Origin of the sequence: Bifidobacterium bifidum ATCC 29521 = JCM 1255 = DSM 20456, from assembly GCF_001025135.1 — a bacterium.
GTDB lineage: Bacteria > Actinomycetota > Actinomycetes > Actinomycetales > Bifidobacteriaceae > Bifidobacterium > Bifidobacterium bifidum.
Map to the genome: position 1 here is coordinate 1,499,459 of NZ_AP012323.1, position 115,343 is coordinate 1,614,801.

General features: G+C 61.7%; 82 protein-coding genes, 2 tRNA genes, 3 rRNA genes and 3 pseudogenes (1 of these 90 cut by a window edge). 33 read left to right on the forward strand and 57 right to left on the reverse strand.

The window, feature by feature from the left end:
- A protein-coding gene (locus BBBF_RS06350; protein ID WP_021648610.1) for a response regulator transcription factor crosses the window boundary here: on the forward strand, window positions 1-155 show its 3' portion. It extends 517 nt beyond the left edge of the window; only the last 155 of its 672 coding nucleotides appear in the window; its start codon lies off the left edge, out of view; it ends in the stop codon at window positions 153-155.
- Window positions 156-241: 86 nt separating this feature from the next.
- Window positions 242-2,347, forward strand: coding sequence for a GmrSD restriction endonuclease domain-containing protein (locus tag BBBF_RS06355; protein ID WP_021648611.1), 2,106 nt, complete (start codon window positions 242-244; stop codon window positions 2,345-2,347).
- Window positions 2,348-2,590: 243 nt separating this feature from the next.
- Here BBBF_RS06355 and gmk read toward each other — a convergent pair whose 3' ends face one another.
- The 6 genes and pseudogenes from gmk to efp all read right to left on the reverse strand — a co-directional run bounded on the left by gmk (window position 2,591) and on the right by efp (window position 10,126).
- Entirely contained in the window at window positions 2,591-3,244 is a 654-nt protein-coding gene (gene gmk, locus BBBF_RS10360) for a guanylate kinase (RefSeq protein WP_162098250.1), read from the reverse strand.
- 9 nt (window positions 3,245-3,253) lie between these two features.
- A pseudogene (gene pyrF / locus BBBF_RS10365) lies at window positions 3,254-4,174 on the reverse strand (orotidine-5'-phosphate decarboxylase); the annotation flags it as partial.
- Window positions 4,175-4,192: 18 nt separating this feature from the next.
- Window positions 4,193-7,573: a carbamoyl-phosphate synthase large subunit gene (carB, locus tag BBBF_RS06370; RefSeq protein ID WP_021648613.1), complete on the reverse strand. Its 3,381-nt coding sequence runs from the start codon at window positions 7,571-7,573 to the stop codon at window positions 4,193-4,195.
- Window positions 7,566-8,783, reverse strand: a complete 1,218-nt coding sequence (carA, locus tag BBBF_RS06375; RefSeq protein ID WP_003815478.1) for a glutamine-hydrolyzing carbamoyl-phosphate synthase small subunit — start codon at window positions 8,781-8,783, stop codon at window positions 7,566-7,568. The genes carB and carA overlap by 8 nt, the downstream gene beginning before the upstream one ends.
- A gap of 86 nt (window positions 8,784-8,869) precedes the next feature.
- Entirely contained in the window at window positions 8,870-9,541 is a 672-nt protein-coding gene (gene nusB / locus BBBF_RS06380; RefSeq protein ID WP_021648615.1) for a transcription antitermination factor NusB, read from the reverse strand.
- 21 nt (window positions 9,542-9,562) lie between these two features.
- Window positions 9,563-10,126, reverse strand: coding sequence for an elongation factor P (gene efp / locus BBBF_RS06385; RefSeq protein WP_003813823.1), 564 nt, complete (start codon window positions 10,124-10,126; stop codon window positions 9,563-9,565).
- Between the two features lie 1,022 nt (window positions 10,127-11,148).
- Here efp and BBBF_RS06395 point away from each other — a divergent pair.
- Entirely contained in the window at window positions 11,149-12,459 is a 1,311-nt protein-coding gene (locus tag BBBF_RS06395) for an MFS transporter (RefSeq protein ID WP_172675002.1), read from the forward strand.
- On the opposite strand, the gene BBBF_RS06400 is transcribed toward BBBF_RS06395, so the two are convergent.
- The 6 genes from BBBF_RS06400 to BBBF_RS06425 form a co-directional block, all read right to left on the reverse strand.
- Window positions 12,460-14,949 (reverse strand): esterase-like activity of phytase family protein, encoded by a 2,490-nt coding sequence (locus BBBF_RS06400; protein WP_021648618.1) that lies wholly within the window; start codon window positions 14,947-14,949, stop codon window positions 12,460-12,462.
- A gap of 245 nt (window positions 14,950-15,194) precedes the next feature.
- On the reverse strand, window positions 15,195-16,394 hold the full coding sequence (gene tuf / locus BBBF_RS06405; protein ID WP_003815489.1) for an elongation factor Tu: 1,200 nt from the start codon (window positions 16,392-16,394) through the stop codon (window positions 15,195-15,197).
- 173 nt (window positions 16,395-16,567) lie between these two features.
- Window positions 16,568-18,697, reverse strand: coding sequence for an elongation factor G (gene fusA / locus BBBF_RS06410; protein WP_003813832.1), 2,130 nt, complete (start codon window positions 18,695-18,697; stop codon window positions 16,568-16,570).
- A 27-nt stretch (window positions 18,698-18,724) separates the two neighbouring features.
- Window positions 18,725-19,195 (reverse strand): 30S ribosomal protein S7, encoded by a 471-nt coding sequence (rpsG, locus tag BBBF_RS06415; RefSeq protein WP_003813834.1) that lies wholly within the window; start codon window positions 19,193-19,195, stop codon window positions 18,725-18,727.
- 5 nt (window positions 19,196-19,200) lie between these two features.
- On the reverse strand, window positions 19,201-19,572 hold the full coding sequence (gene rpsL, locus BBBF_RS06420) for a 30S ribosomal protein S12 (protein ID WP_003813881.1): 372 nt from the start codon (window positions 19,570-19,572) through the stop codon (window positions 19,201-19,203).
- 314 nt (window positions 19,573-19,886) lie between these two features.
- Window positions 19,887-19,962: transfer RNA gene (locus tag BBBF_RS06425), tRNA-His, on the reverse strand.
- An 826-nt stretch (window positions 19,963-20,788) separates the two neighbouring features.
- Between BBBF_RS06425 and BBBF_RS06430 the strand changes: the two genes are divergently transcribed.
- On the forward strand, window positions 20,789-21,814 hold the full coding sequence (locus BBBF_RS06430) for a threonine aldolase family protein (RefSeq protein ID WP_013363697.1): 1,026 nt from the start codon (window positions 20,789-20,791) through the stop codon (window positions 21,812-21,814).
- Between the two features lie 24 nt (window positions 21,815-21,838).
- On the opposite strand, the gene BBBF_RS06435 is transcribed toward BBBF_RS06430, so the two are convergent.
- Together BBBF_RS06435 and BBBF_RS06440 are read right to left on the reverse strand one after the other, a co-directional pair.
- Window positions 21,839-23,029 (reverse strand): glycosyltransferase, encoded by a 1,191-nt coding sequence (locus BBBF_RS06435; protein ID WP_021648620.1) that lies wholly within the window; start codon window positions 23,027-23,029, stop codon window positions 21,839-21,841.
- A gap of 338 nt (window positions 23,030-23,367) precedes the next feature.
- Window positions 23,368-27,222 carry an NPCBM/NEW2 domain-containing protein gene (locus BBBF_RS06440; RefSeq protein ID WP_033509931.1) on the reverse strand — a complete coding sequence of 1,285 codons (3,855 nt, stop codon included), beginning with the start codon at window positions 27,220-27,222 and terminating at the stop codon, window positions 23,368-23,370.
- 275 nt (window positions 27,223-27,497) lie between these two features.
- On the opposite strand from BBBF_RS06440, the gene purT reads away from it, so the two are divergent.
- The 3 genes from purT to BBBF_RS06455 all read left to right on the forward strand — a co-directional run bounded on the left by purT (window position 27,498) and on the right by BBBF_RS06455 (window position 33,802).
- Complete coding sequence (gene purT, locus BBBF_RS06445) at window positions 27,498-28,778, forward strand: formate-dependent phosphoribosylglycinamide formyltransferase (protein ID WP_022173870.1); 1,281 nt, start codon at window positions 27,498-27,500, stop codon at window positions 28,776-28,778.
- A 317-nt stretch (window positions 28,779-29,095) separates the two neighbouring features.
- Window positions 29,096-29,848, forward strand: coding sequence for a phosphoribosylaminoimidazolesuccinocarboxamide synthase (gene purC / locus BBBF_RS06450; protein WP_003813894.1), 753 nt, complete (start codon window positions 29,096-29,098; stop codon window positions 29,846-29,848).
- 207 nt (window positions 29,849-30,055) lie between these two features.
- The gene (locus BBBF_RS06455; protein WP_014760472.1) at window positions 30,056-33,802 is read left to right on the forward strand and encodes a phosphoribosylformylglycinamidine synthase; all 3,747 of its coding nucleotides are present in this window, start codon (window positions 30,056-30,058) and stop codon (window positions 33,800-33,802) included.
- 106 nt (window positions 33,803-33,908) lie between these two features.
- On the opposite strand, the gene BBBF_RS06460 is transcribed toward BBBF_RS06455, so the two are convergent.
- Entirely contained in the window at window positions 33,909-34,571 is a 663-nt protein-coding gene (locus BBBF_RS06460; protein ID WP_014760473.1) for a hypothetical protein, read from the reverse strand.
- A gap of 100 nt (window positions 34,572-34,671) precedes the next feature.
- Entirely contained in the window at window positions 34,672-35,310 is a 639-nt protein-coding gene (locus tag BBBF_RS06465) for a DUF4230 domain-containing protein (RefSeq protein ID WP_017143514.1), read from the reverse strand.
- 635 nt (window positions 35,311-35,945) lie between these two features.
- Here BBBF_RS06465 and BBBF_RS06470 point away from each other — a divergent pair.
- On the forward strand, window positions 35,946-36,509 hold the full coding sequence (locus tag BBBF_RS06470) for a DNA-deoxyinosine glycosylase (protein WP_013390104.1): 564 nt from the start codon (window positions 35,946-35,948) through the stop codon (window positions 36,507-36,509).
- Window positions 36,510-36,616: 107 nt separating this feature from the next.
- Window positions 36,617-36,781: a type 2 periplasmic-binding domain-containing protein gene (locus tag BBBF_RS06475; RefSeq protein ID WP_017143516.1), complete on the forward strand. Its 165-nt coding sequence runs from the start codon at window positions 36,617-36,619 to the stop codon at window positions 36,779-36,781.
- A gap of 303 nt (window positions 36,782-37,084) precedes the next feature.
- Here BBBF_RS06475 and BBBF_RS06480 read toward each other — a convergent pair whose 3' ends face one another.
- The 3 genes from BBBF_RS06480 to BBBF_RS06490 all read right to left on the reverse strand — a co-directional run bounded on the left by BBBF_RS06480 (window position 37,085) and on the right by BBBF_RS06490 (window position 39,407).
- The gene (locus tag BBBF_RS06480) at window positions 37,085-37,462 is read right to left on the reverse strand and encodes a VOC family protein (RefSeq protein WP_003813907.1); all 378 of its coding nucleotides are present in this window, start codon (window positions 37,460-37,462) and stop codon (window positions 37,085-37,087) included.
- A gap of 92 nt (window positions 37,463-37,554) precedes the next feature.
- Window positions 37,555-37,773, reverse strand: a complete 219-nt coding sequence (locus BBBF_RS06485) for a hypothetical protein (RefSeq protein WP_003813910.1) — start codon at window positions 37,771-37,773, stop codon at window positions 37,555-37,557.
- Between the two features lie 44 nt (window positions 37,774-37,817).
- Complete coding sequence (locus BBBF_RS06490; RefSeq protein WP_017143517.1) at window positions 37,818-39,407, reverse strand: Y-family DNA polymerase; 1,590 nt, start codon at window positions 39,405-39,407, stop codon at window positions 37,818-37,820.
- A gap of 181 nt (window positions 39,408-39,588) precedes the next feature.
- Here BBBF_RS06490 and purF point away from each other — a divergent pair, with 181 nt between their 5' ends.
- The 3 genes from purF (at window position 39,589) to purD (ending at window position 43,602) form a co-directional block, all read left to right on the forward strand.
- Complete coding sequence (gene purF / locus BBBF_RS06495) at window positions 39,589-41,097, forward strand: amidophosphoribosyltransferase (protein WP_003813913.1); 1,509 nt, start codon at window positions 39,589-39,591, stop codon at window positions 41,095-41,097.
- A 72-nt stretch (window positions 41,098-41,169) separates the two neighbouring features.
- Window positions 41,170-42,207 carry a phosphoribosylformylglycinamidine cyclo-ligase gene (gene purM / locus BBBF_RS06500; RefSeq protein WP_003813914.1) on the forward strand — a complete coding sequence of 346 codons (1,038 nt, stop codon included), beginning with the start codon at window positions 41,170-41,172 and terminating at the stop codon, window positions 42,205-42,207.
- A gap of 129 nt (window positions 42,208-42,336) precedes the next feature.
- A complete protein-coding gene (purD, locus tag BBBF_RS06505; protein WP_033509935.1) occupies window positions 42,337-43,602 on the forward strand; it encodes a phosphoribosylamine--glycine ligase in 1,266 nt (421 codons plus the stop codon).
- A gap of 174 nt (window positions 43,603-43,776) precedes the next feature.
- Here the strand turns inward: purD and BBBF_RS06510 are convergent, their stop codons facing one another.
- Window positions 43,777-45,993 carry an LTA synthase family protein gene (locus BBBF_RS06510; RefSeq protein ID WP_014760479.1) on the reverse strand — a complete coding sequence of 739 codons (2,217 nt, stop codon included), beginning with the start codon at window positions 45,991-45,993 and terminating at the stop codon, window positions 43,777-43,779.
- A gap of 318 nt (window positions 45,994-46,311) precedes the next feature.
- Between BBBF_RS06510 and BBBF_RS06515 the strand changes: the two genes are divergently transcribed.
- Together BBBF_RS06515 and BBBF_RS06520 are read left to right on the forward strand one after the other, a co-directional pair.
- Window positions 46,312-47,691 (forward strand): alpha/beta hydrolase, encoded by a 1,380-nt coding sequence (locus BBBF_RS06515; RefSeq protein ID WP_021648629.1) that lies wholly within the window; start codon window positions 46,312-46,314, stop codon window positions 47,689-47,691.
- On the forward strand, window positions 47,688-50,306 hold the full coding sequence (locus BBBF_RS06520) for a bifunctional lysylphosphatidylglycerol flippase/synthetase MprF (protein ID WP_021648630.1): 2,619 nt from the start codon (window positions 47,688-47,690) through the stop codon (window positions 50,304-50,306). The genes BBBF_RS06515 and BBBF_RS06520 overlap by 4 nt, the downstream gene beginning before the upstream one ends.
- A 676-nt stretch (window positions 50,307-50,982) precedes the next feature.
- Here BBBF_RS06520 and BBBF_RS06525 read toward each other — a convergent pair.
- Both BBBF_RS06525 and BBBF_RS06530 read right to left on the reverse strand, forming a co-directional pair.
- Window positions 50,983-51,891 carry a metal ABC transporter solute-binding protein gene (locus tag BBBF_RS06525; RefSeq protein ID WP_021648633.1) on the reverse strand — a complete coding sequence of 303 codons (909 nt, stop codon included), beginning with the start codon at window positions 51,889-51,891 and terminating at the stop codon, window positions 50,983-50,985.
- A gap of 120 nt (window positions 51,892-52,011) precedes the next feature.
- On the reverse strand, window positions 52,012-52,779 hold the full coding sequence (locus BBBF_RS06530) for a hypothetical protein (protein WP_021648634.1): 768 nt from the start codon (window positions 52,777-52,779) through the stop codon (window positions 52,012-52,014).
- Between the two features lie 49 nt (window positions 52,780-52,828).
- On the opposite strand from BBBF_RS06530, the gene rpmB reads away from it, so the two are divergent.
- The 8 genes from rpmB to BBBF_RS06570 all read left to right on the forward strand — a co-directional run bounded on the left by rpmB (window position 52,829) and on the right by BBBF_RS06570 (window position 56,697).
- A complete protein-coding gene (gene rpmB / locus BBBF_RS06535) occupies window positions 52,829-53,125 on the forward strand; it encodes a 50S ribosomal protein L28 (RefSeq protein ID WP_013390111.1) in 297 nt (98 codons plus the stop codon).
- 76 nt (window positions 53,126-53,201) lie between these two features.
- Window positions 53,202-53,507: a 30S ribosomal protein S14 gene (rpsN, locus tag BBBF_RS06540; protein WP_003813933.1), complete on the forward strand. Its 306-nt coding sequence runs from the start codon at window positions 53,202-53,204 to the stop codon at window positions 53,505-53,507.
- Between the two features lie 46 nt (window positions 53,508-53,553).
- Window positions 53,554-53,811 (forward strand): type B 50S ribosomal protein L31, encoded by a 258-nt coding sequence (locus tag BBBF_RS06545; protein WP_021648636.1) that lies wholly within the window; start codon window positions 53,554-53,556, stop codon window positions 53,809-53,811.
- A gap of 192 nt (window positions 53,812-54,003) precedes the next feature.
- Window positions 54,004-54,126 (forward strand): 50S ribosomal protein L36, encoded by a 123-nt coding sequence (locus BBBF_RS06550; RefSeq protein WP_003813936.1) that lies wholly within the window; start codon window positions 54,004-54,006, stop codon window positions 54,124-54,126.
- Window positions 54,126-54,296 carry a 50S ribosomal protein L32 gene (gene rpmF, locus BBBF_RS06555; protein ID WP_021648637.1) on the forward strand — a complete coding sequence of 57 codons (171 nt, stop codon included), beginning with the start codon at window positions 54,126-54,128 and terminating at the stop codon, window positions 54,294-54,296. Before BBBF_RS06550 ends, rpmF begins: the two co-directional genes overlap by 1 nt.
- 208 nt (window positions 54,297-54,504) lie before the next feature.
- Window positions 54,505-55,626, forward strand: coding sequence for a permease (locus BBBF_RS06560; RefSeq protein WP_021648639.1), 1,122 nt, complete (start codon window positions 54,505-54,507; stop codon window positions 55,624-55,626).
- Between the two features lie 4 nt (window positions 55,627-55,630).
- The gene (locus BBBF_RS06565) at window positions 55,631-56,431 is read left to right on the forward strand and encodes a TIGR03943 family putative permease subunit (RefSeq protein ID WP_013363718.1); all 801 of its coding nucleotides are present in this window, start codon (window positions 55,631-55,633) and stop codon (window positions 56,429-56,431) included.
- Window positions 56,432-56,433: 2 nt separating this feature from the next.
- On the forward strand, window positions 56,434-56,697 hold the full coding sequence (locus BBBF_RS06570; RefSeq protein ID WP_013363719.1) for a hypothetical protein: 264 nt from the start codon (window positions 56,434-56,436) through the stop codon (window positions 56,695-56,697).
- Window positions 56,698-56,854: 157 nt separating this feature from the next.
- Here the strand turns inward: BBBF_RS06570 and BBBF_RS06575 are convergent, their stop codons facing one another.
- The 4 genes from BBBF_RS06575 to BBBF_RS06590 all read right to left on the reverse strand — a co-directional run bounded on the left by BBBF_RS06575 (window position 56,855) and on the right by BBBF_RS06590 (window position 60,085).
- A complete protein-coding gene (locus BBBF_RS06575; RefSeq protein WP_003815543.1) occupies window positions 56,855-57,250 on the reverse strand; it encodes a Fur family transcriptional regulator in 396 nt (131 codons plus the stop codon).
- Between the two features lie 151 nt (window positions 57,251-57,401).
- Window positions 57,402-58,571, reverse strand: coding sequence for a 5-(carboxyamino)imidazole ribonucleotide synthase (purK, locus tag BBBF_RS06580; protein ID WP_013363720.1), 1,170 nt, complete (start codon window positions 58,569-58,571; stop codon window positions 57,402-57,404).
- A complete protein-coding gene (gene purE / locus BBBF_RS06585) occupies window positions 58,555-59,052 on the reverse strand; it encodes a 5-(carboxyamino)imidazole ribonucleotide mutase (RefSeq protein ID WP_003813948.1) in 498 nt (165 codons plus the stop codon). The genes purK and purE overlap by 17 nt, the downstream gene beginning before the upstream one ends.
- 43 nt (window positions 59,053-59,095) lie before the next feature.
- On the reverse strand, window positions 59,096-60,085 hold the full coding sequence (locus BBBF_RS06590) for a zinc-binding dehydrogenase (protein WP_021648641.1): 990 nt from the start codon (window positions 60,083-60,085) through the stop codon (window positions 59,096-59,098).
- Between the two features lie 255 nt (window positions 60,086-60,340).
- On the opposite strand from BBBF_RS06590, the gene BBBF_RS06595 reads away from it, so the two are divergent.
- Window positions 60,341-62,305 carry a 1-deoxy-D-xylulose-5-phosphate synthase gene (locus BBBF_RS06595; protein ID WP_013363722.1) on the forward strand — a complete coding sequence of 655 codons (1,965 nt, stop codon included), beginning with the start codon at window positions 60,341-60,343 and terminating at the stop codon, window positions 62,303-62,305.
- Between the two features lie 94 nt (window positions 62,306-62,399).
- Here BBBF_RS06595 and BBBF_RS06600 read toward each other — a convergent pair.
- Window positions 62,400-62,473: transfer RNA gene (locus BBBF_RS06600), tRNA-Arg, on the reverse strand.
- A 180-nt stretch (window positions 62,474-62,653) separates the two neighbouring features.
- Complete coding sequence (amrB, locus tag BBBF_RS06605) at window positions 62,654-62,944, reverse strand: AmmeMemoRadiSam system protein B (protein ID WP_003813955.1); 291 nt, start codon at window positions 62,942-62,944, stop codon at window positions 62,654-62,656.
- A gap of 403 nt (window positions 62,945-63,347) precedes the next feature.
- On the opposite strand from amrB, the gene BBBF_RS06610 reads away from it, so the two are divergent.
- Window positions 63,348-64,562, forward strand: coding sequence for an ATP-binding protein (locus BBBF_RS06610; RefSeq protein ID WP_013363723.1), 1,215 nt, complete (start codon window positions 63,348-63,350; stop codon window positions 64,560-64,562).
- A gap of 130 nt (window positions 64,563-64,692) precedes the next feature.
- Window positions 64,693-65,562 (forward strand): MurR/RpiR family transcriptional regulator, encoded by an 870-nt coding sequence (locus BBBF_RS06615; protein WP_013363724.1) that lies wholly within the window; start codon window positions 64,693-64,695, stop codon window positions 65,560-65,562.
- A 340-nt stretch (window positions 65,563-65,902) separates the two neighbouring features.
- Here BBBF_RS06615 and dnaG read toward each other — a convergent pair whose 3' ends face one another.
- The 3 genes from dnaG to alr all read right to left on the reverse strand — a co-directional run bounded on the left by dnaG (window position 65,903) and on the right by alr (window position 70,801).
- Window positions 65,903-68,002 carry a DNA primase gene (gene dnaG / locus BBBF_RS06620; RefSeq protein WP_017143522.1) on the reverse strand — a complete coding sequence of 700 codons (2,100 nt, stop codon included), beginning with the start codon at window positions 68,000-68,002 and terminating at the stop codon, window positions 65,903-65,905.
- Between the two features lie 45 nt (window positions 68,003-68,047).
- Window positions 68,048-69,328 (reverse strand): deoxyguanosinetriphosphate triphosphohydrolase, encoded by a 1,281-nt coding sequence (locus BBBF_RS06625; protein WP_021648646.1) that lies wholly within the window; start codon window positions 69,326-69,328, stop codon window positions 68,048-68,050.
- A gap of 114 nt (window positions 69,329-69,442) precedes the next feature.
- Window positions 69,443-70,801, reverse strand: coding sequence for an alanine racemase (alr, locus tag BBBF_RS06630; protein ID WP_021648647.1), 1,359 nt, complete (start codon window positions 70,799-70,801; stop codon window positions 69,443-69,445).
- 234 nt (window positions 70,802-71,035) lie between these two features.
- Between alr and BBBF_RS06635 the strand changes: the two genes are divergently transcribed.
- On the forward strand, window positions 71,036-72,463 hold the full coding sequence (locus BBBF_RS06635) for an APC family permease (RefSeq protein WP_021648649.1): 1,428 nt from the start codon (window positions 71,036-71,038) through the stop codon (window positions 72,461-72,463).
- 169 nt (window positions 72,464-72,632) lie between these two features.
- Here the strand turns inward: BBBF_RS06635 and BBBF_RS06640 are convergent, their stop codons facing one another.
- From BBBF_RS06640 to BBBF_RS06680, 10 genes are all read right to left on the reverse strand, one after another.
- Window positions 72,633-73,118, reverse strand: coding sequence for a GNAT family N-acetyltransferase (locus BBBF_RS06640; protein ID WP_003817915.1), 486 nt, complete (start codon window positions 73,116-73,118; stop codon window positions 72,633-72,635).
- Between the two features lie 231 nt (window positions 73,119-73,349).
- Window positions 73,350-73,835, reverse strand: coding sequence for an S-ribosylhomocysteine lyase (locus BBBF_RS06645; RefSeq protein ID WP_003813970.1), 486 nt, complete (start codon window positions 73,833-73,835; stop codon window positions 73,350-73,352).
- Window positions 73,836-74,003: 168 nt separating this feature from the next.
- Window positions 74,004-76,004 (reverse strand): RecQ family ATP-dependent DNA helicase, encoded by a 2,001-nt coding sequence (locus BBBF_RS06650; RefSeq protein ID WP_033509939.1) that lies wholly within the window; start codon window positions 76,002-76,004, stop codon window positions 74,004-74,006.
- 186 nt (window positions 76,005-76,190) lie between these two features.
- Window positions 76,191-77,378, reverse strand: a complete 1,188-nt coding sequence (locus BBBF_RS06655) for a cystathionine gamma-synthase (RefSeq protein WP_021648652.1) — start codon at window positions 77,376-77,378, stop codon at window positions 76,191-76,193.
- Between the two features lie 101 nt (window positions 77,379-77,479).
- Window positions 77,480-78,490, reverse strand: coding sequence for a pyridoxal-phosphate dependent enzyme (locus BBBF_RS06660; protein WP_013363729.1), 1,011 nt, complete (start codon window positions 78,488-78,490; stop codon window positions 77,480-77,482).
- Window positions 78,491-78,914: 424 nt separating this feature from the next.
- Window positions 78,915-79,382: a hypothetical protein gene (locus BBBF_RS06665; protein WP_021648653.1), complete on the reverse strand. Its 468-nt coding sequence runs from the start codon at window positions 79,380-79,382 to the stop codon at window positions 78,915-78,917.
- Between the two features lie 159 nt (window positions 79,383-79,541).
- Window positions 79,542-80,090: a matrixin family metalloprotease gene (locus BBBF_RS09620; protein WP_080545182.1), complete on the reverse strand. Its 549-nt coding sequence runs from the start codon at window positions 80,088-80,090 to the stop codon at window positions 79,542-79,544.
- A gap of 180 nt (window positions 80,091-80,270) precedes the next feature.
- Window positions 80,271-80,387: ribosomal RNA gene (gene rrf / locus BBBF_RS06670) — 5S ribosomal RNA — on the reverse strand.
- Between the two features lie 180 nt (window positions 80,388-80,567).
- Window positions 80,568-83,615, reverse strand: a 23S ribosomal RNA gene (locus BBBF_RS06675).
- 455 nt (window positions 83,616-84,070) lie between these two features.
- A 16S ribosomal RNA gene (locus BBBF_RS06680) occupies window positions 84,071-85,598 on the reverse strand.
- Together the 16S, 23S and 5S rRNA genes form the textbook arrangement of a ribosomal RNA operon.
- A 505-nt stretch (window positions 85,599-86,103) precedes the next feature.
- Between BBBF_RS06680 and BBBF_RS06685 the strand changes: the two genes are divergently transcribed.
- Window positions 86,104-87,105: a D-2-hydroxyacid dehydrogenase family protein gene (locus tag BBBF_RS06685; RefSeq protein ID WP_021647865.1), complete on the forward strand. Its 1,002-nt coding sequence runs from the start codon at window positions 86,104-86,106 to the stop codon at window positions 87,103-87,105.
- Window positions 87,106-87,141: 36 nt separating this feature from the next.
- On the opposite strand, the gene BBBF_RS06690 is transcribed toward BBBF_RS06685, so the two are convergent.
- The 5 genes from BBBF_RS06690 to BBBF_RS06710 all read right to left on the reverse strand — a co-directional run bounded on the left by BBBF_RS06690 (window position 87,142) and on the right by BBBF_RS06710 (window position 92,497).
- The gene (locus tag BBBF_RS06690; RefSeq protein WP_021647864.1) at window positions 87,142-87,960 is read right to left on the reverse strand and encodes an ABC transporter ATP-binding protein; all 819 of its coding nucleotides are present in this window, start codon (window positions 87,958-87,960) and stop codon (window positions 87,142-87,144) included.
- A 38-nt stretch (window positions 87,961-87,998) separates the two neighbouring features.
- The gene (locus tag BBBF_RS06695; RefSeq protein WP_021647863.1) at window positions 87,999-88,799 is read right to left on the reverse strand and encodes an ABC transporter ATP-binding protein; all 801 of its coding nucleotides are present in this window, start codon (window positions 88,797-88,799) and stop codon (window positions 87,999-88,001) included.
- Window positions 88,796-89,623, reverse strand: coding sequence for an ABC transporter permease (locus tag BBBF_RS06700; protein ID WP_231855251.1), 828 nt, complete (start codon window positions 89,621-89,623; stop codon window positions 88,796-88,798). The genes BBBF_RS06695 and BBBF_RS06700 overlap by 4 nt, the downstream gene beginning before the upstream one ends.
- Window positions 89,624-89,751: 128 nt before the next feature.
- The gene (locus tag BBBF_RS06705; RefSeq protein ID WP_021647861.1) at window positions 89,752-90,729 is read right to left on the reverse strand and encodes an ABC transporter permease; all 978 of its coding nucleotides are present in this window, start codon (window positions 90,727-90,729) and stop codon (window positions 89,752-89,754) included.
- A 97-nt stretch (window positions 90,730-90,826) separates the two neighbouring features.
- Window positions 90,827-92,497, reverse strand: a complete 1,671-nt coding sequence (locus tag BBBF_RS06710; protein WP_021647860.1) for an ABC transporter substrate-binding protein — start codon at window positions 92,495-92,497, stop codon at window positions 90,827-90,829.
- Between the two features lie 178 nt (window positions 92,498-92,675).
- Here BBBF_RS06710 and BBBF_RS06715 point away from each other — a divergent pair, with 178 nt between their 5' ends.
- Complete coding sequence (locus BBBF_RS06715; protein ID WP_003814936.1) at window positions 92,676-93,446, forward strand: type III pantothenate kinase; 771 nt, start codon at window positions 92,676-92,678, stop codon at window positions 93,444-93,446.
- Window positions 93,447-93,509: 63 nt separating this feature from the next.
- On the opposite strand, the gene BBBF_RS06720 is transcribed toward BBBF_RS06715, so the two are convergent.
- From BBBF_RS06720 to BBBF_RS06735, 4 genes and pseudogenes are all read right to left on the reverse strand, one after another.
- Window positions 93,510-94,931 (reverse strand): ABC transporter substrate-binding protein, encoded by a 1,422-nt coding sequence (locus BBBF_RS06720; protein WP_021647859.1) that lies wholly within the window; start codon window positions 94,929-94,931, stop codon window positions 93,510-93,512.
- Window positions 94,932-95,250: 319 nt separating this feature from the next.
- Window positions 95,251-95,651 (reverse strand): annotated as a pseudogene (locus tag BBBF_RS10755) (hypothetical protein); the annotation flags it as partial.
- Between the two features lie 70 nt (window positions 95,652-95,721).
- Entirely contained in the window at window positions 95,722-97,791 is a 2,070-nt protein-coding gene (locus BBBF_RS06730; RefSeq protein WP_003814931.1) for a beta-galactosidase, read from the reverse strand.
- Window positions 97,792-98,030: 239 nt separating this feature from the next.
- The gene (locus BBBF_RS06735; RefSeq protein ID WP_033509849.1) at window positions 98,031-98,720 is read right to left on the reverse strand and encodes a carbohydrate ABC transporter permease; all 690 of its coding nucleotides are present in this window, start codon (window positions 98,718-98,720) and stop codon (window positions 98,031-98,033) included.
- A gap of 225 nt (window positions 98,721-98,945) precedes the next feature.
- Between BBBF_RS06735 and BBBF_RS06740 the strand changes: the two genes are divergently transcribed.
- Window positions 98,946-99,959 (forward strand): LacI family DNA-binding transcriptional regulator, encoded by a 1,014-nt coding sequence (locus BBBF_RS06740; protein ID WP_013363741.1) that lies wholly within the window; start codon window positions 98,946-98,948, stop codon window positions 99,957-99,959.
- 64 nt (window positions 99,960-100,023) lie between these two features.
- On the opposite strand, the gene BBBF_RS06745 is transcribed toward BBBF_RS06740, so the two are convergent.
- Window positions 100,024-100,296, reverse strand: a complete 273-nt coding sequence (locus BBBF_RS06745) for an NAD(P)-dependent oxidoreductase (protein ID WP_003817977.1) — start codon at window positions 100,294-100,296, stop codon at window positions 100,024-100,026.
- Between the two features lie 107 nt (window positions 100,297-100,403).
- Entirely contained in the window at window positions 100,404-104,867 is a 4,464-nt protein-coding gene (locus tag BBBF_RS06750) for an alpha-L-fucosidase (RefSeq protein WP_033509852.1), read from the reverse strand.
- 232 nt (window positions 104,868-105,099) lie between these two features.
- Between BBBF_RS06750 and BBBF_RS10760 the strand changes: the two are divergent.
- Window positions 105,100-105,357: pseudogene (locus tag BBBF_RS10760) on the forward strand (helix-turn-helix domain-containing protein); the annotation flags it as partial.
- 397 nt (window positions 105,358-105,754) lie between these two features.
- Here BBBF_RS10760 and BBBF_RS06760 read toward each other — a convergent pair.
- Together BBBF_RS06760 and BBBF_RS06765 are read right to left on the reverse strand one after the other, a co-directional pair.
- Window positions 105,755-106,012 (reverse strand): DUF2442 domain-containing protein, encoded by a 258-nt coding sequence (locus BBBF_RS06760; protein WP_231855212.1) that lies wholly within the window; start codon window positions 106,010-106,012, stop codon window positions 105,755-105,757.
- Window positions 106,013-106,109: 97 nt separating this feature from the next.
- Complete coding sequence (locus BBBF_RS06765) at window positions 106,110-106,325, reverse strand: helix-turn-helix transcriptional regulator (RefSeq protein WP_003817986.1); 216 nt, start codon at window positions 106,323-106,325, stop codon at window positions 106,110-106,112.
- Window positions 106,326-107,014: 689 nt separating this feature from the next.
- Between BBBF_RS06765 and BBBF_RS09630 the strand changes: the two genes are divergently transcribed.
- From BBBF_RS09630 to BBBF_RS09635, 3 genes are all read left to right on the forward strand, one after another.
- Entirely contained in the window at window positions 107,015-107,524 is a 510-nt protein-coding gene (locus BBBF_RS09630; RefSeq protein ID WP_197540518.1) for a restriction endonuclease subunit S, read from the forward strand.
- A 135-nt stretch (window positions 107,525-107,659) separates the two neighbouring features.
- Window positions 107,660-108,619: a site-specific tyrosine recombinase/integron integrase gene (gene xerA, locus BBBF_RS06770; RefSeq protein ID WP_007054956.1), complete on the forward strand. Its 960-nt coding sequence runs from the start codon at window positions 107,660-107,662 to the stop codon at window positions 108,617-108,619.
- Complete coding sequence (locus BBBF_RS09635; RefSeq protein ID WP_080744238.1) at window positions 108,616-109,725, forward strand: restriction endonuclease subunit S; 1,110 nt, start codon at window positions 108,616-108,618, stop codon at window positions 109,723-109,725. Before xerA ends, BBBF_RS09635 begins: the two co-directional genes overlap by 4 nt.
- Here the strand turns inward: BBBF_RS09635 and BBBF_RS09640 are convergent.
- The 3 genes from BBBF_RS09640 to BBBF_RS06780 are packed head-to-tail and all read right to left on the reverse strand — an operon-like array spanning window position 109,688 to window position 114,771.
- A complete protein-coding gene (locus BBBF_RS09640) occupies window positions 109,688-110,191 on the reverse strand; it encodes a restriction endonuclease subunit S (protein WP_033501742.1) in 504 nt (167 codons plus the stop codon). The genes BBBF_RS09635 and BBBF_RS09640 overlap by 38 nt on opposite strands.
- A complete protein-coding gene (locus BBBF_RS06775; RefSeq protein ID WP_021647849.1) occupies window positions 110,181-111,689 on the reverse strand; it encodes a type I restriction-modification system subunit M in 1,509 nt (502 codons plus the stop codon). The genes BBBF_RS09640 and BBBF_RS06775 overlap by 11 nt, the downstream gene beginning before the upstream one ends.
- A gap of 25 nt (window positions 111,690-111,714) precedes the next feature.
- On the reverse strand, window positions 111,715-114,771 hold the full coding sequence (locus BBBF_RS06780; protein WP_374058440.1) for a type I restriction endonuclease subunit R: 3,057 nt from the start codon (window positions 114,769-114,771) through the stop codon (window positions 111,715-111,717).
- Window positions 114,772-115,343 lie beyond the last annotated feature (572 nt).

Genomic DNA, 115,343 nt, shown 5'->3' on the forward strand with positions numbered 1-115,343 from the left:
TGCTGCTCGCCGCCGAAGGCTGCACCAACGCCGAGATCGCAGGACGCATGTTCATATCGGAACGCACCGCGAAAGCGCATCTCTCCAGTGCCGCGGACAAACTCGACATGGGGCGCGTGCAGATGGCACGGCTTGTCGAACGAGCGGACCTGTAACGGCGCCGTCACGCAAGTCGCCGCCAGCGCATCCATACCGACCCGCTGGTACGCTGATGCTCAGCAGCTACCGATGAGGGGGCGTCATGGCAATCAACGCGACGGAAAAACCACTGGGCAAGGTGTTCACTCCGGACTATCAGTTGTCCATCCCATCCTTCCAGCGCGCCTATATCTGGAAACCGGAGAACATCCTGCAGCTCATCAGCGACCTTGAGGAGGCATGCAAATCACCGGAAACGCCGTATTTCCTCGGTTCTCTGATTCTCGTGCGGGAAGGCGACACCAGCTTCTCGGTCATCGACGGCCAGCAGCGTCTGGTCTCGCTGTCAATCATCATCGCCGCGCTGCGCGACCTCGAACATGACGAGGAATGGATGCGTCTGCTGGACGCTCTGATCGTCGAGCCCGGAGACAAGCTGCGCGGCATCACCTCGCAACCCCGGCTGACACTCCGTGAACGCGACGCCGCATTTTTCCGCGAATACGTTCAGGAAGGCAATCTGGAGGCGCTGTTCGACATGAACGATGAGGACTGCTCCTCGAATGCGCAGCGCAACATCATCGCCAACACAAAGCAGGCATACGATGCATTGGCACAGCTTGACGAGGAGGAACGCCACCGGTTCGCATCCTATCTGGTCAATTCGGTGACCTTGGTCATCGTCACCACCGATGACCTTGATGGAGCGCATCGTATTTTCGACGTCATGAACATGCGCGGCCTCCCCCTGACGCCATCGGATGTGTTCAAGGCCCGGGCGATGTCAGGACTGCCCGCCGCCGCGGTGGACACGTACGCCTCCCGTTGGGATGACATCATGGATCCGCTGGGCGATGACGCCACCCGCGTGGAGGAGTTCTTCCGGTACCTGCATCTCATCCTCACGCACAAGCCCGCGACGGGCAAACTGATCGAGGACTTCCTTTCCGACGTGCTGAACCAGTATCTCGCCGGTCATTCCATTGAGGCGTTCATCGACGGTATTCTCGCCCCGTATGCCATGGCGTGGCGCATTCTTGAGCGCCCGTCGGATACCGTGCTGCCGGATGATGTTCGAGGCAGGCTGGAGGCGCTGAACGACTATCGGCATCATGAGTGGAAAGCCGTGGCGATGTGGGCGCTGACGCATTCGTTCAGGAACCTCGGCGACCCCGAGGTCTCGTTCTTCGCCCAACGTGGTTCGCATTCGGCACGGGACTGCGGCAGGACGGCCGACCCGTTGGGATCGCATGACCGACAGCGCTTGGGCGAGATTCTGTGCGCTTTGGAACAGGTGGCCGGTGTCGATATGCTGAATCGTCGGAGTGCCATTGACCGTCGTGGGCACACCGCAGCTGCGATCCGCGATCTGGATAAGGGATTCCCTGTTCGCTTGGTACGCGGACTGTCCGTCAGCGCCGCCGACCGGGCAGGTGCCCTGATCAGGCTGCATGGCGAGTTGCAGGGAGACCCTGATCTGGTGCGTCTGCTGTTGGTTCGGGCCAACGAGCAGCGTGCCGGGGCTCGCATTCCGCGCCCGCGTGCGCTGGCGGTCGTACCGATCATGCCTCTGGATATCGCGTCGGCGGCGTCGTTCTCTTCCTGGACGGCGGACCTGCATGACTATTGGATGTATCGTCTGGGCAATATGGTGCTGATGCAAGGCAAGGAGGGGCAGATCGACCGGCTCACGGAGTACGGGCGCCGTCGCGACCGCGTGCTGCTGCGTGCCGACTCCTGCCGTTTCCCGCTGACCAAGCAGATTGCCGACTTCAACGAATGCACGCCGGCGATGCTGGAATACCGGCAGAAGGAGACGATTCGCCTGCTTGCCGAATACTGGGACATCCGTTATGACGAGAGCCATGCCGATCTGACGAGCAAACCCCCGGAGCAGCTTTCCGGCGATGCAGGCTCCCGGCAGACGCGCGGTTCACAGCGTGTCACCATCAAGCAGGTCGTCGCCGCCGGTCTGCTGATTCCCGGCGAGACTTTGGTATGGGAGCGACCGCGCAAGGGCGAACGTTGGCTGGTGACCGTGACCCAAGAGGGACGCTTCCGTCTTGAGGACGGCTCGGAATATGCGTCGCCCACGGCCGCGGCACGCGCGGCAGGCGGTCGCAGCGCCGGATTGGATGTGTGGAAGCGTACGTCGAACGGCGAAAAACTCAGCGATATCTGGAAAGCCTACCGTCTGCGCACCCGCTAGACGCCTGGCTGCCAGTCCACGACCACGGCACTTCGACAAGTCCGCCATTCCCATATCCCTCACCCGGCCATGGTCCCACATCAGACGACATAAATGGGACTGTGGGCGGATGGAAGATGATGCGTATACCGAAAAAGTCCCATCGCAGTGCATGCGGATGGGACTCTGGCTGGATAAGGGGCGCATAAAACAGCGGCAACAACCAACGGCAACGGTCTGGCAGTCAGATGTGCCGCTCGGCGATCACTCCGTGATGCCGTATTCGGAGGCGATGACCCGCCACAGGTCCTCCGCCGCCTTATCGACATCATCATTGACGATGGTGACGTCAAATTCGTTTTCGGCGGAGAGTTCGACATGAGCGGTTTCCAGACGCTTGGCGACTTCCTCGGGAGTTTCTGTGCCACGTCCCTTGAGCCGGCGAACGAGCTCGTCGAAGCTGGGCGGGGCGATGAACACATAGACGACTTCGAGACCGAGCTCCTTGGCACGCTGCTTGACGCGTCGGGCACCTTGCAGGTCGATCTCAAGAATGGTGGGGACGCCTTCGGCGAGGTGTTCCTGAACGGGCTTGAGGGGCGTGCCGTAGCGGGCCAGGCCGTGGACCGTGGCGGTTTCGAGAAAATCGCCGGCCTCTTCCTTGTCGGTGAACTGCTGGTCGTCGAGGAACCAGTAGTTGACACCATTGACCTCGCCGGGCCGCGGCTTGCGGGTGGTGGCGGACACGGAGACCCAGACGCCGGGATGGTTCTTGCGCAGGATGTTCTCGACGGTTCCCTTGCCCACACCGGCGGGGCCGGTGAGGACGACGAGGCGCTTGCGAGGTGTGCCATCATCGTCGGGAGTGGCCGCTGGCTCGGCCGGGGTCTGCTGCAGTGATGCGGTAATGGTTCCCATACCGTCTTTCTCCTTGTCCTCGCCTTCTTTCATGGCTTCGTAGAGCGCCTGCCGGACGTCGATGGCGATGGCCTCGGTGGCTTGGGCAAGCGCGGAAATATCGGGCCCATGGGCAGCGATGAAACGGGATACGGTCACCAGAACGTTGCCCTTGGTGCCTTTGAAGACGGTTTTGAGGTCCTTGGCCTCGGCGCCCTGCCAGCCGTAGCCCGGGGAAAGGATGGGACCGGTGAATTTCGCCGGGTCGACACCGCTGTCGGCGATCCACTGGCCTATGGTGGCGCCGATGATGAGCCCGACCGAGCCCATACCGTCGATGTCGTCATTGAACTTCTGGGCAGTGCTGGCGATGCCGAACGCCACGGTTTTGCCCTTGAAGTCGCCGCTCTGGCGGATGGCCGTCTGCATGCTGGCGCCTTCCTGATTGGAGGTCAGGGAGGCGATGAAGACGCCGCGACCGTTGTTGAGGGCCTCATTGGTGAGGCCCCGCAGCGAGCGTGCGCCATAGTACGGCAGCAGGGTGATGGCGTCGGCCAGCAGAGGGGCGCCCGGCTTGAAGTATGCGTCCGCGATGGCGGAGATGGTGGTGGACAGGCCTCCATGGAGGCAGTCCACGATGGTGATGATGCCCATTTGACGAGCGGCGTAGAGCACTCGTTCGAGCGCCGCGAATCCCTTGGACCCGTAGCGCTCGAACATGGGCTCCTGGAATTTGACAGCGGCGGCGCGGTCTCGCATGGCCTGAAGCATGCGCATGGAGAACAGCTCCGCGCCTTCCGCGTCGACGTTATACCCCCAGTCAGTGAGGTTTTTCCTGTGCGGGTCGATGCCGACGCACAAGGGGCCGTACTGGGCCATCGAACCGCTGAGGCGCAGTCCGAAATCCGACCGCATGGCCTTGATTTCTTCCTCACTGCTGGCGTGTGTCATGATTGCTCCTGGCCTAACTTATTCCTGGCTCTCCAACTCGAACAGCTGCTTGGCGTGCTCCTGGATGCTCATGATCTGGTAATCGTTGTGCTTGACGGCTTCGATGGCCATCAGCACGGCGGAGAACTCGGTCATGGTGGTGAACTGGGGCAGGTCGGCCGCGATGGCCGCAGCGCGGATGGAATATCCGTCGGAACGCGATCCCCGGGAATTCGGCGTGTTGAGGATCATGTCGATCTTGCCTTCTTCGATAAGCTCGACCACGTTCTTTCCGATGCCACCGACGGCGTGCTCGACCTTGACGGCCGCATCCGGGTCAGAGTCGACGCGGGTGCTGATCTTGTCGACGATCTTCGAGTCGATGCCGTAACGGCGCAGCACGGACGCGGTGCCCTCCGTGGCCCAGATGGAAAATCCGAGCTCGACCAGACGGACGGCCATCAGCGGCAGCTGCCGCTTGTCGGTGTCGTTGACGGAGATGAAGACGTTGCCGCTGGTAGGCAGTCCGCCGTCGTATGCGGCGAGCTGGCTCTTGGCGAAGGCGTGCGGGAAGTCACGGTCGAAGCCCATGACCTCGCCGGTGGAGCGCATCTCGGGTCCGAGCAGGATGTCGACGGTCTTGCCGACGGGCGTGCGGAAGCGCTTGAACGGCAGCACGGACTCCTTGATGGCGACCTGCTGGCCACGGTGGATGTCACCGCCGTCACCCTTGGGCAGCAGCAGGCCGTTGGCCCGCTGATCGGCGATGGTCTCCCCCGCCATGATGCGGGCGGCCGCCTTGGCCAGGGCCACGCCGGTAGCCTTGGATGCGAACGGCACGGTGCGGGAGGCACGCGGGTTGGCTTCGATGACGTACAGCGTGTTGGCCATGAAGGCGTACTGCACGTTGATCAGGCCCTTGACACCGCAGCCCTTGGAGATGGCGTAGGTGCCTTCGCGAAGGCGACGGATCTGGTCGTCGGACAGCGTGCTCGGCGGCAGCGTGCATGCGGCATCGCCGGAGTGCACGCCGGCCTCTTCGATGTGCTCCATGATGCCGCCGATGTACAGCTCTTCGCCGTCGAACAGGGCATCCACGTCGATTTCGATGGCGTCCTGCAGGAACTTGTCGATGAGCAGCGGGGAGGGCAGGTGTCCGGACACGACCGTGTCGGCCTTGGCCTCGTCGAGCGCACGGTTGACGTACTTGGTCAACTGGGCGTCGTCGTAGACGATTTCCATGCCGCGTCCGCCGAGGACGTAACTGGGGCGCACGAGCACCGGATAGCCGATGTTGTGGGCGGCCTCGCGGGCCTCTTCGAGCGACAGCGCGGTGCCGTAGCGCGGCGCGTTCATGTGCTCGCGGCGCAGCACCTCACCGAACAGCTCGCGGTTCTCGGCCAGGTCGATGGACTCCGGGGTGGTGCCCAGGATCGGCACGCCGGCGGCCTTGAGTCGCGCGGCCAGCGACAGCGGCGTCTGGCCGCCGAGCTGGACGATGACGCCCTTGACCGGGCCCATCTTCTTCTCGGCCTCATAGATCTCCAGCACGTCCTCGAAGGTGAGCGGCTCGAAGTACAGCCGGTTCGACATGTCGTAGTCGGTGGAGACGGTCTCGGGGTTGCAGTTGACCATGATCGTGTCATAGTCCTTGCCGAGCTCCTGCACCGCGTGCACGCAGGTGTAGTCGAACTCGATGCCCTGACCGATGCGGTTCGGGCCGGAGCCGAGGATGATGACGGCCTCGCGGTCGCGCTTGCGCAGCTCGGTCTCGTCGGCGTAGCAGGAGTAGTAGTACGGCGTGACCGCGTCGAACTCGGCGGCGCAGGTGTCGACGGTCTTGTAGACCGGGCGCAGGCCGTAGGTCCAGCGCAGCTCGCGAATCGTGTTCTCGCCCTCGTCACCGAGATTGCGCAAGTGGGCGATTTGCAGGTCGGACAGGCCGGCGAGCTTCGCCTTCTTCAGCAGCTTGGCGGTGAGTTTCTCGGCGTCGCGCACTTCCATCGCGGTCTGGTTGATGAGGGCCAGCTGCTTGACGAACCACGGGTCGATCTTGGTGGCGTCGAAGATCTGCCGTTCGGTGGCGCCGCCCCACAGAGCGCGCTGAATCTGCAGATAGCGGTGCTCGGTCGGCACGGTGATGGCCTTGAGCAGTTCGGCGACCTCGGCTTCGTCCGGCTTGTCACCATCCCAGCTGAAGCCCATGTGGCGCTTGTCGATGGAGCGCATGGCCTTGCCCAGCGACTCCTGGAAGTTGCCGCCGAGTGCCATGGCCTCGCCGACGGACTTCATCGACGTGGTCAGACGCGGGTCGGCGCCGGGGAACTTCTCGAACGCGAAGCGCGGCACCTTGGTGACCACGTAGTCGATGGTCGGCTCGAAGGAGGCCGGCGTGGACTGGGTGATGTCGTTGCGGATCTCGTCGAGGGTGTAGCCGAGCGCCAGCTTGGTGGCGATCTTGGCGATCGGGAAGCCGGTGGCCTTGGATGCCAGGGCGGAGGAACGGCTCACGCGCGGGTTCATCTCGATGACGATGATGCGGCCGGTGTCGGGGTGCACGGCGAACTGGATGTTGCAGCCGCCCGTGTCGACGCCCACGCCGCGGATGATGGCGATGCCGATGTCACGCAGCTTCTGGTATTCGCGATCGGTCAGGGTGAAGCAGGGGGCCACGGTGATGGAGTCACCGGTGTGCACGCCGACCGGGTCGACGTTCTCGATCGGGCAGACGACCACGACGTTGTCGTTGCGGTCGCGCATCAGTTCGAGCTCGAATTCCTTCCAGCCTTCGATGCCCTCCTCCAGCAGCACCTCGTCGGTCGGCGAGTAATGCAGGCCGGCGCCGGCGATGCGGTGCAGCTCCTCCTCGTCGTGCGCGATGCCGGAGCCGAGGCCTCCCATGGTGAAGCTCGGGCGCACCACCAACGGGTATCCGAGTTCGGCGGCGACGGCGTCCACTTCCTTCATGGAGTGGGCAACTTCGGAGCGTGCGGATTCGGCGCCCGCCTCGTCGACGACCTTCTTGAACAGCTCGCGGTCCTCGCCGCGGTCGATGGCGTCAAGGGAGGCGCCGATCAGCTCGACGTTGTACTTCTTGAGCACACCGGCCTCGCCGAGCGCCATCGCGGCGTTCAGTGCGGTCTGGCCACCCAAGGTGGGCAGCAGGGCATCGGGGCGTTCCTTGGCGATGATCTGCTCAAGGATGGGCGTGGCGATCGGCTCGATGTAGGTGGCGTCGGCCATCTCCGGGTCGGTCATGATCGTGGCCGGGTTGGAGTTCACGAGGATGACGCGGATGCCCTCTTCGCGCAGCACGCGGCACGCCTGGGTGCCGGAGTAGTCGAACTCGGCCGCCTGCCCGATCACGATCGGGCCGGAGCCGATGACCATCACTGACTTGATGTCGGTGCGTTTAGGCATTGCGGTTTTCCTCCTTGGACGTCTTCATCAGATCGACGAAACGGTCAAACAGATATGCGGCGTCGTGCGGGCCGGCCGCCGCCTCGGGATGGTACTGCACGGAGAACGCGGGGATGTCCACGCACTGCAGGCCTTCGACCACGTCGTCGTTCAGATCGATGTGGCTGACGAACACCTTGCCGAAGTGCCCGTTGTCGAACGGGGCGTCGACGGTCTCGCCGATGGGCGCGTCAACCGCGAAGCCGTGATTGTGCGCGGTGACCTCCACCTTGCCGGTGGTCAGGTCCTTGACGGGCTGGTTGATGCCGCGATGGCCGAACTTGAGCTTGTAGGTGCCGAAGCCGAGTGCGCGGCCGAGCAGCTGATTGCCGAAGCAGATGCCGAAGAACGGGTAGCCGGCGTCCAGGACCTTGCGCAGCAGCTCGACCTCGGGGTCGGCCTGCTCCGGGTCGCCGGGGCCGTTGGAGAAGAACACGCCGTCCGGGTTCAGCGCGGTGAGTTCCTCGAAAGTGATGGTGGACGGCACGACGTGCACGCGGCAGCCGCGCTCGGCCATGCGATGCGGGGTCATGCCCTTGACTCCGAGATCCACGGCGGCGACGGTGTAGAGCGGCTCCTTGCCCTCGTACTCGCCACACGGCTCGACCGTATACGTCTCCTTGGTGCTGACCTCGTCGTACAGGCTCAGACCCTTCATCTGCGGGGTGGCCTTGACCTCGTCGATGAGCGCGGCGACGGTCTTCAGGCGCCCTTCGTCGTCGAGCAGCGCGTCACCGGAGAAGATTCCGGCACGCATGACGCCCGCGGAGCGCAGGTGGCGCACCAGCTTGCGGGTGTCGATGTGGCTGATGCCGACGATGTGCTCGGCGACGAGATCGTCGTCAAGGCTGCCCGTGGCCCGCCAATTGCTGACGGTGGGGCTGGGATCGCGAACCACGTATCCAGCCACCCAGATACGGGAGGATTCTGGATCCTCCCGGTTGATTCCCGTGTCCCCGATGTGCGGGAACGTCTGCACCACGATCTGCCGATCGTAACTGGGATCGGTCAAAGTCTCCTGATAACCGGTCATGCCGGTCGCGAACACGATCTCGCCAGTGGTCTTGCCGATCGCGCCGTAAGAGTCACCCACATACACTTGCCCGTCCTCAAGTACAAGCACGGCGTCATCAGGGGCAAAACTCACGGTTTCGGAATCAATCTGGTTCACCAAAACCCCCTTATTTTCTCAGGATATTCGTACCAACCTTAACTGTCGGCGGGGACGCGCCCCACCGGCAATTCGGCTGGTTCTCGTCATTTACTTGTGGACTCGCCGTCCTGCTGGCCGGCTTGTGGATCGGACGTCTGCTCGGATGCAGCTTCGGCAACGTCATCGGATACATCGTCGAACGTCATGTCGTCGAAATCGACGCCGTCGGCGATGTCATCGTCCTCGGACTCTTCGGAATCGCCGGTTTCGGCTTCCGCATGCGACGCTTCGCCGGCAGGCTCACCAGGCTCTTGACCGTCGTCGCTCGGCTGTGCGTCGGGCTCGTCGTTTTCGGGGTGGAGAATGGCCTCGCGTCCTTCGGTGTCATCGCAAATCGCGCTGAGCAGGCCGTGGATGAACGCCGGGGAGTCGCCGTCGCTCAACGTCTTGGCCAGGCCGAGCGCCTCGTCGATGGCCACGCGATCGGGCACGTCGTCGTTGAAGATGATCTCCCATGCGGCGATGCGCAGGATATTGCGATCCACGACGGCCATGCGGCGAACCTTCCACCCGGTGGAATGCTCGTTGAGCATGTAGTCGATCTCACGCCGGTGATCGGCGACGCCGCGCACGATCTCGATGGCGTAGTCGGGAAGCGGGGTCTGCGCACCAGGCTCTTCGATGCGCTCAGCAAGAAGGGACAGGAAATCCTGTCCCTTCTCGTCCGCCTCATACAACGTGTTCAGAGCCCTTTTGCGAGCGGTGGAACGTGCCATGGAAGCCTGTTGTCCTTACTCTCAGTTCTCGCGGCCGAGGTAGGAGCCGTCGCGGGTGTCGACCTTGACCTTCTCGCCTTCGCCCACGAACAGCGGGACCTGGATCTCGGCGCCGGTCTCGACGGTGGCGGGCTTGGTGCCGGCGTTGGAGCGGTTGCCCTGCAGGCCGGGCTCGGTGTGGGTGATGGTCAGGATCACGGAGGCCGGCAGTTCGACGCTCAGCGGGGTGCCGTCGTGGAACGACACGACGCAGTCGGTGCCTTCCAGCAGGAACTTGGCCTGATCGCCGACGAGGGTCTTGGGGATGTAGACCTGATCGTAGGTGGTCATGTCCATGAAGACGAAGTTGTCGCCGTCCTCGTAGGAGTACTGCAGGTTGCGGTTGTCAACGGTCTCGAACTCCATCTTCATGCCCGCGTTGAAGGTCTTGTCGACGATCTTGCCGCTCAGCACGTTCTTGATGGTGGTGCGCACGAAAGCTGGGCCCTTGCCCGGCTTGACGTGCTGGAACTTCGTGACGGTCCACAGCTGGCCGTCCAGGTTCAGGACGGATCCGTTCTTGATGTCATTGGTAGTCTGTGCCACAGTAACTCACCTTTTCATGTTTTCAATTTCGGCAAAGCTCAAAAATAGCCTTGTCTATTATGCCATACCGTCTATACAGCGCGTCGCGGCCGAACAATCCCCCAATGGCATCTTCCGGCTGCATCAGCTGTTCCTCATGCAATTGAAACGGAACAAGCAATAGTGGTTAACGACAATTCACCTAATGACTTAGTAGCTGAATAATGAACATAATAATGACAATGACGACATGTCGGCTGAACCGATAGGAGACAACCGACATGACGCCATTCTCACGTAATCAATCGATGCAGTTTATAGTGTTGATGCAAAGAACGGAATCAAGCATGTGGTCTGAAACACGAACCTGCGGCGCGAAGATACGCGTCGCGCACTCATTGACGTCTGGCAGTAATTCTATGCACAGGCAATGCTTCGCCTCAACATATCCTTCCTGCCTAGTCGACTTACTTGGTAACGTCTCGACTTCGGTATCCATAATCATTCGCCTCCTTTCACTAACATAGCGTTGCCGCATTTATTACACCGCTGTGAACGATATAGATATGATTCGTTACATCAGCATCAGAGAGAAACATCTTCATTCCCTTTCTCGTTTATGGTAGGAGCTATTCACTATTTAGGAGGTGCTGCTCTTGTTGGTCAATTTAGAATCACATGGCACCAGATCCGTAGAAATCAAAGGGCATTTCGCCTTTGTCCATTTTACAGGCAACCAGTTTCCGGCCTTCTTCTGGAAGTTACATGTCTCGCTTCCTCCTCGCGACTACGAAAGACACATTCAATCAATAGTTGACTTCCTGGTGATGAGAAAAGTCGATTTCAAATTGCCGGATATGACGTTCCCTCAAATACTATTCAACAGCAATTGGAATCGTGCATACAATATCTGACGTTCAAAAGGGAAGCCCTCATCCCCTATGGGTGGAACGATACAGCAGAGCATCCTGTATATGGAGATGACGTCAACAGTCTCTTCGATGTAATCGAACTATTCATATCAACAGAAAGAAGAAAAAACCGTGACTGAAAAACGTCAGGAAAAAGAATCAACAATCTCACCATGGAGGGTGAGGGATTACCGGTCCTGGTTCGTGGCTGACACTGCGTCAGCACTGGGAACCACAATCGGCGGATTTGCGTTCACGCTGGTGGCATATGCGGTAAGCCATGATGTAACTACGGCAGGTATGGTCGGCACCGTGTTCGCACTGTGCGAAGGTTTGGGAACACTTCCAGGCGGGCACCTGTCGGATAGAATCGATCGCAAGAAACTCATGATTGTTTGCGGTCTTATATCGGCTGCAACACTGTGTGTGATGACATTGGCCCTGGTTGCGAAAATGATGTCGGCCCCTTTGCTATTCCTGTTTGCCATTGTACGGGGACTCACTTCCGGTGTGTTTTCCAATGTGTCCAATATCATCTTGCCTCAAATCGTCACCGGGAATCAGCTGGTGCAAGCCTATTCCGCGAATGAATCGCGCGATGCATGCATCCAATTGTTCTCCAAACCGCTGTCAGGGTTCCTGTACGGATTAGGCCCCGAGATTCCATTCCTGATCAGCGCCGTCCTGTATGCGCTGATGTCCGTTGCGACTCCGCTGATTCGTTCGGATCTACGGCCCAAGAACGACGCCTCCCCATCGGATTCCGATGATTCCACGAAGAAAACACCACGAAACCACATTGGCGGCAGTTCATCGCATTCATCGTTGATCGAAGGCTTTGCATGGTACACGCGATGGCCACAAGCAGTATCCGTATTCAGCAGTGTGCTCTTGTTGAATTGTGTCCTCACCCTGATGGTCAGCATTGTGATTCTGAATCAACAGATGCTGAACATTCCCGGCTGGCAGATTGGGCTCATCTCAACCGGAAGCGGTGTCGGACTGCTGAGCGGGTCGTTTCTGACCACTCCCCTTGCCAACCGTCTGACGGGAGGCAGAACAGTACAAGTCTCCTTCATCATCATCATGGTAGGATGCGCTTTACAGCCACTCACCCAGAATACATATCTACTGGCCGGTTGCATGGCGATCATGAATCTCATGGTCGTTCCCGCCAATTCCGTCCTTGGTGCCTACGCGTCGCTGATCATTCCGAATGATTTGCGTGGCCGCGTGTTCTCAGTGTTCTCCTTGTTTAACATCACGCTTGCCTCATTGGCGTCCGGTATTGCGGGAATCATGCTTTCCTCTCTGGGGTACATGATTGCGGCGGCGACCACCGCCGCAATCATGACAGGTACCGTATTACTGGCCTTCATGAGTAACGGTATTCGTGAAATACCTGACAAGGCGGCTTTCTCGAACCTTGAACCGTGGCGCTGACTACTCTCGCGATATCCGCAGCCGCCTACCCGCAATGAGGACGAGCCCCGACGTGAGAGTCACAGCCGCGAGCATGAAGACCGCCGTCACGGCCGCGCCCGTGTGAGCCAGCCGGACGGTCGATCCGCCGAGACCCGCACCTGAAGGCCTCTGAATAGTTGCACCATGCTGCTGCCCATCGCCGTTGCTCGGGTCGGCGACGAACGCCGACCGGTCGATCTGCACGTTGACGATTCGCGTCGTCTCTGTGGTGTCGAAGTTGTTGTCGGTGAGCAGGCTCAGATCGAGCCGGCCATTGTCGTCCGCATGGGTGATGACCAGATCCTCGAAGTTGTCGAGCAACGGGTTGGCGTCCATGTATTGCGCATTCGGCTTGAACTGGGCGCCAAGGGTCAGCTTGCCGCCGAAATCGGCGAGTTCCGTGACCGGCAGGAACGACGAGTCGGCGCTCTTCGACAGCGACGCGACATCCGAGACGTCCGGGGCGGCCGCGATGCCGTGCGCATACGCAAGCTTTATGCCGTACCCATGGGTCTGGTCCCAGGAGCGTTCCAGCACCAGGAATCCGTCCTCGCCAATCGCCGCGAACTCGGTGATACCCATGTTCACGTCGGCGGCATTGAACGCCACCTGCTTGACGAGCTTCCACTGTCCCTTGGTGCCTTTCACGTCGTCACGGTAGACCAGCGCGCGGCGGGCTGTGGTGGCGATGTCCTTGCCGCTGGGCGAATCGTTCTTGAGGGCGTACTCGTTGCCGACCACGATCTGATGGCCGGACGGCGATACCGTCAGCGCTTCCAGGCTCTTGTTGTGCACGGCCTGTCCCCCGCAGTTGATGTCAAACAGTTCAGGCACGGGCAACTCGTCCTTCTGACGGCCGTCGATGCCGAAGATACGGATCTTCGGCTGCTCATGCTCGCCTTCTGCCGCGTTCGGATGGCCTTCGGAGGTGAGCAGGAAGTCGCCGTTCGGCAGCACGCCGAGCCCCTCATCATCAGTAGTTTCGCCGTTGTATGGCGTACCGTTCTCATCGGTCAGGACGATGCTGCCGGTCGGAGCCGCCTTGTCGAGATCGTTGCCCAGCAGCCATAGGCGAGCGACATCGGTACCATGATTGTCCATTGCGGACACATATTGTCCGAGCTTCCTGTTGTACGCCGTCGAGGACAGTCCGCCGAACGCTATCGGCTCCGACGTGCCGGTGCCGTCGCTGAATCCGTTAGCCGACCAGTAGTCAAGGCGATCGTTTCTGCCGAGTGCCGTGACGTACTGTGACAGGCGACCGCTTGCCGAGTCGTCGAATCCTGCCGCCGTCTTCTGGAACGGTTCCGCTTCGACGTCGAGGATGCGCGTGGTCTGAGTGGCGCTGTAGTTGTCGTCGCTGATGATGGAGATAGCGGCCTTGTATTCGCCGTCACCGCGATGCCACGAGGCATCGGGAGTGGCGAGCTGGTCGAGGTTCGCGATGACGAGCCCTTCGTAGTTATCCATCAGAGGGTTCGCCTGATGAGCGCCGGGTTTCGCGGAGGCGCCCAGATCCGGCAGCTTGTCCAGCTCGCCGATCTGGCGGGATTTCACGAACTCGGATGCATTCTTCGGGTCGTTGAGGTTCGCCACACCGGAAACATCCGGCGCGCCATTCAGCCCGGAGACGTACGAGAGCGCCACCTTGTTGCCGGTCTCGCTGTTCCATGAACGTTGCAGGACGTACAGGGAATCTTCGGAATCGAGGACGATATCGGAGATGTTCAGTCCCGGTACCGTGTGGAAACCCACCTGTTTGACGAGCGTCCACTGGCCGGCCTTGCCCGTCACGTCGTCACGGTATACGAGGAAGCGCCGCGCGTCGCTCCGGTTCTGGTAGACGTCAGACTTGAGCGTGCCTTCCATGGCCGATACGAGTTCGTGCCCTGTCGGAGACAGGCTCAATCCTTCCAGCGTAAGGTTATGCGACGCCTGACCCTTGGGCGTGTTGATGTCGAACAGCTGCGGAACCTCAAGCTCCCCCTTCTGCCGCCCATTGGCGTCGAAGATCCTGATTGTCGGGTGTTCGGCCTGATTCTTGCCCGCAGGGGGAATGCCTTCCGAGCTGATGGCGAAATCGCCGTTGGGCAGCACCGCTATGCCCTCGTTGTCCGTCGTGTTGCCGTTATAGGGCGTCCCGTTAACATCGGTAAACGTCACCGGATCGCGCGTGATGGACGGGTTGTGCAGGTCCTTGCCGAGGAACCACACCCGAGATTCGTCACTCCCATGGTTGTCGGATTGCGCCACATATGAATCCGCGGTTTTGTCCCACGTGAGACCTGACAGTCCCCCGACTCGAATCCCCTTGTAATCGAGCTTGTCCAGCGCATCGCTGTAGGCAACGGCCTTGACCTGATTCTGTGCGCCAATATCAGTCGTACCCTCGGCTGATACCGCTGGAATCATGACGGATGCGAACAGCATGCATGTCGTCGCCGTCACCGCGGCTATTCTCTTGTTCATGATTTTCCCTTCCGAACGTTACCGTTCACATGGCCATGCTGGCTCTGCAACGTATCGGGAAGGGGAATAATCACGCGTCTGCAGATGAACAGTACATGAAAAGACGGCGACATCGTTGTCCACCTGTATGGAATTCTCCTGTATGGGTCCCTGGAATACGAAAGTGGGTCCTGAAACCTCAAACAAGGTTTCAGGACCCACTCAGAACGCTAGTTCAAGCGTGTCGAGTTCTTCGCTGATGGAAATCAGGCGAGGATCTTGGTGACACGGCCCGAGCCGACGGTGTGGCCGCCTTCACGCACAGCGAAGGTCAGGCCCTCCTCCATAGCGATGGGCTGAATCAGCTCAACGGTGAAGGTCGCGTGGTCGCCAGGCTGAACCATCTCGACGCCTTCCGGCAGCTCGATGACGCCGGTGACGTCGGTGGTGCGGAAGTAGAACTGCGGACGGTAGTTGGAGAAGAAGGGCGAGTGACGGCCGCCTTCGTCCTTGGTCAGCACGTAGACTTCGCCCTCGAACTTGGTGTGCGGGGTGACGGAGCCCGGCTTGGCCACAACCTGGCCACGCTCGACGTCCGTACGGTTGATGCCGCGGAGCAGCAGACCGGTGTTGTCGCCAGCCTCGCAGGCGTCCATGGTCTTGTGGAACGTCTCGATGGAGGTAACGGTGGTGGTCTGGGTCGGGCGGATGCCGACGATCTCGACCGGGGTGTTGACGGCCAGCTGGCCACGCTCAACACGACCGGTGACGACGGTACCACGGCCGGAGATGGTGAAGACGTCCTCGATAGGCATCAGGAACGGCTTGTCCAGGTCGTGAACCGGGGTCGGGATGTACTCGTCGACGGCGTCCATCAGGTCCTTGACGGTCTGGACCCACTTGTCGTGGTCCGGAGCGTCATCGTGCAGAGCGCCGTAGGCGGAGGTACGGATGACCGGGCAGTCGCGGTCGAAGCCGTTCTCGTCGAGGAGGTCACGGACCTCTTCCTCAACGAGCTCGATGAGCTCCTCGTCCTCGACCATGTCGCACTTGTTCAGGGCGACGAGGATACGCGGGACACCCACCTGACGGGCGAGCAGAACGTGCTCGCGGGTCTGGGCCATCGGGCCGTCGGTGGCGGCCACAACGAGGATGGCGCCATCCATCTGGGCAGCACCGGTGATCATGTTCTTCACGAAGTCGGCGTGGCCCGGGCAGTCCACGTGAGCGTAGTGACGCTTCGCGGTCTGGTACTCGATGTGGGCGATGTTGATGGTGATACCACGCTGCTGCTCTTCGGGAGCGGCGTCGATCTGGTTGAAGTCGTACTCAGGGTTCAGATCCGGGTACTCTTCGTGCAGCACCTTGGAGATGGCCGCGGTCAGGGTCGTCTTACCGTGATCGACGTGGCCGATGGTACCAATGTTAACGTGCGGCTTAGTACGCTCGTACTTTTCCTTTGCCATGTAATTGTCCTCCTGGACGTCTCGTGTAGTTGGCTTGCGCTTGCGGCACAAGACACTCGCTACATTGTACTGGGTTTCTGGGTTTCTTGCCACTTTGGAGCCAGAACCCAGTCAGCGGTATATGATTTTACCGCTGACTGGAGACACTTACGGCTTCAAAACAGCTGCGCGTGTCACTCCCCGCGCTGGGCCTTGATGATCTCGTCCGAGACCGACTTCGGCACCTCGGCGTAAGAGTCCATCTGCATGGTGAACATGGCGCGGCCCTGGGTCTTGGAACGCAGGTCGCCGATGTAGCCGAACATCTCGGACAGCGGGACCTTGGCGTCGATGACCTTGACGCCGGTGGCATCGGTCATGGACTGGATGTTACCACGACGCTGGTTCAGATCGCCGATGACGTCGCCCATGTACTCCTCCGGAGTACGGACTTCGACGGCCATGATCGGTTCCAGGATGACGGGCTTCGCCTTGGGAGCGGCTTCCTTGAACGCCATCGAACCGGCGATTTTGAAGGCCATTTCCGAGGAGTCGACCGGGTGCATCTGGCCGTCGTAGACCGTGGCCTTGACGCCGACCACCGGGAAGCCGGCGAGCACGCCGGATTCCATGGCTTCCTTGACACCGGCCTCGATGGGTCCGATGAACTCGGCGCTGATGTGGCCACCAGTAACCTTGTTCTCGAACTCGAAGGTCTCGCCGGCCTCGGTGTCGAGGGGCTCGAAGTTCATGAACACCTTTGCGAACTGGCCGGAACCACCGGTCTGCTTCTTGTGGGTGTAGACCTCGTTGAGCACGGGCTTGCGGATGGTCTCGCGGTAGGCGACCTGCGGCTTGCCGACGTTGCACTCGACCTTGAACTCGCGGCGCATACGGTCGACGATGATGTCGAGCTGGAGCTCGCCCATACCTGCGATCAGGGTCTGGCCGGACTCTTCGTCGGTGGTGACCTGGAAGGTCGGATCCTCGTCGGAGAGCTTCGCGAGGGCGATGCCCATCTTCTCCTGGTCGGCCTTGGTCTTCGGCTCCACGGCCACCTGGATGACGGGATCCGGGAAGGTCATGGATTCAAGGGAGATCGGGGCCTTCTCGTCGCACAGGGTGTCACCGGTGGACACGTTCTTCAGACCGACGAACGTGTAGATGTTGCCGGCTTCGGCGGCGTCGACCGGGTTCTCCTTGTCGGCGTGCATCTGGAAGATCTTGCCGATGCGCTCCTTCTTGCCCTTGGTGGAGTCGAGCACGTTGTCGCCGGGCTTGACGGCACCGGAGTAGACGCGCACGAACACGAGCTTGCCGTAGAACGGGTGGGTCGAGATCTTGAAGACCAGGGCCGCGAACGGGTCGGAGGTCAGCGGCTTGCGGTCGATCTCGACGGACTCGTCGCCCGGCTTGAAGCCCTTGATGGACGGAACGTCCTTGGGAGACGGCAGGAAGTCGATGACGGCATCGAGCATCGGCTGCACGCCCTTGTCCTTGAACGCGGAACCGCACAGAACCGGGTACGCCTTGCGCTCGATGGTGAGCTTGCGGATACCGGCGCGGATCTCGTCCTCGGTCAGTTCGCCGGACTCAAGGTACTTCTCGGTCAGCTCGTCGCTGGCCTCGGCGACGTCGTCCAGCAGCTGAGCGCGGTATTCCTCGGCCTTGTCCTGCAGGTCGGCGGGGATGTCGACGGTGTCGTAGTGGGCACCCTGATCGGTGGAGACGTCGTTCCAGACGTACGCCTTCATGCGGATCAAGTCGACGACGCCGGCGAAGTCGTTCTCAGCGCCGATCGGCAGCTGCACGACGAGCGGCTTGGCGCCGAGCTTGTCCTTGATGGTCTGCACCGAGAAGTAGAAGTCGGCACCGAGCTTGTCCATCTTGTTGATGAAGCAGATGCGCGGCACGCCGTACTTGTCGGCCTGACGCCACACGGTCTCGGACTGGGGCTCCACGCCTTCCTTGCCGTCGAAGACGGCGACGGCGCCATCGAGCACGCGCAGGGAGCGCTCAACCTCGGCCGTGAAGTCCACGTGGCCGGGGGTGTCGATGATGTTGATCTGGAACTTTTCCTTGGTGTCGTGGGACTGACGGTTCCAGAAGCAGGTGGTGGCGGCGGACTGGATGGTGATGCCGCGCTCCTGCTCCTGAGCCATGAAGTCCATCGTCGAAGCGCCGTCGTGGGTCTCACCGATCTTGTAGTTCTTGCCGGTGTAGAAGAGGATGCGCTCGGTGGTGGTGGTCTTACCGGCATCGATGTGTGCCATGATGCCGATGTTGCGGATCATGCGCAGATCCGTAAGCACGTCTAGTGCCATTGCTGTTCCTTGCTCTCGATCTCGAAATTACCAGCGGTAGTGAGCGAAGGCCTTGTTGGCCTCTGCCATCTTATGAGTATCCTCGCGGCGCTTGACAGAAGCACCGAGGCCGTTGGAGGCGTCGAGGATCTCGTTGGCGAGACGCTCGGCCATCGTCTTCTCGCGACGGGCGCGGGAGAAGTCGGTCAGCCAGCGCAGCGACAGCGTGTTGGCGCGGGCGGGCTTGACCTCGACCGGCACCTGGTAGGTGGCGCCACCGACACGGCGGGAACGCACCTCGAGGGACGGACGGATGTTGTCAAGAGCGCGCTTGAGAACGGCGACCGGCTCCTGGTCGGTCTTCTCCTTGACCATGTCGAGCGCGGAGTACACGATGTCCTCGGCGATCGACTTCTTGCCGTCAAGCAGAATCTTGTTGATGAGCTGGGCCACGACGGTCGAGCCGTAGATCGGATCGGGCAGCAGCTGGTGCTTCTTAGCAGGTCCTTTACGTGACATTTCTCTTACTTCGCCTTCTTTGCTCCGTACAGGGAACGACCCTGCTTGCGGTCCTTGACACCCTGGGTATCGAGCGCGCCACGCACGATGTGGTAACGCACACCCGGCAGATCCTTGACACGGCCGCCGCGCACGAGCACGATGGAGTGCTCCTGCAGATTGTGGCCTTCGCCCGGGATGTAGGCGGTGACTTCGATGCCCGAGGACAGGCGCACACGAGCGACCTTACGCAGAGCCGAGTTCGGCTTCTTCGGGGTGGTGGTGTAGACACGGGTGCACACGCCGCGGCGCAGCGGGCTGCCCTTCAGAGCCAAAGTCTTCGACTTCTTCGGCTTTGCCTGACGTCCCTTACGGACGAGCTGTTCAATAGTAGGCAACTTGAATTCTCCGATTCAGTGGTTTCTTCCTTTTCGTGAAGCCGCCGCACTGCAGCCCACGCCCACGACCATGAATCGTCATAAGCAGCCACAGTCCACCGGCCCGATGGCCCGTATCTCTTTCACAGTCCGCATTGCTGCGCGCGATCCAATCAAGATCCGGGATATCCCAGCGCGTGCTCCTATCACATAAGGCGCACCACTGGCACACACAAGTATCTATATTACTTCCACCGCGGACAACGACACGCTTGTCGTGACGGCAGACAAGACAGGCAGATAAACGAAAACCCTCCGCATGGGAGGGTTTTCAGTGGGGTGGATAACGCGGCTTGAACGCGCGACCTTCTGAACCACAATCAGATGCTCTACCAACTGAGCTATATCCACCATGTGAGTCGTTCCAGCGAACTGGATTAACGCAACAGAGGGATACTATACACGAAATATCAAGCCGCGTCATCGCGGCGTGTCGCGCAGCCGCCCAGTATCATTCACTGCGCGATTTTGTGCGTTTCCACCTCGACAGACGGGCGATATGTTCACTTCTGTGCGATTTTTTGGGCACATGAAAACACCTGCAAACATTATGTTTTTTACGGTCTTCAAACTTGAATATGTTCGTTTCCATAGGTACAATGAAACACGAAGGCCGGAGTTGTTATCATCAGGGGAATCCTGTTGATTGCAATGAAGCGCACAAAGCAGTAGCGCAACGTCTTCACGATAATTAAATACCGAGGCAAACAGAAACAATGCAGCACGCAAGCGAAGCAGTGCGAAGCGACACGATGATGAGTACGCCATCAGAAGACATCGCCATACGGCAACGACATCATCGTTCGGCGACACAGTGTGGAGCGTATTACGCTGAGCAGCTCAGCCTGAGATATCCGCGGTAGTTGTGAGCCGCAGACGGGAAGAGTACAACAGCGAAGAGGCAGAGAATCCGCAGAGCCGGCAACGCAGCTACGGCCGCAGTTGACGAGGAAGCGGCACAATGCCGGCTCTGCTGCAACGTGACCACACCTTTCATAACAGAAGAGACTCCTTTCGCAAGGGCGCCGGATGCTGATCCACATCCGGCGCCTTTGTTTATGGCGCGCGGTCTGCGGAACGCGGCCTGCGTCACGCGGCCGTACATGACCCATGCGCGGTACACTCGCTACATACCCTGATGCATCCGCACCACGACACAGCGCGACAAGGAGCCGACATGCTGTCTTTCGGAAACGATTATTCCTATGGGGCCTGCCCCGAGATCCTCGACCGTCTCGCGCGGACCAACGACACGGCGTTCCCCGGATACGGCAGCGACGCGGCCTGCGAAGATGCCAAGCGCAGGATCCGCGAAGCATGCGAGACGCCCGACGCCGACGTGTGGTTCCTCGTCGGCGGCACGCAGACCAACCAGACCGTGATCGACACCATGCTCGCCCCGTACGAAGGCGTCGTCACCGTTGATTCCGGCCATCCGAACGTGCACGAGGCCGGCGCCATCGAGTCGACCGGCCACAAGGTGATCACGCTCCCCCATCACGCGGGCAAGCTCGACGCCGCCGAGCTCGACGACTATTGCGCCACCTTCTATGCCGACGACAACCACGAGCACATGGTGTTCCCCGGACTGGTCTACATCTCGCACCCCACCGAGTACGGCACGATCTACGGCAAGGCCGAGCTTGAGGTCATCGCCGAGACCGCCCACCGGCACGGCATGCCGCTGTTCGTGGACGGCGCACGACTCGGCTACGGACTGACCGCCGCCGGCACCGACGTGACGCTGCCGGACCTCGCCCGCATCGCCGACGTGTTCTACATCGGAGGCACCAAGGTCGGCGCGCTGTTCGGCGAGGCCGTCGTCTTCACCAAGGGCAATACGCCGAAGCATTTTCTCACGCAGATCAAGCAGCACGGCGCATTGCTGGCCAAAGGTTGGCTGCTCGGGCTTCAGTTCGGCACGCTGTTCACCGATGACCTGTACCTGCGCATCGCAGCCAACGCGAACCGGCAGGCGGACCGGATCCGCGAGGCGCTGCGCGAGCGCGGCTACACACTGACCTTCGAGGCGCCGACGAACCAGGTCTTCGTCACCTTGGACCATCCGACCATCGAACGGCTGCAGGCCCATGTACGCATGGGCTTCATGGAGAAGGCCGACAACGAGCATACGGTGATGCGCCTGTGCACCAGCTGGGCGACGACCGACGAGCAGGTTGACCAGCTCATCGCGTTGCTGTGAACAGCCGCGAGGCCGACGCCGGGCCTAGGCCTTCGCGTCGGCGATGGCCTCGCGCTCCATGGCGACGAACTTCGCGACCGACGCCTCGACCGAATAATCGGCCTTCGCGTGTTCGGCATACCGTCCGCCCCAAACGGCCAGCTCGTGCGGATGATCGATCCACCAATCGATGCGCCGGGCGAGCATCGCCACGTCGCGAGCCGGGAACAGGGACTCGTCCAACAACGCGAACTGGCTCGCCGCGCTCAACTCGGCGGATGCGATCACGGGCACCAGCCCCGACGCCATGCCCTCGATGACGCTCAACGATTCGATGTCCACGATCGACGGATGCACGAACAGGTCACATGAGCGCAGCAGCGCCGGCATCTCGGCGTTCTTGTGGAACCCGATTTGCGCCTTGCGCTCCAGAAGCCGGTCGGCGCGGAACCGCAGGTAATGCTGCAACGGCCCGGTTCCGCAGACGATCAGTTCGATGTCCTTCGCGTGACGGCAGCGAGAAATCGCCTTGATCAACGTGATCTGGTCCTTCTCATGGGAAAGACGCCCCGAGGCGACGATGCGGAACGGCACCGGCGCGGGGGCTCCGTCCGAACGCTGCCGTTTGGGGGTGAACCGCGGCACGTAGCCGTTTGATATCACGTGCAGCTTCGCCTTGTACCCGTGCGCGCGCAACTGTCCGGCGATCATTTCGGTGGGCGCGTGGATATGGCCGATGCGCCGGTACAGCCAGAAGCGGAACAGGGCGTACAGAAAACCCGACATCCCAGGCAGGTATTTCAGCGGACCGGCCGAATACATGACATTCTCCGGCTGGAGGTGGAATCCCGCGGTCACGGGAATACCCATGCTCCGCGCGACCTTGTACGCGCACCGCCCGAACTTGAACGGCAGATACAGATGCACGACATCCGCTCCGGCGAACGCCGTGCGGAACAGCGTATCGCTTGGCTTGGCGAACTGCATCTGTTGTTTGGCGGCCACCCAGGAGACCAGCGGCACCTTGTTGACCCGTGCCGGATATTCGGGGGCGCCGATGCCGACGAGTCTGACATGGTGACCCTGCCGCTCCAATTCGTGCGCATACTGCAATGCGGAGTTCGACGTGCCGTTGCCCTTGTTGCCGATGGTGTCCATGACCAGCACGATGGTCATGGGGCGATCCAAGACCGACCTGTCCTGGGGGTGCGGTTCTTCGTTCTTGTTGTCTCGCATTGTTTCATCCTATCTCGCAGTCTCGCGAATCACGACCGAGACGCGCACGGTGGCCGGCCACATGCCTTCGCCGCATGTCTCCATGGCCGCGTCCTCGTTGACGCAATGTACTCGGCCTCCCCCCCCCCTGAACGTTGGCCCGGCGCGGGTTAACCGCCCGGTAAGAACTATTGTCACGCGGGCGGATTGCCGACGCAAGCGTCCGGTCATACGGGAAATCTATGACCGCCTATCATGACGAACGATGCCGACGTCCGGAGGATGTCCGGACGTCGGCATCATTTACCGACATGCCGTTCCTCGAGCCGTGCGATACGTGCCCGGAGAACGGTTTGCCGTCAGGACTCGCGCCTCTTGCGCCCCGTCAGCGCGCAGCCGGCGGCCATCATCGAGACCGCGAGCACGCCAACCGGCACGATCGAGGCGCCGGTCGCGGCGATGGACTGGTTCTTGTCCTTGCCGGCGTTCTTGTCGGCATCCTTGTCGGTGTTCGGCTTCTGGCCGTCGCCCGGAGTCGTCGTACCCGGCTCGTCGCCCGGATCCGGATTCGGGTTGGGATCCGGGTCAGGATCAGGCTTCGGCGTCGGGTCAGGATCGGGTTCAGGATCAGGCTTCGGATCCGGGTCGGGATCGGCTTTCTCCGCCACCGTGACCGTCACCGAGGCCGTCACCGACGGCACCGCGACGGATGCGACGGTGACTGTGGCCGTACCGGCCTTCAGCGCCTTCACCGTGCCGTCCTCGCCGACGCTGACCGCGTCACCTGCGACCGTCCACGTGACCGACTGGTCGACGGCATCCTCGGGGGTGACCGTGACACCGAGACCAACGCTCTGGCCGACGGTCATGTCCAGCTTGCCGTCCTTGACTCCCTCGCCGGTGACGGCGAGGCCGGTGACCTGAGGCGCCTCCGGCATCTCAACGCCGACGAACCGGGCGTCCGCCCAATCCGCGTGATCGCCCCACGTCTCGCTGCCCGCGCCGACGGCCAGCGTGATGGTCTTGGCGCCTTCGGGGATGTCGACGGAGACCTTCGCCATCGGCGTGTCGTGCTGCATCGCCGTCTTCTCGAAGACGACCTCACCATCGATCATCACCTGGAAGTCGACATTTGCGTGGTCGCGGTCGACGCCGGTCAGCTCGCGGTCCACGCCGACGTACGCCTCGAAGCGGATCGCCCCGAGATCGGACACGTCGTACACGATGCGCGAGGCCGCGTGGGTGCCGATGCCCTTGTCGAACGTCTGCTCCTTCTCGCCGTCCCACAGCGTGATCGTGTTGTTGCCGCAGCTCTTGTCCTTGCGCACCGGGTTGGTGTTGGGGTCGCCGGACGTGGCCGACTCCCACGCCAGATCGGAGGCGTAGACGCTGTCCGTGCCGGTCACGGCAACCTTATAGGAGACGGTGCTGCCGCCGGACGTGACGTCCAGCTCGAACGTGTTGTCGCCCTGGTATACGGTGACGTCCCGGGTGAGGCTTCCCTGCTGCGCATCGCCGACTGGGACCCTCTTCGAGCCGTTCACCCGCATCAGCTGCAATGTGGCAGTCGGGTCGAAGGACGAGGCGACGACCTGCGTCTTGGAGCGCATCGTCGACACCGTATACTGCAGGCGTCCGTGCTCCACCGAGATGGCGTTGCCACCGACCGACAGCGCTGCCAGACCCGTGTCAACGCCGCCAATGCGGTCGATCACGAAACGGTAGGTGTTGGCGGTGATGCCGTCGGTCGCGGTGACCGTGGCTTCGATGACGTTGCGGCCACGCGCCAGCTTCACGTCGGCGCCCGTGGCGTCGATGGCCTTGCCGTTCAACGTCGCCTTGACGCTGGCATCGGCATCCGTCGCCTTGAACGCCGCGCGTGCGGTGAGGGCCGAGTCCGCGCCGAAGTAGTACAGCGTGCCCGGCTTGAAGTCGAACGACTTGGACAGGCCGTCGATGGTGGCGGACGACAGCGTGGCCACCGAGGACGGGTGCCCGTCCAGCGGGTCGGCGGACGTGCCGGGGGTCGGCGCCGTGGCGGTCGAGGCGCTCACCCGTACGTTGACGACGGAGCCGGGCATGCGCCGGGCGCCGGCGATGACGTAGGTGCGGACCGTTGTCTCGCCTTCGCCGACCGCGGTGATCGTGCCGTCCTGGTCGACCGAGGCGACCGCCGCGTCGTCGGACACGTACGCGATGCTGCCGGTGACGGGGACGAGACCGTCCGCGCCGACCTTGGCCGAATCGTCGCTGACGTTCACCTCGGAGGCACCCATATTGGCCAGGTCGATACCGGCCTTGACGCCGACGTCGTACGTGTTGCCGCCGAACACGACCTGCTTGCATCCGTTGAGACGGAACAGGCGCGATCCCGACACCTGGCTCACCGACGCGGTCGCATCGATTCGGCGGGTGTCTCCGACGGCGAGCGCCACGTCCGCGTCGCCGCCCAGCGTGACCGTATCGTCGGGGTTCTCACGGTAGATCTTGTTGTCGCGGAAGGTCAGGTCGCTGACGCTCTTCGCGTTGAGCACCCGGTTGCCGTTGACGTAGAAGGTGTTGCCTTCGATCGTCATGTTCTTGTGCACGGTGTCGGTGGTGGACACGGTCGGGTTCGTCGGCTCCACCAGGATCGCGTCGGATCCGCTGCGGCGGAACGTGTTGCCGCGGATCGTCACGTCGCGGGTCGGGCCGGATTCGTACCAGCTCTGCGCATCGTTGGAGATGTAGATGCCGGCCATGCCCATGCCGTCGAACAGGTTGTTCTCGATGGTCACCTTCTTGCGGGTGGTGACCAGGATGCCGCGGGTCGGCGTCTCCTTGAAGACATTGTCGTGGATGTTGACCTCGGGCGTGTACGTGATGTTCTCCACCACGTGGCTGTTGACCGCGACGGCGGAGGGGATGGCGCTGTCGAGCGTGAGGACGATGTCGGTCAGGCTGCCCGACCCCGCGCCCATGTCACCGCCCTGGCCGTCGGGCCCGTCGACGGCGGTGACGGTGCGCACGGAGTCGGAGACCGGGAGCATGTCGCCCTTGGTCATGAACTCGACCTGGTCGCCGACGAAGAACGACGGGAATCCGGCGGTCTCGTTGTGCATGTAGCGCACCTTGATCTTGGTGTCGGAGATCTTCTCCACCACCTGCAGGAAGGTGCCATGCACGTTGATCGGGTCGTCATGCGGGTTGGAGAAGCTGGAGTTCACGACGGTGATGACGCCCTTGCAGCCCGACATCTGCACGAAGTCGGCGTATCCTGCGGTGCTGCGGCCGGTGCCTTCGCCGGCGCCGAAGTTCAGCCCGTCCATCGTGATGGTGTCGGTCGACTGGCCGACCACGCCGAAGCCGTGCAGGAAGCGGAAGTCGATGCCCTTGAGCGTGACGTCCTTGTCCTTCCACAGGAACACGCCCGGGTGGTCTCGCGTGGTCTGTCGCATCTGATAGCTGATGCCCGTGGCGTTGGCGAGCTTGTCGCTCATCGACGAGTACGAGAAGACCAGCCGGTGGTTGCCGGCGTCGGTGACGCCGGTGACGTTCTGGAATATGGGGTTGGTCCATACGTCGCCGCGCACGGTCAGTCCGGTCTTCGTGTCATAGAGCTGCACGTACGGCAGGGCGTTGCTTGCCGTCCAGTACGTGGCGCCGGTGTACGGGCTGGAATCGGAATACCATTCGATGTTCGAGCCCGACAGCCTGTAGTTGTATTCCTCGGGCACGTACACGGTCGCGGTCTTGGCGCCCGCATCCACCTTTTCGACGGTCAGGTCGATGACCGTCGGCACCTGGAAGTCCACGCTGAAGTTCTTGAACGTCACGTTCTGGCTGTTGATGGCCGCGAACGTCGTCATCTTGCCGTGGAACACGAAATCCGAACCCTGGCCGTCGACGGTGATGTTCTTCGTGTCCTCAAGCAGGATGCCGATCTTCTTGTCCTTGTAGGACGAGTTCGTGCCGACGGTGTTCGATACGTACAGGGTGCGCCGCTCGGCCTTGTCGGGATAGATGTCGTAGCGCCCCTTGGGGAACGCGATGGTGACGTTCTTGCCTTCGGCGGCGAGTTCCTTGGCTTTGTCGACCGCCTTGATGATTGCGGGGGCGCTGTCTTCGCCGCTATCGGCGGCGGCCCCGTAATCGGCGACCGAGACGACGTCTCCTCCGGCCGCCTGCGCGGTGTTCGTGGAGAACAACGGCGCCAGGCATATGAGAGCCGCCACTAAGGCCGCCGTCACCCCCCCCCCGGCCGCTCTCCTATACGCTCTCCTATGATATCCAGCACGACTCATGGTGCTTCCTTCCCTCAGGGGTTGTCGATTATGACAGGCGCGGCAAGGAAGGCGACCTCTATGCCGTCCTCACGCCGCAGACGGAACCGCACAGGTATCATCCATGATTTTTACGGCTCCTGATTATGTAAACTATAATGGCATTACATTAAGACACGGCGTCGAAACGTCGAAATACGGTATCCCCCCGGTGGCACAATGAGACCATGACTGAAACCAGCGCTTTTGCAAGTTCCCTCCCCTCCCATCGCCCGCTGGGCACGCCGCTGGGGGCACATCCCACCCGCGTGCTGTTCCTCGGCTCGGGTGAGCTCGGCAAGGAGGTCACCATCGAGCTGATGCGTCTCGGCGCATGGGTGTGCGCGGCCGACTCGTACACCGGTGCGCCCGCCCAGCAGGTGGCGAACGAGGCACGCGTGCTGGATATGGCCGACGCGGCCCGGCTGCGCGCGCTGTTCGACGAGGTGCGCCCCGACATCATCGTGCCGGAGGTCGAGGCGATCGCGACCGGCGAGCTGTCGGATGCCGCGGCGCGCGGCGTCCAGGTGGTGCCGAGCGCCGAAATCGCCGCCATCTGCATGGACCGCGAGCGGCTGCGCGTGCTCGCGCACGAGGATCTGGGGCTGCCGACCACGCCGTACCGTTTCGCCGGGTCGTTGGAGGAGCTGCGCGCCGGGGCGCGGGAGGTCGGGTACCCGTGCGTGGTCAAGCCGGTAATGAGCTCGTCCGGGCATGGGCAGTCGGTCGTGCGCGGGGCGGACGCGATCGACGCCGCATGGGTCGAGGCGCAGGAGGGTCGGCGCGCCGCCGACGAGGGCGACGTGTCGCGCGTGATCGTCGAGGCGTTGGCGCCGCTGGATTATGAGCTGACGGTGCTGACGGTGAGCTCGTCGGCCGGCGTGGTCACGTGCGCGCCTATCGGGCAGAGGCAGGAAAGCGGTGACTACCGGGAATCCTGGCAGCCCGCGGCGGCCGATGGCGAGGTGCTGGAAAGGGCGCGTGCCATCGCCTGTACCGCGGTGCAGGGGCTGGTCGACAAGGCCACGGCATCGGGCGAAACCGGATGGGGCGTGTTCGGCGTGGAGCTGTTCGTACTGACCGATGGATCGATCCTGTTCAACGAGGTCTCCCCCCGCCCGCATGACACGGGCATGGTGACGCTGATCTCCCAGAGGCTGAGCGAGTTCGCGCTGCACGCGCGGGCGATCCTCGGCCTGCCCGTCACCGAAGGGCATGTGGCGCTGGCGATGGGCGACGGGCAGACCGCCGCGAGCCACGCCATCGTGGTCGCCGGCGACGGCGAGGCGGAATTCACCGGAGTGGAGAATGCGCTGGCCGAACCCGGCACCGACCTGCGGATCTTCGCCAAGCCGCGAGTGCATGGACACCGCCGCATGGCCGTGTCGCTGGCCATCGGGACGGACGCCGGTGACGCGCGGCGCAAGGCCGCCGATGTCGCCGATGCGCTGACCATCACCGTGCGCTAGCGCCACACGAAGACCGCGGTACATCTTTCATCTCTATCCGGCGAAAGTCCCATCCGGTTCAACTCCAATGGGACTTTCGCCGGATAACACGCAGCTGAACACACAGCCAAACGCGCAACCAAACACGGGATCAAGTACACAGCCATAGGCCTCCTTCATCCCGCCAGAGTCCCGTTTCGGACGGTACAGGTGGGATCATGCGCGGATAGCAGCCGCAGCGAGCGTGTTAGCGCTGCGCATGTAGCCGCCCATTGGTATTCTTTTACCGTTAGTTCACCCAGAAATTCCGCTCCTCAAGCATGATTTGGAAGGCGATTATGGAGAAATTGGAAAAGCTCTACGAGGGCAAAGCCAAGCAGCTGTACGCGACCGACGACCCGGAGGTCCTGTGGGTCGAATACAAGAACACCGCCACGGCCGGCGACGGCGAGAAGAAGGAGGACTTCACCGGCAAGGGCCGACTGAACAACCTCATCACCACGATCATCTTCGACCTGCTCAAGAAGCGCGGCATCGACAGCCACCTGATCAAGCGCGTGAACGCGACCGGCCAGCTGGTGCGCAAGGTGAACATGTTCCCGCTGGAGATCGTGCTGCGCAACGTCGCGGCCGGCCACTTCTGCTCCCGTCTAGGCGTGGAGGAAGGTCTGCCCCTCAAGGAGCCGGTGCTCGAATACTTCATTAAGAACGATGACCTGCATGATCCGTTCGTCAACGACGACGATCTGGTCGCCCTGGGCGTGTGCACCCGCCAGGACCTCGCCGAGATCGCGCCGCTCGCCCGCAAGATCAACGAGGCCCTGATCGAGATCTTCGCCAAGATCGACGTCAAGCTGGTGGACTTCAAGATCGAGATGGGCCGCGCGTCCGACGGCACGCTGCTGCTCGCTGACGAAATCACCCCGGATTCCTGCCGCCTGTGGGATCAGAAGGATCACTCCGGCAAGGTCGAGCACCTTGACAAGGACCTGTTCCGCCGCGGCCTGGGCAGCATCATCCCCGCCTACGAGGAGATCGAGGAGCGACTTGCCGAGCTCGCCAAGTCCGAGGGCATCGAGGTCACCGAGTAATTCATCCAAGCGCAAGTAGCAGAACATAATGTTGGCTCCCCTCTGGAGGGGAGCTGTCGCCGATAGACGACTGAGGGGAGGTTAAGGCGTTCACTGCCATGACATCTCCCCTCATTCAGCTTCGCTGACAGCTCCCCTCCAGAGGGGAGCCAAGTTCTTTCACCACGCCTCTTCATTTTTTGAATAACTTCTTAAGAAAGGATTCTCATGGTTTTTCGCGTGTACGTGGAGAAGAAGCCCGGCTTCGACGTGGAAGCCCAGCAGCTCGGCACCGAACTGAAGACCATCCTCGGCATCGATGGCCTGCGCAAGGTGCGCATCGTCAACCGCTATGACGTCGAGGGCATCTCCCAGGAGCTCTTCGAACAGGCCACGCCTACCGTGTTCAGCGAGCCGCAGGTGGATGACGCCTCCGCGGACCTGCCTGACTTCGGCGACGCGACGGTGTTCGCCACCGAGTTCCTGCCCGGACAGTTCGACCAGCGCGCCGACTCCGCCGCAGAGTGCATCCAGCTGATCTCGCAGGGTGAGCGTCCGACCGTGCGCTCCGCCAAGGTGTACGCGCTCGAAGGCACGCTCAGCGAGGCCGACGTCGATGCCATCAAGCATTACGTGATCAACCCTGTCGAGGCCCGCGAGGCGTCGCTGGAAGCCAAGACCACGCTGAAGACCCAGGTGCCCACCCCCGGCAAGGTCGAGACCATCGCCGGCTTCAACGAGATGGACGCCGCTGCCGGCCAGAAGTTCATCGACGAGCGCGGGCTCGCCATGGATCTGGCCGATCTTGAGTTCTGCCAAAAGTACTTCTCCGAAGAGGGACGCGAGCCCACGATCACCGAGATCAAGGTGATCGATACCTACTGGTCCGACCACTGCCGCCACACCACGTTCGGCACCGAACTGGACAAGGTCGACATCGACGACGCCGCGGTCAAGGCCGCTTTCGAACGCTATCTGGAGATGCGTCACGAGCTCGGCCGCGACGCCAAGCCCGTGTGCCTGATGGATATGGGCACGATCGGCGCGAAGTGGCTCAAGAAGAACGGCATCCTCACCGGTCTCGACGAGTCCGAGGAGATCAACGCCTGCACCGTCAAGGTGAAGGTCGACGTCAACGGCGAGGACGAGGACTGGCTGTTCCTGTTCAAGAACGAGACGCACAACCACCCCACAGAAATCGAGCCGTTCGGTGGCGCGGCCACCTGCATCGGCGGATGCATCCGCGACCCCCTGTCGGGCCGTTCCTACGTGTATCAGGCGATGCGCGTCACCGGTGCCGCCGATCCGACCGTGCCGGTCTCCGAAACGCTTGAAGGCAAGCTGCCCCAGCGCAAGCTCGTGACCACCGCGGCCTCCGGCTACAGCTCGTACGGCAACCAGATCGGGCTCGCCACCGGCCAGGTCGACGAGATCTACCACCCCGGCTATGTGGCTAAGCGCATGGAGGTGGGCGCGGTCGTGGCCGCCACCCCGGCCGACCATGTGCGCCGTGAGACCCCGGCCCCCGGCGACAGGATCATCCTGCTCGGCGGTCGCACCGGCCGTGACGGCATCGGCGGCGCCACCGGTTCGTCGAAGGCTCACAACGTGGAGTCGCTGGAACTCGACGGCGCCGAAGTGCAGAAGGGCAACGCGCCCGTCGAGCGCAAGCTGCAGCGCCTGTTCCGCCGCGGCGACGCCTGCCGACTCATCAAGCGCTGCAACGACTTCGGTGCCGGCGGCGTGTCCGTGGCGGTCGGCGAGCTGGCCGACGGTCTGTACGTGGACCTCAACACCGTTCCGAAGAAGTACGAGGGACTTGACGGCACCGAGCTGGCGATTTCCGAATCGCAGGAGCGCATGGCCGTGGACGTGGCAGCCGAGGATGTCGACGAGTTCCTGGGGTACGCCCGCGAGGAGAACCTCGAAGCCACGGTGATCGCCACCGTGACCGAGGACCCGCGCATGGTGATGACCTGGAACGGCGACAAGATCGTGAACCTGAGCCGCGAGTTCCTGGCGTCCAACGGCGCCTCCAAGCATCAGGTCGTGCGCGTCGAGGAGCAGGAGGCGTACGAGGTGCCCGCCTCGTGGCGCGAAGGCTCGCTGGCCGACCGCATGAACGCGGTCGTCACCGACCTCAACGTGGCATCGAACAAGGGTCTGTCCGAACGTTTCGATTCGACGATCGGAGCCGGAACCGTGCTCATGCCGTTCGGTGGACGCAAGCAGCTCACCCCGAACGAGGCCATGGTCGCCAAGCTCCCTGTGTTCGGCGAGACCACGACCGCTTCGGCCATGGCGTGGGGCTTCAACCCGTACATCATGTCGAAGAACCAGTTCACCGGCGCATACCTGTCGGTCGTCGAGTCGCTGTCGAAGCTGGTCGCGGCCGGTTTCGAACACGAGAAGGCGTACCTGAGCTTCCAGGAGTACTTCGAGAAGCTGCGCGACGAGCCGGAACGCTGGGGCAAGCCAACGGCCGCCGTGCTTGGTGCGCTGATGGCGCAGGTCGACCTCGGCGCCGGCGCGATCGGCGGCAAGGATTCCATGTCCGGTTCGTTCGAGAACCTCGACGTGCCTCCGACGCTGATCTCCTTCGCCGTGGCCGTAGGCAGCATGAAGCGCGCCACCTCCCCCGAGTTCAAGGGTGCCGGCCACCGCATCGTGCGTATCGCGCCGCGTTACCTGGCCGACGGCCTGACCCCGGACAAGAATGCGCTGCTTGAGGCGTTCTCGCTGGTCGAGGAGCTTACCGACCCGTCGCATCACATCGCGTTGGCCGTCTCCACGCCGGGCTACGGCGCGACTGCCGAGGCGCTGTTCAAGATGACGCTTGGTAACCGCATCGGCCTGACGCTCAACGAGAGCATCGCCGCGGACGACCTGTTCAAGCCTGCATACGGCTCGTTCATCATCGAGCTGGCGGACAACGAGAAAATCCCGGTGGCCTCCAACCTGGTCGAGGTCGGCGAGATCGGCACCACCACCGCCGAGTACGTGTTCAAGGCGGCGGGCGAGACGCTGGATCTGGCGAACGTGCAGGAGGCGTGGGAGTCCGGTATCGAATCCGTGTTCCCATACCGTTCCAAGAGCGACGAAGCCGGCAAGAGCGTCGAAACCATCACATTCAACGCGCCGAAGAAGACCGTGTACACGGGCGCCGGCGTCGCCAAGCCGCACGTCGTGATTCCGGTGTTCCCCGGCAACAACTGCGAGTATGATTCCGCCGCCGCCTTCGAGCGTGCGGGCGCGGACGTGACCACGCTGATCGTCAACAACCTGACGCCGGCCGCCGTCGCCGAATCGACGCAGGCGCTGGTGGACGAGATCAACAAGAGCCAGATCGTGATGATCCCCGGCGGATTCTCGGGCGGCGACGAGCCGGACGGCTCCGCGAAGTTCATCACCGCGTTCTTCCGCGCGCCCGCGGTCACCGAGGCCGTGCGCGACCTGCTCAAGAACCGCGATGGCCTGATGCTCGGCATCTGCAACGGCTTCCAGGCGCTCATCAAGCTGGGTCTGGTTCCGTATGGCGACATCGTGCCGATGACCGCCGAATGCCCGACGCTGACGTTCAACACGATCGGCCGTCACCAGAGCCGTCTGGTGCGCACTCGTGTCGCGTCGAACCTGTCGCCGTGGCTGTCGCGCACGGCCGTGGGCGACGTGCACACCGTGGCCATCTCGCATGGTGAAGGCCGCTTCGTCGCCGCCGAACCGGTGCTTGACCTGCTCAAGGCCAACGGACAGATCGCCACGCAGTACGTGGACGAGGCCGGCGTGCCCGGCATGGACCTGGCCGTGAACCCGAACGGCTCGCTGCTCGCCATCGAGGGCATCACCAGCCCGGACGGCCGCGTCTTCGGCAAGATGGGTCACTCGGAGCGCTCCGGCAACGGCCTGTACGTCAATGTGCCCGGCGACAAGTACCAGCCGATCTTCGAGGCCGGCGTCGGGTACTTCGCCGCGTGACGGTGATGACTGACTGATAACAGACTGGGGCGGGAACCTTCTCGGGTTCCCGCCCCAGTCTGTTGTTGATGAAGTATGGCCTCCGCGCGATACGCGGCGGTATGAATTACTCGGCCTTTGAGGGCGCGACAGGTTCTGCGACCGCCGCACCGTTCGCCACAGGAGCGCTGTTAACAGTGTTGTTGGCCAGTTGCTGATGCACGGTCTTCGCGATGTGACGGCTGACCATGAACCAAATCGCCCCGGCGACAACCACGACAAACGAAATCGGATAGATATACTCAGCGATTCCGTATCCATACTGCGAGGAAGGCAGTACGCCACGATCGTCAAAATCCCAACGCAGTGCATAGAAAGCGACTACAGCAAGCACCGAGAATACGATGGCCGCGATCGGCTTCTTCAACACTCCGAACAGCAGAATAAGCAGCGAAGACACCGCGATGACCGCCATGAGCGTAATGCATATGACAGCTTCCAGGTACATGCCGCCGAGCAGCTTCCCGGACTGGAGACCCGCGATGTAGATGCGCAGGAATGTCAGCAGCGACAGCCCCACCACATCCTTGTTGTGTAGACCGGCTTCCGCGGTGTATACCCGATCACCATACTGCTTCAGGTATTCTGCATAATCGCCCTTTGCTGAGGCGAACGGCAGGAAGAACGACACCGCCATCGCCACTGCGCCGACCACCAACAGCACATACGGAATGAGCTGCTTGGCGGGGAGCCTCTTCGAGACCTGTTGGCCTTGTGCTATATCTCCCATATTGTCACCTTTCTTTCCTGTGTTCTCGTATCATGTTTGATGACGGGTTGTGACCGTGCACGTGATACTGTGCACGAAGTGCTTAGTCATCGGGTATCAATCACTTGGGATTGGTCGTCGTCACGGTCACCGTGTACATTCCGGCTTCAGCAGTAGGCTCATACAAGCGCTCGATGACATCTTTAGCCTGTTTATTGGCAATTTTCAGCAGTTGTGTTCGGTCTAGCCGAGCTTCGGTCTTTTTCTTGGCGTCTTCCATCGCAGCTTTAGTGTCCTCTACATCCGCTGCGTTAAAGAAGGAATCAGACTTGTCAAAGAAACGCAGTGAATCTGGATTGACGGCCACCGACTGGATTTTCGGTGCAGGTAGCGTGATAGACACTGTTTTGGAGTCCTTGTCGATTTTTATCTGGGCCTTGGCCAGATCGACCCCCGCGCGCACCTCGTATGTGTAGAACATCGTGAACTGCTTCTTGTTCAGGAACGCAATACCACCGTCTTCGTATTTCTCGAAGCCGTAATCCGTTTCCTTAGCCGTGGTAAGATCCTGAATCTTCTCCAGCTGCTTAACGACGACTTCATTGGTCAATTCCGGTTGAGGATTGAAGAACTTGGTGATGGCACCACGAATCCATACTCCGGCGAACACAAAGATGACGGCGATGACGACCGCCAGAATGATTGTTGCTTTCAGGCTCATCTTGAATGATGAGCCATCTTTGTCGATGCGTGCACCCATTTTTCACCTTTTCTCTTTCATACTCTCGTCATCTCAATTCATGTGGCATCTGATGCAATCCAGTTCTGGCATACGTCTACAAAATGTATGGGCAAAACCGCGACGAGACATCAGTCGTCGACTGAATTCGAGCTGGTTCTCACCGGTTATGCAACACATTAGCGATGCACAATCAGCAACACAATAAGTATAACGTAAATATTGCGACATAATGCTATATCTGAGCTTGGTTATGATCCTTGTGCTGGTAACGTTGCCGAACCATCATGCACCGGTCGGCATCAACACGAGCCGCATAAGAAGGGAACGACAATGACATCACCGAGAAGTTCGATTTCCCAGTATCTCCCGCGAAATTGCACGAAGCCGTCCGATCCATGTTGTCATGCGGCGCCGCATTCTCACTACGCGAAGCAAATGACACCGAAATGAAAACGACATTCACTCCTTACGACAGCGACGATGTCCTGACAGCAACCGTGAACGGCAGCGGTGACGAGTCGAAGATAACGCTGTCTGCACAAGACTCGTCGAATACAGGGGCGCGCATCATGCGCTTTGCCACCGATTTGGCTGCCCGGTGGAAAGGGGCGAAGGCCGGAGCCGTGATTGGCGGGGAGCGTACAATGTGGGATATGAGCGAGCATGTGGAGCATGGATTCGGCCCGGTGTGGGACAGTGAATCGCGGATTCTGGTACTGGGGTCGATGCCCAGTCCGAAATCGCGGAAGGCGGCGTTCTACTATATGCACCCGCAGAATCGCTTCTGGCCGGTGATGCAGGCGTTGTTCGCCGACCCGGCGGATCCGTCTGATGTCACCGGCGACTCGCTGCAATCCCGCCGCGCATTCGCGATGCGCCACCATATCGCCTTGTGGGATGTCATCGCGTCCTGCGACATCACCGGGGCCAGCGACGCCAGCATCCGCAACGCCACGCCGAACGATCTGACGCCCCTGCTGCGCGATGCGCCGATCGCTCGCATATTCACCACCGGAGCGAAGTCGGCGCAACTCTATCGCAGACTCATCGAACCACGACTGGCCGCAACCGGCATCACCATCGGCATGACTCCGCTCCCCTCCACCAGTCCGGCCAACGCCTCGATGCGGCTGCCGGCGCTTATCGAAGCCTACCGACTGGCCTTCCAGAGCGCAGGCGCTCTTGAAATGGCGGATGAAACGGTCACTGGTCTCTGACGCGATCGCGGCGTGGACGGCGGTGCCGGGCAATCGACGCGCCCAACCGGCAGACCGGGATGAGATACAGGAACGGCGCCGCGAATCGTCAGCCTCAGCCGAATGATATGCGCCGGAGCACAACTGATGGGCGCAACGATCAATTGCGGCATTGGCTGGCGGACGGCAATCTCGATGTGGCGGTGGCGGATTTCACCGGCATGCCGACCGGCGTGGAGCTGGTGGATTTCTATCAGGAACGTATGGTGTTGGTCATCGCGAACTCGCTGTGACTGGATCTCGCCGGCGGCGGGACGCCGCCGGATGAGACCGCCATCGGCGCCGGTGACCTGTCATCCTTGGAGCGCCGCCCGTTCCTGCTGGGCAATCCGCAGGACATCGACGGACGCATCGGCGACATGCTGTTCCGCCGAGCCGGATTCGCTCCCGTGGCTGCGGGCCGGGAACCTCATACGCGATCAGCTTCGGCATATCCACCTGCGACTACCGGTGGAGCGCGGTCGATGATTTCATCGACCGCGCGCGCCGGAGCATCAGCACCATTGACCGGCATGATTCCGGCCGGAACCGTCGGATCACGCCTGATAGTCGTTGAGCATGGCCTCGATGTTGTTGCCATCGGGATCATGGACGAACGCGGCATAGTAGCCCGGCCCGTAGTTCGGGCGCGGACCGGGCTTGCCGTTGTCGGTGCCGCCGGCCGCGAGACCCGCCTCATGGAACGCCTTGATGGCGTCGGCGGTCTTGGCGCGGAACGCGACGTGTGACGGCACGACCGGATTGCCGTCCTTCGGCGATTCCAGCCAGATGCCGTCGCCGTCCTCGTCGTTGGCGAAGCATACCGCAGTCGGGTATGCGACCTTCTTGACATAGCCCAGCGGCGCCAGCAGCTTCTCGTAGAAATCGGCGCGCTTGGCGGCGTCGGCGACGAACAGTCCGATGTGATCGATCATGATGAACCTCCTATGACCATGTGGATGACTATTCCATTATCCTTGCGTCGCTCGTGACGCGGGTGAATATCAGCTTTGGGTAAAGCCCCGTTTCAGGCGCCGAAATCGGTGTCGCCGGCGGCGTCGGCCCGGGCCACGGCAGCCTCGGCATCGCATGCGGCCTGTTCGATGACCCGCTCGTAGCCGGTCAACGCGGCGAACGGCATGAACTGGGCGGCCCGCTGACGACGGGACATCTGCGGATGCCTGCGCGACACGTGATGCGGCATATCGATGATGTCGTCATATTTATGCGTCTCATGTAATGCCATATGGACTCCTTTTCACGCCCGATAGCGCAATACGCTCGATACGCTCATGCACGATGGCCTCCGATCTGCCGATTGCGGTCCTGGCCGGTGGCGCCGTCCTCCATGTCCATCGCCTTGATGACGGCATTGCGGCCGAATTTCCTCTTGACCTCCAGCAATGCAGTCTGCATGTCATGCTCACGCCGCACATCACTGTTCGAAATGCCGACATGGCCATTGTCCCCCTCCTCCGCGGACGAATCGATCCGGGAAAACAGATCAAGCTGCTCGTAGCGTTTGCCAGCCGCAAGCTCATTCGCCGTGGCCACATCATCGGCGATGACGGTGAGCCGGCGCACCAACAGACGCGGATCCACGATGCGCTCGTACAGCATCGTCATCGCCTCACGGATGCGAGTGGAAGACGAGGTGAACTCCCCCAGTCCGATCGACCCGGTGGCCGGCTTGGGGACCCGCCGCCCATACCGGTCGACGGACACCGGCCCGCGATAGCTCTTGCCCGCCTGATCGGAGGCCCGTTTCATCGCCGAATCCGCGCAGGAATCCAGTTTGATCGAGTCAAGGCTGCCGATGTCGTAGCCGACCGCGAGCGTCAGACGATTCGTCAGCACCCGCTTGCCGACAAGATCCAAGGCGAGCGCGTCCGCCATCTCCTTGACGATGAGCCGTCCCGTGGCATAGTCGGCGGGCCCGGTGAGCACCTGCCCACTGCTGATGCTGTGCGCATCCGGCTCATACGATTGGATGTCCGCGATCGTGCACGGCTCCCAGCCCCACGCATGGTCGATGAGTAGTTCGGCGTTCCTGCCGAACATGCGGTAGAGCAGATCCTCGTTGTAGTAGTCGGAGGCCCGGCCGATCGAGCATCGGGCGACGTCCCCCATGGTCAGCAGGCCGGCATGCTCAAGCTTCCGGGCATAGCCGCGACCGACCCGCCAGAAATCCGTAAGCGGACGATGGTTCCATAGCAGTCGCCGATACGACATCTCGTCAAGCTCCGCCACACGAACGCCATCCTCATCGGCGGGCATGTGCTTGGCCACGATGTCCATCGCCACCTTCGCCAGATACATGTTGGTGCCGATGCCAGCCGTGGCGGTGATGCCCGTCTGCGCGAGAATGTCACGCACGATGGCCCTCGCCATCTCGTGCGGGCCCATGCCCAGCGCGCGCAGATAGGGCGTGGCATCGATGAACACCTCATCGATCGAATAGACATGGATGTGCTCGGGCGCGGCATATCGCAGGTACACGCCGTACACCCTGCCGCTCACCTCCAGATAATGCGCCATTCGCGGCTTGGCGATCACCATCGACGCCTTCAATCTCGGGGAATGTTCAAGATCCTGAGAATCACAGGATTCACCGGACAGCCGTCCGCCAGGAGCCAGCATCGCCCGCTCGGCGTTCACCGATGCCAAGCGCTGCCGAACCTCGAACAAACGTGCGCGTCCGGGAATGCCATACGCCTTCAGCGAAGGAGACACGGCCAGGCAGATGGTCTTGTCCGTACGCTCCTCATCCGCCACCACCAGATGCGTGCGCAGCGGGTCGAGACCACGGTCGTGGCACTCCACGGAAGCGTAAAAAGACTTCAGGTCTATGGCAAGATACACATGCTCGCCCCGAACCATCGTCACCACCCCCTTTCGCGCTTTCGTTTCAGAGTACAATCATTATGAGACATATGTTCGATAGTATGTCGCCGCCCATGAGGCCCATCTGCCACACCCCCGAGCGCGGATGTAGCCGCCGATTGGTACTGTGGATAGGTAGCGAATCCCCTGTCTCCCATGTTTTGGAAGGAGCTTTGGCTTGTCAGCTGAACTCGAAGACATTCACGAAGAATGCGGCATCTTCGGCGTATGGGGTCACCCGGACGCCGCCCGCCTGACGTATTTCGGACTCCACGCACTGCAACACCGCGGTCAGGAAGGCGCCGGCATCGTCTCCAACGACCACGGCCATCTCATCGGACACCGCGGCCTCGGACTGCTGACCCAGGTGTTCGGCGACGAGCGCGAGATCGGACGGCTCACCGGCGACAAGGCGATCGGCCACGTGCGTTATGCCACCGCCGGATCGGGCACCACCGACAACATCCAGCCGTTCATCTTCCGGTTCCACGACGGCGACGTGGCGCTGGGGCACAACGGAAACCTCACCAACTGCGTGTCGTTGCGTCGCAAGCTGGAGGACGAAGGCGCGATCTTCCACTCCAACTCCGACACCGAAGTGCTCATGCACCTGATCCGCCGCTCCTCCAAGCCGACCTTCATGGACAAGCTCAAGGAGGCGCTCAACACCGTGCACGGCGGGTTCGCCTACCTCATCATGACCGAGGACGCGATGATCGGCGCGCTCGACCCGAACGGCTTCCGACCGCTGTCCCTCGGCAAGATGAAGAACGGCGCCTACGTGCTCGCCTCCGAGACCTGCGCTCTCGACGTCGTCGGCGCCGAACTGGTACGCAACATCCGCCCCGGAGAGATCATCGTGGTCAACGACCACGGCTACAAGATCGTGCAGTACACCAACAAGACGCAGCTGGCCATCTGCTCCATGGAATACATCTACTTCGCCCGCCCGGACTCCAACATCTACGGCGTGAACGTGCACTCCGCCCGCAAGCGCATGGGCGCGCGCCTGGCCGAGGAATCCCCGGTCGACGCCGACATGGTCATCGGCGTGCCCAACTCGTCGCTGTCCGCCGCGTCCGGTTACGCCGAGGCCGCGCACCTGCCCAACGAAATGGGCCTGATCAAGAACCAGTACGTGGCCCGCACCTTCATCCAGCCCACGCAGGAGCTGCGCGAGCAGGGCGTGCGCATGAAACTGTCCGCCGTCCGCGGTGTCGTGCGCGGCAAGCGCGTCATCGTCATCGACGATTCGATCGTGCGCGGAACCACGTCCAAGCGCATCGTCCAGCTGCTCAAGGAAGCCGGCGCCGCCGAAGTGCACATGCGCATCAGCTCGCCGCCGCTCAAATACCCGTGCTTCTACGGCATCGACATCTCCACCACCAAGGAGCTGATCGCCGCGAAGAAATCCGTCGAGGAGATCCGCGACTTCATCGGCGCCGACTCCCTCGCCTTCCTGTCGCTCGACGGCTTGGTCGAATCCATCGGCCTCAACGCGCAGGCACCCTACGGCGGACTGTGCGTCGCCTACTTCAACGGCGACTACCCGACCGCGCTCGACGACTACGAGACCGACTTCCTCAAGTCCCTCACCCCCGAGGACCGTGTCCGTCTGCCCGAATTCGCGCTCTACAAGAGCAAGTACGAAGGCAACGAGTACACCACCGCGCCGACGCAGCAATAAAGGCGTTCCAGCACCACAGACCAATCCCAATCCCGACACAACCCAACAAGCATCATCCAAGAAAGGTACGTCATGCCACAAGCATATGAAAACGCCGGTGTCAGCGTGGAAGCCGGCTACGAGGTCGTCAAGCGCATCAAATCGCACGTCGCCCGCACCAACCGTCCCGGCGTCGTCGGCGGCATCGGCGGCTTCGGCGGCCTGTTCGACCTCGCGTCCCTCGGCTACAAGGAGCCCGTGCTGATCTCCGGCACCGACGGCGTCGGCACCAAGCTCGTCGTCGCCAAGATGGTCGACAAGCACGACACCATCGGCGTCGACTGCGTGGCCATGTGCGTCAACGACATCGCCGCCCAAGGCGCCGAGCCGCTGTTCTTCCTCGACTACATCGCCTGCGGCAAGAACGATCCGGCGCTGCTCGAACAGGTCGTCTCCGGCGTGGCCGACGGATGCGTGCAGTCCGATGCCGGTCTGATCGGCGGCGAGACCGCCGAAATGCCCGGCATGTATGACGAAGACGAATACGATCTGGCCGGATTCGCGGTCGGCGTGGCCGAAAAGTCCGCCATCGTCGACGGCTCCGGCATCACCGCCGGCGACGTGCTCATCGGACTGCCATCCACCGGCGTGCACTCCAACGGCTTCTCCCTCGTGCGCAAGGCCCTGTTCGAGCAGGCCGGCTATACCGTCGACACCGTGCTCCCCGAACTCGGCGGAGCCAAGCTCGGCGACGTGCTGCTCACCCCGACCAAGATCTACGTCAAGACACTCAAGCCCCTATTCAAGGCAGGCGTCGTCAAGGGCGTCGCCCACATCACCGGCGGCGGTTTCATCGAGAACATCCCCCGTATGATCCCCGACGGCCTCGCCGCCGACATCACGCTCGGATCCTGGCCCGTCCTTCCCATCTTCGACGTCCTGGAACGCGCCGGCGACATCGACCACAAGGAGATGTACAACATCTTCAACATGGGCATCGGCATGGTGCTCGCCGTCTCCGCCGAACGCGCCGACGAGACGCTCGCCCTGCTCAAGGACAACGGCGAAGCCGGATATGCGATCGGCACGATCGTCCCCGACACCGACGGCACGCAGATCACGCTGAAGTAAGCATCCACTCCCGCACTCCTCACTGATGGGGAGTGCGGTCACAAGCGAATCCGGGGGTGGCCGGCAAGCCCCCCCCAGTCCGTCTGCAACGGACAGCCCCGCCAGCGGGGCCTGAAGAAAGGACACATCATGGGTCAGAAAGTCTTGGTCATCGGCTCGGGCGCACGCGAACACGACATCGCGCACGCGCTGCTGCGCGGCGACAGCGTCAGCGAAGTCACCGTCGCCTCCGGCAACCCCGGCATGGAACTGGACGGCATCCGCACCACCCAAATCAACGAATCAAACCACGCCGCCTTCATCAGCTTCATGCAGCACAACCAGTACGACTGGGCGTTCGTCGGCCCTGAAGTCCCCCTGATCGAAGGACTCGTCGACGACTTCGCCGCGGCCGGCATCAAGGCCTTCGGCCCCAACAAGGCCGCCGCCCAGATCGAAGGCTCCAAAGACTTCGCCAAGCAGCTGATGGCCCGCCACAACATCCCCACCGCCCAATACCGCACCTTCGACAACCTCGAAGACTCCGTCGCCTACGTGCGCGAACACGGCGCCCCCATCGTCGTCAAGGCCGACGGACTCGCCGCCGGCAAGGGTGTCACCGTCGCCATGGACGTCGACACCGCCATCACCGCTCTCGACGACATCTTCATCGACCACCGCTTCGGCAAGGCCGGCGCCAAGGTCGTCATCGAAGACTTCCTCGAAGGCCAGGAATTCTCCCTCATGAGCTTCGTCCGCGGCACCGAATTCTGGCCCATGCCCATCTCCCAGGACCACAAGCGCGCCTACGACAACGACGAAGGACCCAACACCGGCGGCATGGGCGCCTACAGCCCCGTTCCCCAGATCGGCCAGGACGTCATCGACACCGCTATCGACACCATCGTGCGCCCCACCGTCGAAGCCATGGCCGCCGAAGGCACCCCCTTCACCGGCATCCTCTACGCCGGCCTCATCGCCACCGCCGACGGCCCCAAGGTCATCGAATTCAACGCCCGCTTCGGCGACCCCGAAACCGAAGTCGTCCTCCCCAAGCTCACCAGCGATTTCGGAGCAGCCATCAGCGCCATCCTCGACGGCGGCACCCCCGCCTTCACCTGGGACAGCGACAACGCCACCCTCGGCGTCGTCCTCGCCTCCAACGGCTACCCCGTCAACGTCATCAAGGGTGCCAAAATCCCCTCCATCCCCGTCGACGACACCTCCCACGTCTACTACGCCGGCGTCTCCAACAGCGACCAAGGCCTCGTCGCCTCCTCCGGACGCGTCCTCCTCATCGAAACCACCGCCCCCGACCTCAAGTCCGCCCAAGACAAGGTCTACGCAATCATCGACAAGCTGGACACGGAGGGAATGTTTTACCGCCACGACATCGGTGCCAAAGCGCTGAAGTGAGTTGTGCGGCGCATCTGCTGCGTTGCGGAACGCTCGAAGTACCATCGTACGTCGTCGCATTCCGCGCCTTGCATCTGCACCACACAACTCACTTCAGGCGGTAAAAAGCCGTGTATGGCATGCCTATGAAATTGCCCCCGCTAGTAGCGGGGGCAATTGCTATTTTGTGAGGCCTTACGGCAGATCCATGAAGTCGGTGTCTTTCAGATAGTTTTTGCCGGCCGTGATGTCGTACTGGATGAGCTTGTAATCGGTCATCAGCTGCTTGGTCTGCTCGTCGAACTCGTCCTCGGCCATCGGGTTGCCCGCCGCGTCAAGATAGATATCCTGCCCCTCGGGGATGCGGTCCCATCCCTGGATCTTGTTGACCACCGGCGGCTCCATGGCGGAGACCTTCTTGTGCATGAGCGTCAGGAACGCCAGGTACGGCGACACCTTCGCGTTCATGTGCTCCGCAGTCTGCGCCACGAAATAGTTCGGCGACGAGTACACGCTGTTGTCGACCTTCTTGCCCTGCGAGCCGGACGCCTTGTTGGACCATATGAAATAATCCGTCAAATGCAGCGCCAGCGAATTGTTCGTATCCTGGCTGGCGGTTTCGTAGATGCCCGGCAGATGGTCGCCATAGAACACGACCGTCACCGGCTTGTCGAGCTTGTTGAGCTCATCGAGGAAGTTCTTCGTCTCCGTATCGGTGATGCTCGCGCCCTTCGCATACGTGTCGATAGCCGTCACTTCGTCGGAGCCGAGGGAATCGGCGCCGTCGGCCGCGGTGGCCTTGAACTCGTTGTCGGCATACCAGTCGTTGTACGGCATATGGTTCTGCATCGTGATGATCTGGATGAACTGGTTCGAATCGGTCGAGCTGATGTCCTCCAACGCGCTCTGATACGTGGCCTTGTCGGACACGTACGGGGAACGGTCGATCTTGTCCCGATGCTTGATGATGTCGTCGCCCTGCAGCGTGTAGAAATGCGCGAATCCGAACTTCTTGTAGTTCGTCGCACGCGAATACATCGACGGCTCATACGGGTGGAAGGCGATGGAGTTCTTCGGAGCCCCCCACATCTGGTTGATCGTCGGCGTCCAATGCTGCCCCGGTACCAGCTGCTGGTACGGGCTGGTCAGAGACGAGTCGAAATTCGCCATGCTCAGGCCCGACAATCCCATATACTCCAAGTTCGCGGTGCCGCCACCGTATCCGGACGACAGCATCAGACCGCTGGTCGTGCCGGATTTGATGGCACGGACCTCCGGAATGGCGTCCTTGTTGAGCTTCACACCGGGTACGCGCGCGGGGTCTGAGAACGATTCGGACAGCACGTAGACCACCGTCGAATCGGTCATGTTCTTCGTGCGCGAGGCGTTGATCTTCTCGGCGGCGGCCTCGTACCTCTTGACGACCTCCTTCATCGTGGCCTCGCTGTAATCGCTCGGCTCATCCATGATCGTCGGGTTGAGCTGCCGGGTGAACGAGACCAGCGGACCGTTGCGCTGCGCGTCATACACGGAATCCCACATCGAAGGAGTGTCGCCCAGGGCCTTGGAAAAACCGTTCGCCCACGAGCCGACAGTGCTGACCTGGTCACAGTACAGGCCGAAGAACAACGACGGCAGCAGGAACACCATCAGACGGATTCCGGCGGCCAACCCCTTGTTGTCGAAACGGATCATGCGACCATGCCGGCCATCGACATGGTTGAGCACCACGAACAGTGCGACGAACACCAGGAACACCGCGAGTGCGCCGAGGATGATCCAATGGGCCCCCGGAGGGGTGAAACTCATCAGATTGCCGGTATTCGAGCCGAGGAAGCCCAGGTCGGACGGCAGAATCGCCTCATAGCGTATGGACACCTTGAAATGCTCGATGACGCCCACGATGATGGCCACGGCCAGCAGCACCGGCGTGGCTATCCAGAACCGGTTGAACAGCATGAGCAGCGCCAGATACAGCGCGCCGATGAGCAGCAGGTTCAGCACGAACACGAAGTTGCCCTTGGTCCACATCTTCGACACGAAACCCCAGCCCACGACGGGACTGGACAGCTGCACGCGCGTGCCGGACTGGCTGACGCCCCACTGCAGCGCAGCGACCGCCGCCATGTCGAACACCACGAACAGGACACCGTACAGCCAGCCGGGGAACGGCTTATACTCACGGCGACCGCCGTTTCTGCCGCCTTTGCCGCCGTTCCTGCCGGAAGAGGAGTCGGCCCGCTTGATATCCAGCACCTCGATCTCGCCGGACGGGCTGACGGCATCGGCCACGTTCGTACCGTCGTCGTTCTTGTCGTTTATTTCGTCGCTCATATACCCGCACTTCGTGTGATTCGCATGGCGCCATCCGACCCATGCCCAATTCGTTATCGGCCATATACACGTCATCATGGTTCTTCCGCCACGTCACGCGCGGAAGGGAACGGCCATGCGCCGCCATGATGAATACCGAATGACATTCTAGTAAAGAAACGACGACAATGGTACATCACGTTCACTGATATTTCCCTGAATCTCCCCGTATGAGACCAGTCTGAGACCCGTATGGGCCACTCGCCGCCCGTTGGAATCCGCGCGGAAGAGCCCCGCATGATCCGCATAAGTGGGCCCCGTATACAGCATCGGGCAATATCATCCCTGAGACGGACGAAAGGCGCCGGGTCATACCGGGTAATATCAACCGATGACACTTACAAGGGGGATGATCGCATGGAATCGTTGCCGAGTTGGGTGACGAGGTTACTGCATATACGACTCGTCTCAGGCCCGTTGCCAACCACGATATGGGTGATTGTCGGCGTGGGAGTGGCGATATTGCTGCTGTGGCAGGTCTTCAGGAGCGATCGGTCCAAGCTGGCGAGGCAGGTGCCCATCATGCTTGTCTGCGGTGGCTTCGGCCTGCTGGTCATGTGGCTGCTTTCCGAAAAAATCATGGTATTCGGCGTATCGCTGGGCTGGCCCGTCATCATGGCTGCGGCCGCGTGCTGCGCGCTGTTGGGACTGCTGGTGACGACCATCGTGCACGCCCGGCGCGCCCGGCGCCTGATGGCCGCGGTGCTCATCCCATTCGTGCTGGTCTCCACCGCGCTCCGTATCGACTCGATTTACGGGGAGTATCAGACCATCGGCTCGCTGATCGGCTATTCGTCATATCATCCGCTCAGCACGTCGCACATGCAGAAGGGGACCCTGACCGTCGATGAATGGCTGCGCGAGGTGCTCGATGGCAAACTGCCGCCCGCCGCCGCGCACGGCAAGGTCTATTCGGTGGACATATCCAACACAGCCTCCGGATTCCGCGCGCGTACCGCGGCCGTCTACATGCCGCCAGCCGCTCTGAGCGACACACCGCCAGAGCTGCCGGTACTCGTCATGCTCGCCGGGCAGCCGGGCAATCCGGACCGCGTGTTCTCGGCCAGCGGCATCGCCGCGATCCTGGACCAGTATGCGAAGGCGCATCACGGTCTGGCGCCCATCGTCATCTCGCCCGACCAGAACGGCGACAACACGGTGAACAGCCTGTGCGCCGACACGACCAAGGTCGGACGCGCGGAGACGTATCTGACCGTCGACGTGCCACGGTGGATCAAAGCGCATCTGCCCGTGTCCCGGCAGGCGCGGGATTGGGCGATCGGCGGGTTCTCGCAGGGTGGCACGTGTGCCACCCAGTTGGGACCGCGGCACCCGGACATATTCGGCTCCATCATCGCCGTGGACGGCGAGCTGAAGCCCACCGCCGGATCCGTGGAGCATATGGTCGCCGAATATTTCAACGGCGACCGCAGCGCCTATGAGGCTCAAGTGCCGGCCAACGCCATCGCCGACCACGCGCCTTCCAACCAGATCATGATTCTGGGGGCGGGCAAGCGCGACGCGAGATCCATAAAAAACGTCATCGTCAACGGCCAGGCCGGTGTCAAGGCCGGCATGCACGTCGTGAAGATCGTCGTGCCTGACACCGGCCATGACTGGCATTCCGTCAACGCGACATTGGAGGCGGCCGTCCCCTGGCTGTGCGCGCACCGCTGGGGTCTGGGCGAAACGGGCCTGACATGGTCCGACTATCCGAGAATCGAGGTTCTGCAATGAGCGACACGCAAGTCGAACCGGAGAGCGGCAAAGAAAGCCGCCGCAAATGCCGTACCCACGGCAGGATGCATGCCTTGGTGCAGGACGTGAGCGTCTGGATTCACGGGCATCGCCTCGCAGTGACGTTGTCCTGCACGTTCGCGGGGCTCAACATCGCCATGTGGATCGGCTTCGCGCTGGCCGGCCGTCCACTGCCTCTGCGCAGCCTGCGCACCAGCCTGCAGGAGTTCAACCTGCTGCATCTGCTGGCCACGCTGCTGCTGACACGCGGAATCCTGCAGCTGCTCGTCGACACGATCGCGCTGTTGGTGATGTTCTCCATCGCCGAGACGCTGCTGGGCCGCCGCCGCACCCTGACGGCGGCCTTCATCTGCACGCTCGCCGGGACGGCCCTGGGACTGCTGCTGTGCGGAGGCATCGCCCAACTGTTGCAGGGCACTCCGGTGGTGGGCCGCATCCGTTTCGCGCTCAGCCCGCTGACGCTGGGCGTGGGCGCGATGATGGCGGCCAGCGCGTTCACCCGCCGCCTGTGGAGGCGACGCATCCGTCTGATCGGCTATGTGTCCATTATCATGGTTGTGATGTTCAGTGGTAATCCCGGTGACTACTGCCTGCTCGCGGCGGCGGGATTCGGCCATGTACTGGGCGCGCTGGCATCCAAGCGGAAGACCGTCCGACAGCTGGACGACACTTCGGCGGCGGATCCGCTGCACTGGCAGCTGAGCACGTCGTACGAGACCCGTCGCGTGTTCGCGGCCATCGCGCTGGTACTCACGCTCGGCCCGATCATCGCAATCTCCTCACCAACCCATATCGGCCCGTTGAGCTCATTGGGACTGATTATGAGCCCGGCCTCACCCGATGACGGCAAGCTCGCCTCCTGCCTTGCCGGCATGGCCCGCACCGACTGCTTCTTCCAGTTCAATCTGCTGCGGGTGTCCATGCCTGGGGCGGTCCTGCGTTCCCTGCTGCCGACCGCGGTGATGCTCATCATGACCTGGGGCCTGTATCGTGGCAGGCGTCTCGCCGCGTGGGCGTTCATCATCGTCGGGCTGGGGGAATCCTGCATCGCGATGCTGTACTATTTCGTGGCGCCTCTGTCTCACGCGCCGCAGGGGTTGCGTTCCCTGCTGCTGCACGGCGCGATTCCGGCGAGCATCGCCAACGTGCTGTTGCCGATGGTGTTCGCCATCGCCGTCGCCTGCTCCATGCGCCACTTCCCGATCCGCACGGACGCGGGGCGTCTGCGGCGAGGCAGCGCGGCGGTCGTCATCGCCCTGGCCGTCTGCATCGCGGCGTATCTGGGCTTCGGACTGTTGCGCCCCGGCGATTTCCGGCCTCCGGCGACATGGCATGGCCTGATGCATGAGCTGCCGTCACGGTTCATTCCCATCGGGTTCCTCAACCGCAGCAGGCCGTCGTTCCTGCCGCGCACCGTGGCCGCATCGGTGGTCGATCAGGCCGTGGGACTGGTTTTCTGGCTCGTGGTGCTGGTCGTCGCGGTCCGATGGATGCGTGAGATCCTGCTGGTCGACGGACGCGCCCGCGCCAACGCCGGCCGCCTGGTGGAGCTGGATGGCGAGTCGATGAGCTTCATGACCACGTGGGAGGGCAACCATTACTGGTTCTCCGCCACCGGACGGTCGGCCATGGCATACCGGGTGATCCACGGCATCGCGCTGACGACCACGGGCCCGTTCGGCGACCGTGGCGAATGGTCGTCCGACCTGCGCGAGTTCGCTCGGTTCAGCATGCAGCAGTCATGGTCGCCCGTGCTATACAGCGTGCATCGCGAGCAGCGCGACCAGCTTGCCGCCATGGGCTGGTATTCGCTGGAGGTCGGCAGCGAGATGGTGGTCGATCCCCGGCAATGGAAGACGACCGGCAAGAAATGGCAGGACATCCGCACCGCCATCAACAAGGCGAAACGTTCCGGCATCAGCGACGTGATGTCGACCTTCAACGAGGCCCCGAACGACATACGCGAACAGATCGAGGAGATCTCCGAGCAGTGGGCGCAGCTCAAGGCGCTGCCGGAGATGAAGTTCACGCTGGGCGGCGTCGAGGAGCTGCACGACCCGCGCGTGCGCATCCTGTACGCGATCGACGCCGAAGGGACGGTGCTAGGCGTGACCAGCTGGCTGCCGACGTGGCGCGACGGGCGCATCATCGGCTGGACGCTTGATTTCATGCGGCATCGCACCGACAGTCCGAACGGCATCATGGAGTTCCTGATCGCGCGCATGGCGGAGCGGCTGCGTGACGAGGGGCTGGAGCACCCCGAGTGCGCCGTCGAGTTCATGAGCCTGTCCGCCGCGCCGCTGGCCGGCATGAACCCGCAGCGCGACAATGCCGACGAGACCGGACATATGGATACCGGCACCGTCATGCTGCAGCATGCGCTGCAGATCGTGGCGGATTGGATGGAGCCCGCATACGGATTCCACTCGCTGTTCAATTTCAAACGCAAGTTCCAGCCGACCGAGGAGCCGGTGTACATCTGCTATCCCGATCCGGCCGTGCTGGCCCAAATCGGGCTGGCGGTCGTCCGCGCCTACGTGCCGTCCCTGACGGCGAAGGAGGCCATGGGCATGCTGCGCACACTGCAGCGGTAGCCGGCCATCCGGCCCTTCATGGGTTCCGGACAATCGCCGTGACGGTCGTCGCCCGTGTACACGGCAGGGTTGCCACGCATAGAAAACAACAATCGCAGGATTTCACCATCCCAACCGTCCTCCCGGCAGCCCTGCGACGCATTTTGGCGTGTCTCCCATAAGACGCATGTTCGGCCGATGACGATGATCGTGCACCCGCCGCGTGAATCCGGATACGGCCGGCGTGTCCATCATCTTGCCCGTATATGCGTCCGGCGGGATTTCGCAGTTCCATCGCGGACGAGCTCAACTGTTACACGGGTCAAGCGTCACCGTGCGTGGGTACCGTCACCGTGCGTGCCCTCGCAGTGTGACTGCGTCACGGAAATCATTGGAAAATAAGGGTTTCTACCGCCCTCGTCACTGTGCGAACCCTCGCACGGTGACGGTACCCACGCACAGTGACGGCCAGATCATTCATCAGACGAAACGGCATCCACATCGTGAAAATGACGCCATTCCAGCCCGGCCGAATCGGATGATTCGCTCCCCGGAGCCCGTCGCGAAGCAATCGGAGACTGCTCCGAAGAGCCCATCACGGAATGATGCCCCTCCATGCGCAAAAGCGACGAGGCCCCCGCAAGGAGGCCCCGCCGTTGAAGGAGATATAGATAGAGATAGAATCAGCGCGCCGGCATCACGCCTTGGCGAACTGGTCGACGAGGGCGCTCATCCAATCGAGCAGGTTGGTGTATTCCTTCGGCATCTGCTCGGTGAGCTCGACGATCGGGACGTTGGCGCTCTTGGCGGCACCGGTGATCTGATCGGTGGTGGAGTTAGCTTCCTGCGTGTTGAATACCAGCATCTTGATGGAGCCGCCCTTGAGGGCGTCCTGGAACGCCTTGATGTCGGACGGGGTGGGCTCGCTCTCGTTGGCGGAGGCCTGCGCGTAGCCGGTCGGGGTGGCGTCCTTCATGTCCAGGTCGTCGGCGAGGTACCATGCGACGGATTCGGTCGCGGCGTACGGCACATCCTTGGTCTTGGCGGAGGCGTCCTTGATCTTGCTTTCCAGCTGATCCTCCTTGGCGTGCCATTCCTTATTGAGCTTGGCGTAGTCGTCCTTGTGGCTCGGGTCGGCCTTCTGATAGGCCGCGGTGATGGCGTCGGCGGTGTTGTTGCGCACCTTGGCGGAGAACCAGACGTGCGGGTTGTCGCCTTCCTTGATGCCGGCGGTTTCGGCTGCGGTGACCAGCGTGGCCTTCGTCGCGGATGAGGCCTTGGACGCCCACGGATCGTAGTCGGCGCCGTTCACGACGGCGACCTTCGCGGTGCCGAACTTCGCGACGTCCTGGCTGGTGGGCTCGTAGTCGTGCGCTTCGACGTTGGTCTTCGTCATGATGTTGGTGACGTCGACGTGGGAGCCGCCGAGGTCCTTGGCGACGGAGCCCCACTGGTTGATGCTGGCAACGACTTCGATGGTGCCGTTGCCGCCTTCTCCCCCGGCGGTCTTGTTGTCCTTGCTCGTTCCGCATGCCGCGACGGCCACCAGCATAGAGGCGGCCGCCACACCCGCGACGGCGCGCCTGATGATAGATGAAATCTGCATTTGTTATTCCGTTCCTCTCCGGATGATGACGGGCTTTCTCCCGTTCTTTCGGTTCACAGTATACACGTTATTGAGATTTATTATCATTATCGTTATCAAATGGGCGTGTCGCGCGGCCGATCACGCACCGACGGACGACTCGACTTCATACAGGCCGGCGATGTCGCACAGGTCCGCCTCATGGGCGTCCTCGACCACCACGGCGCCCCGCCTGGCCACGGCGCGGATGATGTCGCGGCACGCGCATTCGCCGTCGGCATCCACATGCCGCGACAGGCAGCCCCGGCCGACCACCGGCAGCTCAAGGACATGCGTCGCCTCCCGGATCAGGCGCGACACCACCGCGCCGGTCGACCGCTCGTCGAATACGCCATCCTCGTCACCCGTGCCATACACGCACAGACGGTCGTCGTCGAAGAACCGCTCCTCGAACTCGTCCAGACCGACCGCATTGACCACGGCCGCGACGCCCATGCCATCACCCCACGAATCAAGGCGCATCATGTCTTCGAGATACCGGGCGACCGGCGTCGCCTCCAGTCCCACCGGAAGACCCACCAGGAACACACGGGCCTGACCTCGCAGAGAGGCGAGCGTCCCGCCCGCGTCGTGCTTGACCGAGCAGCTCAGACAACAATCCGACAGATCGAAGATTTCCACGTCGCCCACCCCGACGCCCTGCCCCACCGGGCGGCTGACACGCCTGACGATGCTCAGACCGGCATCCGCCTCGTCATTCGGGCGCACATCATACGAGATCGCGCATACGGACGCATACGAGTCGGCCAGGGAGAACGCCACGGAGTCCAGACTCAGCCGATCGGCGCCCGTCAGCAACACCACCGACGTATCCGCGTTTCCCCGTGATTGCAATGTCGGATGAATCATGATCGCCTTTCTTTTTGATAATGATTATCATTATGATATATTGGCATCCATGTCCAAACAATGTCAAATTCTGGGCACGCGCGCCTCAACGGGCAACCGTGTATCCCACTCGCATAGGAAAACACGCCGACGCTTCAACCCGAACCTGCAGACCAAGCGGTACTGGGTTCCCTCGCTCGGCCGTCACGTCACGCTGACCGTCAGTGTCAAAGGGATGAAGACCATCGACCGCATCGGCATCGAAGCGGCCCTGGCACGCATCCGCCGTAACACGCCGGCCCGTCTGGAACTGACGAAGTTCGACCCGGTCGTACGCAAGCGGGTCACATTCCGCGAGACCCGCTGAATCCGTTCCGACGGCCCGCACGAACCGCGGCCGTCCGAGCGTCATCTCGGCACACAGCCATCATCAAGGAGCCTCAATGGCAAAGACCAGCAAAATCAACAAGCAACTGCAACGCGAGCAGATCGTCGCCAAATACGCGCAGCGACGGGCACAGTGCAAAAGGGACTCGGTCAACCCGCACCTGACCGCCGACGAACGCGCCGAGGCGATGCGCCGACTGCATGCGATCCCCCGCGACGCCAGCCCGACCAGGCTGCGCAACCGCGACAGCATCGACGGCCGGCCACGCGCCTTCAACCGTAAATTCGGACTGTCCCGTATCAACCTGAGGGAAAAGGCGCACCGCGGGGAGCTTCCCGGCGTGGTGAAGAGCAGTTGGTGATCCACCGCGGCGCACCAACATCGCATCACCAGAAAGGCATCATCATATGAAAGACAACATCCATCCTCAATACGGGTACGTGGTATTCCGCGACCGGTCCGCCGGAAAGGCGTTCCTCACGCGGTCCACGCTGGTCGCGAAGGCCGCGAGCCTGCCGACCATCGAATGGGAGGACGGCAACACCTATTCCCTGATCAACGTGGAGGTGTCGAGCTACAGCCACCCGTTCTACACCGGCCGCAACGTCGTGCTCGACACGGCCGGCCAAGTGCAGAAATTCAACAAGCGCTACGGACGGAGCTGACAGGGCCGGCGAATGCCGGCATCCCAATGCGCGAACCATCCCCACCCGCTACGCGGAAGCCCCCGCTGGCGGGAGCTGGCTCGCGAAGCGAGACTGAGGGCGGTCGGCCGACCGGCGCAGCCCATACATCAACACTGCATAAATCCACCAACACTGCATAAACCCATCGAAAACACGAAACGGAGCAACGATATGAAGGTCAAATCGTCGATACGCTCGTTGGCGCGCAAGGACGGCTCGTACGTCGTGCGCCGCCGCGGGCATCTTTATGTGATCAACAAGAAGAACCCCCACTGGAAAGCGAGGCAAGGCTGATGGCACTGCCGAAAGTCAGAACGTCGCGCGCGAACACGCATGCGCGCAGGTCACAATGGGAGGCGCAGGCCGCGCAGCTGATCGCCGTGCACATGCCCGATGGCGAGGCGGTGCACGTGCCACACAGTCTGGTCAAGGCCGTGCGCAAGGGATACGTGAAGCCGCGGTAGACCCGCGACCCGATGCGTGATGGGTCAATCCACGCGAACCAGCCGCCAAGACCAGTGACATGGCCTCAGCAGGGACTTATATGCAGGGTGCCGCTTCTCAAGACGAGAGGCGGCACCTTTTTGCATTGGGAACCATTATCACCGTGGTACGATATGGCGGCATCATCCCATACCGACAGCCCATGCCGGCAATTCAAGGAGCGTCATAATGTCATGGGGACATCACACCGGCACGGTTCATGACGGCACCGGACGGGGACACCACGCCGATGGCGGCAGTCCCATTGACGCCAACAGCGCCGATGGACGCGACCATTCGGCGCATTACCTTTTTCTCATCATCGGCACGCCGCTGGTGGCGTTCCTCATCGCCGCGTCCGCCATGTTCGAATCGCGCGGTCTGCCGATTCCGCTGGTGCGCATCGGCACCGGCGCCGCCGGGCTCATATTGCAGACGATCCCGTTCATGCTGGTGGGCGCGATGATGTCGGCAGCGGTCAGCACATTCGTCAGCGCCGATGCGTTGGAGCGGCACGTGCCGAAATCGCTGGCCGGCGGACTGGCGATGGCGATGATCGGCGGGCTGTGCCTGCCGGTATGCGATTGCATGGTGGTGCCCACGTTCGCGAATCTGGTGCGCAAGCGGCTGCCGCTGCCGTACGCGACGGCGCTGCTGTGCGCGGCCCCGGTGATGAACCCGATGGCGATCTGGTCCACGTGGTTCGCGTTCACGGGCAGTCCATGGATGGTGGCGGCCCGCGTGGGTCTGGGCATGCTGGTGGCGAGCGCCGTGGGATTGTCGTTCGCCGTCCGCCCGTCCCGCTCCCCCGCCGTACGGGACCTTCCGCTGACGAGGGGCCGGACGCCGGCCTGTGATGGCTGCGCCGTACAACATGCGGGGCAGGATGGGCGTTCCCGCTTCATGCACTTCCTCAGGCACACGCACGACGATGTCATGCGCATGATGCCGATTCTGCTGTCCGGCACGATTGCGGCATCCATCGTACGCACCGCGCTGTCCCCACTGACCGACGGCTCCGGCACGATCGACGGCATCGGTGCCGTGACGCTGATTGCGGCGGCGATGGCGATAGCCTTCCTCTGCTCGCTGTGCTCCACGTCCGATGCGGTGATCGTCGCGAGTATGACCGGCGTGTTGCCGGCTTCCGCCATGCTCGCTTTTCTGCTTTTCGGGCCGATGCTGGATCTCAAGAACACGTTGATGCTGGTCATGGAATGCCGTCCGCGGTTCATCATCCGCTTTGTCGTGACCGTCGCGGCGGCCTGTTTCCTGGTCGCCGTCGCCATCCATCTGACGACGGGAGCGTGATGCAATGACGAATACTCTGAACTTTCCCGGCTCCGACCGGCATGCCCCGGCGGCACGGCATGCTCCCGCGCTTCCCGACCGGATCGAGGCGATCTGTTTCGCGGCACTGGGCGCGGCCATCGTGTATTCGACTACGAGCGGCTCGTATATCACGCTCACCACGCCCCGATCGCTGCCGTATCTGATCGTCGGCGCGATACTGCTGTTCGCCCTGTCCGTCGCCGCGTGGCTCGGCGTGTTCCATGCCGACGAGCGATCCTCGTTCCGTTTCCTGGTCGCGCTCGTCATCCCCACGCTGCTCATCGCCGTGCCGTTCCAACCCGGCAACGGCACCGGTTTCGACACGTACGCCGCAGGACGGGCCATCGCCATACGCCGGGACGCGCACAAGCCGGCGGGATTCGCTCATCTCCACGGGCTCGACGAGGAGCGCAAGACCATCACCATCAGCGACGACGAATTCGGCTCGTGGTTCTCCCACATCGACCACAATCCGCAGCGATACATCGGCTATCGGGTGCGTCTCACCGGTTTCGTCTACAAGCCGTCCACGCTCGGCGCCCATGAGTTCGAGCTGTCACGGCAATTCATGTCCTGTTGCATCCTCGATATGACGCCGTTCGGATTCACCACGCACTATGCGAAGACCGCGCACCTTCAGGAGCATGACTGGGTGAGCGTCGACGCGACGCTCGTACAAGGCACGTACGGCATCGCCGGGCATACGCGGCAGGGGCCGATGCTGAAGATCACGTCGCTGCACACCGCCAAAGCCGCGCCCACCGGCTATTTCTACTGGCAGTGACCGTGCTTTCGGCGGCAATCCCCGCCGCCGAAAGCACGGTCGGCTTTTGCTGCGGCTGCTGCGTCACCGGTGACTGCTACGACGACTCCGACTGCGAGCACGGCTCCACCGAGGAGTGCGAGGGCAAGGCCTGCGTGCACACCTGCCACGAGAACCGCGAAAGTCACGAGTGCGCCTTCTGCCACCTCGCCTTCGACACCAGCGAGAAGTGCCACGAGGAAATCCTCGCCGACCTCAAGGAACTCAAGGCCGAACTGGCCGCATGATATAGGCGAATGGCGGCATGGAGGGACCGAGTAGCATCCCTTCGCGCCGCCATTCGTCGTTATCGGCTCCTCCGCGCGCGAGTGCCACGCCGCAGGACCACCCCAGTCAGCCCGCGGCCGACAGCCCTCCGCCAGCAGGGGCGAATCCGCGGAAAGGTCAGCGTTTTTCCTGACAATCGGGGCATAGGCCGAACACCTCAAGGGTATGCGACTCCACCGTGAACCCATGCCCGTCGGCCACCTTGCGCACCCAGGATTCGCTCGGCGGATCGATCTCGATCGTCTTGCCGCATTTGCGACACACCAGATGATGATGGTGGGCATCATCGCCGCACAGGCGGAACAGCTGCTGCCCATCCATGCGCACGGTATCCGCCGCTCCGGAATCCACCAGCGAGTTCAACTGCCGATACACTGTGGCGAGGCCGATGCGCAGTCCGGAATCCACCAGCTTGCGATGCAGCTCCTGCGCGGAAATGAAATCATCACAGCCGCGAAGCTGCGCCATCACGGCATCCTTCTGCTTCGTATGCCTCACCGGCCCGTTCGCCATCACACGCTCCTCAAGTATTATCATTTAACAACCATTAATGATAATAGCGCAATCCACGGCGACATGCGAGCACGCCGCACATACAACGAAACGAGGGGCGGACGCCGCAGCGTCACGCCCCTCGCTCCCGAACCGCCAAAACTACCGGAGACTACTTGAGGTCATCCCAGCAGCCGGTGGCCTCCAACGCCTCGACGGTCGCCGCAGTGTCATCCGTGAGCACGGTGATATGACCCATCTTGCGGTTATGACGCACCTGCGCCTTGCCGTAATCGTGCACGTTCCACTCGGGATGGTCGGCAATCAGCGCCCTCGTGGGCGCGACATGCTGGCCGAGCACGTTCACCATGACCGCCGGGCTGAGCAGCTTCGGCTGGATCAGCGGCCAGCCGGCGATGCCGCGGATGTGCGCGTCGAACTGATCGATCGAGCACGCCTCGATGGTGTAATGCCCCGAATTGTGCGGGCGCGGTGCCAGCTCGTTGACGACGACGCGACCGTCCTTGGTGATGAACAGCTCGATGGCGAGCGTGCCAGCCAGCTCGAAGCCGCGGGCCAGGGCCAGCGCCATCTCGTGAGCGGTGCGCGCGATCTCCGGGCTCACCTCGGCGGGGGCGATCGTCATATGCAGGATGTTGTTGCGGTGGTCGTTGCGCACGATCGGGAACGTGACGTAATCCTTGCCGTTGCCGGACACGAGAATCGACGCCTCGAACGCGAAATCGACGAACCCCTCCAGGATGGACGGTGGGAAGCCGCCGCCGCGGTCGCCACGGGCGCGAATCTTCTCCAGGTCGCTGTCATTGCGCAGCACATGCTGGCCGTGCCCGTCGTATCCGCCGGAGCGGGTCTTGAGCACGCACGGGTAATGCAGGTCGTCGATGGCGGCGTCAAGCTCCTCGAAGGTGTTGACCTCACGCCAGGGTGCGGTCTCGATGCCGTGCCTGTTGATGAAGGTCTTCTCGTGGATGCGGTCCTGGGTAACGCGCAGCAGGTCGGTGCCCTGCGGGGCCGCGACCAGGTGACGCACCTCGTCGATGGATTCGGCGTCGACGTTCTCGAACTCATAGGTGAGCACGTCGGACTTCTCCGCCAGATCATGGATGGCGGTCTTGTCGTCGTACTCACCGACGACCTGGAAATCGGCCACCTGCGCGGTCGGGCAGTCCGGCGTCGGGTCGAGTACGCCGATGCGGAAGCCCATGTACTTCGCGCTCAATGCCATCATGCGGCCGAGCTGTCCGCCGCCGATGATGCCGATGGTCGCTCCGGGCTGCAGCATCTTCACCGCGCCATGGGTCTCCTCAGACAAGCTGGGCATTGGATTCGGCCACCTTCTCCTTGAGAGCGTCACGGTATTCCTGCAGCGCGTCGGCGAGACGCTTGTCGGTCGTGCTCAGGATCTGCACCGCCAGCAGGCCGGCGTTCGTCGCGCCGGAATTGCCGACGGCGGTGGTCGCCACCGGAATGCCGCCGGGCATCTGCACGATGGACAGCAACGAATCCCAGCCGGAGAGCGCATGCGAGCGCACCGGGACGCCGATCACCGGCAGCGTGGTCTGGGCGGCGACCATGCCGGGAAGGTGCGCGGCGCCGCCGGCACCGGCGATGATGACCTTGAGACCGTTGACACGGGCGCCGTGAGCGAATTCGGCCATCAGTTCGGGCGTGCGATGGGCGGAGATCACCTGCTTGACGTAGGGCACCTCGAACTGGTCGAGCATGTCGCAGGCGTGCTTCATCGTCTCCCAGTCGCTGGCCGATCCCATGATCACGGCGACTTCGGGCTTGCTGTCTGTCATAAGAAGAACCTCCTCTTGGATACCGTTACAACTGTACAATCCCCTATATCCTCACCACGACCTTGCCGAACACGTCGCCGGAAAGAACCTTGGCGAAGGCCGCGCGGGCGTCGGCGAGCCCGAACGTCGAGTCGATCACCGGGTGTATGTCGGCATGTTCCACGAAGCGCAGCAGGCGGGCGAAATCCTCGCGCGAGCCCATCGTGTTGCCCTGCACGCGTATGTCCTGGAAGAACACGCGGGTGAGTTCGGCGCCCGGCTGGTCGCCGGTGGTGGCACCGCAGATCGCAATCGTGCCACCGGGGCGCACGGAACGCACCGAATGCCCCCATGTGGCGGCGCCCACCGACTCGATGACGGCGTCGACCTTGCGCGGGAGGCGCGCTCCGGCCTCGAACGCGGCGTCCGCGCCGAGGGCCAGTGCACGCTCGCGCTTGGTCTCGTCGCGCGAGGTGACGAACACCTCCAGCCCGGCGGCGTGGGCGAGCTGAACGGCAGCGGTCGACACGCCGCCGCCTGCTCCCTGAATCAGAATCGTGTCGCCCGGTTTGACGCCCGCCGAAGCGAACACCAGCGAGTAGGCGGTCAGCCAGCTGGTGCCGAGCGCGGCGGCCTCGTCGAGCGTCAGGTTCGCGGGCTTGGCGAACACGTTGGCGCTGGGCACCTGGGTCTTCGAGGCCATCGTGCCGGGGTACCGCTCGGAGAGGATCGTGCGCCGCTCCCCCGGCATCACGCCGGCCCCATCGGCGCCGATCACGGTGTACAGCACGACCTCGTCACCGGCCTTGAGCCCCTTGCGCACGGGAATGTCCTCGTCGAGCACGCCGGCGGCGTCGGTACCGAGGATCATCGGCGTGGCATCCGCTGCGAGCCCCACGCCCTTGAGGCTCCAGATGTCATGATGGTTGACGGTCGCAGCCTTGACGGACACGGTGGACCAGAACGGGCGAGGCTGCGGCTCGGGCAGCTCCCCCACCTCCAGCGCGGCCAAGGGGTCGGCATTGTTGATCGTTGCGGCAAATACGGCCTTCATTGGCCCCTCCTTGTTCGGGGATATCCATCGTCGATACCATTCAACCACGCGCACACGTCCGTGCGGAGGCCGGGCGCGGCATGCGCAACGGGAGCGGGACGCGACAGACGGTACAGGCGGAACGGAGCCGCAATGCCTCCCAGGACTCCTGCCGTATACGGAGATGTTGGGGGCATTTTCTCGCACCGGCGGCCCGATGCGACGGCATCGATTATCATGTCGCTTTTGAAACATCCGAGGAAAGGACATATGCGTATGAGCGTCGGCATATTGAGTGCGATTCACGGACCAGCCGACGTGCATGCCCTCGACGCCGCGGAGCTTCCGGCGCTGTGCGGTGAGATCCGCACGACGCTGGTGAGGTACGGCCATGTCCACGGCGGGCACATCGGATCGAACCTCGGCATGGTCGAGGCCACTGTCGCCCTGCACCGCGTATTCGACTCGCCTCGCGACCGCATCGTATTCGACGTGTCGCATCAAAGCTACGTGCATAAGATGCTGACAGGCCGCGCCGACGCGTATCTCGACCCGGCGCATCATGACTCGGTGACGGGTTTCACCAATCCCGCCGAATCCGCCCATGACCAGTTCGTGCTCGGGCACACCGGCACGTCGATTTCCCTGGCGTGCGGCCTGGCGAAGAGCCGTGACCTGACGGGCGGCATGGACGGCGGCAGCGGCATACGCAATGTGATCGCCGTGATCGGCGATGGCTCGCTCAGTTCCGCCATCGCGTTCGAGGGGCTGAACAACGCCGCCGAACAGGGCGGCAACCTCATCATCATCGTGAACGACAACGAGATGTCGATCGCGGAGGATCACGGCGGCATGTATGGCACGCTCACCCGTCTGCGCGCTACCGGCGGCAAGGGTGGGCCGAACCTGTTCATGGCGTTCGGACTGGACTACCGGTATGTCGAGGCCGGCAATGACGTGTTCGCTCTGATCGAGGCGTTCGAACAGGTCAAGGACACCGATCATCCGGTCGTCGTGCACATCCACACGCGCAAGGGTCTGGGATTGCCGCCCGCCAAGGAATCCGCGGAAGCCCGCGACTCCGGGATTCCCATGGAGGGTGACGCCGCGGTCGCCGCCGAGGACTCGATGGTCTTCGAAGGACGACATGAGGCGAACCATTGGCAGGATCCCGACAGCACGACCGGGCGGCCTTTGGGAGCGCGCAAGCATTACGGGAGCATGGCGATGGCGGCATTGGAACCGCGGTTCGCCACGGAACCTGGACTGGTGGTCATCTCCCCCGCGACGCCGGGTTCGAACGGCATCACCCGCGCGTTCCGGGAACGGGCCGGACGGCACTACGTCGATACCGGCATCGCCGAAGAGCACGCCGTGGCGTTCGCCTCGGGCATCGCACGGGCCGGCGGACGACCGGTGCTGGCCACTTCCGCGACGTTCTTCCAGCGCACGTTCGACCAGTTGCAGCAGGAGCTGTCGCTGAACGGCACCCCAGTGACGCTGCTCGACTTCGGCGGCGGACTGTCCGGAGCCGACAACACGCATTCGGGCGTATTCGACATCGCTATGTTCGGCAACATCCCCGGGCTGACCTGCCTGGCACCGACCAGCGGCCGCGCGTTCCTCGACATGCTCGCCTGGTCGACGAGCCAGAGCAACACCTCTCCGGTCGTCATCCGGGTGCCGGGCGACACGATTCTCAACCGGGAGCGCTCGGGCGACTTGCCCGGCGACGCGCAGGACGTCACGGACATGGGCTCCGCGGACGATACGTGCAGTAATGCGTGCAGCGAAAAGACCACGGCCGATGGAACAGCCACCTGCCCGTGGTCCCGTTACCGCACGATTCGCCGCGGCACGACTGTGGCGGTCCTGGCATTGGGCAACACGCTGCCGTTGGGATGGCGCGTGGTCGAGGCTCTGGCTTCGGATGTCCGGCATCCCCTTGATGCCACACTGATCGATCCGCAGCAGTTCTCCACGCTGGATGCCGCGACGCTGACCGAGCTGACCGGGTGCCACCGCATCATCGTGACGCTGGAGGATGGACAGCTCGAAGGCGGCTGGGGAGACAAGGTCACCGCCTTCTACGCCAATGCCGGGCTGCGCGACATGCGCGTGCTGAATTTCGGCGCGGCGAAGGAGTTCACCGATCGCGTGCCGCTCGACGCGCTCAACGAGCGTTATGGCATGACCGTCGGCAACATCACCGCGCGCATCCGCAGCGAGAGCCGAGGCTGAAAGCCGCGCTTATCAGGCCCCGTCAGGCCCACAAGGACGTCGAAAAGGAACAGAAAGCCCGTTGGAACCTTATTGATTCCAACGGGCTTCACCGTGACCCCGGACGGGCTCGAACCGTCGACCTTGAGATTAGAAGTCACATGCTCTATCCAGCTGAGCTACGGGGCCGAACAACGAAAGAACAGTGTACCATCACCGCGGCACGTTCAGGGATATGTGTCCGCGGGCGGCGCGGCAAGTCATATCCGCCGCCCCCTCACCAGTGGTCGGGAACCACTGCGCCGCAGTCGGGGCAGCATCCGTCGGATCCGATGCGGTCGGACAGTATCGCGTACCAGTCGCGCACGATCAGGCTCGCCCCGCACGCCGGGCAGAATGTGGTGTCCGCTCCAGCAGCGCGTAGGCGAGGGCGGCGACCGAACCGGAGTACACGTATCCGGCATGCGGCACAATCACCGCCTTCGGAGCCCCCTGCGGCAGACGCGGCGCGAGGGACGACACCAGTCTGCGCGCATGGTTCATCTGCCGGTCAATCATGGCCTGCAGTTCGCCGGCGTTGGCCGGATAGAACGCGCCGGCTACGGCGGCCGGGCGGACGGTGCCGGCCTCCTTGCCGGAATCGGAAACAACCATCATCATGACGCCTCCTCACATCTATCTCCATCGTAGCCTCGCGCGGCGTCAACGGCTACGGGGACGTGGCCGGCCCTGCACGACTCCCCGCACGAGCCGCGGACGGAACCGGCATCTCCTGTTGCGTCGCTAAGTGCGCGCCGAAACGACGAGTACGCGAACATAGGAACGCAAATGATCCTGTTTGCGTATCAAAGTGCGCACGGTCGTCGTTTCGGCGCGCACTTAGGGACGCAAACCGGCCGACAACGTCGCGCAGGCCGCGCGCGAACACCACATGGCGGCCAAGCCTCCACCCCCGCAAGGCCCTAATGCGGCCAAATACGCCGAACTGCGCTGATTTTCGATGATGATTCAGCGTGTCTCCTCGCAACGTTACTATCAGACTATGGGGAATGACACAGGACGAATGCCGGCCGCGGCGAACGACGGCTCGGGCGGCAGTACGGCCGGCGGCAGCCCGGACGCCGCCCCCTATGCCACACCCTCTTTCGCGCACGGCATCGTTCCGTTCGACCATGAGATCTCATCGAACCAGCATCTGACGTTCTCATACGCCGAGCAATCATTCGCCTCAGCGAACATCCCGTGGGATCCGGATCATGACGCGCTGCATCTCAAGGAGCGCGGCATGTTCACCAACACCGCGCTGATCATCTCCGACCAATGCCCGTTCACCATCAAATGCGCGACGTTCGACGGCGACGTCAAGGCACCCATCAGCGAGCGCATCGAACTGAGCGGCTCCATGATCAGACAGCTCAATGACGCCATGACGTTCCTGAACGGGCACAACAGACGCGACGACGGCCGCCAATGCCCACCGGACGCGCTGCGCGAGGCGCTGGTCAACGCCGTGCTGCATCGCGACTACGCATTCCCCGGCCCGACTCTGGTCAACATCTTCCCAAGCCGCGTCGAGATCGTGTCACTGGGTGGGCTGATGGACGGCATCGAGATCAACGACCTGCTCAACGGCATCAGCCAGCCGAGGAACCCCCGGCTGGCCGAACTGTTCACCAGACTGGGATTCAGCGAGAATTACGGCACCGGGATCCGCCGCATCATGGAGGAATACGACGAGGCCTCCGACAACCCGCAGATCCGCGTGGGCACGTCCTCGGTGGTGATGGTGCTGCCGTTGCCGTCGCAGCCGTCGCCGGGTGGATCGCGCACGCGCGGCGACGCCACAAAGGGCGGCTCCGCACAAGGCGCCGACGGGCACGACGCCGCCCAAGGCCACGCGAAGATGTACGCATTCCCCACCATCATGACGACGGCCACCAGCGATCCGACCGTGGCTCTGGCCGGCACACGCGTCATCGGGTGCGTCCCCGTGCGCCTGTCGGACGGGTCGGCGCTGCGCACGTCGCCGCTCATCGCGCCGGGACGCATCGCATCTCCCGCGGCAACCGCCCAACTGCCGCCGAACGCCGGACAGACGCTCGAAGAAGTGACCCTGCACTGCATCGCACAGGCCGGCGTGCCGTTGAGCCGCCAGCAGATAGCCGACAATCTCGGCGCGACCAAGAACCAGATGACGTACGTGCTGCATCATCTGGTCGAGCAGGGTCTGGTCCTCAAACGCGGCAGATCCCGGGCCACGCGCTACAGCATGCCCTGACGCGGGCGCCGGCGGAGACTCCCCCACCGAAAATTCAATTTCCGTTCATCTGCGCTCCAACCGCAGGCAGTCATCCCCTCAACTCGGCACAGTAGTCTCAAGACTGGTTCCGAAACAAGGAGATAGTACCGTGCAATCCTCGGTGGGCGTTCGCGAACGCATCGATCATGTGTATCCTTCCCTGCGCCCGGCGGAACAGGCGGTCGCACGATACGTGCGTTCCCACCTTGACGAGGCCGCGGGGCTGACGGTCGGCCAGCTCGCAGAAATCTCCCGGGTCAGTCAGCCCACCGTCATCCGTTTCGCCCGCAAACTGGGCTTCGGCGGATACCGTGAGCTGCGATACGTGCTGCGCCACCCGCAGGAGGAACGCTCGGTGACCTTCGACCCGCTCGAAGGCTTCGACCTCAATCCGTGGGACAATCCCGACGATGTGCCGGGCAAGGCCATGACCCGGGCGAAGACGCTCATCGACGAGCTGCATTCGGCCATGGACGGCAAGGCGCTGCACAAGGCGACGACGCTGCTGGCGCAATCGAGGATGATCGACATCTACGGCGTGGAGAACTCCATGTCTCCGGCGCTCGACCTGTGCACCAAACTCACTTATCTGGGACTGCAATGCCGGTTCAACGCCGACGCCTACCTGCAGCAGATCGGCGCGGGGCATCTGACGAAGGACGACACGGCCATCGCGTTCTCTCACTCCGGCAGCTCCGCCGACACCGTGAAAGCGCTGAAACTCGCCAAATCCGCCGGCGCGCACACCATCGCTGTCACCAACAACACCGGCACCCCGCTGGCCAACTGGGCCGACGTGACGCTGCTCACCGGTCGCGGCGACATGGCGATTTATGGCAACGCCATCTTCTCGCGCGTGGCGCACAGCATCACCGTCGACATGCTGTACATGAGCGTGATCCTCAGCGATTACGGCCGATTCTCCACCGAGCTCGACCGTTCCGGCCGCATCATCGCCGACCGCGAGTTCCGCGGCTGACCGCCATCATCCGCATATCCGCAAGGTTCCATAAGACTGCACAACACACGCAAGGTTCCATGAAGGCTCGCGTGGGGCTCCGTGACGCCCAGCCCATTCCACCCCCCCGCAAACTACAGAACTACGTGCATCAGCCGTAATCGAACTCGTTGTTCACTCTCCTTTCCCCCAACTTTCCACCAGATCGGAATCCGGCCGCCCCGCGGGAGCCGATGATGGAATCACGGCGAGAAGTTCGTCCGTGACACAACTGAACACCGGACGGGATGCCATAGGCATCACACGCAATGGCGCCGCATCAGGCGGCGCGACGGAAGGCAAGCGACGAAATATGCTCGACTCAGCCGACGGTGTTACCGTAGACCTGCGCTTGCAGGTCCTTGCGAGAGGTCTCCAATTTGGTGATTTCGCCGAGCAGTTCCAGTTTTTCCGAGCCTTCGGGCATGCCGGCCATGCGCCGGCGCGCCGCGGCGATGCGCCGCATGTATCCCATGTCCAGAAGACGGGCCAACAGTTCGGCGGCGTACCGGGTCTCGGCGGGGCTCGCCGGACGCAGCTGCACGGCCGCCGCATTGGCAGCGCCCGGCACGCCGGATCCGGCGACGGCCCGATCCTGATCTGACGGAGGCAGGGGCAGCTGCAGCACCGCGAGCTCATTGATCACCGTCGTCAGCGTCAATCCGCCGGCCTTGTTGAGATTATGCATCCACAACCCCTGCGGCGCATCATCCGGCGGCAATCCGCCCGCGGCCTGAATGGCGAGGAACAACGCGCGGAACACTGGGGCGACGAACGAGTCCTCGTTGAGCGACGCGAACATCGTGCGGTTGATGGCACGCGGAATCTGAATCAGCGTGGCCATGAACTGCTGCTCGCAGATGAACACCGCATCGTCGATGCGGAAATACGACTGCTCTGTGGCAGCTCGATGCTCCAACGCCCGGCGTTCGGCCGGATTCGCATACGGATCCGAGCCGGGCTCGACACGAGGCTGGCCTGCGCCCTCGCCGTTGCCCGCGCCGAAACGACGCCGGGGCGAATAGGCGTCCTCGTCGCGCACATGCAGCTGGCCGTGCGCCGAACGCACCTCGCGCTGCATGATGTCCAGATCCACCCCGATGCGGCGCGTCGCCTTGCGTGCATACAGGTCACGCTGCGAACGATCGCGAATCTGGGCGATGAGCGGCGCCACGGCCTTCACCGCGCCCATCTGCCCGGTGGCATACGTGGTGTCGAACCGGCCGATCGCGGCATCGATCACAAAATCATACAACGGCTTCGCATGCTCGATCAGCGAGCGCACCGCCTGATCGCCACGGTTGATGCGCAGATCGCACGGGTCGAGATTGTCGTCGGCAACGGCGACGAACGTCTGCGACAGGAACGCCGAATCCAATCCGAACGCGTGCAGCGCGGCCTTCTGCCCCGCGGCATCGCCATCGAACGTGAACACGATGCGCGAGCTCAATGCCTGCCCGGGAACGTTCAGCGGGCCGACCAGCTGCACCGCGCCCAGCGAATCATCGGCGACCAGCCGCCGCACGATCTTCGCGTGCTCGGCGCCAAACGCCGTGCCGCAGGTCGCCACCGCCGTATCGATGCCGGCCAGATGCATCGCCATGACATCGGTGTAACCTTCGACGATGACGACCTGACGCTTCTTCACGATGGACGACTTCGCCAAGTCGATGCCGTACAGCACCTGCGTCTTACGGTACAGCTGGGTGTCCGGCGTGTTGATGTACTTCGCGGCGATCTGATCGTCGTCATACAGCTTGCGCGCGCCAAAGCCGAGCGTACGTCCGGTCGAATCACGAATCGGCCATGTGGCGCGGCCGCGGAAATAGTCGTACACGCCGCGCTGCCCCTGCCTCGCAAGCCCGGCGTCAAGCATCTCCTGCTGCGTGAATCCCTTGGACGCAAGATAGCGAACCAGATTGTCCCACCCCTGAGGCGCGTACCCGCAGCCGAAACGCTCGCAGTCCGCCCGGCTGAAATTGCGTCCGCCGAGCAGCTTGCGCGCGGCCAGAGCCTCCTTGCTCATGATCTGCGACATGAAAAAACGCTGAGCCTCCTCGTTGGCCTCGATCAGCCTGGCCCGCTTCGACCCGGAATGCTCGGTGCGCCCACCGGAATTCTCGTAATGCAGCTCGATATGGTATTTATCGGCGAGAAGCTCCACCGCCTCGCGGAAATCGATGTTCTCCTGATGCTCAACGTAGCCGAACACGTCGCCGCCGAGACCGCAGCCGAAACAATGCCACACGCCCAGCGCAGGCCGCACGGAGAAACTCGGCGTCTTCTCGTCATGGAACGGGCACAGGCCGACGAACGTGCCGGTGCCGGAAGGCCGCAGCGTCACGCTCGCGGACACGATGTCGTACAGGTCCGCGGCGGCGCGCACCTTCTCCACGTCTTCCTTCAGAATCATTCCAGCCATAGCCCACCAGTCTAACGTCAGCCGTGCCTGAGGCCGCCGCGGCCGTCACAAGATCGAATGCAACGCAAGGGCGGAGCTGTCGGTGAGGGAGGCCACCTGGTCGACCGCGACGCGCAGGCGCTCTCCGTCGTTCGTCGCCTCGTCCCAATCCTGCAGGAGCACGGCCTCCAGCGCACTGGAAGGGCGCGGAGAATCGGCCATGAGCACGTCGATGAGATCGTTGATGATCTGGCGTTCCTCCTGGTGGAACGGCTCGTGCTCGCGAGGAGCCATCACGAAGTACACGGCGATGCCCTTGAGCGCCACGATTTCGTAGCTGGTCTCCTCGGGGATCACCACGTTCGCCGAATACCGGGTCAGAGGCCCGTCGCCGTACGTGTCGCGGGTCGCGTTCTCCACCGACCATGCGAAGCGTCCGATCAGGTCCGAGGTGATGTTCTTCAGTTGCGCCAGCGCCTGGCGCGACCCGTCGAAGTGGTCGGGGAACATGCGCAGCCGCCGCAGCCTTCCGAACGCCCGCTCCAGCTCGTCGGCATCCCATTTCGAGCCGTACCATGAGCGCGTCGCCTCGATGATGCAGCCGATCATTCGCGGGTCGGCGAGCACCAGTGGGTTGAACGCGCCGGTCGCTATGGCGTCCTCGACGTCGTGGACGCTATAGGCGATGTCGTCGGACAGGTCCATGACCTGGCATTCCATGGGTTTGCGGGCTTCGGGAGCTCCTGTCTTCAGCCAGCGGAACACGTCCTCGTCATCCGGGTACACGCAGAACTTCACGCCGCGGCCACCGTCGTACTTGGCCGCTTCGGCGAGGGTCCACGGGTATTTGACGGCCGCGTCCAGCGAAGCCCTGGTCAGGTTCACGCCGGCCGACCGGCCGTCGGAGTGGAAGACCTTCGGCTCCAGCCGGGTGAGCAGGCGCAGCGTCTGCGCGTTGCCTTCGAATCCGCCGATGCCGGCGGCGATGTCGGCGAGCGCCCGTTCGCCGTTATGGCCGAAAGGCGGGTGACCAAGATCATGGCACAGGCACGCGCAATCGACCACATCCGGGTCGCATCCGAGCATGGCTCCGACCTGCCGTCCGATCTGGGCGACCTCAAGCGTGTGGGTGAGCCTGGTGCGGGCGAAATCGTCGGTGCCCGCGACGAGGATCTGCGTCTTCGCGCCGAGCCTGCGCAGCGCCGACGAGTGCACGACACGGGCGCGGTCGCGCTCGAAGGCAGTGCGCGATTTCGACTTCGGCGGCTCGCCCGCCCAGCGCTGCTCGTCGAATGCGGTGTACCCCTCCCCTGCTGGTATGCGTTCGCCGCTGTCCTCGGATTTCATGGGACCTCCCTTGCCGTCGCCACGTTCCGGTATCCAGTTTAGCAAAGGGTTCCTTGGACGGAGCCGGTCACGCCGTCCTCGCAATGCGTGCAATGTACGCGACGCGCGGCGGGTCTACAGCAGGCTCGCCGGATCGAGCTTGGCGAGGTCCGCGGCAGGCAGCACGTCGGCGGCATGCAGGTAGAGCCTCGGGATGCGATTGCGCAGACAGGTGAACACCTCGTAGCTAATCGTGTCGGCGGCGCGCGCCCAGTCGTCGGCGGTCGGCTCGCCGTATTGCTCACCGCGACCGGGTCCGAACAACTCCACGGTGTCGCCCTCATGGACGCCAAGCTCGGCGGCCGACCCGTGCAGGTCGACGATGAACTGGTCCATGCACACGCGACCGCACACGTGCAGCAGGCGCGGGCCGGCGCTGGTCATCACACGCACGGGACCGCCGGCCTTCTCGACATGCTTGGCGCCCTGCATGTCGAAGCCGGAGGCGGAACGGTGGATGCCGTCGGCGTAGCCGAGGGGCACGATGGCGGTGCTGGTGTTGTCGGGCGTCAGGTACGTGCGACCGTATGAGACGCCGTGCCCGGCCTCCACGTCCTTGACCGTACCGAGCTGCGCCTGCAATGTCATGGCGGGCTTCAGATGCCAGTCACGCGGCGTGCCCATCGCCGGGTCGGGCTCGTAGCCGTACAGGCCGATGCCCGGACGGGTCAGTTCGAAATGAATCTCGGAACGGTTGAGCGTGGCCGCGGTGTTTGCCAGATGGCGTATTTCGGGCGCGATGCCCGCGGCTTCCATGCGACGGGTGAATTCCGTGAACGATTCGATCTGCCGGTCGGTGGAGGCGACGAATTCAGGCACATCCGGCGAGTCGGCGACCGCCAGATGGCTCCACTGGCCGACGATGTGCAGCACGCCCTCATGCGCAAGCGGCACCAGCTTGGCAAGGGCCGCGTCGAATCCGGCCGGCGTGAAGCCGTTGCGGCCGAAGCCGGAGTCGACCTTGACATGCACGCGTGCGGGTTTGCCGAGCCGGCGCGCGGCGTCGGCGAGCGCGTCGATGCCCGCCAGCGAGCCGACGGAGATGTCGATGTCGTTGTCGATCAGCTCGTCGAACGGCACATCCATGCCGTTGTACACCCATGTCAGAATGCGGCAGCGATCCGGGCCGATGCCGAGTTTGCGCAGCAGCAGCGCCTCATGCGATTGCGCGGTGCCCAGCCAGGTCGCGCCGCCCGCGAGCGCCGCCAGCGCGGCCGGCAGCAGACCGTGCCCGTAGGCGTCCGCCTTGACCACGCCCATCACCGCCGTGCCGGAATGCGGGCCGCCCACCACATCGACCAAGTGGGCCATGTTGTCCCTCAACGTGGCCAGGTCGACGATCGCCTGCGCGGGGTACCGGCGTCGCGCCGCCCGGTAGTTGGCTTCGCCAGCCGGGGATGAAAACTGCAATTCGGATGCTGCGTTCAAAGTCATGGCTCTTATTGTGGCGCGGCATGATGACGAATGCCGGAGCGCGTCGCATGACGGCACGAATCCGACCTCAGCCGGCAGCGGCGTTGTCCGGCGCATTGCCGTATGCTGTACGACGCATATTCGCGGCGTCCGCGGTCGACCGCCGCCGCATCAGATTCCCGGCGTTGAGGCGTGCCGGGGTCCCGGAACGCCGTCCGGTACAGCCCAATCCATTCCATATATTGAGAGAAGACCATGGATCTGTTTCGCAAGAAATCGGTGGATCAGCTTGTCGCCGAATCCACCCCGCTCAAACGCACGATGCACACGTTCGACCTGACGATGCTGGGCATCGGAGCGATCATCGGCACCGGCATCTTCGTACTCACCGGCAAGGGCGCGCTGACCGCCGGCCCGGCGTTGATGGTGTCGTTCCTGCTGGCCGCGGTCTGCTGCGGCTTCGCCGGCCTGTGCTATGCCGAATTCGCGTCGATGGCGCCGGTTTCCGGCTCGGCATACTCGTACGCCTATCTCGCGTTCGGGGAACTGATCGCGTTCATGATCGGCTGGGACCTGATTCTGGAGTACGCGCTGCAGGCGGCCACGGTGTCCGCCGGATGGAGCGGCTATTTCAACAAGCTGCTCGAAGGGTTCGGACTGCATCTGCCGGTCGAGCTGACCGCCGCGTACGGCACCAACCCCAATACGACCACATACTTCAATCTTCCCGGTTTCGTGATCGTGCTGCTCATCACCTGGGTGCTGTCGATCGGCATCAACCAGACGAAGAAGGCCAACGACATCATGGTGCTCATCAAGCTCGCGATCATCGTGTTGTTCATCGTATGCGTCATCTGGTATGTCAACCCGTCCAACTGGAAGCCGTTCGCGCCGTACGGCATCTACCAGTTCCAGCCCGGTTCGACGCAGCCGTATGGCATCGTGCCGGCCGCGTCGATCGTGTTCTTCAGCTTCATCGGCTTCGACGCGGTGTCGTCGTCGGCCGAGGAGACCGTCAACCCGAACAGGACGCTGCCGCGTGGCATCCTGTATTCGCTGGTCATCTCCACGATCCTGTACATCGTGATGACGCTCATCATGACCGGTGTGGTGCCGTATGAGCAGTTCGCGCAGTTCATCGACGCGCCGGTGGCCGGCGTGATCCTGAAGACCGGCATGAACTGGCTGGCGGTGATCGTCAACCTCGGCGCGCTGATCGGCATGACCACGGTGATGCTGGTGCAGCTGTACGGCCAGTCGCGCATCTGCTACGCGATGAGCCGTGACGGCCTGTTCCCGAAGTTCTTCGGCGACGTGCATGACAAGTACCGCACCCCGTTCAAGGGGACGTGGTTCTTCGGACTGTTGACCGCGTTCGCGGGCGGCTTCATCAACATCAACGTGCTGTTCGAGCTGGTGAACATCGGTACGCTGTCCGCGTTCATCATTGTGTCGGCCGGCGTGATGTGGATGCGCAGGACCCAGCCGGACGCGCATCGCGGGTTCCGCGCTCCGGGCGTGCCGTTCACACCGATTCTGGCAATCGCATTCTGCATGGTGCTGATCGCCGGTCTCAATTGGGAGACCTGGGTGCGGTTCGCGGTCTGGTTCGGCCTGGGACTGATCGTCTACTTCGCCTACAGCCGCAAGCGCTCCAAGCTGAACGCATCCGACGCGGAATAACGTGCTCCCGCTGGCAGGGGCTGTCGCGAAGCAACTGGGGGTGGTCTTCACGGCCAGTAGTGCATCAGACCACCCTCGGTCTCGCTGCGCGCGACAGCTCCCGCCAGCGGGAGCACGTTCGGCGACTGAGGAGCAACGCAGGCGACGCGCCGTTGTTTCGTGCCGGGCGTTACCACTCGTGACGCTGGTATGCGATCCTTGTCGTATCGGTGGGCCGGTCAAGCAGCTGTATCAGGCCGCAGCGGGCGAATCCGCTGGTTTCGAGGACGTGCTGCATGGCCTTGTTGTTGGGGTGGGTGTCGGCGCGGACGTTGCCGTAATGCTTGAGGGCCCAGGCGATGCAGTCGCGGGCGGCATGCTTGACGAGGCCGGAGGACGCGATGCGGTGGATGGTGACGTAGGAATCGTCGTCGAGCCAGGCGCCGTCGATGTGATGGTAGGTGGGGTCTTCGCCGGGGCATAGCGCGAATTGCGCGAGGATGCGCTCGTGTCCGCCCACTTCGTCGACGAGCAGCATGGCGCGTCGCTGCGCGATGTCGTCGCGTACGACGTCGTCTTTGGGGAAGGTGTCGCCCCATTGGGTGGGGTTGCCGTTGCGTGCCATCAGCTCGCGGGCGCGCGCGTAGTTCTTCTGCATGTGCGGGTAGTCGCGCATGGTCGCGTGTCGGAATCGCCGCTGGGAAGCACTGTCAGTCACCGGTCACCTCATGTTCGTGTGTTGGACAACTGGCCGTAAGGCTATCATGGGCACTCGTCCGATTGGAGTGCATGTGCCGTTTATCGGAAGTCGTTATGATGAGGGCGGCACCGGTCCGATACCGATGCCGCCCTCATCCCATAACCCGGACCAATGCCGGGAATACGGCTGTGTCGGCCAGTCCCAGTCTCAGACGACCTTGCGCTCGAACGGGTCGGAGCTGATGCCCTTGGCGAGGATGTCCTTGCACCACTCCTTGGCGGTGAACAGGCTGTGGTCACGGTAGTTGCCGCAGCTTTCGATGGTCGTGGCGGGAACGTCGTCCCACGTGGCCTTATATGCGATGAATTCCAGCGATTCCTTGAGGGCGCGGGCCACATCCTCGGTGGAGTGCGTGCCCCAGGTCAGCAGGTGGAAGCCGGTGCGGCAGCCGAACGGAGAGCAGTCGATGTAGCCGGGGATGCGTTCGCGCAGCAGCACGGCGATGGTGTGCTCGATGGTGTGCAGGCCTGCGGTCGGAATCGCGTTCTCGTTGGGCTGTACCAGACGCAGGTCATAGTTGGAGATCACGTCGCCGTTGGGGCCGGTCTCTGTGTCGATGTAACGCACGTACGGCGCCTTGACCTTCGTGTGATCCAGCTGGAAACTTTCGACAATCGGCTTTTCTTCTGCCATCGCAGACTCCTTTTGCTCGATATGACGCCGGCGCGTACGACCGTTAGCCGGCATTCCATCGACCATTGTCTCACTATCGCGCGCGTCTCGCCGCATTCTTGGCTATAGGCGTTCCTCATATACGGCATATACGGCACGAGGCGAGTTCGGTGCGCTGTAACGGCGCTGTCAATCGTCGAAGCCGGCGATGGCCTCCATGAATCGCTTGCCGTATTTGGCCAGCTTGCTGTCACCCACGCCGTTGACGGCGAGGAACTGCGCGTCGGTGATGGGGCGGAGACGGGCCATGTCGCGCAGCGTGCGATCGTTGAACACCATGTATGGGGGTAGGCTGTTCTCGCGGGCGATGGACAGACGCAGTTCGCGCAGTTTCTGGAACAACGTCTCGTTCTCGTCGTCGGGGGCGTACGAGCCCAATGCCGGGCCGTCCGACGCCGCGGATTTCGAACTGGAATCGGTCCGTGACGTCACGCCCGTTCCGGCGCCGGCGGCCTTGCGCTCGACCCGTTTGATCTCATATCGGAATTCGGGCGCGACCGTTTCCGCCGCGCGCTGCCCGAAGCCGACGATCGGCAGCCGCCCTTCGGCGATGGAGAGGAATCCGTCGGTGGCCATCTGGCTGAGCACGTCGCGGATTCGGGCTTCGGGCGCATCGTGCAGACGACCGTAGCTCGGGCACCTGTCAAGATGCCGCGCGATGAGGTCCTTTGCCTTGGAGCCGCGCAGTATCGCCACGATTTTCCCCGAGCCGAGGCCTTGGCGCACGGGGCCGCACGTCGGTCGCCCCTGATCGTCGTAATCGTACATGGCATCGTGCACGCATCGGCTGATTGACCGCGCGATGTCGGTCACGTCAAGGGTTTCGAACGTGCTGTCGCAATTCGTGCAACCGCCCGTGCATGTGCCGGTTCTTGGCGTGCTCTCGCCGAAGTAGCGGGTCATGTAGACGTGCAGGCAGTCGGTGGTACGGCAGTAGCCGATCATGCCGTCCAGCAGACGGCGCTTGCTCATGCGCACGGTCTCGCGCTCTTCCGGGGTCAGCCGTTCGTTGTCGTTATCCATGTCGAGCAGGCGCCGACGGGTGACGATGTCGGATTCGTTCCACAGCAGTGTGCATCGGCTCGGCTCCCCGTCTCGGCCGGCGCGACCGGCTTCCTGATAGTATGCCTCGATGCTTTCCGGCATGTTGTGGTGGATGACGTAGCGGACGTTCGACTTGTCGATGCCCATGCCGAACGCATTGGTGGCAACGACTACCGGCACGGCGTCGGTGACGAAGTCGCGTTGCGCCTGGTTGCGTACGTCGGCCGGCATTCCGCCGTGGTAGGCGACCGCGACGGGGCCATCGCGCATGACGGAATCTGCCGCACTGCCGCCCGCCGCTCCGCGCAACGCCGGCACGGTGTGGTTGAGGGCCGCGGCGAGTGCCTCCGTCTCCTTGCGCGTGGCGCAGTAGACGATGCCGGATTCGTCCGGATGCTCGGCTACGTATCGTGCGACCCATGCCGCCTTGTATTTGGTCTCGATCTTGAGCACATCGAAGTACAGGTTCTCCCGGTCGAATCCGGTGACGGTGACTTGCGGGGCGTTGAGCCCCAGGATACCGATGATGTCGCGGCGGACGCGCTCGGTGGCGGTGGCGGTGAACGCGGCTACGGTCGGCCGGGCCGGCAGGCCGGCGATGAACTCGCCGATGCTGAGGTACGACGAACGGAAATCCTGTCCCCATTGCGACACGCAGTGGGCTTCGTCGACGGCCACCAGCGAGATCGGCACGCGTGTGGCGAAGTTGCGGAACCGTTCAGTTTCCAGTCGTTCGGGGGCCACATACAGCAGTTTGATGTCGCCTTGCGCGGCCTGCGCCAGCACCATGGCCTGCTCGTCGCCGCCCTGGGTGGTGTTGACGTATGCGGCCGGGATGCCGGCGTCGTTGAGCGCGTCTACCTGGTCACGCATCAGGGAGATCAGCGGGGAGATGACGATGGTGACGCCGGGCAGCAACGTGGCCGGAATCTGGTAGCACACGGATTTTCCAGCGCCGGTCGGCATCACGCCGAGCACGTCGCGCCCGGCGAGGATCGCGTCGACGAGCCCTGACTGCCCCGGTCGGAACGAGTCATAGCCGAAATACCGTTTGAGCGCCCCCAGCGCCGCCGCCTGATCTGTCATGCCTCCCAACATTACCGCATTCCGGCCACCGCTCCTTCGAGTACAGCGTCGGGACTGCCTCTCTCCCCCTCTCTTTCCTTCTCCGTCGTCCCAAAAGCGTCGCTAAGTGCGCGCCGAAACGACAAGTGCGCGCACTTATGGACGCAAACCGGGCCTTGCATGCATGCCCGTCGGCGTGCCGCCGAATCAGATGGCGGCGAAGGCCTGCTCCAGGTCGGCGATCAGGTCGTCGGCACCTTCGATGCCGACGGACAGGCGCACCAGATTCGCGGGCACCTCCAGCGTGGTACCGGCCACTGAGGCGTGGGTCATCGCGCCCGGGTGCTCGATCAGGCTCTCCACTCCGCCCAGCGACTCGGCGAGCGTGAAGATCTGCGTGGCGCCGGCGAACCGCTTGGCCGCCTCGAAACCGGCCGCGAGCTGCACGGAAATCATGCCGCCGAAGCCGCCGTGCATCTGACGGGCGGCAATCTCGTGACCCGGGTGGGATTCCAGTCCCGGGTACCACACGCGCTCCACTTCCGGACGGGTTTCCAGCCATTGCGCGATCTTCAGCGCGTTTTCGCTGTGGCGCTGCACTCGCACGGCCAGGGTCTTCAGGCCGCGGATGTCCAGCCACGAGTCGAACGGGGATGGCACCGCGCCGGCGGCGTTCTGCAGGAACGCGACCGCGTCGCGGGTTTCTTCGTCGTTGAGCACGATCGCGCCGCCGACCACATCGGAATGCCCGCCGATGTACTTGGTGGTCGAATACACGACCGCGTCGGCACCATCGTCGAGCGGATGCTGCAGCACCGGGGAAGCGAACGTGTTGTCCACCATGACCTTGGTGCCGTGCCGATGCGCGACGTCGGCGGTCGCGGCGATGTCGGTGATGTTGAGCAGCGGGTTGGAGGGCGTCTCCACCCAGATGTACCGGTATTGCTTGGCTTCAAGCGCGGCGGCGACGGCGGCAGTGTCGGTGATGTCGACCACGTCGAGCCCGATGCCCCACGGCACGAACACCTTGGCGAGCAGACGGTAGGTGCCGCCGTACACGTCGTTGCCGAGCAGGATGTTGTCGCCCGGCTTCAGCGTGGCCCGCAGCAGCACGTCAATCGCGGCAAGTCCGGAAGAGAAGCTCAGCGCGTATTTCGCGCCTTCGACGGCGGCGAGCTGCGCGTCGAAGCTGTTTCGCGTGGGGTTGACGGACCGGCTGTAATCGTAACCGTTACGCAGTCCGCCCACACCGTCCTGCTTGAACGTGGAGGTCATGTAGATCGGCGTGACGACGGCGCCGGTGGTCGGGTCGGGCTCCTGCCCGGCGTGGATGGCACGGGTGGCGAGCGTGGTGTTGGCGAGGGCTGCGGCGTTGGTGGAGATGGTGATGGTCATGATGGTTGTTTCCTTATATTGCAGTTTGCTGTATTGATTCGATATTGAAATATTGAAGTTCGGGTTCGCGGACGCGGTTCAGAAGGGGCTTTGGCCGGGCCTTACAGGTACTGTTCGGCAAGTGATGGCCTGGAGGTCCGCTCGACGATGTCGCCATAGCCGTTCTCGCGCATCCAGTCGTCGTTGAAGATCTTTTCCAGATAGCTGCGGCCGGAGTCCGGCAGCAGCACGACGACTACCTGATTGCTGTCCAGATCGTGCTCACGCGCGTATTTCAGGGCGCTGACGACGGCCATGCCGGACGAGCCGCCGACGAGCAGTCCTTCCTCCGCGGCCAGGCGACGTGTCATCTCGAACGCCTCGCGATCGGTGACCTGCACGATATCGTCGGTGATGTTCCGGTCGAACGCCTTCGGGTAGAAGTCCTCCCCCACGCCTTCGATGTCGTATTGGTGCACGTCGCTCGGGTCGGAGTAGATGGAGCCTTCCGGATCGGAGCCCACGACCGTGACCGCGCCGTCAGAAACCTCCTTGAGGTATTTGCCGGTGCCTGAGATCGTGCCGCCGGTGCCGATGCCGGCCACGAAATGCGTGACCTTGTGGTCGGTGGCTTCCCAGATCTCGGGGCCGGTGGTGTAGTAGTGGCTCAACGGTCCGTTGGGGTTGTCGTACTGGTTCGGGCGGAATCCTCCGGGAATCGTGTTGGCAAGGCGCTCGGCGACCTGATAGTAGGAGCGCGGGTCGTCGGGGCCCGCATCGGTGGGGGTGACGACGACTTCGGCGCCGTATGCGCGCAGCACGGCACGCTTGGATTCGGAGACTTTGTCTGGCAGCGTGAAGATCGTACGGTAGCCGCGCTGCTGTGCGACGAGCGCGAGCCCGACGCCGGTGTTGCCGGAGGTCGGTTCGACTATCACACCGCCGGGCTTGAGTTGTCCGGAGCGTTCGGCGGCGTCGATGATGCGCTCCGCGATGCGGTCCTTGGAGGATCCACCGGGATTGAAATACTCCACTTTGACGGCGATGGTCGCCTTGATGCCGTCAGTGACGTGATGAAGCTTTACGAGTGGCGTGTTGCCGATGAGTTCGGAAAGACTGTTGTGAATGGTCATCGTGGATCCTGTTTCCTTCTGCGTTTCGATTGGTGCGTTATTCGGTTTCGTATACCGGGCAGATGGGTTGAACGCAGTTGAAACAGGTGGATGGTGATCGTCGATGATGGTGTTGGTCTTTGCCGTCCCGTTGTATGACCTGCTACAGATATTGTTGTGCCAATCATGCGACATCGGGGAATCATCAAGAATGAACCGTATTTCAAGTATGCGTCGTCAACCGTTCGCCCGCAGGCGTCGGTCAGCGACAACAACATGAAAGATACGTCATGCCTGACATAGTATCAGCATCTCAGAAAGACACGCGACAGCGCATCCACAATGTGATATCAGATGACTGCCGTCATTGCGCTAGCCCATAAATTGCATAGCGGCGTGAGTGGACCCATCGAATGTCATTTCGACGAATCCACTCACGTACCGGCTAGTCTTTCACCTGTTCGTACACTTGCGCAGGTGTCAGCTCTGATGGAAGCTCATCCCCCGAATCTACGTTGACTCGCTCAAATACCGGCTGCCATGCATCAGAAGCGTTACCATGTTGAGACCGCAAAACGTTCCACGATTGTTGCGTATCGTCGGTCACTCGGTATACGCCGGCAGTCGCACCGGTCACATAGTACTGAGATGACTGTTCTCCAGGCAAATCGGTCGGCGTAAGAAACAACATGACCACGTCACCGGTCTGCAGCAGAGTCTCCGCGCTCCCCTGCTCCGCGGAACCAGTCTGACGTACAATAATGCTGCCACTGTTGACGGTTCCCTTAAGCGTCTGCGAGACCTTCACGTCAAGTAACGTGAAATCAGTAATATCATCAATATCCCGAATCACGGAAGTTCTCGATATTTCTCCGGTAATAATCAGGGGACTATCGTCCTCAAGTTCTACCATGGATTCATAAATGCGTACCCGCGACTGAGAAGCATCCGGCTTGGGAACATTAGATTGTGCCGCTGTCTGACCGCAACCCGCGCACGTAAACATCAACACTACCAACCCCATAAGGGTCGTTAGCCATCTAATCCTTGAAATCTTCTTCATCGTGTCACCTCAATATCTACTGTTAATACCTTTGATATCATCTGACGTGAGATATCTGACACCATTGTTGTAAGCGTCAGATGCACTCTTGTACATCACTGTATTGATCGTAGAATGCCCCAATCCCCAACAATGAGAAAACTCATGAAGCCAAAGCACTCTCATGCGGGCAACCGGGTAAGATGACTTCATATAATAGGTATTTACACGCGAAACCGCGTCTTTAGTATACCCGGACGCTAAAAATGTATAGGCCGATTGTCCTTCCCACCCATTCTTGCCGAAATTCTGAGAAGTTGCCTGCCAAACCATCCGCGTTCCGGTCGAGAATCCAACTTTCGTTGCTGAATTAATATTGGAGACAGCCTGCTTGGCCGAAGTCAAGTAATTGCCTTTCACCGTGGCCATAAGCATTACAACCTGGTTCTTATTGAGCCAATGACTCTTGCTATAAGAATAGGCACTCGCGACTGGCACCATGCTCATCAAAAATAAGAATGACAATAGCGTTGATACTAAACTTATTGGCCACTTCCTGCAGCGTTGCAGCTTAGACATCTTCGCACCTTTCTGATAAGAACGGAAAGTTACAGAGACAGGATTTATATCCGTGAAGTAGCAACACAGCAACCTATGCTGTTATTAATTTATAATACTCGATTTATAAGAAGAAAGCAAAAACATACACAAGAAGGACCCCCGGGGGTTGTTGCCTCGTCCGGGGGTCCTTGTCGTGTGGTGCGGCGGCGTGCTACTCTCCCACACCCTGTCGGGTGCAGTACCATCGCCGTGCCAGGCCTTAGCTTCCGGGTTCGGAATGGGACCGGGCGTCTCTCCTGGGCCATGGCCGCCGCAAATCTTGGGTTATCGGCCGGGAAACAGGGGTTTCCCGCCGGCGTGTGGCGGTTCGGGGACCGGACAATGGACGCGATTCGTTGCTGTTGACTGATCGTGCGCGTGTGAGGACCGTGCTCCCTGTGCGCCTTCGCGGGGCCCTGCCGGGTCCTGCGCCACACACCCTCGCGGGCGTGTGGATGTGGGTTGCCTCTCGACCATTAGTACCGGTCGGCTCCACCCCTCGCGGGGCTTCCACGTCCGGCCTATCGACCACGTGTTCTGCATGGGGTCTTCAGCGGCTCGGGGCCGCATGGAATCCTTATCTTGGAGAAGGCTTCCCGCTTAGATGCTTTCAGCGGTTATCCCTTCCGAACGTAGCCAACCGGCCGCGCCACTGGCGTGACGACCGGCATACCAGAGGTTCGTCCACCCAGGTCCTCTCGTACTATGGGCAGGCCTCCTCAAGATTCCAACGAGCGCAGAGGATAGAGACCAAACTGTCTCACGACGTTCTGAACCCAGCTCGCGTGCCGCTTTGATCGGCGAACAGCCGAACCCTTGGGACCTGCTCCAGCCCCAGGATGCGACGAGCCGACATCGAGGTGCCAAACCATCCCGTCGATATGGACTCTTGGGAATGATCAGCCTGTTATCCCCGGGGTACCTTTTATCCGTTGAGCGATGCCGCGCCCGTGCGCCGGCACCGGATCACTATCTCCGACTTTCGTCCCTGCTCGATCCGTCGATCTCGCAGTCAAGCCCGCTTGTGCGATTACACTCGACACCCGATTGCCAACCGGGCCGAGCGGACCTTTGAGCGCCTCCGTTACTCTTTGGGAGGCAACCGCCCCAGTTGAACTACCCGCCAGGCACTGTCCCTGAACAGGATGACTGTTCGAGGTTAGACATCAAACGAGAACAGAGCGGTATTTCACCTTGCGGCTCCGCGGATGCTGGCGCACCCGCCTCGAAGCCTCCCGCCTATGCTACACAATCCGCGCCTAATGCCAATACCAAGGTATAGTAAAGGTCCCGGGGTCTTTTCGTCCTTCTGCGCTTAACGAGCATCTTTACTCGTACTGCAATTTCGCCGAGCTCCTGGTCGAGACAGTGGGGAAGTCGTTACGCCATTCGTGCAGGTCGGAACTTACCCGACAAGGAATTTCGCTACCTTAGGATGGTTATAGTTACCACCGCCGTTTACCGGGGCTTGAATTCACCGCTTCGCAGAAAGCTGACGGATCCTCTTAACCTTCCGGCACCGGGCAGGCGTCAGAGCGTATACAGCGGCTTGCGCCTTCGCACGCTCCTGTGTTTTTGGTAAACAGTCGCTACCCCCTGGCCTGTGCCACCCCCCGCCGCTCATCACCGCAGGGGGTCTCCCTTATGCCGAAGGCACGGGAGCAATTTGCCGAGTTCCTTGACCAGGATTCGCTCGATCGCTTTGGTATTCTCTACCTGACCACCAGTGTCGGTTTGGGGTACGGGCGGCAACGCGCCTGACGCCGAAGCTTTTCTCGGCACCACGGATCACCGGATTCGGGCCGTAAGGCCCCCATCATCACGCCTCGCCCCGATGCCCCGCGGATTTGCCTGCGGGACGGGCTCGAACGCTTGACCACGGAAAACCACCTCCGCGGCCGGCTGCCCTGATGCGTCACTCCTGCGCTGACCTACTACGAGGGGGGATCCCAACGCGCCCGCGCCGCGACCCCCCGAAAGGGGAGACGGCACGGACCCGGAGGTTAGCGCCCCAGGCCTCGGTTGTTTCGGTTCGCTGCCGGTACGGGAATATCAGCCCGTTCATCCATTCGACTACGCCTGTCGGCCTCGCCTTAGGACCCGACTCACCCGGGGACGACGAACGTGGCCCCGGAACCCTTGGTCATCCAGCGGGCGGGATTCGCACCCGCCTCTCGCTACTCATGTCTGCATTCTCACTCCCCAACGGTCCACGGCAGGCTTGCGCCGCCGCTTCGCCCCGATGGGGACGCTCTCCTACCCAGCATCCAAACGGACGCTGCCGCGTCTTCGGTGGCGTGCTTGAGCCCCGCTACATTGTCGGCGCGGAACCACTAGACCAGTGAGCTGTTACGCACTCTTTCAAGGGTGGCTGCTTCTGAGCCAACCTCCTGGCTGTCTATGCGACTCCACATCCTTTCCCACTTAGCACGCGCTTGGGGACCTTAGACGACGATCTGGGCTGTCTCCCTTTCGACGACGGAGCTTATCCCCCGCCGACTCACTGCCGGGATACGCGTCACGGGTATTCGGAGTTTGGCTGCTGTCGGTACCCGATACGGGCCCTCAAGCATCCAGTAGCTCTACCCCCCGGACGTAATCCCCGACGCTGCACCTAAATGCATTTCGGAGAGAACCAGCTATCACGGAATTTGATTGGCCTTTCACCCCTAACCCCAAGTCATCCCCCCGGTTTTCAACCCAGGTGGGTTCGGTCCTCCACGCGGTCTTACCCGCGCTTCAACCTGCTCAGGGCTAGATCATCCCGCTTCGGGTCCAGGACACGCGACTCAAACGCCTTTTGAGACTCGCCTTCGCTACGCGTACCCCACACGGGTTACGCTCGCCACGTGCCACTGACTCGCAGACTCATTTTTCGATAGGCACGCCGTCACCCCGAAAGGCTCCGACGGTTTGTAAGCGCACGGTTTCAGAGACTGTTTCACTCCCCTCCCGGGGTGCTTTTCACCTTTCCCTCACGGTACTAGTTCGCTATCGGTCAGACAGGTATATCTAGGCTTACCCCACGGTCGGGGCGGATTCACACGGGATTCCACGAGTCCCGCGCTACTTGGGAAACACGATCCGGAGACGACGCGCGTTCGGCTACGGGGCCATCACCCTCTGCGGCCCGGCATTCAATCCGGTTCGCCTCACACGCCGTTTTATCACTCCGGCCGGGCCCGCCAGGACCCGGACACACGCTCCCTCAACACCACGCGCGCAACGGCTGGCGCCTGTCACACGCGCGCGGTTTGGCCTGATCCGCTTTCGCTCGCCACTACTCACGGAACATCCTTTCCTGCAGGTACTGAGATGTTTCACTTCCCTGCGTACCCCCCGCGCGAACGCGGTGCCGGCCCATGACGGCCGGCGGGTTCCCCCATTCGGAAATCCTCGGATCAAAGCCCTGCTGGCGGCTCCCCGAGGCATATCGCAGCCTCAAACGTCCTTCATCGGTACTGTCTGCCAAGGCATCCACCATACGCCCTTGCAAGCAACCCGCACGACCCATCCGGGAACGGCGGGAAACCGCAAGCCCACGGCAAAAACTCCGCTGGCAACACAAATCATCACACAAATGATCACACACAAAACGATCAAACACCAGACTCCGAAGAGTCCGGCGAAATCAACAGCAGAAGACACCCCCGAAAGGGCGTCCCCTGCTCGCGTCCACTATCCAGTTCTCAAACCACCACGCACCCGCACGCGAGCCCACCCACCCCACCAGGGGACGGGCGACCGGCACGGGGCACGGAACACCAGCCACGCCAAACGGCGCGGGGTGGCGGTCCGGGAACCCAAAAGCATGCCCGCACCACTCCTGGACGCACCGCACGACCGGCACGCCCGAAGGCCGACTCCACTCTTCCACACCAGCAACCCCCACACACCCGGCACATCCGGGGCAAGGGGGCACACACCGGCCACCAGACAGTGGCCTGAAATCTCCGTAGAAAGGAGGTGATCCAGCCGCACCTTCCGGTACGGCTACCTTGTTACGACTTAGTCCCAATCACGAGCCTCACCTTAGACGGCTCCATCCCACAAGGGGTTAGGCCACCGGCTTCGGGTGCTGCCCACTTTCATGACTTGACGGGCGGTGTGTACAAGGCCCGGGAACGCATTCACCGCGGCGTTGCTGATCCGCGATTACTAGCGACTCCGCCTTCACGGAGCCGGGTTGCAGGCTCCGATCCGAACTGAGACCGGTTTTCAGGGATCCGCTCCATGTCGCCATGTCGCATCCCGCTGTACCGGCCATTGTAGCATGCGTGAAGCCCTGGACGTAAGGGGCATGATGATCTGACGTCATCCCCACCTTCCTCCGAGTTAACCCCGGCGGTCCCCCGTGAGTTCCCACCATAACGTGCTGGCAACACGGGGCGAGGGTTGCGCTCGTTGCGGGACTTAACCCAACATCTCACGACACGAGCTGACGACGACCATGCACCACCTGTGAACCCGCCCCGAAGGGAAACGCCATCTCTGGCGTCGTCGGGAACATGTCAAGCCCAGGTAAGGTTCTTCGCGTTGCATCGAATTAATCCGCATGCTCCGCCGCTTGTGCGGGCCCCCGTCAATTTCTTTGAGTTTTAGCCTTGCGGCCGTACTCCCCAGGCGGGACGCTTAACGCGTTAGCTCCGACACGGAACACGTGGAACGTGCCCCACATCCAGCGTCCACCGTTTACGGCGTGGACTACCAGGGTATCTAATCCTGTTCGCTCCCCACGCTTTCGCTCCTCAGCGTCAGTGACGGCCCAGAGACCTGCCTTCGCCATCGGTGTTCTTCCCGATATCTACACATTCCACCGTTACACCGGGAATTCCAGTCTCCCCTACCGCACTCCAGCCCGCCCGTACCCGGCGCAGATCCACCGTTAAGCGATGGACTTTCACACCGGACGCGACGAGCCGCCTACGAGCCCTTTACGCCCAATAAATCCGGATAACGCTTGCGCCCTACGTATTACCGCGGCTGCTGGCACGTAGTTAGCCGGCGCTTATTCGAAAGGTACACTCACCCGAAGGCTTGCTCCCAAACAAAAGAGGTTTACAACCCGAAGGCCTCCATCCCTCACGCGGCGTCGCTGCATCAGGCTTGCGCCCATTGTGCAATATTCCCCACTGCTGCCTCCCGTAGGAGTCTGGGCCGTATCTCAGTCCCAATGTGGCCGGTCGCCCTCTCAGGCCGGCTACCCGTCGAAGCCTTGGTGAGCCGTTACCTCACCAACAAGCTGATAGGACGCGACCCCATCCCACGCCGATAGAATCTTTCCCACAATCACATGCGATCATGTGGAACATCCGGCATTACCACCCGTTTCCAGGAGCTATTCCGGAGCATGGGGCAGGTCGGTCACGCATTACTCACCCGTTCGCCACTCTCACCACCAAGCAAGCTTGATGGATCCCGTTCGACTTGCATGTGTTAAGCACGCCGCCAGCGTTCATCCTGAGCCAGAATCGAACCCTCCACAAAAAAAACGAAAGGGAACCATTGATGACCCCAAAAATTGACGCGACTTCTTAATAAGGAAAAGAAGTCCGCACGAAAAACCCCGGCCCCCATCAAGCGCCCTCGCGCACCCACGGGCAAACACCCGCAGGCGGGAACCGGACTGGCATAAAATCAACCAAAAAAGTAGTACAAACACACTCTTGAGTTCTCAAACCACCACACATCAACAAGCTTCGTTCTCAGGAGGAGAAGTCCGCCGTGCTGAGCAGCAAGAGATAAACATACACGGGATGGGCGAACAACGCAAACCGATGGGCGCAGGAAAGCTAGGAACCGTTGCAATGACGCGGTTCCTTCGGCGTGTCGCAAAAGCCTGTTTTTGGCCTTCTGATACCAGAATAGACCTCGAATACCGCTCCACACGGCACTACACTCACTGTATTTCGGCGTGTCGCGGATTGTTCACCGCCCATTCACCGCGTCCGCGTCGCCGCATGCCGGGTACAGCGCGTCCTAATGTTTCAGTATGAACGAACGAAACATCATCGAAACCCAACCGGAGCGCACGGATCTGCCGCTCATCGTGATTCCCGTGATCGTCGAATCAATGATCGAGCCGTTCGCCGCCAACTTCCCCCTGCTGCACGATATCGCCCGCATCCGCATGCACTGCGATTTCACGCTGGACACCGACACCATCCTCGAACGCACCAAGGATGCCGAAGCCGTCATCGTCATCGGCTTCCACATCACCGATGACATATTGGACGCGATGACCGTTCGGGGCCATGTCTCGTGCTTTGCGTTCGGCGGCACCGGCGTCGCCAGCTACATCAATCTTCCCGTCGCGCGCGAGCGTGGCATCCGCGTGTGCAACGTCGTGCATTACGGCGACCATGCCGTGGCCGAGCACGCATTCGCCCTGATCATGGAGCTCGCCCGACAGGTCGGCCGGCTTGACGCGCAGGTGCGTCGCGGCGACTGGGGCGGCATCGACGGCATCGGGCTGCACGGCAAGAAGCTCGGTCTGGTCGGATTCGGCGGCATCGGCCGGACCGTCGCCCGCATCGCCAATGGTTTCGGCATGAAGACACTGGTATGGAACAGCCATGTGCACGGCATCGATGGGTTGGACATCACCCTCATTGACGATATGGATGAGGTGTTCGCGCATTCGGATATCATCAGCCTGCATCTGCCGCTGCTCGACGGCACCGCAGGCATCATCACGTCTCGGCAGCTCGACCGGATGCGCCCCGGTTCGATGATCGTCAATACCGCCCGCGCAGAAATCATTGAACCGGGGGCGTTGACCCGCCGGCTTCAACGAGGCGACGTGCGTGCGGCCATCGACGTGTTCGACCATGAGCCGCTGCCGATGGACGACCCGCTGCGCTCCTTGGACAATGTCGTATTGACGCCGCATGTGGCATGGCGTGACGACGAGGCCTGCGTCAATCTGACCCGACAGGTGATCGACGCGGTGGCCTCGTATTTCACTGGCGGCGACTATAACGCCGTGCTGTAGCACCAGTCAGCCGTGGCGGCGCTTGCCACGGCACCGCTACAGTGAGGCGGCTTCGATAAGACGAACCGTATATTCGGACTTGGGATCGCCCAGAATGCTTGCAGTGGAGCCGACCTCCACCACATGACCGTCGTGCAGCACGAGAATACGGTCCGCTATATGCTGCACGACGCCCAGGTCGTGCGAAACCATGATCAGCGCCGTGGACGGCCTGGCCTGTCGGATCGCGGCGAACGTCTCCAGGATCTGCAGGCGAGCCGGCACATCGATGGCGCTCATCGGCTCATCGGCGAGTATCACGTCCGGCTCGGTGATGATCGCGCGGGCGATGGCGACGCGCTGCGCCTGGCCGCCAGACAGATCCATCGGATATCGGTCGATGAACACGCCGGCATCCAATCCGACCCGTTCCAGCGCCGCGTGCACATTCTCGCGAATGCCTGCGGGGTCGGGCCTGCTCCCCCGCCGTCGCAGGGACAACGGCTCGGCGACGATATCGCCGACCGTCCATCTGGGGTCCAGTGATCCGTAGGGATCCTGATATATCAGTCCGGAATCGTGGCGCAGCCGCCGCAGACCGGAGCCGCCACGCAGCACCGGCGTGCCGCGGTACTCCACAGTGCCGCCATCGGCGTTCCCCAACCCCAGCATGATGCGGGTCAACGTCGACTTGCCGGAGCCGGAGCCGCCGATCACAGCAAGGCACTCCCCCTCATATACGTCCACGTCCACGTCGAACAGCACCTGATGCGCGGCGGCGCGCCGGCCGAACGACTTGCAGATCGACCGCGCGCCCAATACGACGGCGGGCCTGTCGAGTTTCCGCTCGGAACCACTTGTTGACGGTTCCGTCATGGAGGATGACGCGGCAACTTGGGATATACGGAAATCGCTCACGATGACTGCTCCTTATCCCCGGCATCCCCGGCATGCAATGTCAGTTCCCGGGCAGCCCCGACCAGCCGCCGCGTCCGCTCGTCGCGCGGCGAGGCGAGAACGTCGGCGGTGCGCCCTGACTCCACTATCCGCCCTTCGTCAAGCACATAGCAGTGCGTCGTCGCGTGGGCCAGCACGGCGAAATCATGGGTGATGAACAGCAGTGACGCGCCCGTGTCATCGACCAGGGAGACCAGCAGGCGCACGATCTGCCGCTGGGTGATCGAATCAAGCGCGGTCGTCGGCTCGTCGGCGATGATGAAACGCGGAGAGGTAATCAGCGCAGTGGCGATGCCGACGCGCTGCTGCTGCCCGCCGGACAACTCGTGGGGGAATTTGCCGAGGACGTCGTCCGGCAGCCCGACCTTGCGGATCATCGCGCGGACACGCTCCCGACGCTCGACGGCGGTCAGGTCATAATGGAGCCGCAGCGGTAGTCCGACCTGCTTCTCCACACTCATCACCGGATTGAGGGATGCGGCCGGATTCTGGAACACCATGCCGGCGTAACGGCCACGGATGTCGGCAAGACGCCTGTCATCCGTACCGACCGTCTCCATGCCGCCCATCACTACCGAGCCGGACACCACGGCATGCGTCGGCAGCAGGCCGAGCATCGCCTTGGAAATCATCGACTTGCCGGAGCCCGATGCCCCCACCAGGCCGACGCGCTGCGCGTCGGCGATATCCAAGTCGACGCCGCGCACGATGGGCGCACCGCCGATGGCAATGTTCAGGTCACGAACCGTAACGCTCATCGCGCACCTCGCAATCGGGGATTCGTCAATGGGTCGGCGGCGTCGCGCAGCGCGTCGCCGAACAGGTTCAACGCGACCACCACGAGCGTGACGATCAGCCCCGGCCACAGCACGGTCAGCGGGTACACGTTGATGAACTTCACGGACGTGGCCAGGGAGTGCCCCCAACTGGGCACGCCCGACGGCACGCCGATGCCAAGGTACGTCAGACCGCTTTCGGCCAACACCGCGGTGCCTGCCGACAGTGACAGCTGCACCGTCAGCACAGGCGAGATATTCGGCAGGATATGGCGCGCCAGCACGTTCAGTCCCGAAGCGCCGTTCGACAGCGCCGACTCGACATAGGACGAACTCGCGGCGAGCATCGCCTGAGGGCGGGACACGCGCGCCAGATTCAACCCGTATCCGAATCCGCACGCGATCACGATGACGGCCACGGACGGACCGAGCGGCACGGCGAGAATCAGCGCGATCAGCACCGTGGGAATGGATATCAGCGCGTCGACGACGACCACCGATACCGCCGAAAGCGCCGCGTGCCTGGACACCATCAACGCCACGATGGCCAGTCCGAACATCGCAGCGACGGCCACGGTCAGCACGACGATCAGCAGGTTGGTGCGGGAGCCGGCCAGCAACCAGCTGAACACGTCGGCACCGGTGCCGTCGGTTCCCAGCCAGTGGTCGCGCGACGGCTTCGCCCACACATGGTAGCCGTCGGTGCTCCACAGCAAATACGGGGTCCAGACCAGCGACACCGCGGATGATGCCAGCCATAGGCCGAGCACGATCAGCGAGAACTTGCCCGCGGCGTGGCCCCACATCGTACCCAGAACGACACGTGCGGCGCGCACGCCGCGGGCAGTGCGGGCACGGTCTTGCGCCGTCGTCGCGCTGTTCCCGGAAGACGGTTTTCCGGCTCCGGCTTGAGTCTTGGCATCGATCGGTCGCGTCATGCGTTCACCTCCGTGACATCGTCAGCCGACTTCAGCCGCGGGTCAAGCACCCGATGCAGCAGGTCGACCAGCAGGCCGATCAGCAGGAAAAAAGCCGCCAGCATGAACAGCTCGCTCTGCACGGCGATGAGATCACGGTTGCCGACATCGGTCACCAGACCGTTGCCGATGCCCGGCAGCGCGAACAGGTTCTCGATGACCATGACGCCGGTGACCATCTCCGCGAACGTCAGTCCGATGACGGAGACCAGTTGCGGCATGGCGAGGCGCAATCCCACGCACAGCACCGCCTGCCGGTGGGTCATGCCACAGGACATGGCCATGTCGATGTAACCGGAGGATGCCAGTCCGCCCAATGCCGAGCGGGTGTACCGCATCAGCCCGGCCCCCACGATGATGCCCACCGAGCAGGCTGGCAACACCAGCGACATCAGCGCCGAACCGAAATCGGACCACCCGCCTTGGGGGAATCCCTGCGACGGAAACACGCCAATCAGTCCGGTTCCGCGCGAGAACAGCAGGATCAGCAGCAGACCGCCCCACAGCGCGGGCACGGCGCCGCCGATGATGGCGACCATGTGAAACATGCCGCGAGCGGCGCGGCTGCGGGCCAGTGTCGCCTCGCATCCCAGCGGAATGCCCAGCCCCATCGCGATAAGCAGCCCGAGGACGATCAGCGGGAACGTCACCGATGCCCGCTCGCCGACCTGGGCGCTGATGGAGCGGCCGGTCAGAATGGAGGTGCCGAAATCACCGTGCAGCAACGCGCCGATCCAGTCGGCGTATTGCGCGATCAGCGGCCGGTCCAGACCGAGTTGCGAGCGCAGCGCGGCGACCCGTTCCGGCGGGGAATTCAGCCCGGCCATCACCGAGGCCACGTCGCCGGGCAGCACGCGCAATGCCGCGAACACGACGATGGAGATGCCGAACAGCGCCGCCGCGAACAGCAGCAGACGGCGTATGACGAATCGCAAGTGGACTCCTTCCGGTGAGAACGCCGCGCATCCCGTCACAGCCCCCGACCTCGACGGCCGGAATCGCCTGTGTCGGGATACGCGGCGATTTCAGCCGTCACTTGGTGTAGGCGACGTTGTACAGCGGCAACAGGGTCTGGTTGAGGTTGATCGGGAAGCCGGTGACGCCCTTCGCGTACGCGGTGGTGACGCGGTAGTTGAACAGCCAGTCGGCGGGGGCGTCTTCGGACACCTTGCGTGCGGCTTCGGCGAGCAGCTTGTCGCGGTCGTCGTCGTTCGTGGCGGCGACCGCCTTGGCGTACAGGGCCTGGACCTCCTTGTTGTCGTAGTTGTAGTAGTAGGTCGGGTCGGCCCACTGGTAGAAGTCGTGGCTTTCGTTGTGGTCAACGAGCGAGATGTCGTAATTCCTGTTCGTATACACGTCCTGCAGCCACGTGGAGAATTCGACCACGTTGACCTTCAGGTCGATGCCGATCTTCTTGAGCTGGCTGCGCAGCTGGTCGCCGATCTCGGTGCCGTATATGTTCGCGTAGGTCAGGCTCAGCTGCAGCGGCTTCGATTCGGAGTATCCCGCCTCGGACATCAGCGACTTCGCCTTGTCAAGGTCGTACGGGTAGATGCCGGTCAGGTCCTCGTAGCCGGGGTCGAGGGAGGGGATCGGGCCGCCGAGGGCGGTGTCCGAACCGCCGCGCGAGGCGATGATCTCCTTATGGTTGATGGCATAGCGAATCGCCTGGCGCACGCGCTTGTCGGAGGTCTTCGCTCCGGTGCCGTTGAACGCGAGCACGAATTTGTCGGTATCGTCGCCGGCCTTGACCACGTAATGGTCGCTGTCCTTGGTGAACGGTTCGGCCAGGTTCTCGCTGATCGGCGCGAGCACCTGCACATCGCCGGACTTGAGCGCGTTCACGGCCGCGTTGTCGTCGGTGAAATACCGCACGACGACCGTGTCGGTCTTCGCCTTGTTGGCGCCCCAGTAGTTGGGGTTCGCCTTGAGCGTTATGGACGAGTTGGTGACGAACTTCTCGACGGTGTACGGGCCGGAGCCGATCGCCTGGGTCTTCGCGTCGTATTTCGCGTCCTTGTCGAACACGAGTCCGGGACGGCCGGTCAGCACCCACAGCAGGTTCGCGTACGGCGCGCTGAGCTTGAGTTCGACGGTGTTCGGGTCGCTCGCTTTGACGGAGACGAAGTTGACCAGCGAATCGGCGTCGTGGTACTGCTTCGTGACGAGCTCGTTGATGGACCATGCCACGTCGTCGGCGTCGAGCTTGTCTCCGTTCGAGAACGTCATGCCGTCGTTGAGATGAAACGTGTATGTGGTGCCGTCGTCGCTGACATCCCATGCCTTCGCGATGGCTGGTACGACCTGATTGTGCTCGTCGCGCGCCACGAGTCCCTCGTAGACGTTGCCGATGAGTACCTGGTCGATGGCCGATCCGGCGGTGTTGCGGATGTCGAGGTTGGTGGGCGCGAGTTTCAACCCGATGGTGACCGTATCGTTCGCCTTGGCGCCCGTCGTGTCGTTTTTGCGTCCGGCGAACGCCGCGATGCATCCCGCGACGACGGCGACGACCGCGATCACGGCGACGATGGCGACGATCCACCATGTAGCCCGCCGGTGCCCGGCGGCGTTCTTGGCGCGGCTCTCCAGCTGCGCGTCCATGCTGGCCGCGGCGCTCTCGTTCGTCGCAGCGGTTTCCTGTGTGTTCAGATCTTCGTTGTCGGTTGCGCCGGCGTCGCCGTGCGCACCATGGTTTTCAGTCATGATTCCTCTTCATTTGTATTGTGATACTGCGGCTGGCCGCCCTTGCGGGTCGTCCGCCACAGGACATTGTAGCGTCAGGTCGAACCTGACTCGCGCGGATGCCGCGCTGGCGTTCTATCATGGGTGAAGGCATCCGTTCATGATGCGCCCACGCATCACGATTCATAAGGGGATTCGCATGCTCGTAGCGGTCGACATCGGCAACACCAACATCGTTCTCGGCTTCCTGGACGGCGACGACATCATCGGCACCTACCGAATCACGACGAAATCGAACCACACGTCCGACGAGTACGGCCTGATGATCACGCAGTTCCTCGCGCTGAGCGGTCTGCGTCCCTCTGATATCGATGACGTGATCATCGCGTCCGTCGTGCCGAAGGTCATGCACTCGTTCCGTGCAAGCATCATCAAGTTCCTGAACATCAATCCCATGGTGGTCGGCCCTGGAATCAAAACCGGCATCAACATTCGCATCGACGACCCGAAGTCGCTGGGTTCGGACTGCCTCGCCGACTGCGTGGGCGCGTATTACACGTACGGCGGTCCGGTGCTGGTCGCCGATTTCGGCACCGCCACGACGTTCAACTACGTCAATGACGAGGGCGTGATCACCTGCGGCCTGATCACCACGGGCATCCGCACGGCCGCGGCGGCCTTGTGGGGCGAGACGGCCCAGCTGCCCGAGGTGGAAATCACCAAGCCGAAATCCATTCTCGCCACAGGCACGAAGACCGCGATGCAGGCCGGACTCTACTACAACTTCCTCGGCGGCATCGAACGCACGATCCGGCAGTTCCGCATGGAGCTGGACGAGCCGTTCACCGTCGTGGCGACCGGCGGCCTGGGCCGCGTGTTCAAGGATGACACGGAGCTGATCGACGTGTATGACCCCGAGCTGATCTTCAAAGGCATGGCGCTGATCCACAGCCGCAACTCACATCGCTGAATCGCGCGGGCAGGCACAACGGGTTCGCGTGACCGGCTTCGGCATTGGCCACGCCGGCGCAGGTCATTTGATGGTGAAGCCCTGATTGACGCCGTACTCCTTGAGGTCGCGCTGCCATGCGGCGATGCCGCTCATCAGCGTGATCTTCTTGCCGGGTCGGTCCGGCAGTGTAATCGGACCGCCATCGTCATTGGTCAGTCCTGCGTCCTTGCGCGCCTTGGCCCGGTCGTATGCCTGCTTGGCCGCCGACCACGTGTATGCGTCTGCGGTGGCGCTGCGGAAGTCGCTGCGCGCGTACACTTCGAACGGCAGGTACTGGTATCCGACCGACACGGACTCCGCTGCCTCGGACAGCACCTCGTTGAACCGCTGCCCGCCGAAATACTCCACCTCGGCGTGATGCTCACTGGTGACGGTGGTCTTGTTGAGGAATTCGCCGCTGTTCAACGTCACATTGTCGGCCGGGAAGGCGCCACCATCGACGCGGGTCTTGATGCCGGATTTGTTGTGGCAGACATAGTCCACGAAACGGAATGCCGCTTCAGGCTTGCGTGTGGTGTGCAGCACGCCCAGCGCGGAGCCGCCGTTCTCGGCATTGGTGACCGTGCCGTCCTGAGTCGGCATGCGCGTGACGCGCCACAGTCCCGATGTGCCCGGCACGTCGGCCAGCAGCAGCGACGGCATCCAGGCTCCGGCGAACACGGAGGCGACCGACCCGCCACCCAGCGCACGTTTCCAATCCTCGGACCAGACTTTGAGATGGGTGTTGACCAGTCCCTCGTCGATCATGCGCTGCCAGAATTCGGTGAACGTCCTGGTTCCGGCGTCGCCCTTGAGATCGACGGTCACGGTCTTGCCGTCGGATGACGTATGGAAGGGCCGACCGCCCGCGAGCCATATCATCGCATTGTAGAAGCTGGCGTCACCGGCGTCTGCGGCGATGTACACGCCGATGTTTTTCAGCTTTTTCGCGGCCTCGTAATAATCATCCCATGTGGTGATCTTGGTCGCGTCGACACCGGCCTGGCGGAATGCGTCATCGTTGTAGAAGAACGCCATAGGCCCGGAATCCATGGGTAGCGCGTACGTGCGCTGCGCGAGCTGCACCGACGCCCAGGTGCCTGGGGTGAAGAACGAGCTGTAGCTGCCGACACGACCGGTGAGGTCCATCAGCTGGCCGCTCACCGCGTACTGCGGCAGGGCATAGTATTCGAGCTGCACCACGTCGGGCGTGCCGTACCCGTCCTGTATAGCGCTGTTGAGGTGGTCGTAGCCGCTGATGTTGTTCAGCTTCACGCGGACGTCTGGATTAGCCTTCTCGAAATCGGCGATCAGCGTCGTCATGCTGGGTTCCCACGACCAGACGGTGATGACGGTGCGCGTGTCCGGCTGCCCGCAGGAGGCGACTGCCAGCGTCATCGCACAGATCGTGAGCAACGCCGAGATACGCAGGCGCAGCCGCCGCAACCGTGCCGATATCGTCATGTCATCTCCTTAGCGTGCTCGATGTATCGGGAAGAATTCGCTCATCGTAGAGTCTACACGCGCGCTGCAACAGGTGAAGATACGTGAAGGCCCCTCCCTGATGAGGGGAGGGGCCTTCACACGAGGAAGGGATGACCGAAGGTCACCGTATTCCGGTCATTACCACGCCAGATTGTTTGACTGCGAAGGTTACTTGACGGTGTAGCCCTGATCCTTCGCGTAGTCCTTCAGAGCCTGTTCCCAAAGCGGCGACACCATCGCTCAGCTTCTGGTTGCCGGTGTAGGACTTGCCAAGGTAGTCGCCGAAGATACCGCGGGCCTTGACCTTCGGGGCGCCAGTCAGGTTAATGGTGACCGTCTCGCCTTCGGTGGAGAACAGCGTCGCACTGGCCAGCCAGGTCATCGAGTCGTAGAAGCCGGCGACACCGGTGTCGGACGTGATGTAGTAGTTGTCGCCAAGGGTGTGAATCTTCTTGGCGTCCTGATAGAACTCGTCCCAGGTCTTGTCGCCCTGGCCGGTGTTCACCAGGTTGACATTGATGCCGGTCTCCTTTTTTGAAGTCCTTGGCCACCTGAGTCAGCGTAGGCCCCAAGCCCACACGGTGATTTCCTTGACATCGCCTTCCTGCTTCGGAGCGGAGCTGCTGCTTGAGTTGCCGCACGCAGCGACGCTGACCAGCATCGCCGCAGCCCGGTAAGCGCCAGCGCCTTCTTTCCCATAAGGCGTATGTCGCGTGTCACCGCAAACATACGCCTTTCCTAAGCCCTTACAGCCCAGTGTTTCCAACGATTATCGCCTGAGCACGACAACACCCGTCGGATCGATGGTGGCCCGCCCGTCGTCGACATGCGCGAGCGAAGCCGCGATGGCCTCCCCTTCAACGTCGACGGTCACCGGTTCATGGGTGCGGTTGAACACGAACTCGAAGCGGCTCGCCGCCGCGGCGTCGGCGCGTTCGACACGCAGCACGCGGCCATCACCGGCGAGGTCCGACAGCCCCATGGAACCCAGCATCGCCGGCAGGCTCTTCGCAAGCCCCTGACGGCCCAGACGGCATCCGACATATACGGTCCGCCCGTCGCCATACCCGTTGGCCACGATGGCCGGCACCTCGTTCATGCCGGTCCAGCGTTCCGCCTTATAGGAGGCCAGTACCGTGGACGTGTCGGCCGTGGACGTGATCACGTCGGCAAAGTCATGCGCCACCGTGCCATTGTCCAGGTCGAGGTGATCCAATGCGCCCGGCATGTCGTTGCCCATCGGGGCGAACTCTTCGACGCGCACGCCGACGACGTCACGAATCGAGCCCGGGTAGCCGCCAAGCCAGATGTGGTCGTTCTCGTCGCTCAATCCGGTGTAGTACGTCACGAACAACTTGCCGCCGTTCGCCACGAACTCCCGAACCCTGCGGCTCGTCTCTTCGGACAGCAAATACACGCACGGCAGCACGGCAATCTCGTAGGAATCCCAATCGGACCGCACCGGAACCACGTCGGCGGTGATGCCGTTGTCGGCAAGCGCGCGGAACCAATCCAACGGCTCGGTCCAATGATCGACCTGCTGGGTCGGGTTCGCGGTGTACTCGGTGGCCCACTGGGACTCGTAGTCGAACACGACGGCGACCTTGGACTTGACCGTCTTGGTGCCCATCAGACCCTCGTCGGACAGACGTCCCAGATCGGCGCCCAGCTCGCACACATCACGGAAGATCTGCGAATCCTCGCCCGCATGCGGCACCATCGAGGAGTGCCACTTCTCCGCGCCGGCCTTGGACTGTCGCCACTGGAAGTAGCAGATGGCGTCGGCGCCCATGGCGACCTGCGCGAGGGAGTCGCGCACGACCGAGCCCGGCTCCGCACGGTAGTTGATCGGACGCCAATTCACCGCGGAGGTGGAATGCTCCATCTGGAACCACGGTTCCTTGCGTGAAATGCCGTCCATCAGCGACGCGGCGTACGCAACCTCGTCGAAATGGTCCTCGCCCGGCGTGAAGTAGTGGTCGTTGGAGACGAAATCGACCTCCGCACCCCAGTCGTCATAGTCAAGCATCGAGCCGCCGGCGGACACCATGAAATTGGTGGTCAGCGGCAGACCCGGCGTGATGGACTCCAGCACGTCACGTTCGGCGATGTAGAGCTCCTTGAGCGCGTCGGAGCTGAACCGCTTGTAGTCGAGCAGCTTGCCCGGGTTCATGAAGTTGCCGTCACCGATGTAGCGAGGCGGGATGATCTCGGAGAAATCGTTCATGTGCTGGGCCCAGAACGCTGTTCCCCAGGCCTCGTTCACCGCGTCGATGGTCTTGTAGCGCTTCTTGCACCACTTCTGGAAGGCGCGCATGGCGTCGTCCGAGTAGTCGAAGCGGTTGTGGCAGCCGTATTCGTTGCTCACGTGCCAGGCCACCACGTATGGGTTGCCCTTATAGTGCTCGGCCATACGACGGCACAGGTTCAGCGCGTACTCGCGGAACACAGGGCTCGTCGGACGCCAATGCTCACGGGCGCCCGGCCACACGGTGTCGCCGCGCTCGTCCTTCCACAGCACCTCCGGATGGGCCTGGGTCAGCCACATCGGCGGGGAGGCGGTGGCGGAGGCGAGGTCTACAGCGATGCCCGCCTTGCCGAGCTTATCGATGGCACGGTCCAGCCAGTCGAAATCGTACTTGCCTTCCTCCGGCTCGATCTTCGCCCATGAGAAGATGCCGACTGATACAAGGTTGACGCCGGCCTTCTTCATCAGACGGATATCATCGTCCCAGACCTCCTCCGGCCATTGGTCGGGATTGTAATCACCGCCATACCAGAGACGGGATTCGGCGCCCTTCAGCGGCTGCGGCCAACTGTGCTTTCTGCGTTTACTCATGTTCCGCTCCATTACTTGTTCATTGTCTGACGCCCCCGGCCGAACCGTCGCATCGACGAAAAATCAACTGTGACATGCGAGCGGGCTGGTGCCATATCGCGCCAGCCCGCATCGCACACGGTGAGCGTCCCTCCATATCATATACATGTTCCGTATGGAGAGCCAGCCGCTAGGCGCACGTCAAGACCGTCAAACGAACGTGACGCATGCTGCAAGCGGACACTGGCCCTCCCGCGAGATCACTCCTTGATGGCGCCGGCGGCGAGGCCGGACTGCCAGTACTTCTGCAGGCACAGGAACGCGATGACCAGCGGGATGATCGTGATCAGCGAGCCCGTGATGACCAGGTTCTGGATGGCTTGGCCGCCCGCAGTGGACGCTTGGTCCTTCCGCTGGTTCAGACCGATGGTCAGCGGGAACCAGTCCGAGTCCTTCAACATGATCAGCGGCAGAAAGCAGTCGTTCCACGTGGCAACGATCGTGAACAGGGCCGCCAGCGCGATGCCCGGCACCGAGATCGAGCCGATGATCACCGCGGACACGGCCTTGCGGCCCGGGAAGCGGAACTTCGTCAAAGCGTAGCCGCCCATGATCGCCAGCAGGGTCGCGCCGCCCGCGCCCACCACCACGTAGATCAGCGTGTTGACCAGCCAGCGCGCGAAGATGCCGTCGTCATGGGTGAACACCGTCACGATGTTGTCCCACAGCGCGAACGTCTTGCCAAAGCCCAGGCCGAACGCGCCCGTGAAGTCCGATTGGGTCTTCGTCGCGTTGATGAGCATGGAGACGAACGGGAACAGGCAGCAGACCGCGAAGATCGGCACGATGAACACGAACACCAACGCGAACGGCCACATGAACTTCCAACCACGCCAATCCCGCTTGTGCTTATTCACACGAGCCAAAGGCGACACACTCACCGATGTCATGCCCCTCTCCTTCGAAGGACTCGAAGCGAAGCACACCGCACAGAACTTGCCACAACGCAACAGCTCATTGAACTTGTTCCGCGAAATGCACCCTCTATAAATGTTTGCGTTACCATAATATCAATATTGTTGGAATTGTCCACTTCAGGGTACGGCAAGTCATCAGGAAATAGTCTATACTGATGGTAACCAAAACATAAAAATGCCAAAAAACAAGCAGGAACCATGGATCATTCGCAACCCGCTTCCATGCAGGACGTGGCGAAAGCCGCCAGCGTGTCGCCCCAGACGGTCTCACGAGTCGCCAACGGAAGCAATGCCGTCCGGCCGGAAACACGGCAGCGTGTGGAAGCCGCCATGGCCAAGCTGGGTTACCGGCCCAACTATGCGGCCAGGGCGCTTAAGCACGGCAAGTTCAAGGATGTCGGCGTCGTGCTGTTCAACATGCTCACCTATGGCAACGCGCGTATCCTCGGCGGCATCGCCGACGCGGCGAACAGCAATGGTTACGCCATCACGATGCAGTCCTTCGGACGCAATCGGGAACGCACCCTGCATGCCGCCATCGAGCGTATGAAGCAGCTTCCCGTGGACGGTGTCATCGCCGTCATGGAGGAGCACGTGACGGACTTCTCGGAGTTCCGCCCGCCCAAGGAGCTGCCGGTCGTTATCATCTCCGAGGATCCCGCGAACTACTGCCCCACCATCGATGCCGACCAGTACGGCTGCTCAGCCGCCGTCGTGGACTATCTGCTCAGCAAGGGGCACAAGACCGTCTACCACATCGCCGGGCCGTCCTCATCGCGAGCCGCGGAAAGCCGCGCGCAGGGGTGGCACGACACGCTCGACCAACTGGGGCTGCGCATCCCTCCGACCTATATGGGCGACTGGGAGGCGGACAGCGGATATCAGGCCGGACTCGCGCTGGCTCACGACCCCGATTGCACCGCGATCTATGCGGCCAACGACCAGATGGCGTATGGCGCGATGCTCGGATTGCAGGCCGCCGGCAAACGCGTGCCGGAAGACGTCAGCATCGTCGGAGTGGACGATTCGCTGAGCGGGACGATTCCACGGCTGTCGCTGACCACCATGCGCATGAAATTCAACGACATCGGACGCGAGGCGTTCTTCATGACCAAGCGTCTGTGCGAGGGCCTTCGAGTGCCTTCGGGCGTGAAGACCGTGGTTCCCGCGGAGCTGGTGGAACGCGGGTCGGTGCGCGACCTGGAATCCTAGACGACGAATCTCAAGCGATAATGGCTTCGGTCTCGCCGGTGTCGAACGGGCGAGACCGAGGTCATTATCCGTTCAGCGTCGGCGATTCGTCAGAGGTTCGCCGGCTACATAACGCCTTACGTTCTCCAATGCGATACATCCGGTCGATGCCTTCCGCCGTGCGGGTCGGGTCACGACGCACTCCCAGCGTGTTCGCGCCCATGGCCTTGCATATGCTGGCGAAATGCGAGCCGATGCCCCCGGTGCCGACCACCAGCACCGTGGAGCCGCGCACGCTCAGCGCACGGCCGACATCGTGCCATCGCCGCTCCCCTTGTTGACGGGCATATATCGACATTGTAGGCGCACGGAATATTGCCGCGACGCCGGTGATAAAAATGACGATGCGCCGGCCCGTCTTTTCTAGGAGACGGGCCGGCGCATCAGACGGCCGGAGAACCGATGTTACCGGTTGGACTTACGCTTGGCTTCAAGCGTCACGACCGCACCCGCTACCATCGCGAGCGCAGCGAAGACAACGCCCATTGTGGAGGCGCCGGTCTTTGCGATCACGTCGCCGGGCTTCTTGCCGTCGCCGGGCTTGTTGCCTTCACCAGGCTTCTCACCTTCACCGCCGGGGGTCGTCGGCTTGGTCTTCAGCGCGTCGATCGCCGCAGACAGAGCCGCCTCGGCGGCATCGACATCATCCTGGCTCACCTTGTCGTCGTCATAGACCTTGAGCGCTGCGGCGAGCTTGTCATCAAGCACCTTGAGCGACTCGTCCGTATAGGCGGAACGGTCGATCGCCTGAGCCTTGGTGATCGTGGCGTGCAGCTTGTCCTTGTTGACTTCGGTCGGAGGCTTCTCGCCACCCTTCTTGGTGAACGTCAGCTCATACGTGACTGGGGACGTCACACCATCCGGGAAGCGGTATCCGTCGGCGGGCTCGGCGGTGACCGTGACGGTCACGTTCTCATCGCCCACGTTCACTACGGAACCAGCGGCCAACACCTTGCCGTCGACCTTGTACACGACTCCCTCGATGTCGGGGATGGTGTATGTATCGGCATCATCGTCCACTGTCGGCTTCTGCGGGGTGGCGACCTTGTCCTCCTCTACGGCCGTGGGCAGCAACTCGACATTCATTTCCGCCGCGGAGCCGAAGTTCGATCCGGAATAATCGGTCTTGATGACAAACTTGACGTACCGTCCGTTCTTGGGGGTCAGCTTGATACGCTGCGTGTAGGCGACGTTCTTCAACGTGCCCGAGGCCACAGGGGCTCCAAAATCGTTGGAATCGTCGGAGACATACACCTCGTAATCCTTGGCGGCACCGTTATTGTTGCCGTCGATACGGGCGAGGTAGTCGAAGTAGGCGACGTTCTCACGCGATTTGCCGAGATCGAGAGTCACCCAATGCGGGGCGGACGCGGTGGTCGGGCTGTACTGGGAGTGCCAGCTCGTCGACGAGTCGCCGTCGAGCGCCCTCGCCGCCTCTGCGCCGGAGTTCTGCGACGACTGGGCGTGCACGCTGATCTCATCCTGCGGGACATACACGCGGGAGGCCGGTGCAGTGGCGGAATCGGCCACGACCCAGCCGGCGTCGTCCTTGCCGAGCGCCTTCAGCGCCTGCTTCAGCGTCAGCTCGGCGGTCATGCCGTCGAATCTCGCGGTGGTGGCTTTGTCGCTTTCGCCGTATGTCGTCACGGTGATGGGCTCGTCCTTGGTGCCGTAGCCGAAGACGGCGAAGTCCCCGGTCAGCTCGGTGCCCGCCTTGACGAAGATCACGGAGCCTGGCGCGACGGTCACATCGTGCAGCTGCTCGATCGACGTCATGGGCTTGTCCTTCGTGAATCCATCTCCCGCGGTCTGCGCCGTCGGGTCGATGTAGTAGGCGCGGGCGCCGGTCTGAATCTCAGATTCGGTGTGGAACACCTCAAGACGGCTCAGACGCACCGGACCGCGGGAGGAGTTGACCACCAGACGGATGGCATCGATGTTCTGGGACGTGAAGCGAAGGTCGCGCTGCTGCCCGACCGTCGTCATAGTCGCCAGATTCGTCCATGTTCCATTGACTCGTCCCTGCAGGGTGGCGCTTTCGATCTGCTGGCCGGCATTGCGCACGTCCTCGGAGATCTTCACTGCATCCACGGCGACAGTGCTGCCCAGATCGATGGTGTACGTCGGCGTATTACCCACGGCCTTGTCGGAGGAGAGCTTCGAACCGTCGGTCAGCTTCGGGGCCGCTACCGCGGTGTCGTTCGCGGACGCGGCGACGGTCGCGCTCTTGCCCAGGGCAAGATCGGTGCCGTAGCGTCGGGCGAGCTCCTCGCCCAGCCCCTTAAGTCCCGCGGCATCCGCATCGGCGAGCTTGCCGGTATCGGACGGTGGGACGTTCAGCAGATACTGCGAGTTGCGTCCCGTGGACTGCTCGTAGTACTTCACGACTTCGGCTACGGACGCCGGCGATTGGCTGGCATGGTAGAACCATCCGGGCCGGTTCTTGGCGTCGACTTCGGCCGGATACCAGTGCAACTGGTTGGCGGCGCCGCTGCGGATCTCGGACAGCACGCTCGACATGGTGCCAAGCTTACCGTCGGGGGCCATCTGGCTAGGCTTGAGCGACACCTTGTCCACGCCATCGTTGTATGCCGCCTGCGGGCTCCACTCGGTCTGACGGGCCCAGCCGTCCTCGTTGCCCACCCATCGGGCATCGTATGCGGCGTTGGCCTGAATTGCCTGAGGCTGAAGCCGGCGGATCATCTCGTAGAACACGCCATAGTCGTAATGCTCAGTGCCTGCGGTGTTGCCTTGGGCACCGTCGAACCAGACCTCGGAGATGTCGCCGTACTCAGTCAGCAGCTCATAGAGCTGGTTGAGCATGTAGGCGCCGTAATCCGTGGCCTTGTACTTGAACGTGGGCAGTTTGCCGGAAGCCACCTTGCCGGCGCGGTCGTCGTTCTTTACCAGCGTGGGGATCGTGCGCTCGACGCGTGCAGAGTTGTTGCCCCAGACGCCCTTCCTCTCCATGTAGGAATCGGCCGGCGAATAGTAGATGCCGACCTTCAGGCCGTATTTCTTCGCCGAGGCGACAATCTTGCGGAACAGGTCCTTCTCCCCCGTGCGCTTGGCGACGGCGGTGTTTGCCCAGTCGTGCTCGGTGTTGTACCGCGAGTCGTACAGCTCGAAACCGTCATGGTGCTTGACCGTCACCATGATCATCTTGAAGCCACCGTCGGCGAAGGACTTCGCCCACTGGTCAGTGTCGAGGCCGGTCGGGTTGATGCGGGAGGGATCCTCGTTACCGTGACCCCACTCCTGGTTGTAGTACGTGTTGATGCCGTAATGGAGGAAACCGATCTGACCCCAGTCGATGTAGTCGGCCTGCCCTTCGGTCGGACGCAGCTTGGACAGCTTGGTCTTAAGCGCGGCCTCGCACTCGGCGGGCTCCACGTCGAAGGTATTCGCCTCCTTGATGCCCGACGTGTCGCAGCTGACCTGAGAGTAGACCAGCTTGAATTCGTTGGTGGTGAAGTTCGCGGAGGTTTTGGCCAGGCGGATCTCGCTCAGCGAGCCGACGAAGCCGCGGCTGAGCGCGGCGGAATGCACTTCGTTGCCGAAGCCGACCTTGCCCTTGATGCCCGAATTCAGGTAAGCCAGACCGGTGATGTCCTTGGTCTGGGCGTCGCCGCCATCCACGCGCATGACGAGCTTCGCGCCGGTGCCGGCCTCATTGGGCACGTACGCCACCGACACGACGTGCTCCGCACCCGTGGCGGCCGCGGACTCGATCTTGTGGTCGGTCCAATTATTGCCGGACTTGGTGGAGGCGCCGAACACGAGCTTGTTCGACTCGTAGCGCAGGAACAGGTTGCCGCCCGCGCCGAACAGGGTCTGGTTGTCGCCGGTCTGCGTCGGGGTGAAGCGCAGCTCCGCGACCAGCGGCGTGGTGAGGGCCTCGTTGTTACCGAGGGTGAAGTCCGTGGGCGTGAAATCGAATCCGGCCGTGCCGCCGCCCAGCGTGACGGCGGAGTTCGAGATGGACGGATTGGCTGAGCGCGACACCAGCGAGCCCAGCATCTGCTCGCCGCTCGCCGCGGTATATGAAGTGCCGCTGAACGTGCCGTTGAAATCGACATGCAGCAGCTGGGATGCGTCAAGAATCTCCCACGGGGCGTTCGAATCGGCGACACGCACGCGGAACACGTCACCGGCAAGACCGCGGCTCGCCGCGCCGGAAGCAGGGTTCACCTCGTAGCCGATCCCGAACTTGTTCTTGACGGAATCGCTGACGGCCGCGAGCTCACCGGCCGCGGAGGTGGCGGTCTCGCCGGCCACGCCATCCACCGACAACTGCAACGTCGAGGCAGCGCCGTCGGCTCCCGGCAGATATGTCAGCTGGATGATGTGCTTCACATTGTTGGAAGGCAGCGTCACGGACTTCTTGTAGTCATTCCATGTACTGCCGGAAGGGTTCGTGGAGAAGCCGTATTCGAGGTTGCTGCCGTTCGCCCGCACGAAGATGTTGCCCATGGCGGAGAACAATGTGGCGAGGTTGTTGGGCGTCTGCTTCGTACGGTATTCCATTTCGGCGCGGAATCCCTTGTTCGCCTTCCCGCTCGCGCTGAAGCTCGCGGTCGAGGTGAATGTCACGCCGTTGGTGCCGCCAGCGAGGGTGATGCCGCCGCCGTCAAGCTTGGTCGGTATGCTGCCGTGCTTGGTCACGGAGCCCCTCGCCACCTCGTCGCCACCTGTGGTGTAAGTGTCTGCAGCGAACGTGCCGCCGAACGACACATCGAGGTATTCCGTCGGATCCGCCGCCACCGCGACGTTCGGCAATGCCACGAACGCGAGCGCCGAGACCGCTATCAATGCGGTGAGTCTGCGCAGCCACGAACGCGAGCATCCTCTTGATGCTGTGTGTAGCATATTTCAATCCTCTATGATTTTGAACATTCTTGTACTTCTTGCCGGAATCTTTGCCTCGGAGGCACGACATCGTTCCGCCAAGTGTTCAGATTCCCGCAGACAGTCTATCAGATCAGGCTGATTTAAGGTACCCCCCGTTGTCTAATTGAAAGTGCAACACCCGTTAGATTGGAGATTGTCCAGATAACCAGTCCGAAGGGATGTCGCACCTATGGGATGAGCATGTTCGCGCCTGTCGGAAGAGGAACGCCAGGTCATCCGGATCGAGATCGGCAACGGCGCCGGCATCCGCGGGATCGGTCTGATGCTCGGCCGCAACGCCTCGACGGCCAGCAGGGAGATCAGACGCAACACGTGGTTCCCGTCCGACGAGAGCGAGTCCTACCGGCCGTACCGGCCGGAGCGGCTGAAGACGGGCCCGTGGACGGGCGGATACTACATCGCCGGCCCCGCGCAGCGCAAGGCCGACCGCCGGCAGGCCCCTCCACGGGGCTCCCGCGCGGCACATCCACGGCAGGGCGTTGACGAACGTGTGGCTGCCGCGCCGCCACGTTGCCGCGCCGGCGCGGCAACGGATGCGCGACCCTCATGAACCGGTCAAGCATGATGCCATACCTCGGCATACACATACGACAACTATCACGCAAAACTTAAATAGCGTAAACACACCCTAGATGCCATTGTAGGCCACTCAACTACGGTATACGTTTGCATTCTCCATTCCAGCCCCCGCGTTAGAATGACTTATAAATCGGTTTGTTTTAAGCAATACCCCAAGGGTGTGGCAGCACTCTTGGGGTATTTTCATCAGGCGGGAACCGCCAAACATGTTCGAATGGACAAACCCCGGCAACCGAAAGCACCCGGGATCCATCAGCATGAGGCAATTACACGCCGAACGGCACGGCATGTGCATAAGCTGTCTCGGGGGCAATGTCGATAGTGCCGTTATCCCATTCGACAGTACTCATACCGGCTCTGGCCGTCCTGAAAACATTCGGGTCACGCAACCGCTTGAACACGCCATCGTCCATATAGGGCGACATGTCAAGCACGCCGCAATGACCATCGGAAAAACGCAAAGCCACATGCGAGCCATCCAACGCCACAGCGTCAGTAACCCACACTTCATCGGGAACGCTCACAATAAACCTCGTTTCATAGGGCAAGCGGAGCAATCGGATAAACATTAGCATTTCGTGGGCTGCCGCGCCCGTAAAGAGCGCCGGCGGCCTCGGCGGATCAGTCCGCCGAAGAATCGGAATCAGGATCAAGCAGTTTACGCGGATTACGCACCTTGAGCGCGTCGCAAATACGTATCGCAACATCGAGACTCATTCCGCTCGACGGGCGCACGCCGGTCTCGAAGGCCGCTATACGCTGTCGTGTCACGCCGGTTTTCTCGGCCAACTCGCGTTGCGTCATTCCGCGTTTCGTTCTCAAATCCTTCAACCCCATGCCTCACTCCTTTCGATGGTGAGGCGATTGTAAGCCACTCAGACGGCCCGGGGCAATTCCATGCCGGACACCGCGCCACGTTGGCGACTCGACGACGGTTCGGCCCTGCGCGATGTGAGGGTGCAACGGTGTAACAGCCGCTATAAGGGTCATTTCAATCCACGCACCCCGTGAGGGGTGCGACTGCGAGAATGGACTTCGTATTCCAAGATACGGGCACTCCGACCACTCCTTAGCATCGATTGTACGGTACAATCCATCCGTATCTTCCCCGATACGCAATCGCTGAATCGACATGCCAGCAGATCATTCACTCTTGAGTTATCAAACAACAAGAAGAACACACACCGTCCCCAAAAACTATAATCTGCGGTACGAACGACTCAGTGCTTCATGAGAGCTCAGGGCTCACACCGCACAAGACAACTTGGCAGAACACAACGAGCATCGCGAACGGCTGCGCCGTGGACCGGCTCACCGCCAGCCAACTCAACAGCGACGCGATTCCGCCGAGCGTCAAGGCGGTGTGGCATGGGAATGAAGCACTCTGGGCACAGATTCGTAAGCAGGAATCTGGCTTTGCCGACTGTGTACAGCGTGAATAGCTCTTACTCTGATCACAGTGCTCCAATGCATTCGTCCGGCTAAATGATTATTTAGAGCAGCTTGTAGACGGTAAGTTTCAAGAGTTGTTTGGTGGTCTTAATTTCAACGCTACGCTCTCTGATGTTGCCGAAATAACGATGGGGCAATCACCAGCAGGAAGTTCGTATAACGAAGAAGGTGCTGGCATAATCTTCTATCAAGGAAGGGGTGAATTTGGATGGCGTTTCCCAAAGCGTCGTCTCTATACCACTGAGCCAAAACGTTTAGCCTGCGAGGGTGACGTCCTAATGAGCGTTCGTGCGCCTGTCGGGGACCTCAACGTTGCCTTTGAAAATTGCTGTATCGGACGTGGTCTGGCAGCTATCCATAGCGAAACCCCGTCATTTGCTCTGTACTTAATGCGATTCCTTAAGCCTCAACTTGAGGCTTACAACGGAGAGGGTACTGTATTCGGCTCAATCAACGGTAAGGCTCTCAAAAGCTTAGAAGTTGCGCTTCCATCTCATAACGAAGTGATGCAATTCGAGTCATTTGCGGCACCGATAGATGCACTAATTAGGAGTAATGAAAAACGAAACACGGAAATTAAATAACCTAAGGAATTATCTTCTTCCCAAACTCATGTCCGGCGAAATCGACGTTTCGAAGGTTGACCTCACGCAGCTAACAAATAATCATTTGCCGGTGCGTGGGCACAATGTTCCTAACTGTTATTGGAAGGAACCCCTATGGAAACCATCATTAATAGTGTTCTGTCGCAGATGCAGAACATGCTTGATCCGTCACAGCTCAAACATCTGGCCGAAGTACTCAGAGTCACGCTGCTGCCAACTCAGGAAACATCAGCGCCGCAGAATCTGCTGACGCTATTCCTCACGGCAAAAGAGGTCGAAGGCTGCTCGCCGAAAACCATCGCTTACTATGAGAGCACACTCCAGCACATGACCCAGGCCCTCGCCAAGCCCTGTACGCGGATAAACAGCGATGACTTGCGCGAGTACCTCAACAGATACGAGAACGAACGTCATGCGGGCAAGGTCACCATCGACAACATTCGGCGTATCATGTCAAGCTTCTTCGCGTGGCTTGAGGACGAGGATTATATCGTCAAAAGCCCTGTAAGGCGCATCCACCGTGTGAAGACCGCTGTAATGGCTAAGGAAGTCCTGAGCGACGAAAATCTGGAAACTCTGCGGGACCGATGCGGCACCTTGCGGGATCTTGCCATCGTGGACATTCTCGCATCCACGGGTATGCGAGTGGGTGAACTGGTCGGCTTGAACATAGCCGACGTGAATCTTCAGGAGCGGGAATGCTTGGTCACAGGCAAGGGAAACAAGCAGCGTCCCGTTTATTTCGACGCCAGAACGAAGCTTCATCTCACCGCATACCTGCAATCACGTAACGACAGCAATCCAGCGCTATTCGTTGCTTTGAATGGCGATGGTGACCGTATCAGCATCGGCGGCATCGAAAGCCGCCTCAGACAGCTCGGCAAAGATGCCGGCATTCATCGAGTTCATCCGCATAAGTTCCGTCGTACTCTGGCCACGCACGCCATCGACAAGGGAATGCCGATCGAGCAGGTGCAAAAACTGCTCGGGCATGCGAGAATAGACACGACTATGCACTACGCCATGGTCAACCAGAACAACGTGAAAGCTTCACACAGAAGGTATTTAGAATGACACGACTCGGGGATGTTTGCGCAATTCGCTACGGGAAAGATCATAAAAAACTTTCAGATGGCAGCATTCCCACTTATGGTTCTGGCGGAATCATGCGTTACGTAGATACAGCGATCTGCGAACAGCCTTCTGTGCTCATTCCTCGAAAAGGAACGCTTGGCAACCTCTTTTACACTGATGAACCTTTCTGGACCGTTGACACCCTTTTTTGGACAGACATCGATCAAACAAAAATCGTTCCAAAGTACCTGTACTATCAGCTCAAGCAAAAGGACCTAGCGAGTTACAACGTGGGCACTGCTGTCCCCAGTCTTACAGTTGAAGTCCTTAATGAAATCGACTTAGATGTACCTTCGATTGACAAACAAAGACGCATAGTCGAGGTTCTGAATTCTTTCGACTCAAAAATCGCCCTTAATAATCGGCTAAATGATTATTTGCTTGAGCTCGTATCATCAGTTTTTGCATATCGGTTTAGCAACAATGTCAATACGACTGAACTGAAAAATGTTCTTTCGATCTCAACAAAGGCATTAAAGCCGCAGGAGCATGCTGGCGAAATATGGGAACATTACAGCATTCCAGCATTTGACGAAAATCATAGACCTGTTTTTGAACCGGCGTCAGGAATCAAGAGCAACAAGTACCAAATCGACAGTGAGTGCATTCTTATCTCTAAGCTAAATCCATCCACCAAGCGAATCTGGATGCCATATTGCTCAAGTAATAACGCAGTGTGTTCAACAGAATTCATTGTGTATAGACCATATTTGAAGGAATATAAGAGCTTTTACTATGCGGCCATTGATTCGCCTAGGTTTACTGACTATCTGCTTGAGCACGTAAGTGGTTCCACGGGAAGTCGTCAGAGAGCTCAGTCCAAAGACACTCTTAACTACTTGATGCCAAATCCAGGTAAAGAAGAAATCAAGGATTTCTGCACTTTTGCTGATCCGATATATCGTCATATCCAGATAAATGAACAACAGACAGCAAAACTCGAACTGCTACGTGACGCACTCCTTCCCAAACTCATGTCTGGCGAAATTGACGTTTCGAAGGTTGATCTCACGCAGCTAACAAATAATCATTTAGCTGGTTGTTAAGCTCGATTTTCCTATCAAACAAACTAAGAACATTTGCAATAGCATTTTGTTCCGCCATCGAAGGAAGAGGCAATTTCATGGCACAAAGATTACTCTGGCTCAGCTTTGGCTGCGTAGATCCTGTTACGTAGGCAGAAATATCAGTCATATTAAGAAGATGTCTCAGAAAAACGAGATTACACTTTTCGGACTCAGCAATAACATGCGCATGATTATTCACTCTGAATTTTCCAGAAGCCGCATTCGCAATAGGATTCTTGCGACTCCTAAGATTTTCCCCATCTTCAGCAACCAGTAGGTAATCTCCCTCATAGGTGTAATCATCTAGATAATCGACAATACCTTGAGCTCCGTAATAAGGATAGGAACCTTTTCTGTCCTTTCTGTCCCTAGAAGATATCGGCTCTCTCTTGACATCTTCAAGCTCGATAACATCACCTAGACGCGTCAGCTGCTCACATGCCATAGCCGATGGCCTCCAGATTCTTCTTGATCTGCTCTTGCAGACGGTTGGATTCCTCGAAGCATTTGGCGATCTCGCCGGTCAGACGGGTCATCTTCTCCTCGAATGGCTCATCGTCTTCTTCCACTTCGGCGACACCGACGTAACGGCCTGGAGTCAGGATGTAATCCTGCGCCTTGATATCTTCCGTCGTGGCGATGGCGGAGAAGCCCCTCTCCGTTTCCAGAGTGCCGTCACGGAACGCGTCGAACGCAGTCGATACCTTGGCGATGTCCTCATCGGTAAACTCGCGGAGCCTGCGGGACACCATGGTTCCCATATCGCGCGCGTCGATGAACAACGTCTTGCCAGACTGCTTCTTGTTCTTGGTGATGATCCACAGGCTCACAGGTATGCCGGTGCTGTAGAAAAGCTTATCCGGCATCGCGATGATGCCTTCGACCAGATCGGCATCCACGATCTTGGCGCGGATCTCGCCCTCGTTGTTCGTCTGACTGGACAACGCGCCGTTCGCCAGAACCATGCCCATGCGGCCTAAACGGTTGAGGTGGTGGATCATGTGCTGGACCCACGCGAAGTTGGCATTGCCCTCCGGCGGGGTGCCGTACTGCCAGCGTACGTCGTTCTCGAGTTTCTTTCCTCCCCAGTCCTTCAGGTTGAAGGGCGGGTTAGCGAGGATGAAATCGAATTTCTCGGTCTTGTGCAGGTCCTCGAAGAATGTGTCGGCATTATGATCGCCCAGATCCGCGTCGATGCCGCGGATCGCGAGGTTCATGGTCGCCATTTTCCACGTGGTCGGATTGGACTCCTGGCCGTACACGGAGATGTCGTTAATGTTGCCCTGATGGCGTTTGACGAAGTCCGCGGACTGTACGAACATGCCGCCGCTGCCGCAGCACGGATCGTACACTCGCCCGTGGTAGGGTTCGATGACTTCGACCAGCGTCTTCACGACGCACGCGGGTGTGTAGAACTCGCCGGCGTTCTTGCCCTCCGCTTCGGCGAACTTGGCCAGGCAGTATTCGTAGGTGCGTCCGAGGATGTCGCGGCTATCGCCCTTTTCGGCCATCTTCACATTGGTGAACAGGTCCACGACTTCGCCCAGACGTCGCTTGTCGAGCTCCTGGCGTGCGAAGTTCTTCGGCAGGATGCCCTTGAGCTTGTTGTTCTCGGCTTCGATCTGGCGCATGGCCTCGTCGATGACCTTGCCGATCTCGGGCGTGTGCGCGGCCGCTGCGATGGTCTTCCAGCGGGCGCTCTCGGGAACGAAGAAGATGTTCTCGCTCGCGTATTCGTCGCGGTCCTCCTCGAAGCCCTCGCCCTCCTCAACGAGTTCCTGGTATTTCTGGTCGAACTTGTCGGAGATGTACTTCAGGAAGATGAGGCCGAGCACGACGTTCTTGTATTCGGAAGCGTCGATGTTGCCGCGCAGCTTGTCGGCGGCGCTCCAGATCTGTTCCTCGAAGCCGATCTCGGCGGTATTGTCCTTCTTCTTTGCCATGTCTTGTATTATCCTCCTGCTCGTCCTATTCGCTGATCTTGGTGTCGGCCCACAGCTCGCACTGTTCCATGACGGTCTTCATGGCGTCCTCGACGCCTTCGGGCGGATACTTGTATTTGCGCAGCAAACGTTTGATGGCACGCCGCATGCCGGCCCTGGCGCTTTCCTTCTTCTGCCAGTCGATCGTGGCGTTGCTCCGCATCGCATCGGTCAGCTCGCGGGCTATCGAGACGAGCTGGTCGTTGTCGTAGAAGTCCTTGACCGCCTGCGGCTGGGTGATTGCGTCGTAGAACGCCATCTCCTCGTCGCTCAAGCCGAGCTTCTGCGCGTCGTCGCGGTCCTTCATGATCTCCTTGGCCATGTTGACGAGCTCTTCGATGACCTGCGCGTTAGTGAGCATGCCGTTGAGATACGCGTTCAACGTGTTCTGGAGCATCTCGCTGAACTTCTGGGACTTGACCACGCTGGTGCGCCCGTACGCCCGCACTTTCTCCTTGATGAGGCGTTTCAGGCTCTCGATCGCGATGTTCTTCTCCTTCATGCCGGCGACCTCCTGGAGGAACGCCTCATCGAACAGGGAGATCTCCACGCTGTCCTTCTCGAACAGGTTGAGCACGCCGTCCGCATGCACGCTCTGCTGGAGGATCTCGCTCACCTGCTTGTTGAACTCCGTGTACGTCATGCCGCTGCCCCCGCCGGAGCCACGTCCGGTCAGGCGAAGGACCTGCACGCGCAATACGGATAGGTAAGCCGCCTCATGCGCGTCCTCTTCGCTTACCATGCTTTTGCACAGGCTCAGCGCCTGGTTCATGAGCTGGCATTGCTTGAGGAACGATTCCGTGTCTTCGTGCCGTTCCAGATCGAGCAGCCAGTCGGTTCCCTCCGCGATGGCGTCGGCAAGCGCCTCCCTGCTGTTCTGGAAGATGAGTTTGCGGTAGTTGAAGCCGTACATGAGATCACGGCACACGTCGAGCTTTTCGAGGAATTTCGGATAGGCGGTCTCGGCGATGTTCATGTCGCCGTAATTGTGCTGGTCACGGCTGGTATAGTCCTTCATCGCCCGCTTGAGCGCGCCTGCGATGCCAATGTAATCCACGACCAGACCGCCCTCCTTGCCCTTGCACACGCGGTTGACGCGGGCGATGGCCTGCATGAGGTTATGGCCCTTCATCGGCTTGAACACGTACATGGTGGACAGGCTGGGCACGTCGAAGCCGGTGAGCCACATGTCCACGACGATGGCGATCTTGAGGGAATCGGAATCGTCCTTGAACCTGCGTTCCATCTCCTTCTTGTGCGTGGTGCCGCCGCACACGTCGAACCATTCCTCCGGATCCTGGTTCGACATGGTCATCACCACGCCGACCTTGTCTTTCCATTCGGGGCGCAGCTCCATGATCCTGTAGTAGATCTTCATCGCAATCGGCCGGCTGTACGCCACGATCAGGGCCTTGCCGGCCAGGACGTCGGCGCGGTTGTTCTCGTAATGGTCCACGATGTCGCGGCACAATGCGTCGATGGTTTCAGGAGTGTCGAAGATGGCATCGAGGCCGCCGAGGTCATGCTTGGACTTCTCCACGCTCGCCTCGTCGGCCTGGTCCGCGAACTCCTTGTAGACCGCGTCGATGCGGCCCAGCGCGTTCTCGTCAAGATGGAGCGAGACCACACGGCTTTCGTAGTAGACCGGCTTGGTGGACTCGTCCTCGACGGACTGGGTCATGTCGTACACGTCAATGTAGTCGCCGAAGATCTCGCGGGTGTTGCGGTCATCCGTGGAGATCGGCGTTCCGGTGAAACCGATATAGGACGCGTTCGGCAGTGCCTTGCGCACGACACGGGCCGCGCCGACCGACACATGACCGTCCGCGTTGATCCGTTCGGTCAGGCCGTACTGGCCGCGGTGAGCCTCGTCCACCATCACCACAACGTTGCTCCGGTCGCACAACGGCTCGTCGCCGTCCGAGAACTTCTGCATGGTCGTGAAGATGATGCCGTTCGCCTCACGACCCTCAAGCAGTTCCTGAAGATTCCTGCGGCTCTCGGCCTGGACCGCCTTCTGGCGCAGGAACCTGGCGCAGCGGCTGAATTGTCCGAAAAGCTGGTCGTCGAGATCGTTGCGGTCGGTGATGACCACGATGGTCGGGCTTTCAAGATAACGCTGCAGCAGATGTGCGAAGAACACCATCGAAAGCGATTTTCCGCTTCCCTGGGTGTGCCAGAACACGCCGATCCTGCCATCCCCATTGACGGCCTCTTCCGCTCTGACGATGGCTTTCCGCACCGCGAAATACTGGTGGTATGCGGCGATGATCTTCACGACCTTCTCGGAGGAATCGTTGAAGCATACGAAGTTTTGGATGATGTCGAGCAGCCGTTCCTTCGGGAGCATGCCGTCAATCATGGTGCTCCATGCCGCGGCTTTCGTTCCGGAATAGTCGCCGTCCGCCGACTTCCAAGCCACGTAACGGTCCTCGTCGGATGTGATCGTGCCGACCCTGGTCTGGGTCATATCGCTCATCACGCAGAACACGTTGGGCACGAACATGCTCGGTATCTGCTTCATGTACTGGCGCAATTGCAGGTACGCGTGTGAAGCGTCCGTCTCCTCTCTCGACGGGGACTTCAGCTCGAACAACACCAACGGCATGCCGTTCACGAAAATGATGACATCGGGACGTTTCTCGGAATACTCCACGAACGTCCACTGGTTCACGACATGGAAATCGTTGTTCTCGGGATCGCCGAAATCAAGCAGCCGGACGATGTCATCACGCTCTTCCTTGCCGTCAAAGAAGTGCACTTCGACTCCTGATTGCAGGTAGTCATTGAATATCTCGTTGCGCTGCTCCAAGCTGCCGATCTCGACATTCTGAATCTTCCGGATGGCCTCCTCGACGGCTGCTTCCGGCAGATTTCTGTTGATTCGTCGCAACGCATCCGGGAGAATATCAGGAAGGAATACGTCGCGATACGAATCGTCGGTGCGGCGAACATCGGGCCCGTACAGGTGCTCATATCCAAGTTTTTCCGTCATATGATCGATGATCAGATTTTCGTACCATTCCTCGTTCAACGGATCCATGGACGTGAAGTTGTTCAGAGAACACTCCGAGACCGTATGAGATTCGGCTTTGGAAACAGCCATTGCTCACCCCACAAACATATGGATTCTCACGCAAACCACCTTTCGGTTAGTCTATCAACCAGCCTATCGTTTGGGTGTAATCAACATGGTTGCCGCAGATTTCTAGTGGCGGTTGCAACACCTGAAGTTTGAGTGGCCTTCCGCGGTCGCGTTGTTGGTTGTTGAGGTTATCACACGGCGTTGAGCCTGAAACCACGACACAAAACCTTCAGGCGTTGCAACCACCACTAGAATCCTCCTCACATCATGCCCAACTCCAAACGCGAAGTTAAAACATGTGATGAATTTGCGCGATAACCGGCATGACGGATGAAGACAATGCATCTTTAACCATGTGAGAGCGAAGAAACGCCATATTCAAAAACTGCATGCCGACCGCATTGAACAGTTGAATAAATACCTGACGCAACCTTTATAGCATAACGCGGAACAACAAAAGAGGTCCCGCCGTTGAACGGCAGGACCACTTCATGCATTCCACGCGCCCGTGCGTCACGCAGCCGGCACGG

Excerpts from the sequence above, each read along its gene's own strand:
- BBBF_RS06355 (WP_021648611.1), top strand. The coding sequence starts at position 242 with ATGGCAATCAACGCGACGGAAAAACCACTGGGCAAGGTGTTCACTCCG.
- gmk (WP_162098250.1), bottom strand. The coding sequence starts at position 3,244 with ATGGGAACCATTACCGCATCACTGCAGCAGACCCCGGCCGAGCCAGCG.
- carB (WP_021648613.1), bottom strand. The coding sequence starts at position 7,573 with ATGCCTAAACGCACCGACATCAAGTCAGTGATGGTCATCGGCTCCGGC.
- nusB (WP_021648615.1), bottom strand. The coding sequence starts at position 9,541 with ATGGCACGTTCCACCGCTCGCAAAAGGGCTCTGAACACGTTGTATGAG.
- BBBF_RS06400 (WP_021648618.1), bottom strand. The coding sequence starts at position 14,949 with ATGAACAAGAGAATAGCCGCGGTGACGGCGACGACATGCATGCTGTTC.
- tuf (WP_003815489.1), bottom strand. The coding sequence starts at position 16,394 with ATGGCAAAGGAAAAGTACGAGCGTACTAAGCCGCACGTTAACATTGGT.
- fusA (WP_003813832.1), bottom strand. The coding sequence starts at position 18,697 with ATGGCACTAGACGTGCTTACGGATCTGCGCATGATCCGCAACATCGGC.
- rpsG (WP_003813834.1), bottom strand. The coding sequence starts at position 19,195 with ATGTCACGTAAAGGACCTGCTAAGAAGCACCAGCTGCTGCCCGATCCG.
- BBBF_RS06430 (WP_013363697.1), top strand. The coding sequence starts at position 20,789 with ATGCTGTCTTTCGGAAACGATTATTCCTATGGGGCCTGCCCCGAGATC.
- BBBF_RS06435 (WP_021648620.1), bottom strand. The coding sequence starts at position 23,029 with ATGCGAGACAACAAGAACGAAGAACCGCACCCCCAGGACAGGTCGGTC.
- purT (WP_022173870.1), top strand. The coding sequence starts at position 27,498 with ATGACTGAAACCAGCGCTTTTGCAAGTTCCCTCCCCTCCCATCGCCCG.
- purC (WP_003813894.1), top strand. The coding sequence starts at position 29,096 with ATGGAGAAATTGGAAAAGCTCTACGAGGGCAAAGCCAAGCAGCTGTAC.
- BBBF_RS06455 (WP_014760472.1), top strand. The coding sequence starts at position 30,056 with ATGGTTTTTCGCGTGTACGTGGAGAAGAAGCCCGGCTTCGACGTGGAA.
- BBBF_RS06460 (WP_014760473.1), bottom strand. The coding sequence starts at position 34,571 with ATGGGAGATATAGCACAAGGCCAACAGGTCTCGAAGAGGCTCCCCGCC.
- BBBF_RS06465 (WP_017143514.1), bottom strand. The coding sequence starts at position 35,310 with ATGGGTGCACGCATCGACAAAGATGGCTCATCATTCAAGATGAGCCTG.
- BBBF_RS06470 (WP_013390104.1), top strand. The coding sequence starts at position 35,946 with ATGAGCGAGCATGTGGAGCATGGATTCGGCCCGGTGTGGGACAGTGAA.
- BBBF_RS06475 (WP_017143516.1), top strand. The coding sequence starts at position 36,617 with ATGCGCCGGAGCACAACTGATGGGCGCAACGATCAATTGCGGCATTGG.
- BBBF_RS06480 (WP_003813907.1), bottom strand. The coding sequence starts at position 37,462 with ATGATCGATCACATCGGACTGTTCGTCGCCGACGCCGCCAAGCGCGCC.
- BBBF_RS06485 (WP_003813910.1), bottom strand. The coding sequence starts at position 37,773 with ATGGCATTACATGAGACGCATAAATATGACGACATCATCGATATGCCG.
- BBBF_RS06490 (WP_017143517.1), bottom strand. The coding sequence starts at position 39,407 with ATGGTTCGGGGCGAGCATGTGTATCTTGCCATAGACCTGAAGTCTTTT.
- purM (WP_003813914.1), top strand. The coding sequence starts at position 41,170 with ATGCCACAAGCATATGAAAACGCCGGTGTCAGCGTGGAAGCCGGCTAC.
- purD (WP_033509935.1), top strand. The coding sequence starts at position 42,337 with ATGGGTCAGAAAGTCTTGGTCATCGGCTCGGGCGCACGCGAACACGAC.
- BBBF_RS06510 (WP_014760479.1), bottom strand. The coding sequence starts at position 45,993 with ATGATGACGTGTATATGGCCGATAACGAATTGGGCATGGGTCGGATGG.
- BBBF_RS06515 (WP_021648629.1), top strand. The coding sequence starts at position 46,312 with ATGGAATCGTTGCCGAGTTGGGTGACGAGGTTACTGCATATACGACTC.
- BBBF_RS06520 (WP_021648630.1), top strand. The coding sequence starts at position 47,688 with ATGAGCGACACGCAAGTCGAACCGGAGAGCGGCAAAGAAAGCCGCCGC.
- BBBF_RS06525 (WP_021648633.1), bottom strand. The coding sequence starts at position 51,891 with ATGCAGATTTCATCTATCATCAGGCGCGCCGTCGCGGGTGTGGCGGCC.
- BBBF_RS06530 (WP_021648634.1), bottom strand. The coding sequence starts at position 52,779 with ATGATTCATCCGACATTGCAATCACGGGGAAACGCGGATACGTCGGTG.
- rpmB (WP_013390111.1), top strand. The coding sequence starts at position 52,829 with ATGTCCAAACAATGTCAAATTCTGGGCACGCGCGCCTCAACGGGCAAC.
- rpsN (WP_003813933.1), top strand. The coding sequence starts at position 53,202 with ATGGCAAAGACCAGCAAAATCAACAAGCAACTGCAACGCGAGCAGATC.
- BBBF_RS06545 (WP_021648636.1), top strand. The coding sequence starts at position 53,554 with ATGAAAGACAACATCCATCCTCAATACGGGTACGTGGTATTCCGCGAC.
- BBBF_RS06550 (WP_003813936.1), top strand. The coding sequence starts at position 54,004 with ATGAAGGTCAAATCGTCGATACGCTCGTTGGCGCGCAAGGACGGCTCG.
- rpmF (WP_021648637.1), top strand. The coding sequence starts at position 54,126 with ATGGCACTGCCGAAAGTCAGAACGTCGCGCGCGAACACGCATGCGCGC.
- BBBF_RS06560 (WP_021648639.1), top strand. The coding sequence starts at position 54,505 with ATGTCATGGGGACATCACACCGGCACGGTTCATGACGGCACCGGACGG.
- BBBF_RS06565 (WP_013363718.1), top strand. The coding sequence starts at position 55,631 with ATGACGAATACTCTGAACTTTCCCGGCTCCGACCGGCATGCCCCGGCG.
- BBBF_RS06575 (WP_003815543.1), bottom strand. The coding sequence starts at position 57,250 with ATGGCGAACGGGCCGGTGAGGCATACGAAGCAGAAGGATGCCGTGATG.
- purK (WP_013363720.1), bottom strand. The coding sequence starts at position 58,571 with ATGCCCAGCTTGTCTGAGGAGACCCATGGCGCGGTGAAGATGCTGCAG.
- purE (WP_003813948.1), bottom strand. The coding sequence starts at position 59,052 with ATGACAGACAGCAAGCCCGAAGTCGCCGTGATCATGGGATCGGCCAGC.
- BBBF_RS06590 (WP_021648641.1), bottom strand. The coding sequence starts at position 60,085 with ATGAAGGCCGTATTTGCCGCAACGATCAACAATGCCGACCCCTTGGCC.
- BBBF_RS06595 (WP_013363722.1), top strand. The coding sequence starts at position 60,341 with ATGAGCGTCGGCATATTGAGTGCGATTCACGGACCAGCCGACGTGCAT.
- amrB (WP_003813955.1), bottom strand. The coding sequence starts at position 62,944 with ATGATGATGGTTGTTTCCGATTCCGGCAAGGAGGCCGGCACCGTCCGC.
- BBBF_RS06610 (WP_013363723.1), top strand. The coding sequence starts at position 63,348 with ATGCCGGCCGCGGCGAACGACGGCTCGGGCGGCAGTACGGCCGGCGGC.
- dnaG (WP_017143522.1), bottom strand. The coding sequence starts at position 68,002 with ATGGCTGGAATGATTCTGAAGGAAGACGTGGAGAAGGTGCGCGCCGCC.
- BBBF_RS06625 (WP_021648646.1), bottom strand. The coding sequence starts at position 69,328 with ATGAAATCCGAGGACAGCGGCGAACGCATACCAGCAGGGGAGGGGTAC.
- alr (WP_021648647.1), bottom strand. The coding sequence starts at position 70,801 with ATGACTTTGAACGCAGCATCCGAATTGCAGTTTTCATCCCCGGCTGGC.
- BBBF_RS06635 (WP_021648649.1), top strand. The coding sequence starts at position 71,036 with ATGGATCTGTTTCGCAAGAAATCGGTGGATCAGCTTGTCGCCGAATCC.
- BBBF_RS06640 (WP_003817915.1), bottom strand. The coding sequence starts at position 73,118 with ATGCGCGACTACCCGCACATGCAGAAGAACTACGCGCGCGCCCGCGAG.
- BBBF_RS06645 (WP_003813970.1), bottom strand. The coding sequence starts at position 73,835 with ATGGCAGAAGAAAAGCCGATTGTCGAAAGTTTCCAGCTGGATCACACG.
- BBBF_RS06650 (WP_033509939.1), bottom strand. The coding sequence starts at position 76,004 with ATGACAGATCAGGCGGCGGCGCTGGGGGCGCTCAAACGGTATTTCGGC.
- BBBF_RS06655 (WP_021648652.1), bottom strand. The coding sequence starts at position 77,378 with ATGACCATCACCATCTCCACCAACGCCGCAGCCCTCGCCAACACCACG.
- BBBF_RS06660 (WP_013363729.1), bottom strand. The coding sequence starts at position 78,490 with ATGACCATTCACAACAGTCTTTCCGAACTCATCGGCAACACGCCACTC.
- BBBF_RS06665 (WP_021648653.1), bottom strand. The coding sequence starts at position 79,382 with ATGGTAGAACTTGAGGACGATAGTCCCCTGATTATTACCGGAGAAATA.
- BBBF_RS09620 (WP_080545182.1), bottom strand. The coding sequence starts at position 80,090 with ATGTCTAAGCTGCAACGCTGCAGGAAGTGGCCAATAAGTTTAGTATCA.
- BBBF_RS06685 (WP_021647865.1), top strand. The coding sequence starts at position 86,104 with ATGAACGAACGAAACATCATCGAAACCCAACCGGAGCGCACGGATCTG.
- BBBF_RS06690 (WP_021647864.1), bottom strand. The coding sequence starts at position 87,960 with ATGACGGAACCGTCAACAAGTGGTTCCGAGCGGAAACTCGACAGGCCC.
- BBBF_RS06695 (WP_021647863.1), bottom strand. The coding sequence starts at position 88,799 with ATGAGCGTTACGGTTCGTGACCTGAACATTGCCATCGGCGGTGCGCCC.
- BBBF_RS06700 (WP_231855251.1), bottom strand. The coding sequence starts at position 89,623 with ATGTGGGGCCACGCCGCGGGCAAGTTCTCGCTGATCGTGCTCGGCCTA.
- BBBF_RS06710 (WP_021647860.1), bottom strand. The coding sequence starts at position 92,497 with ATGACTGAAAACCATGGTGCGCACGGCGACGCCGGCGCAACCGACAAC.
- BBBF_RS06715 (WP_003814936.1), top strand. The coding sequence starts at position 92,676 with ATGCTCGTAGCGGTCGACATCGGCAACACCAACATCGTTCTCGGCTTC.
- BBBF_RS06720 (WP_021647859.1), bottom strand. The coding sequence starts at position 94,931 with ATGACGATATCGGCACGGTTGCGGCGGCTGCGCCTGCGTATCTCGGCG.
- BBBF_RS06730 (WP_003814931.1), bottom strand. The coding sequence starts at position 97,791 with ATGAGTAAACGCAGAAAGCACAGTTGGCCGCAGCCGCTGAAGGGCGCC.
- BBBF_RS06735 (WP_033509849.1), bottom strand. The coding sequence starts at position 98,720 with ATGACATCGGTGAGTGTGTCGCCTTTGGCTCGTGTGAATAAGCACAAG.
- BBBF_RS06740 (WP_013363741.1), top strand. The coding sequence starts at position 98,946 with ATGGATCATTCGCAACCCGCTTCCATGCAGGACGTGGCGAAAGCCGCC.
- BBBF_RS06745 (WP_003817977.1), bottom strand. The coding sequence starts at position 100,296 with ATGTCGATATATGCCCGTCAACAAGGGGAGCGGCGATGGCACGATGTC.
- BBBF_RS06750 (WP_033509852.1), bottom strand. The coding sequence starts at position 104,867 with ATGCTACACACAGCATCAAGAGGATGCTCGCGTTCGTGGCTGCGCAGA.
- BBBF_RS06765 (WP_003817986.1), bottom strand. The coding sequence starts at position 106,325 with ATGGGGTTGAAGGATTTGAGAACGAAACGCGGAATGACGCAACGCGAG.
- xerA (WP_007054956.1), top strand. The coding sequence starts at position 107,660 with ATGGAAACCATCATTAATAGTGTTCTGTCGCAGATGCAGAACATGCTT.
- BBBF_RS09635 (WP_080744238.1), top strand. The coding sequence starts at position 108,616 with ATGACACGACTCGGGGATGTTTGCGCAATTCGCTACGGGAAAGATCAT.
- BBBF_RS09640 (WP_033501742.1), bottom strand. The coding sequence starts at position 110,191 with ATGGCATGTGAGCAGCTGACGCGTCTAGGTGATGTTATCGAGCTTGAA.
- BBBF_RS06775 (WP_021647849.1), bottom strand. The coding sequence starts at position 111,689 with ATGGCAAAGAAGAAGGACAATACCGCCGAGATCGGCTTCGAGGAACAG.
- BBBF_RS06780 (WP_374058440.1), bottom strand. The coding sequence starts at position 114,771 with ATGGATCCGTTGAACGAGGAATGGTACGAAAATCTGATCATCGATCAT.